This is a genomic window from Actinacidiphila sp. DG2A-62, assembly GCF_035825295.1.
GTDB lineage: Bacteria > Actinomycetota > Actinomycetes > Streptomycetales > Streptomycetaceae > Actinacidiphila.
Map to the genome: position 1 here is coordinate 5,593,137 of NZ_JAYMGI010000002.1, position 115,343 is coordinate 5,708,479.

A 115,343-nucleotide genomic window follows, 5' to 3' on the forward strand; every position below is an offset into this window, starting at 1 on the left:
AACACCTCCAGCGCGTCCGGCACCGCGGTGTCGAAGCCGACCGAGCTCTCCGCGGCCCGCGGGCTCAGCTCCAGCTGCGCGACCAGTGCGCGGGCGAGCGCCGCGGCGTCGGGGCGGCCGTCGGTCGCCGTCGGCACCGACCGCACCGCGCGCCGCACCGGCGCGATCTGCCCGCCGCACACCAGATACAGCGTCCGGCCGACCTCGCCGGGAGCGGCCGTGGCCGGCGTCGACGGCTGCGCGCAGGTCACCCGCGAGGGCGCGGGCCCGGCGTCCACCGGCACCGACGTGGAGCGGATGCCGCAGCCGGAGGCGGCCAGCGCCAGCACGGGCAGCAGCAGCGCGAACCCGGCGGCCGGCCTGCGCGGGCCCGGCCCCGTCCGCCGTCTCGTGCCCGGGGTCATGCGTCGCCCCCCGGGCGGTCCGCGGCGTCGGAGCCGCCCGCGTCGGAACCGCCCGCGCTAAAGCCGTCCGCGTCGGAGCCGTCCGCGTCGGAGCCGTCCGCGCGGGAGCCGCCCGCGTCACCGGGCACGTCGCCCGGCTCGTCGTCGCGCTCGTCGCCGGCCGGGCGCACCGGCAGGCGCAGGGTGAAGACCGCCCCGCCGCCGGGGGCGTTGGCGGCGGTGATGTCGCCGCCGTGGATGTGCGCGTTCTCCATCGCGATGGACAGGCCCAGACCGCTGCCCTCGGACCGGGCCCGGGACGCGTCGGCCTTGTAGAACCGGTCGAAGACGTGCGGCAGCACGTCCTCCGGGATGCCGGGGCCGTGGTCGGAGACCGCGACGACGATCTCCTCGCGCCCGCCGGACGCGCCGCGGCGCAGCGTCACCCGCACCGGGGAGCCGCCGTGCTTGAGCGCGTTGCCGATCAGGTTGGCCATGATCACATCGAGCCGGCGCGGGTCCAGCGTGGCCAGCACGCCGCGCGGCGCGTCCAGCTCGACCGAGTCCACCCAGGCGCGGGCGTCCATGCACGCCATGATCATGTCGGCGACGTCGACCTCGTCGACCCGTAGCTTCGCCGTCCCCGCGTCGAAGCGGGTGACCTCCATCAGCGTCTCCACCAGTTCGTTCAGCCGCCGGGTCTCGCTGACCACCAGCCGTACCGCCGGCGCGATCAGCGGGTCCAGCGCCTCCGCCTCGTCCTCCAGCACGTCGGTCACCGCGGTGATCGCGGTCAGCGGGGTGCGCAGCTCGTGCGACATGTCGGCGACGAAGCGCCGGCTGGCCGCCTCCCGCGCGCTCAGCTCCTCGACGCGCTTCTCCAGGGCCTCGGCCGCGTTGTTGAAGGTGCGGGACATCTCCGCCAGTTCGTCGGTGCCGGTGACCTTCAGCCGGGTGTCCAGGTGTCCCTCGCCGAGCCGCTGCGCCGCCTCGCCCAGCCGACGCACCGGCCGCAGCACCGTGGAGCCCGCCGCCTGCGCGAGCAGCGCCGCGCCGATCAGCGCCAGCAGCGTGGCGATGCCCAGCGACCAGGCCAGCGAGTTGAGGTCCTTGCGCTCGGCGTCCAGCGACTTGAGCATGTAGCCGGTCGGGCCGTCGCCGTTCACCCGCGCGCCCGCCACCAGGTACGGGTGGCCCTGCAGCGAGATCCGCTCCCAGTGCAGGTGGTAGCGGCCGTGGTCGTTCTCGTGCCGGGTGTCGACCGCGCGCTGCAACGACTGCGGCACGTCGTCCAGGGTGAACACGTCACGGTCGGAGGGCGCCGCGCACGGCGAGCTGTCCGGCGCGGTGTCGATCAGCACCACCTGGTACGAGTCGGGGCCGCCGATCCGGCTCGCCGCGTTCTGCAGCGACTTGCAGGTGGGCTCGACCGGCAGCGACGCGGCGTTGCGCTGCATCGAGTCGCGGAAGTCGTTGAGCGCGCTGTTCTGCGCCCGGGTCAGCACCGCGTCGCGGTTGAGCCAGTACGCGATCCCCGACACCGAGACCGCCGCGGTCAGCGCGACCAGCGCGAAGACCGCGACCAGCCGCAGCCGCAGGCTCGTCCAGCGCAGCCTGCCGAACCACCGGCCCGCCCTGGCCGGGCGGGAGGCGTCGTGCGCACCGCTCACGAAGCCCTCGCGGGGACGGGCGCGGCGGCGAGTACGGCGGGAGCATTCACTGCGGCGTGTCCAGCCGGTAGCCGACGCCCCGGACCGTGCGGATCAGCGTGGGCGAGGACGGCACGTCCTCGATCTTCGCCCGCAGCCGCTGCACACACGCGTCGACCAGCCGGGAGTCGCCCAGGTAGTCGTGCTCCCACACCAGCCGCAGCAGCTGCTGCCGGGACAGCGCCTGCCCCGGCCGCCGGCTCAGCTCCAGCAGCAGCCGCAGCTCGGTCGGGGTCAGCTGGAGGTCGCGGCCGTCCTTGGTGACGGTCATCGCGCTGCGGTCGATGACGATCGAGCCGAAGGCCGCGGAGTCGGTGCTGTCCCGCTCGCCGCGGCGCAGCACCGCGCGGATGCGGGCGTCCAGCACCCGCGGCTGCACCGGCTTGATCACGTAGTCGTCCGCACCGGACTCCAGACCCACCACGACGTCGATGTCGTCGCTGCGGGCGGTGAGCAGGATGATCGGCAGCTGGTCGGTGCGCCGGATGCGGCGGCACACCTCGAAGCCGTCGATCCCGGGCAGCATCACGTCCAGCACGATGAGGTCCGGGCGCTGCTCCTTGAGCAGCCGCAGCCCGTCCTCGCCGGTCGCCGCGGCCACCACGCGGTGGCCCTGGCGGGACAGGCCGAGCTCCAGACCCGTACGGATGGCGTCGTCGTCCTCGATCAGCAACAGGAAAGGCACGCCGGACATTGTGTCCTACGCCCGGTCGCCGGTTGAAGCGCGGGGAGCGCACAGGCCCCGCGGAACGCCCGATCCGTACGCCCGCGACGCGGTCAACTACCGTGCGTGCAGCGGGATTCAAGGCCCGGGAACCTCTGTGACGGGGCTGTGACACTCGGCGGACAGCGCGATGAAACTGGCCCGGCAGTCTTATGCCCATCGGATGAGCGCACCCGCAAGGAGTGCGACGCCGCAGACCACGCTGACGGTTCCATCGACGGGGGCGCGACATGAACGCACTGCACAGCACCACGACCGCCGCAGTCCGGTCCGCGCACGGCCGCCCCGTGACCGCCCTGGCCAAGCCCGGCGCCGGCGCCGCCGCGAGCGGCGCGGCGGCGGCCAAGGCCGCGGAGAAGTCCGGTGCCGCGGGCGCACGGGGGTACGCTCGCGGCACCGGGCGCACCGCCGCCCACCAGGGCGGCGCCGAGCGCCGCCGGCCTGGATCACCCCGGTCGAGGACGGCGCCGCGGCCCGGGTGCCCGCGCAGGTCCCGCCGGCCGGTGCCGAGCCGCGGCAGGAGCGCACCGCGGCGCAGCGCGCGGAGGCCGAGGCCGCGTTCACCGCGTACGTGCGGGAGCGCCGGGCCTCGCTCTACGCCACCGCGTACCACCTCACCGGCGACCGGTTCGCCGCGGAGGACCTGCTGCAGAGCGCGCTGTTCTCCACCTACCGCGCCTGGGACCGGATCAGCGACAAGGCCGCGGTCGGCGGCTACCTGCGGCGCACCATGACCAACCTGCACATCAGCGCCTGGCGGCGGCGCAAGCTCAACGAGTACCCGACCGAGGAGCTGCCGGAGACGGTCGGCGACACCGACGAGATGGGCGGCACCGAGCTGCGCGCCGTGCTGTGGCAGGCGCTCGCCCGGCTGCCCGAGCAGCAGCGCACGATGCTGGTGCTCCGCTACTACGAGGGCCGCACCGACCCGGAGATCGCGGAGATCCTGAACATCAGCGTCGGCACGGTGAAGAGCAGCATCTGGCGCTCGCTGCGCCGGATGCGCGAGGACGAGGCGCTGAGCTTCGGACGCGACGAGGAGGACGCGTTCGGCGAGCTGGTCGCCTGAGCCTGCTGGGTGCCTGAGCCTGCTGGGCGGCGGATTGCTGGGCTGCGGCCTGCTGGGCGGCGGACCGCCGGGCCGGCGCCGCTACGGCCGGGGGCGCCGTTCCTCCCCGCGGTGCTCGCCCGGGGGCCCGCCGAGCCCGCGGGCATCGCTCAGCTCCCGTGAGACGGCCCGCGCGGCGGCGCGGACGACCGCCACGTAGGGCGTGGCCGCGAAGCCGCTGCTGGGCACCACCACGGAGACGGCGGCGACGACCCCGTCCGCGTCGCGGACCGGCGCCGCCACGGTGGCCCACGGCGGTGACAGCTGCCGGCCCGTCGCGTAACCGCCCCTGCGGACCTCGGCCAGCACGCGGCGCAGCTCCTCGGCCGTACGCACCACGTCGCCGCCGCCTCCCGGCCCGAAGCGCCCGGCGACGCGCTCGCGCACCTCGGACGGCGCGTGGGCCAGCAGGACCAGGCCGACACCGGTCTGCGCCAGGGGCATGCGGCCGCCGACGCGAAAGGCCGCCGGACCCGCGTCGTGCGCGGACAGCCGCTCGACCAGCAGGGCCTCGTCGCCGTCCCGCACCGCCAGCAGCACATGCTGACCGGTCACGTGGAACAGGTCCTCCAAGTACGGCATCGCCACCGCCCGCAGCCCGTGTCCGCGCGGAGCGAGCGAGGCGATCTCCAGCAGTCGCAGGCCGATCACGTAGCGGCCGTCGTCCAGGCGCTCCAGCGCCCCCGCCTCGGTCAGCTTCCTCGCCAGGCGCAGGGCCGTACTGCGGGGCAGCCCGGTCCGGCGGGACAGATCCGCCAGCGGCAGGACGCGGTGGTCGGCGTCGAAGGCGGCCAGCAGCGCGAAGGCGCGATCGACCACCGCCTCGCCCGCCCCCGAGGCGGGTGTGCGCGTTCTTCTCGGGGAGCCCGCGCGGGGCGGATCGGATGCCGGCACCTGGTCTCCGTTCCACTCAGTGGCATCGGGCGTGCCGTCCAGCGGCCGAGAAACCTAGCGTAAACGGGCCTGCTCGCGGACGCGGGCTGCGCCCCGGGCCCCGGTCATCCCGTCGACCCGGGCGCTCGGCACCCTCCCCGAAGGGAACGACGTGATGAGCACCGACGCGCTGGTGGACGTCCACGCCCACTTCACCACCCCGCACTACATCGAGGCCGCCAAGGCCGCCGGCCATGTGCGGGCCGACGGCATGCCCGAGGACTACTGGCCGCGCTGGACCGCCGAGGAGCACCTCGCGTTCATGGACGACGCCGGCATCGCCAAGGCGGTCCTGTCGCTGTCCTCACCGGGCGTCCACTTCGGCGACGACCGTGCCGCCCGTTCGCTGGCCCGCGAGGTCAACGACTTCGGCGCCCGGGCGGTGCGCGACCACCCCGGCAGGTTCGGGCAGTTCGCCGCGCTCCCGCTGCCCGACGCGGAGGGCGCGCTGGCGGAGATCGCCTACTGCTTCGACGAACTGGGCGTCGACGGCGTCATGATGTTCTCCAACCACCAGGGCCTCCGGCTCGCCGACCGGCGCCTGGCCCCGGTGCTGGAGGAACTGGACCGCCGGGCGGCGGTCGTCCTGCTGCACCCGACCACCTGCCCCGGCCACGAGGAGCTGTCGTCGGGACGGCCCCAGCCCATGCTGGAGTTCCTGTTCGAGACCGCCCGCACGGTGGTCGACTACATCCTCAGCGGCGCGGCGGACAGGTTTCCCGGCATCCGCCTGATCGTGCCCCACCTGGGCGGCGTGCTGCCGCTGGTGGCCGAGCGCGTGCAGGCGTTCCTCACCCTCGGCGACGGTCCGGGCGACGGCCCGGGTGACGAGGCGGCGGTCGGCCGGGCCCTCGGCCGGTTCCACTACGACCTCGCGGGCATGCCGTCCGAGCAGCAGATCGCCGCGCTCGCCGCCGTCGCCCGCCCGGAGCGGCTCCTCTACGGCAGCGACTACGCCTGGACCCGCCGCGGGCTCGCCGTGAAACTGCTGGCCGACCTGGACGCGACCATGCCGGCCGTCGACCGGCACTGGCGTGCCCTGACCACCCGCAACGCCGAGCGGCTCTTCAGCTCTGCTGCGCGGGAGACCTCGCGGTGACCGCGCCGACCGGCCTACGGGCACGGTCGGGCCTGTACGCGCGCGGTCAGGCCTGTACGGGCTCGGGGGCGGCGGTGTCGGCGAGCGCGGCCGCGGCGGGCGTCGCGCCGGCCGCCGCGGCGATGCGGGCCTCGGCCTCCGTACGGCCGCAGGGGTGGCAGCCCAGCGCCACGTGGCGGGCGACGATGCCGCGCTCGGCGCGCATCAGGTGCCAGCCGCGGCGGATCAGGAACGGCACGGACTTCCTGCCCTCGTGCAGGTCGCGCACGAAGCGGCGGCGCGCGGTGGTCGAGGGGCGCCCGCGCAGGCAGAGCGCGTCGGCGAGCAGACCCAGGTCGCGGACCCGCCGGGCGACCTCCGCGGCGAAGATCCCCTCGGCGACGAACAGCGGCGCGCCGCCCAGGTCCAGCACGGTCCGGCCGGTCGCGGCGCTCGCGGCGATGTCGTAGACCGGAACCTGCGCGCGGCCGTCCGCGCACAGGGCGACGATGGCGGCGACCGCGGCGTCGGCGTTCCAGGAGGCGGGGACGTCCCAGTCGGTGCCCGCGCCGCCGGGCAGCTCGGGCAGCGTCGGGTCGTCGCCGTCCTTGTAGAAGTCGTCCAGCGCGAGGACCGGCAGGCCGCTGCGCGCGGCCAACGACGATTTTCCGGAGCCCGAAGGGCCCGTCACCAGGATCACCCGTGCCGACTGTCCACTCACGGGGGTCTATTCTCCCATGCGTTCACCTGGGGCGACACGTTCCGTTCGCCACGTCGTTCCCGGCGGCCGGCCGGATGTGCGGGCGGCGGCGGGCGTGACCAGGACGCGGGCGGCGGCGTTGAGGGGGTATGGCCTCTTTGCGTACCGCGTTCGCCCTGACCCTGACCGCCGCCGCGGCGGTGATCGTGCCCGCGGCCTCCGCGTCCGCGGCTTCCGCGCCCGCCGACGCGGGACCGCTGCCCGGCACGGCGGTGGGCGACGCGCTCCCCCTCGACGCGGTGCCGCTCGACGCGGTGCCGACGCAGTCCGTGACCGGTGCGCTCGCCGACGGGATCGGCCCGGTGAAGCACCTCACGCTCGACCCCCTCTCCAACACCGGGGTCGATCCGCTGGACAACGGGGTGGGCTCCCAGATCGCCGACTTCAAGCCGGTCTCGACCGGCCTGGTCACGGACCCGATCACCCACGGCGGCTCCCTCGCCACCCTCCCCGTCATCAGCACCGTCACCGCCCTCCTCCCGGGCTGACCCGGGGCCCCGCGTCCCGCCCGCGCCGGGCGCCGGCCGTCAGGGGAGCGGTTCTCCGCCCCTCCACGGCTCGGCGCCCGGCGCGCCGGGGTGACGTCAGACGCCCAGGGGGTGCCAGACCGTCTTCGTCTCCAGCCACGCCGTCAGGCGCGACGTCCCCGGATCGGCGGTCCAGTCCACCGGGGACGCCGGGGGCCGCAGCACCCGCTTGAGGTTCGAGGCCGCCTCGACCTCCAGCTCCGCGGCGAGAGCCGGGTCCGCGCCGGTGAGGTCGATCCCGTTGACGTCCTGGTGCGCGGCCAGCGGCGCCGCGATCTCGGCCGTCCGCCCGGACAGCACGTTGACCACGCCGCCGGGCACGTCGGACGTGGCCAGCACCTCGCCGAGGGACAGCGCGGGCAGCGGCGCCCGCTCCGAGGCGACCACCACCGCCGCGTTCCCCGTCGCGATCACCGGCGCCAGCACCGAGACCAGTCCGAGGAACGACGAGTCCTGCGGCGCGAGCACCGCGACGACCCCCGTCGGCTCGGGCGTGGACAGGTTGAAGTAGGGCCCGGCGACCGGATTCGCGCCCCCCACCACCTGCGCGATCTTGTCGGTCCAGCCCGCGTACCAGACCCAGCGGTCCACCGCCGCGTCCACCGCGGCCCCCGCGCGGGACTTCGACAGGCCCTCCGTCTCGACGACCTCGCGGACGAACTGCTCGCGCCGCCCCTCCAGCATCTCCGCGACGCGGTACAGCACCTGCCCGCGGTTGTACGCGGTCGCGCCGGACCAGCGGGGCACCGCCTTGCGCGCGGCGACCACCGCGTCCCGCGCGTCCTTGCGGGAGGCCAGCGGGGCGTTGGCCAGCCACGCGCCGTGCTTGGAGTCCGTCACCTCATACACCCGGCCGCTCTCGGAGCGGGGGAACGTCCCCCCGACGTACAGCTTGTAGGTCTTGAACACGCTCAGCCGAGCGTCGCGAACGTCAGACATCGAGGTACGCCTCCAGGCCGTGCCGGCCGCCCTCCCGGCCGTGGCCGGACTCCTTGTAACCGCCGAACGGCGACGTCGGGTCGAACTTGTTGAACGTGTTGGCCCACACCACGCCGGCCCGCAGCTTGCTCGCCACCGCCAGGATGCGCGAGCCCTTCTCGGTCCAGATGCCCGCGGACAGCCCGTACGGGGTGTTGTTGGCCTTCTCCACCGCCTCCGCGGGGGTGCGGAAGGTCAGCACCGACAGCACCGGGCCGAAGATCTCCTCGCGCGCGATGCGGTGCGCCTGCGTGACGCCGGTGAACAGCGTCGGCGCGAACCAGTAGCCGGATTCGGGCAGTTCGCACGCCGGCGACCAGCGCTCCGCCCCCTCCGCCTCGCCGGCCGCCGCCAACTCGGTGATACGCGCCAGCTGTTCGGCGGAGTTGACCGCGCCGATGTCGGTGTTCTTGTCCAGCGGGTCGCCGACCCGCAGCGTGGCCATCCGCCGCTTCAGCGCGTCCAGCACCTCGTCCTGCACCGACTCCTGCACCAGCAACCGCGAGCCCGCACAGCACACATGGCCCTGGTTGAAGAAGATGCCGTTGACGATGCCCTCGACGGCCTGGTCGATCGGCGCGTCGTCGAAGACGATGTTCGCGGCCTTGCCGCCCAGTTCGAGCGTGACCTTCTTACGGGTGCCGGCGACGGTGCGGGCGATCGCCTTGCCGACCTCGGTGCTGCCGGTGAACGCGACCTTGTCCACGCCCTCGTGGGCCACCAGCGCCGCGCCCGCGTCGCCGTAGCCGGGCAGGATGTTGACCACGCCGCGCGGCAGTCCGGCCTGGCGGCACACGTCGGCGAAGAACAGCGCGGACAGCGGGGTGGTCTCGGCGGGCTTGAGCACCACCGTGTTGCCCGCGGCGAGCGCCGGCGCGACCTTCCACGCGAGCATCAGCAGCGGGAAGTTCCACGGGATGACCTGCCCGGCCACGCCCAGCGGCTTGGGGTCGGGACCGCTCGTGCCTGGTTCCGGGCTCCGCCCGGGGACCGCGTACGCGAGCTTGTCCGCCCAGCCGGCGTAGTAGAAGAAGTGCGCGGCCACCAGCGGCAGATCGACGTCGCGGGTCTCGCGGATCGGCTTGCCGTTGTCCAGCGACTCCAGCACCGCGAACTCGCGTGAGCGCTCCTGGAGGATGCGCGCGATGCGGAACAGGTACTTGCCGCGCTCCGCGCCGGGCAGCGCCGACCAGGGGCCGAACGCCCTGCGGGCCGCGCCGACCGCGCGGTCCACGTCCTGCTCGCCGGCCCGCGCGACCTCGGCGAGCACCTCCTCGCTGGACGGCGACACCGTCTTGAACACCCGGCCGTCCGCGGCCTCGGTGAACTCGCCGTCGACGAACAGCCCGTAGGACGGCTTGAGGTCGACGATCGCGCGGGACTCGGGCGCGGGCGCGTACGCGAACATCTCGTGGGGGGTCTTCGGGGAGGCCATGGGTTCAGTCCACCGTCACGTAGTCGGGACCGGAGTACCGTCCGGTGCTGAGCTTCTGACGCTGCATCAGCAGGTCGTTGAGGAGGCTGGAGGCGCCGAAGCGGAACCACTCGGGGGACAGCCAGTCCGCGCCGACCGTCTCGTTGACCAGCACCAGGTACTTCACCGCGTCCTTGGCGGTGCGGATGCCGCCGCCGGCTTGACGCCGACCTGCACGCCGACCGCCTCCCGGAAGTCCCGTACGGCCTCCAGCATCAGCAGGGTGTTCGCCGGGGTCGCGTTGACCGCGACCTTGCCGGTGGAGGTCTTGATGAAGTCCGCGCCGGCCAGCATCGCCAGCCACGAGCAGCGGCGGATGTTGTCGTACGTGGACAGCTCGCCGTTCTCGAAGATCACCTTCAGGTGGGCGGAGCCGGCGCCCTCGACCGGGCCGTCCCCTGAACCGGCCTGCGCGGGCCGGGCGCACGCGGCCTTGACCGCGCGGATCTCCTCGAAGACCTCCATGTAGCGGCCGGACAGGAACGCGCCGCGGTCGATGACCATGTCGATCTCGTCGGCGCCGGCCGCGACCGCCGCGGCGGTGTCCGCGAGCTTCACGCTCAGCGCGGCGCGGCCGGAGGGGAAGGCGGTGGCGACCGACGCGACGCGGATCGCCGAGCCGGCCAGCGCCTCCTTGGCCACCGCGGCCATGTCCGGGTAGACGCAGATCGCCGCGACCTGCGGGGTGCCGCGGTCGGTGGGATCGGGCCGCAGCCCCTTGGCGCACAGCGCGCGCACCTTGCCGGGGGTGTCGGCGCCTTCCAGCGTCGTCAGGTCGATCATCGAGATCGCGAGGTCGATCGCGTACGCCTTGGCGGTCGTCTTGATCGAGCGGGTGCCGAGCGCGGCGGCGCGGGCTTCGAGGCCCACGGCGTCGACGCCGGGCAGCCCGTGCAGGAAGCGGCGCAGCGCGCTGTCGCTCGCGGTGACGTCCGCGAGCGACGCGAGGCGGGCCGCGGCGTCGGGGGCGTGGGCGGGAACAACGGAGGACATGGTCACCACATCACCATATCTACGCGCGTAGCGATCCGTCCAGACGGAGAGCGCGGCTGCGCCGGGCGGGCGGCGGGCGGCGGCGGAGGGCCTCGGGCGCGGACCGGATCGGTCGGACGCGGGAACCGGGACCGGGCGGAACCGGAGGGCGCGGACGCAACCAGAATGGTATGAGGGCGTGGCCGGGTGCGCGCCGCGCGTCGTGCAGAATCGGGAGGTATGACGAGCCCCCACCAGGACCGACCGAACGGACCGGCCACCGCCGGCGACCGGCGGCCGCCGCAGTACGCCGACCGTGTCTACCGCTCCTCGGCCGGCATCGCCGGCGGCGTGCTGCTGCTGATCCTCGCGGGCTGGCTCGGCGGGGACGCGATCGCGCGGGGCGACGGCCGCACGCCCTGGCTGTCGCTGGCCGCGCTGCTGCTGGCGGTGCCGCTGGTGGTCGCGTTCACCATCCGCCCGGCGGTCTTCGCCGGCAGTGAGCGCATCCGCATCCGCAACCCGTTCCGCACGGTCGCGATGCCGTGGGCGGCGGTCGACCGGTTGCGGGCCTCGTACTCCACGGAGCTGTTCGCGGGCGACCGCACGTTCCAGGTGTGGGCGATCCCGGTGTCGCTGCGGGCGCGCAAGCGCGCGGCCCGGCAGACGGCGCGCGCGCAGGGCCAGCGGGGGCGCGACCCGTTCCTCACGCCCGGCGTGCGGTTCCGGCCGGGCGCCCGGCCGGGGCAGCGCGCGGAGGTCTCGGCGGACGATCCCGTACGGTCCTGGGCGGACCAGGCGCTGGACCAGCTGCGCGAGCTGTCCGAGCAGCACACCCTCGCCGAGGGCGAGCCCCGCCCGGAGATCAGCGTGCGCTGGTGCTACGAGGTCATCGCGCCCGCGATCGCCGGTGCGGTCGTCCTCGCGGTGCTGCTGGCGATCTGAGAACGCTGGGCGCCGGGCCGTCAGGGGCGCGAAGACCGCTCCCCTGAACGCTGACGCCCGCCGCCGGGCGTCAGCCCGTGGTCCCGCCCGGTCGCGCTGACGCGCTTTCGGCTTCGGCGCGGCGCCCGGCGTCATGCGATCGGCGCGGCGCCCGGCGTCATGCGCCCGGCGTCGTGCGATCGGCGGCACGCGCGGTGGGCAAAGCTGCTCCCAAAAGCTGGCCAACGCGTGGCGAAGCGGGACCGCCCGCGTGACGCGTAGCGCGCCCGCGTGAACGAGGGGCAACTTCGGAGTGAAGGATGCCGCGGGCAACCTGTGAGGGAACCCTCTGGTAACTGCCGCCCGCCTACATTGCCGGTGCCGGGTGCCCGGTCGCGACCGGGCACTCCTCAGGGGCGGAGCACGCGCGAATTCAGGGGCGGACAGGGTGGGGATGCGGCATGGCCGGGGAGACGGCGGGGGGCGCTGCGGGCGGTACGCGGTGCCAGGTCGACATGGGGGAGGGCGGCCGGTTCTCCTGGCGGCTGATCGCCAGCAACGGACGCGTGATCGCGCTCGGTGCGAACGCTTACCTCGACGAGGCGACCTGCCGGGAGGCGTTCGAGGAGCTGTGCGCGAGACCGGGCGACCTGACCGGCGGCGTCCAGCACGCGGCCGAGGCCAACGGGTGGGTGTGGCGGCTGCGTGACGCCGCCGGCGCCGTGCGGGCCGTCTCCGCACGGTCCTACGAACGGCACTCGACCTGCCAGGCGGCGTACGAGCGGTTCCGGGTGCTGCTGCCCGCGCTCGGCCGGGCGCCGATGTCACCGTGAACCGCGTGCGGCGCGCCGTGGGCCGCGGGTAGCCCGCGGCCGGGCGCGCCTGGCCCGGCGCCGCGCTCGCGTCACACGTGTCCCGCAGGTACCGCGGACAGCCGTCAGGTGAACGGAAGTTGCCCCTACGGGTGCCCTCGTTCAGATACGCGTGCCGACCCGGCCATGGCCCGCCGTGACCGTTCCTCGCGTGACGATGCGAACACGGACGCGAACGGCGGGCGACGGCGCCGGGCCCGGCGAGGCCGCCACCGCGGACCGGCCGCGCCGGCTGCACGCCGACTCGGGGACGCCGGACCGGGTGTTCCGGTCGGTCGCCCGCGGCGGCGGCGGACTGGTGCTGCTGGTGATGCTGCTGGTCGGCGGCTTCCTGCTGTACCGGGCATGGCAGGCGCTGCGCCGCGCCGGATGGTCGTTCCTGACCACGTCGGCATGGGAGCCGGACGCCGGCCACTTCGGCATCGCGGCCGTGCTCACCGGCACCTGCCTGATCGCCGCGGTCGCGGTGGTCGTGGCGGTGCCGCTGGCCGTCGGCACGGCGCTGTACATCTCCGAGTACGCGCCGCCCCGGCTGCGCCGCACGCTCATCAGCACGGTGGACCTGATGGCCGCGGTTCCTTCGGTGGTGTACGGCCTGTGGGGGCTGTTCTTCCTGCAGGGCAATGTCATCGGTCTGGCCCGCTGGATGTCGACGTACGTCGGCTGGATCCCGCTGTTCAGCGTGGACGGGGCCGACCCGCACGATCCGCTGGCCACGGCCACCGTGTACACCGCGTCCACCTTCGTGGCCGGACTGGTGGTGGCGATGATGGTCACCCCGATCATCTGCTCGGTGATCCGGGAGGTCTTCTCGCAGGCCCCGGTCGGCGAGAAGGAGGGGGCGTACGCGCTCGGCGCCACCCGCTGGGGGGTGGTCCGCTCGGTCGTGCTGCCGTTCGGCAAGGGCGGCGTGATCGGCGGCACGATGCTGGGCCTGGGCCGGGCGCTGGGCGAGACCATCGGCGTGTACATGGTCATCTCGCCGATCTTCGTGGTGCAGCCGCACATCTTCCAGAGCGGCACCAGTTCGGTCTCCTCGCTGATCGCGCTGCGCTACGGCGAGGCCAGCAAGATCGGCATGTCCGCGCTGATGGCCGCGGGCCTGGCGCTGTTCTTGATGACGCTGGTGGTCAACTTCGCCGCCTCGTCGATCGTCGCCCGCAGCCGTTCCGGCGCCACCGCCGAGTGACCGAGTCCCAATCTTGGTGGGGCACGAAGGAGACCACGTCAGCATGACCACCGACACGAACGCCGGGCCCACCGTGCTGCCCGCCCGCGCGCCCGCCGCGCAGGAGCCGGAGCGGCGCAGGAGCACCGGCGCCCGGCGGCGCACCGACGTCTACGCGGTGTTCGGCGCCGCTGCCGCCTCGCTCTGCCTGACCTGGCTGTTCTTCGCCCGCCTGGCGCCGTTCAGCGGCCTGCTGGGCTTCGCGGTCTGCGCGTACGCGCTGTTCACCGGGCTCTACGCGCTGCTCGTCTCGTACGACGAGGACGGCCCCGCGGTGCGCGACCGGATCGCCTCGGTGGTGGTGCACTCGCTGGCGGCGGTGCTGATCACCGCCCTGGGGTTCGTCGTGGTGTACACCCTGTGGTCGGGCCGCAAGGCGCTGCCGCACGGCAACTTCTTCACCCAGGACATGCGGCACGCCGGCCCGCTGGACCCGCTGTCCGTCGGCGGCATCCGGCACGCGGTGATCGGCACGCTGATCGAGATCGCCATCGCCCTGGTGCTGACCGTCCCGGCCGGGCTGCTCTGCGCGGTGTTCCTCAACGAAGTGCCCGGACGCTACGCGCGTTTCGTGCGCACGGTCGTCGAGGCGATGACCGCGCTGCCGTCCATCGTGGCCGGCCTGTTCGTCTACGCCACGGCCATCCTGGCGCTCGGCGTGCAGAAGTCCGGCTTCGCCGCCGGGCTGGCCATCTCGGTGATGATGCTGCCGATCATCATCCGCGCCTCGGACGTCGTCATCCGCCTGGTGCCCGGCACCCTGCGCGAGGCGTCGTACGCGCTCGGGTCGCCGCGCTGGCGGACCGTGTGGCACGTGGTGCTGCCCACCGCTCGCTCCGGGCTGACCACCGCGGTGATCCTCGGCACCGCCCGCGGCGTCGGCGAGACCTCCCCGGTGCTGCTGACCGCGGGCTACGGCGCGGGCACCAACTACAGCCCGACGCACGACCCGATGGTGTCGCTGCCGCTGGCCACGTTCGAGTTCGTGAAGTCGCCGCAGCCGGCCATGATCTCCCGCGGCTTCGGGGCGGCGGCGGTGCTGCTGCTCCTGGTGCTCGTGCTGTTCCTGATCGCCCGCGTGATCGGCGGTCGCGGCGCCGGTGAGCTGTCCCGGCGCGGCACCCACCGCCGGGTGCTCGCCTCCCGCCGCGACCAGCGCAGGTTCGCCGAGCGCGCGGCCGTCCGCGGCGGCCCGCTCGGCGGCCCGAGCCCGGCCGCTTCCGCACCTCGTACGCCACAAGACCAACCCGCGCAGGGAGTTGACGGATCGTGAGAAGGATACGGGCGCTGGTGGCTGCCGTCGCCGTGCTGATGGGGTCCCTGGCGGTGCTCGTCCCGGGGCCCGCGCAGGCCGACTCGTACACCAGGATCAGCGGCGCCGGCTCGACGTGGAGCCAGAACGCCATCGACCAGTGGCGCCGCAACGTCACCCAGTACGGGATGACCGTCGACTACGCCGGCACCGGCTCCTCCGACGGCCGCCAGCAGTTCGCCGACGGCACGGTGGACTTCGGCGTGTCCGAGATCCCCTACGGAATGACCGAGTTCGGGGTGCGCGAACCCCCGCCGAAGCGCGGCTACGCCTACATGCCGATCGTGGCCGGCGGTACCTCGTTCATGTACAACCTGAAGATCGGCAGCCGGCGGGTGACCAACCTGCGGCTGAGCGGCAGCAGCCTGGCCAAGATCTTCACCGGGAAGATCACCCGCTGGAACGACCCGCAGATCGCCGGCGACAACCCCGGTCTCGCGCTGCCCAGCCGCAAGATCATCCCGGTGGTGCGCTCCGACGGCTCCGGCACCACCGCGCAGTTCACCCTGTGGATGTCCAAGCAGCAGGGGTCGCTGTGGAACGACTACTGCCGCCGGGCGGGCAAGCCCACCCCGTGCGGCCTGACGTCGTACTACCCGGTGATCCCCGGCTCCGGCTTCATCGCGCAGTCCGGGTCGCTCGGCGTGTCCGGCTACACCCGGCAGGACTACGCCGAGGGCGCCATCACCTACGTCGAGTACTCCTACGCGGTCACCACCGGCTTCCCGGTCGCCAAGGTGCTCAACTCCGCCGGCTACTACACCGAGCCCACCGCCTCCAGCGTCGCGGTCGGCCTCCTCAAGGCGCAGATCAACCAGAACAAGAGCTCCTCGCAGTACCTGACGCAGATCCTCGACGGGGTCTACACCAACCCCGACAGCCGCACCTACCCGCTGTCCAGCTACAGCTACATGATCATCCCGACGAAGCTGGAGTCGCCGCTCACCGCGAGCAAGGGCAGGACGCTCGGCGCCTTCGGCTACTACTTCCTGTGCGAGGGACAGGCCCAGGCCCAGCCGCTGGGCTTCTCGCCGCTGCCGATCAACCTGGTGCAGGCCGGCTTCGAGCAGATCCGGCGGATCCCGGGGGTGCAGACCCAGAACATCAACATCCGGGGCTGCCACAACCCGACGTTCTCCACCGACGGCGCCAACACCCTGGTGAAGAACGCGCCCTTCCCGCCGGCCTGCGACAAGCAGGGGCCCACGCAGTGCACCACCGGCACCGCGGGCGCCAAGAACGACCCCACTCCCGTCAAGCCCGCCGCGTCCGGCACCGCCGGGTCCTCCGGCACACGCGGCGCGAGCGGCCCGGGCGGCGGCGCGAACGGCTCCGGCGGCTCGGGCGGCTCGGGCGGCGGCACGGCCGCCGGCGGGGCGTCCGGCGGCGCCGGGTCCGGCGGCGGGACGTCGGGCGCCGCGTCCGCCACCGGCGGCGGCACCCCGGGCGGCGCCTCGGCCGCCGGCTCCACCGGGACCGCGGGGACCAGCGGCGGCACGGTCGACCCCGACACCGGACTGCCGGCCGGCGACGCGGGAGGGGCGACCGGCGACCAGGACGTCGTCGCCTCCAGCGTCGCGGTCGGCAACGACTCCTTCTGGGGCATGCGGACCTGGCTGATGGGGCTGTCGGGCCTGCTGTTGCTGGCCGTCGTCGTCGCCCCGCCCACCCTGGCCCGTCGCTTCGCCAGGACCGGGGGGCGTGATGAGCGTGCGTGAGACCACTGGGCGCGACCGGGCCCGGCTGCTGCGCGTCGGCGGTCTGCTGGCCGCCGTGCTCGCCGCCGTCGGCCTGGTCGTGCTGCCGGTCCCGGCCGGCGGCCAGGCGCGGGCGGACGCCGGCTCCTCGGACTCCTCGGTGACCAAGTCCGGCACCAAGGGCGCGTACGACGACTTCTCCCAGCTGAAGGTGACCGTCGAGCAGACCAAGAACCTGCGCGGGCAGGGCGTCAAGGTGTCCTGGTCCGGCGGGACGCCGACCCGGCCGGGCGAGGCCGGCGTCTACGGCTCGGACTTCCTGCAGATCATGCAGTGCTGGGGGAACTCGCCGGACGGCCCGGACCGGGACCAGTGCGTCTTCGGCGAGCCGCCGGCGTCCATCGGCTCCGAGGCGGTCCGGCGGTCGGTCGCCTACGCCGACGGCAGCGGCCTGGAGGACCCGCGCGAGACGCTGCCCGCCTCCCCGAACGGCCAGGTGCTGCCCTTCCGCCCGGTGACCGGCGAGAGCACGACCGACGTGCAGACCTATTTCACCCCGCTCACCAGCAACGAGCAGCCGGTCACCGCCACCGGCGCCGACGGCACCGGCGAGACCGTCTTCCAGTTGGAGTCCGCGGTCGAGGCCGACTTCATGGGCTGCGGCGACGTCGCGCGGGCCGGCGGGACGCCCGAGCCGTGCTGGCTGGTCGTCGTCCCGCGCGGCGAGCACGAGCCCAACGGCTCCGCGCCGGACGGCGGGCTGCGCACCTCGCCGCTGTCGGCGAGCAACTGGGCCCAGCGGATCGTCTTCCGGCTGGCCTTCGAGCCTATCGGGGTCTACTGCCCGATCGGCCAGAAGGAGCAGGCGACCATCGGCTCCGAGATGGCCAACGAGGCGATCAGCTCCTGGCAGCCGACGCTGTGCACCGAGGACAAGATCACCTTCGGGTACGTCCTGCAGAACGAGGACTACGCGCGCAACCAGGTCCTCACCGGCGGGCAGAACTCCCCGCTGGCCTTCGTCGAGGACCCGATCGTGCCGCCGGACGGCAGCCCGCCGGTGATCCACGCGCCGGTGGCGGTGTCGGGGCTGGTGATCGGCTTCAACATCCAGCAGGCGGGGTCCTCGCGGCAGGTGCCGCGGGTGCGGCTCGACGCCAGGCTGGTGGCGAAGATGCTCACCGAGTCCTACCAGTGCGACCTGCCCGGCCCGAACACCCAGGTCGTCCGCGGCCGGCTGCCGAAGGAGAACGCCCAGGACGTCCCGCGCGACCCCGAATTCATCAAGCTGAACCCGAATCTCGGCTATTTCGAGAACAACACCTGCCGCTACGATCTGCAGGTCCCGCAGGGGCAGTCCGACTACGCCGCGCAACTGTGGCGGTGGCTGCGTTCCGACCCGAAGGCCAAGGCATTTCTTGAGGGCAAGCCCGACGAATGGGGAATGACGATCAACCCCAATTTCCTCGCGCTGCATCCCGGCACCGACGCCCTCAATGAATTCCCCAAGCCCGACCCCACGTCGTGGACCCCGGCCGAGCAGGCCCAGGACCTCAAGATCACCCCGGTCACGATCAATCCCTACGGCCAGGACCTGCACGACGACGCGACCCGGGTCCGCAAGGCGAACAACACCGGTGCCACCACGGTGGACACCAACGTGCTGCCGCCCAAGCTCGCCCAGAGCCCGCAACTGCCCGGCCAGTACTTCACCTTCGGACTGACCGACGCGGCCACCGCGGCCCGCTACCGGCTCGGCACCGCCGAGCTGCAGGGCGCCGACGGCCAGTACGTCGCGCCGACCGCCGCGTCGCTGAGCAAGGCGGTGAGCGCGATGAAGGACGGGGCGGTCCCGGGGGTGCTCGACCAGGACCCCGGCCGCAAGGTCGCGGACGCCTACCCGCTCACCACGGTCACCTACGCCGCCGCCTCCACCGGGCTGCCCAGCACCACCCGCACCGACTTCGCCACCATGATCCGCTACGCGGCCGGCGTCGGCCAGCAGTCCGGCATCGGCAACGGCCTGCTGCCGCCGGGGTACGCCCCGCTGCCGAAGACCCTGCGCGACCAGGCGCTGGCCGCCGCGGCGCGGCTCGTCACCGGGGCGCCGCCCACCGGCGCCGCCACGGCGGGAGCCGACGGCGGGGCGGACGGCGCGGGCGGCGCCCTGACCACGGGCGGCGCCGGCGGCACCGGCTCGCTCGGCGGCGCGACCGGCGGCGGCGCCGGCGGCACGGCAGGCGGCACGGCGGGCGGCGGCTCCGGCGGTACGGCGGGCGGCGCGACGCCGTCGACCTCCGCCACCGCGGCGACCGCGGCCGGCCGCACCGGCGGCCCCGGCGCCTCGCCCCCGGCGCACACCGTCGCGGCGACCGGCGGCGTCACACCCCACCGCGTGCTCGGCGCCGTCCGCTGGGTGCTCCTGGCCGTCCTCGTCGCCGGCGTCGCCGGCGGCCTCGCGGGTCCGCTGCTGATGCGCGCGGGCGCGGCGGGACCCGGCGGCGGCACGCCGTGGCCGTCGCGCCGCACGCGGCGGAGACCGCGGTGACCGGCCGTCGCCCCCGTGCGCCGCGACGCGGACCTACGCGCCCCTTGGAAGGAAATTCGAGGGGATTGCGCAATGCCGATCGTTCACTTTCCCGGGCCGCTCTATTTGGTTGCTGCAACTTGTGCGCGTGGCAGGATGTCTCACGGCCGGTCGACGGACCGAGTCATTCCGGGGAGAAATCCCTGATGCTCCTCGGCGCGGTACATCTGGAAATTCCATCCGCATGAGCACGGAGGAAATAACAGTGAACGTGAAATTCGCCAAGCGGCTCTCGATCGCGGTCGGCGCCGCGGCCATGGGCACCGTCCTGATCACCGGAACCGCCCAGGCCGACCCGCCGTCGGGCCAGTTCCGCGAGCTGGTCGGCGTGGGCTCGGACACCACCCAGGACGTCCTCAACGGCCTCGGGAACGTGATCGTGGACCCGAACGGCTCGCCGAACCACCTGCTGATCGCCTCCTACGACGCGGTCAACCCGTCGACCGGCGTCCCGCACGAGTGCATCGTCGTCCGCTCGGGCCACACCTGCATCACCCGGCCGAACGGTTCCGGCGAGGGCATCGCCGCCCTCAACGCGGACATCGCCGCCAACGCGGGCAACCTGGACTTCGCCCGCTCCTCCAGCGGTGTGACCACGGCCGGCTCGAACCTGACCTGGATCCCGTTCGCCGAGGACGCGGTGACGGCCGCGGTGAAGACCGGCAGCACGCTGCCCGCCAACCTCACCTACTCCGCCACCGCGACCACCAACGCCCAGAAGAGCCTGTACGACCTGAACCGGGTCTACAACTGCCTCGACACCAACGGCAACCCGCTGGCGGCCGGCGTCTTCCCCACCATCAACGGCGTCACCGTGCACCCCCTGGTCCCGCAGCCCGGCTCCGGCACCCGCAAGTTCTGGGCGCAGAAGCTCGGCTTCGACGCCACCACCCTGCCGTCGTGCGTGAGCGACCACGCCAAGGACGGCACCCAGGTGGAGGAGCACGACGGCAGCGGCCTGCAGCGCACCATCGCCGCGGACGGCTCCGAGGACATCACGCCGTTCTCGATCGCGCAGTACATCGCGCAGTCCAACTCCGCCACCACCGGCGTCCGCAACCGCATCAACGGCGCCGTGCTGGAGTCGGTCAACAGCACCGCGCCGACCACCGGCTCCCCGGCGACGCTGAACCCGGCGTTCCCGATCAACCGCCCGGTCTACAACGTCGTCAAGACCAGCCGGCTGACAGAGGCCGACATCAAGCTGGCGTTCGTCAACACCGCCGCCAACCCGCTCACCGACCCCAACACCTCCAAGATCTGCCAGAACGGCGCGACGATCACCAAGTTCGGCTTCGCGCAGCTCCCCGCCGGCAGCTGCGGCACCACCACGCTGACCGGCAACTCCTGACCCGCCCCGGCGAGAGGCCGGCCGGTTCCGGTCCTTCTCGCTGACCCACCACGGCGGACCGCCGTCCGCCGGGCCGGGCGCCCCCCCGCGGGGCGCCCGGCCGCCGCACCACCCGCTGTCCCACCCACTGTTCGACCTGTCAGGGAGTAGAGACACGATGAACCGAAGACTTCACGGCGTGCTCGTCGGCTCGCTGGGGCTGCTCATGAGCGCGGGCGCGGTGCTCGCCGGCACCGGCGGCGCGAGCGCGGCCACCACCACGGCCGGCACCGTCACGCTCACCGCCAGGAGCGCCGGCCTCACCGACGGCTCGCCGTTCACCCAGGTGTCGGTGAACAAGGCGTGCCCGACCGGCTACCAGGACGACCTGAACGTCTTCCTCGTCACGTCCGACGGCGCCGAGTCCGGCATCGCCTTCCACCTGACCGACGGCGGCCCGTTCGCGTCCGCCCCGATCACCGCGTCCGTGCCGGCCGAGTCGACCGACACCACCTACGTCAACTCGATCGCCGACGCGTTCGCCAACGTCGACGCGCCCGTCGTGGACGGCACCTACCCGATCCACGTGGTCTGCGGGAGCGCCGACCCGGCGCACTTCCCCGAGCGCCCCACCTTCACCGGCTTCATCGACGTGACCGGTGACACGTGGAAGGTCGACAGCCGCCCGGCGCCGACCGCCACCAGGATCACGCTGTCCGCGAGCCCGGCCCGGCACGTCCAGGTGGGACAGACCTTCACCCTCAGCGCGGCCGTCAGCCCGGCCGTCCCGGGCACCGTGCAGTTCTCCGCGGACGGCGGCGCGAACCCGATCGGCGGCCCGGTCACCGTCGTGAACGGCGTCGCCTCGGTGACCGTGCCGACCACCACCCGCCCGACGGTCCGCAGTTACGCCGCGGTCTTCGTGCCGGCGAACCAGCTCGCCCACGCCCAGGCCTACGGCGTGTTCGACTACGCCTTCCTCGCGGCGCCGACGATCACCGTCACCGACGCCTCCGGCACGGTCCTGGGCGCCGCCCCGCGCCTCACCGGCGGCCAGCGGATCACGGTCTCCGCGACCGGCTTCCAGCCCACCACCGGCGAGAAGGTGACCGCGGCGATCACCCGCGCGCACGGGCCGCTGCCCGCCGGCCTGCCGTCGGCCACCGCGGACACGGCCGGCTCGGTGACCGGCTACTCGGTCACCCTCCCGTCCTGCCTCACCGCCGGCTCCCACCAGCTCGTCCTGACCGGCCAGGACAGCGGGGTCAAGCTGACGTTCGCCTTCACCACCACGTGACCGTGACGGTCGCGCGGCCGCACCGCCGGCCCGCGCCGACCGGCACGGACGCCCGTACGCCCTGCCACCCGCCAGGTGGCAGGGCCGCACGCGTCACACCGCGGCACCGGTACCACCGACCACATCCCCGAGGGGACGAGGAGACATGACACGACGAACGCACGCGACGCTGCTGAGCGTGCTGGCACTGATCCTGGGCAGCGGCGCCCTGATCCTCACCACCGCGGGGACCGCGAGCGCCGACCTTCCCGGCACGGTGACGCTGACGCCCGGCAGCGGCACGCTCACCGACACCCAGCCCCTGTCCCAGGTGTCGGTGTCGGCCCCGTGCCCCGAGCACTACCAGGACTCGCTGAACGTCCTGGTGGCCATCCCGGACTTCGGGGACTCCCTCATCGCGTTCGGGCTGACCGACGGGGCGCCCTTCGACGGGTCGACGATCACCGCGCAGGTGCCGCCGGCCGGTCCGGACGGCCCGCCGTACGTGAACACCATCGCGGACGCCTTCGGCAACTACGGCGCGACCCCGACCGACGGCGTCTACGCGATCAAGGTGGAGTGCGCGTCGGCCGACCCGGCCTACACCGACACGCCGACCTTCAGCACCCTGATCGAGATCACCGGCGACGCCTGGGCGGTCAAGAACGCCGCCCCGGCGACGAACACCTCGATCAGCGTGGCGGCCTGCCCGGCCGGCCACACCACCGTCAGCAAGAGCTTCACGCTGACGGCCACGGTGCAGCCGAGCAGCGCGGCGGGCAGCGTCCAGTTCCTGCGCAACGGCGACACCCCCATCGACACCCAGCCGTTGACGGGCGGCTCCGCCACGACGACCGTCCCGGGGATCAGCACCGCCTCGATCCAGAACTACAAGGCGGTCTTCACCCCCGACGACCCCGCCGCGTTCACCGCCAGCTCCTCGTCGACGACGACCTACGCCATCCTCGACGAGCCGCAGCTGACCGCGCTCGACGACACCGGCAACACCCTGGACGAGTCCCCGACGCTCACCGCCGGGCAGAAGGTCGAGCTGACGGCGGAGGGCTTTCTGCCGTCGGCCACGTCCGCCGCGGGCGAACCGGTCACCGTCACCCTCGACGGCGCCGCCGGCAGCCTGCCCAAGGGCGCCCCCGACGCCCAGGGCACTGTGAGCAACTACGAGTTCACCGTGCCCTCGTCGCTGACCGACGGCGCCCACGCGCTGAAGCTGCACGGCGACACCAGCGCCGTCGACCAGACGTTCGCGTTCAGCGTCGGCTCGGGCGGCGACGGTTCCACCGCCGGCGACAGCTCGGGCGCCACCGCCGGCGACAGCTCCGGGTCCACCGCGGGTTCCACCGCGGGCGACACCGGCGGTGCCGCGTCCGGTGCCACGGCCGGTTCCACGTCCGGTGCCGCGTCCGGCTCTGGCGCCGGAGACGGTTCGAGCGCCTCCGGCGGCTCCGGGTCCACCGGGGGCGGCGCCTCCGGCGGCACCGGCGACCTGTCCTCGGGCGGCGCCTCCGGCGGAAGCTCCAGCGGCGGCGGCTCGGGCACGCTCGCGGCGACCGGCGCCGGGGGCGTCGCCTCGCTCGGCTTCCTCGCCCTCCTCCTGCTGGCCGGCGGCGGCTACGCCGTCCACCGGGTGCGCAGGAACGGCAAGCTGCTGAGCTTCGGCCCGACCCCGCGCGACTGACCGCGCGACGGACCACGCGACGGACCGCGCGCACCCGTCGGCTCGCGGCGGGCGGGGCGTGCCGCACCCGGCAGCCCGCCCCGCCCAGCCGCATCGAGCCCGCATCGACCCCGCATCGAGCTCGCCCCGACCCCGCACCGAAGGAGCGCACCCGTGGCCGTCCTGTCACCGACCCACGAGACGGCCGAGCCGCCGCCGCGCAGTCCCCGCGGGCCCGAGCCGCCGGCGCCCGCGCGACCGGGCCCCGACCTGCGGTTCGTCGTCCCCGGCGCGGCGCTGACCGTGCTGGCCGCGCTGCTGCTCGGCTTCGTGGTGAACCTGACCGTGCTCGGCCACATCGAGCACGCCCGCGCCCAGCAGAGCGGCTACGGCCGGCTGCGCGCCGAACTCGCGCTCGGCACCGCGCCGGTGGGCCGCTACGACGACCACGGCAGGCAGGTGGCCGGCGGCGCCCCGGTGGCCGTCCTGCACATCAAGGCGATCGGCCTGCGCGAGGTGGTCTTCCAGGGCACCACCTCCGGGGTGCTCATGGCGGGGCCCGGCCACCGCAGGGACACCCCGATGCCCGGCCAGCCCGGCACCAGCATCATCATGGGCCGCCAGTGGGGCTACGGCAGCCCCTTCAACCACCTCGACGAGCTGCGCGCCGGCGACCCCATCACGGTCACCACCGGCCAGGGACAGCAGCGGTACCAGGTGACCGGCATCCGCCGGGCCGGCGACCCGGCGCCCGCGCCGCCCGGCGGCGGGCAGGGCAGGCTCGTCCTCATGACCGCCACCGGCGGCCTCTACACCCCGCGCGCGATGCTGCGGGTCGACGCCCAGCTGGTCAGCCCGGCCCAGCCGGCGCCCCGCCGGCGGCGGACTCACCCCGGCCGAACAGCCGCTGGCCGGCGACGAGTCGGCGTGGCTGCCGGTCATGCTCTGGCTCCAGGGCCTGCTGCTGGTCACGGTGGTGATCACCTGGTCGTTCCGCCGCTGGGGCCGCTGGCAGACCTGGATCTGCGGCCTGCCGGTGCTGACCGCGGTCGTCGTCGGGCTGTCCGGCTCCGCCGCCCGCCTGCTGCCCAACCTGCTCTGACCGCCCCCGTCACCGGGCCCGGCGCCGCCGCCCGGCCCGGTGACCGAGCGACGTCTCACCGCCCGACGACAAGGACTTTCGATGTCAGCAACCGACGAGACCGTACAGCTGCCGCCCGTGCCCGCCGGGGGACCGGAGGGACCGGCGGCACGCCCCGCCACCCTGGACGCCCGCGAGGTGTCCGCCTGGTTCGGCGACCGCAAGGTCCTCGACCGGGTCTCGCTGACCATGCCGGCGAAGGTCGTCACCGCGCTCATCGGCCCCTCGGGCTGCGGCAAGTCGACCTTCCTGCGCATCCTGAACCGGATGCACGAGCTGGTCGGCTCCGCGTCCCTGGCCGGCGAGGTGCTGCTGGACGGCGAGGACATCTACGACCGCGGCCGCCGCATCACCCACGCCCGCCGCGAGATCGGCATGGTCTTCCAGAAGCCCAACCCGTTCCCCGCGATGTCCATCTACGACAACGTGCTGGCCGGCCTGAAGATGAACGGCGTCAAGGCGAGCCGGGAGGAGCGCGACGACCTGGTGGAGGAGTGCCTGGCCAAGGCGGGGCTGTGGAAGGAGGTGCGGGACCGGCTGCGGCAGCCGGGCGGCGCGCTCTCCGGCGGTCAGCAGCAGCGGCTGTGCATCGCCCGGTCCCTGGCGGTGCGGCCGAAGGTGCTGCTGATGGACGAGCCCTGCTCGGCGCTGGACCCGACCTCGACGCGGCGGATCGAGCAGACGATCGGCGAGCTGAGCCAGGACGTGACGATCGTGATCGTCACCCACAACATGCAGCAGGCGGCCCGTGTCTCCGACCAGTGCGCGTTCTTCCTCGCCGAGCAGGGGACGCCGGGCGTGATCGTCGAACACGGGCCCACCGCGACGATGTTCGACCACCCGCAGGACCCCCGTACCTCGGACTACGTCAACGGCCGCTTCGGCTGAGCGGGGCGGCCCGGCGGCTCCGGGCGGCCCGGCGGCTTCGGGCTGCGGCACGCCCCGGGGCTCAGAGTCCGGCCGCCTCGGCGAGGTCGGCCTTCAGGGCGGACAGGACGCCGGTCGCCGTCTCGCGGGCCGCCGGGAGGCCGGCGGCGGGGGAGACGACGACCTCCAGGTAGCACTTGAGCTTGGGCTCGGTCCCGGAGGGGCGGACCACGACGCGGGCCGACTCGACGTCCTGGCCGGCCAGGCGGTAGCGCAGGCCGTCGGTGGGCGGCAGGCCGCCCACGCCCTCGCGCAGGTCCTCCGCGGAGGTGACGTCGAGGCCGGCCAGCCGGGCCGGGGGCCGCGCCCGCAGCCGGGCCATCGCCGCGCCGATCAGCTCCAGGTCCGCGACCCGCACCGAGAGCTGGTCGGTGGCGTGCAGGCCGTGGGCGAGCGCCAGGTCGTCCAGCAGGTCGGCGAGCCCGCGGCCCTCCGCCTTCAGCGCCGCGGTCAGCTCGGCGACCAGCAGCGCCGCCGTCACGCCGTCCTTGTCCCGGACGCCGTCCGGGTCCACGCAGTAGCCGAGCGCCTCCTCGTAGCCGTAGCGCAGGCCCGGCACCCGGGCGATCCACTTGAAGCCGGTCAGCGTGTCCTCGTGGCGGAGCCCGGCTGCCGCGGCGATGCGCGAGAGCAGCGAGGACGACACGATGCTCGCGGCGAACACGTCCCGGCCCGGCTCGGCCGCCCCGGTGCGCACCAGGTGTGCGGCGAGCAGCGCGCCCAGCTCGTCGCCGCGCAGCATCCGCCAGCCGGCCTCGGCGGCCGGGTCGGGCACGGCGGCGGCGCAGCGGTCGGCGTCCGGGTCGTTGGCGATCACCACGTCCGGCGCGGGGGAGCCGTCCGCGGCCGCGCGGGCCGCCGCCTCCCGCGCGGTGGCGAACGCCAGGTCCATCGCGCCGGGCTCCTCGGGGTTGGGGAACGCCACCGTCGGGAAGTCCGGGTCGGGCGCGGCCTGCCGCTCCACCCGCAGCGGCGCGGCGAACCCGGCCCGCGCGAAGGCCGCGTCCAGCGTCTCCATGCCCACGCCGTGCATCGGCGTGTAGACGACGGACAGCTCCCGGGGGCCGCCCGGGCGCACCACGGCCGCGGCCCGGTCGAGGTACGCCTCCAGGACGTCGTCGCCGAGCACCCGCCAGGCGCCGTCCGCCGCGCGCGGCACCTCGTCCAGCGGCCCGACGGCCGCGATCCGCGCGGCGATCTCGGCGTCGGCGGGCGGCACGATCTGCGAGCCGTCGCCGAGGTAGACCTTGTAGCCGTTGTCCTGCGGCGGGTTGTGGCTCGCGGTGACCATCACACCGGCCGCGGCCCCCAGGCGCCGGATCGCGTACGCGAGCACCGGCGTCGGCAGCGGACGCGGCAGCAGCGCCGCCGTCAGGCCCGCGCCCGTGACCACCGCGGCGGTGTCCCGCGCGAAGTCGTACGACATGTGCCGCGCGTCGTAGCCGATCACCACCAGGCCGCCGCCGCGGGACCCGAGGTACGCGGCCAGGCCGGCCGCGGCGCGGATCACCACCGCGCGGTTCATCCGCATCGGGCCGCCGCCGAGCGCGCCGCGCAGGCCGGCGGTGCCGAACTGGAGCGTGCCGGCGAAGCGTTCGGCCAGCTCGGCGTCCGCGCCGGCCGCGACGAGGGCCTCCAGCTCCGCGCGGGTCCGCGGGTCGGGGTCCTCCGCGATCCAGGCGGTCACCCGGCGCAGCAGCTCGTCGTCCATCGGTCAACCTCCGGTGGTGGTAGGGGGTGTCCGGCCGGTCCGCCCGCTGTCCGTCTCCCGCCCGGCGTCCGGCGTCCGGTTCCCGTCCGGCGTCCGGCGTCCGGTTCCCGTCCGGCGTCCGGCGTCCGTCTCCTGCCCGGCGTCCGGCTCGCGTCCCGGCGGCCGGCTCCCGGCTCCTGTCCGGTGTACGGCGGCGCGCGGCCGGCCGCGGGACCTCAGAGGCGGTCGAGCACCTGGCCGAGCAGCGCGCCCATCCGCGTCGCCGACTCGCGGCCGGCTTCGAGGACTTCCTCGTGGTTGAGCGGCGCGCCGGTCATGCCGGCGGCGAGGTTGGTGACCAGCGAGACGCCGAGCACCTCCGCGCCGGCCTCGCGCGCGGCGATCGCCTCCAGCGCGGTGGACATGCCGACCAGGTCGCCGCCTATCGCGCGGACCATCCCGATCTCGGCCGGCGTCTCGTAGTGCGGGCCGGGCAGCTGGACGTAGACGCCCTCCTCCAGGGAGGGGTCGACCTCCTTGCACAGCGCGCGCAGCCGCGGCGAGTACAGGTCGGTGAGGTCGACGAAGCGGGCGCCGGAGATCGGCGAGGTCGCGGTCATGTTGATGTGGTCGCTGATCAGCACCGGCTGGCCGGGGCGGAAGCCGGGGCGCAGGCCGCCGCAGCCGTTGGTGAGCACCACCGTCTTGCACCCCGCGGCCACCGCGGTGCGCACGCCGTGCACGACGGCGGCCACGCCGCGGTCCTCGTACAGGTGGGTGCGGCCGAGGTAGACCAGCGCGCGGACGCCTCCGACGGTGACCGACCGCACCCGGCCGGCGTGGCCGGCGACGCCGGGGGGCGGGAAGCCGGGCAGGTCGGTGACCGGGAACTCGTGGTCGGGGGCGCCCAGCCCGTCGGCGGCGGGCACCCAGCCCGAGCCCAGCACGAGGGCCACGTCGTGGGTCCCGGCGCCGGTCAGCTCGCGCAGGCGGGCGGCGGCGGCGTCGGCCGCGGCGTAGGGATCGGGGTTTGCGGAAGCGTTCACGCGATGAGGGTAGCTTGTCGGGGCCTACGCGCGTAGACGGGTCTACGCTGCGGCGTCGTGAAATCGGGTCTTCGTACGATTGACGTCACCCGTCAGGCCGCCCCCACCCGGGTGGCCGTCAGCCTCGCGCTGGGCGTTGCCCCCCCGTCACCCCGGCGCTGGGCGTTGCCCCCCAGGGAAGCGGGCCGCGTGTACGCCGGACGCCGGCCCCCCCGGGGCGCGGGCTGCGTCGACGCTGGACGTCAGCACTTCAGGGGGGCGGGGAACTGCGCGACAAGCCACCCACCGGGCCGGTGGTCCTGGGGGTACCTCCCAGGCGGAGCTCTGGGGGAGATCCGAACAGCCCCTTCGGGACGGTGACGACCTGCGGGCCGCTGGGGGTACCTCCCAGGCGAAGCTCTGGGGGAGGTTGCTCGCGCCGTTCCCCGCGCCCCTGAAAAACACGCCCAGCGCCGAGCCGGCCGGGGCCGGGCGCAGCCCGGGGAGCGGGGGAGCGGCGCGCCGCTGGGAACGGGGCCACGCCCGGCGTGAGGATCAGCAAGGGCGCTTGCGGAGCTCCATGACGTAATCGTGCGGCGCCCCCGCCGACTCCGCCGCGTCCGCGACCTCGCCCAGATACCGCGCCGAGGGCAACCCGCCCTCGTAGTCGTTGAGCACGTAGAGCCACGCCGCCAGATCGCCCTCCAGGCTGTGCACGCGGACCGTGGCGCGCCGGTACATCCCCAGCGGCACGCCCTCCCAGCGGTCCATCGACTCCTCGTCCACCGGCGCGATCTCGTAGAGCCCGACGAAGACCTGCCCGGCCGGGTCCTCCACCACCGTGGCGAGCGCGCCCTCCCAGCCCATCTGCTCGCCGCCGAAGGTCAGCCGCCAGCCCTGCAGCCACCCGGTGCCGCGCAGCGGTGAGTGCGGGGCGCGGCGGGTCATCAGCCGCGCGTCGAGATTGGTTCCGTAGGCGGCGTAGAGCGACATGGACACGAGCGTAAGGCAGCGGCCCCGCCCCGGTGCGGCGGCGCCGCGCCCCCTGGACGCGAGCGCTTGGCGCGTGCGGGACAATGGGGTACGTGACTCGGATCGTGATCATCGGTGGTGGACCCGGCGGCTACGAAGCGGCGCTCGTGGCCGCGCAGCTCGGCGCGGAGGTGACCGTCGTCGACCGCGACGGCCTGGGCGGCGCGTCGGTGCTGACCGACTGCGTGCCGTCCAAGACCCTCATCGCCACGGCGGAGGTGATGACCACCTTCGACTCCTCGTACGACGAGCTGGGCATCATCGTCGCCGACGCTCCAAGCGTGCCCACCATCGGCCAGGAGGGGCCCGCCGCGCCCGCCGTCGGCCAGGAGGGCTCCACCTCGCCCCTGGAGAAGTCCACCCGCGTGGTCGGCGTCGACCTGGGGAAGGTCAACCGCCGGGTCAAGCGCCTGGCGCTGGCGCAGTCCCACGACATCACCGCCTCGGTGACGCGCGCCGGTGTGCGGGTGCTGCGCGGCCGGGGGCGGCTCGAAGGCTGCCAGACCGCCGAGGGCACCCGCTGCGTCGTGGTCGAGTCACCGGACGGCACCGTCGAGCGGCTCACCGCGGACGCCGTGCTGGTCGCCACCGGCGGCCGGCCGCGGGAGCTGCCGGACGCGCGGCCCGACGGCGAGCGCATCCTGAACTGGACGCAGGTCTACGACCTCGACGAGCTGCCGCGCGAGCTGATCGTGGTCGGCTCGGGCGTCACCGGCGCGGAGTTCGCCGGCGCCTACCAGGCGCTCGGCTCGCACGTCACGCTCGTCTCCTCCCGTGACCGGGTGCTGCCGGGCGAGGACCCGGACGCGGCCGCCGTGCTGGAGGACGTCTTCCGCCGCCGCGGCATGAACGTGATGGCCCGCTCGCGCGCCGCGGGCGTCAAGAGAGTGGGCGACGGCGTCGAGGTCACCCTCTCCGACGGCCGGGTGATCACCGGCACGCACTGCCTGATGGCCGTCGGCGCGATCCCCAACACCGCGGACATGGGCCTGGAGGAGGCGGGCGTGAAGCTCACCGAGTCCGGCCACATCAGGACCGACAAGGTCTCCCGCACCAGCGCCCCCGGCGTCTACGCGGCCGGCGACGTGACCGGGGTGTTCGCGCTGGCGTCGGTCGCCGCGATGCAGGGCCGGATCGCGATGTACCACTTCCTCGGGGACGCGGTGGCCCCGCTGAACCTCAAGACGGTGTCCTCCAACGTCTTCACCGATCCGGAGATCGCCACCGTCGGCTACACCCAGGCGGACGTGGACGCCGGCCGGATGGCCGCCAACGTCGTCAAGCTGCCGTTGCTGCGCAACCCGCGGGCGAAGATGCAGGGGATCAGGGACGGGTTCGTGAAGCTGTTCTGCCGGCCCGGCACCGGGATCGTGGTGGGCGGCGTGGTGGTCGCGCCCAGGGCGAGCGAGCTGATCCACCCGATCTCGATCGCGGTCGACAACAGCCTGACCGTCGAGCAGATCGCCAACGCGTTCACCGTGTACCCGTCGCTGTCCGGCTCGGTCGCGGAGGTCGCCCGGCAGTTGCACAGCCGCAAGACCGCCGACGGGAGCTGAGCCGTACGGGAACCGACCGCTCCCCACACCGCCGCGGTACGAACGTGCGGTCGGTACATAGCACGTGACGGTCTGATCTGGGCGGGAATTGCGTGATCTGGTGCAAAACGCTGAACTCCCTGGGCGACTGGGGTTACTGTCGGTTCCGTGTTCGCTGCAGAACGTCGCCAATTGATCCTGGAAATGGTGCGGGCCAACGGAGCGGTCTCGCTCCGTGAGCTGGCACGTGTCGTCCAGACCTCCGAGGTGACCGTGCGCCGTGACGTGCGGGCGCTGGAGGCCGAAGGACTGCTGGACCGCCGGCACGGCGGCGCCGTGCTGCCGGGCGGTTTCACGAGGGAGTCCGGCTTCCCGCAGAAGTCGCACCTGGCGACGGCCGAGAAGACGGCGATCGCCGACCTCGCGGCCGGTCTCGTCGAGGAGGGCGACGCCGTCGTGGTGGGCGCGGGCACCACCACGCAGGAGCTGGCCAGACGGCTGGCCCGGGTGCCGGGCCTGACCGTGGTGACCAACTCGCTGCTGGTCGCGCAGGCCCTCGCGCACGCCAACCGCGTCGAGGTGGTGATGACGGGGGACGCTGCGCGGGTCCAACTACGGCCTGGTCGGCAGCGGCGCCGAACAGTCGCTGCAGGGGCTGCGGGTCTCCCGGGCGTTCCTGTCCGGCGCGGGGCTGACCGCCGAGCGCGGCCTGTCCACGTCCAACATGCTGGCCGCGAGCGTCGACCGGGCGCTGGTGCAGGCGGCGGCCGAGGTCGTGGTGCTGGCCGACCACACCAAGCTCGGCTCGGACACGATGTTCCAGACCGTGCCGACCGACGTGATCACCCATCTGGTCACCGACGACCCGCCGGTGGAGGACGAGCGGGCCGGCGCCGAGCTCCAGGCGCTGGCCGACCGCGGGGTGCAGGTCGCGGTCGCCGCGACCGGCGCCGATCTCACGGCCACCGGCCGTGCCCGGCGGGAGGCGGCGCCGCTGCCGTCGCCGCGCCGCCACGCGCCCGGTCAGCCGCCGCGCGCCGACCGCCCCGGGCTGCCGCTGGCGACCCGGCCCCGCTCACTCCGCGGCTGGCGGACATCCGCCGCCGCTGACCCCGGCCGCCTCGGCGGCCACGGACGCCCCCGGCGCCGCGGACGCCATGGAGGCCCCCGGCGCCGCGGACGCCACGGACGCCCCCGGCGCTGCGGGCGCCGCCGGTCGCGCCGGGGCGGGCGCGGACCGTGCCGGGGCCGGCGCGTCGCGGGTCAGCACACCGAGCAGCGCCAGTGACATCAGCCGGTCGAACAGCCCGCGTTCGTCCGGGTTCTTCTCCGCGGTGCTCACCAGCGCGTAGGTGAGCTTGAGCAGGTCGGAGATCGTCGCGTCCGCGCGGACCGCCCCGGCCTGCTGGGCGCGCAGCAGGAGTTGGCCGCCGGAGCCGCGCAGCCGGGTCTTGCACGCGACCATGCGCTCCTCCGCGCCCTCCATCACCGCGGCGGCCAGCCCGCGGTAGGCGGTCGAGTGCACCGCGACCGACCGCAGCCAGCGGACCAGCGCGTCCGCCGGGTCGTCGGCGGTCATCAGCTCCTCGGCCCGCGCGCTCAGCGTGTCGAGTTCGAGTTCGTAGACCGCGCTGAGCAGGGCGTAGCGGTCGGGGAAGTGCCGGTAGAGGGTGCCGATGCCGACGCCGGCGTGCCGGGCGATGTCCTCCAGGGCCACGTCCGTGCCGTGCACCAGGAACGCCTGCTTGGCCTCGTGGACCAGCCGGTCGTAGTTGCGCTGCGCGTCAGCCCGCATGCCCTGTTCCGCCCTCCGGGGAATGCCCTCGTCCCTGAAATGGATTGTACAACCGGAGGATGCCTCCGTATCCTTACCGGAGGGAGCCTCCGGTTGGCTTCCCGGCACCTTCCGTGCACCGTCCGTTGCACGTCCGTCCCGCTGCCTTCTCTCCGCTGGAGGCCCACCCCCATGTCCTCGCACCACGTGCGCGACACCGCTCCCGACACCGCGGGGCCGATCCGCTCCTCCGGCGCGGCCGACCCGGGCGAGCTGTCCCCGGCGCGCCGGCACCCGTTCATCGCCCTCGCCGCGATCGTCGGCACCCAGCTGATGCTGCTGCTCGACGCGACGGTGGTGAACGTCGCGCTGCCCGGCATCGGCGACCACCTCGGCTTCTCGCCCACCGGCATGTCCTGGGTGCTCAACGTCTACACCCTCGCCTTCGGCGGTCTGCTGCTGCTCGGCAGCCGGATCGGCGACCTGATCGGCCGGCGCACCGCGCTGGTGTGGGGCGTCGCCGCCTTCACCCTCGCCTCGGTCGCCGGCGGCCTGGCCAACGACGCCACCACGCTGCTGATCGCCCGCGGCGTGCAGGGCGCGGCCGGCGCGCTCGCCGCGCCCAGCACCCTCGCGCTGATCGCCACGTCCTTCTCCGAGGGCGCCGAGCGCAACCGCGCGCTCAGCGTCTTCTCCGCGGTCTCCGGCGCCGGCTCCGCGGTCGGCCTGACCGCCGGCGGCATGCTCACCGACTGGGGCTCCTGGCGCTGGGTGTTCTTCGTCAACATCCCGGTGGGCGTGGCGATCGTGCTGCTCGCCCCGCGCTTCATCAGCGAGACCGAGAAGCACCGCGGCGGGCGCTTCGACATCGCCGGCGCCCTCACCGGCACCCTCGGCATGGCCACCCTGGTCTACGCGTTCATCCGGGTCGGCGAGAGCAGCTGGGGCGACGGCCGCGCGATCACGTCCTTCGTCGTCGCCGTCGCGCTGCTCGCCGCGTTCCTGATCAACGAGACCCGGGTGGAACGCCCGCTGGTGGTCCTGCGGCTGTTCGCCGACCGCAACCGGGCGCTGGCCTACGCGGTCATGCTGCTGGTCCCGGCCGGGATGTTCGGCGTCTTCTACTTCAGCACCCAGTACCTGCAGACGTATCTGCACTACAGCCCGCTGAAGGCCGGCTTCGCGTTCCTGCCGCTGTCCGGGCCGCTGTTCGTCGGGGCCCGGCTCGCGCCGCGGCTGCTCGCCCGCTACGGCGCCAAGCCCGTCGCGGCCACCGGCGGGCTGCTCAACGTGGCGGGCATGGCCTGGATCACCCAGCTGTCCGCGTCCGACGGCTACGCCCGGGGCATCCTTCCCTCGCTGATCCTGATCGGCGTCGGCGTCGGCTTCACGATGATGCCGCTGAACACCTTCATCCTGTCCGGCGTGGCGCCCAAGGACGCGGGCTCGGCCTCGGGCCTGCTGCAGACCATGCAGCAGGTCGGCGGCAGCCTCGGCCTGTCGGTGCTGGTCACCGTCTTCGGCACGGTCTCCCGCCACCACCGGGACAACCCGTTCATCCACGGCGCGACGGCCGCGTTCACCATGGCCGCCGTCTTCACCGGACTGGCGCTGGCGCTGGTGCTGTGCCTGAAGTCCCCGGCCCGCCCCGCCCTGCGCGGATAGGCACGGCGGGGGCGGGCCCGGTTCACCGACCGGACCCGCCCCCGCCGCGTACGCCGCAGCCGGGTTCGCGCCCGGCGGCGCGTCAGTCCTTGATCTCGCAGATCACCGCGCCCGAGGAGACCGAGGAGCCGACCTCGGCCTTCAGGCCGATGACCGTGCCGGAGCGGTGCGCGTTCAGCGGCTGCTCCATCTTCATCGCCTCCAGGACCACGATCAGGTCGCCCTCGGCGACCTGCTGGTTCTCCTCGACGGCGACCTTCACGATGGTGCCCTGCATCGGCGAGGCCAGCGCGTCGCCGGAGACCGCCGTGCTGGCCTTGGCCGCCTGCCGGCGCTTGGGCTTGGCGCCCGCGGCCAGACCGGTGCGGGCCAGCGTCATGCCGAGCGAGGCCGGCAGCGACACCTCCAGGCGCTTGCCGCCCACCTCCACGACCACCGTCTCGCGGCCCGGGCCCTCCTCGTCGTCCACCGCGGGACCGGTGAACGGCGGGATGGTGTTCTCGAACTCCGTCTCGATCCACCGGGTGTGGACCGTGAACGGCCCCTCCTTCGGCGCGAACGCCGGGTCGACGACCACCGCGCGGTGGAACGGGATGGCCGTCGCCATGCCCTCGACCTCGAACTCCGCCAGCGCCCGCGCCGCGCGCTGCAGCGCCTGCTCCCGCGTCGCGCCGGTGATCACCAGCTTGGCCAGCAGCGAGTCCCAGGCCGGGCCGATCACACTGCCCGCCTCCACACCGGCGTCCAGCCGCACACCGGGACCGGACGGCGCGTCGAACCGCGTCACCGTGCCCGGCGCGGGCAGGAAGTTGCGGCCCGGGTCCTCGCCGTTGATGCGGAACTCGAACGAGTGGCCGCGCAGCGGCGGGTCGTCGTAGCCCAGCTCCTCGCCGTCGGCGATCCGGAACATCTCGCGCACCAGGTCGATGCCCGAGACCTCCTCGGTCACCGGGTGCTCCACCTGGAGACGGGTGTTGACCTCGAGGAAGGAGATCGTGCCGTCCTGGCCCACCAGGAACTCGCAGGTGCCCGCGCCGGCGTAGCCCGCCTCCTTGAGGATGGCCTTGGACGCGGTGTAGAGCTGCTCGTTCTGCTCGGGCGTCAGATACGGGGCCGGGGCCTCCTCGACCAGCTTCTGGTGGCGGCGCTGGAGCGAGCAGTCACGGGTGGACACCACCACCACGTTGCCGTGCTTGTCGGCCAGGCACTGCGTCTCCACGTGCCGCGGCCGGTCCAGGTAGCGCTCCACGAAGCACTCGCCGCGGCCGAAGGCGGCGACCGCCTCGCGCACCGCGGAGTCGTACAGCTCCGGGACCTCCTCCAGGGTGCGGGCCACCTTCAGGCCGCGCCCGCCGCCGCCGAAGGCCGCCTTGATGGCGATCGGCAGGCCGTGCTCCTTCGCGAAGGCCACGACCTCCTCCGCGCCGGAGACCGGGTCAGGGGTGCCGGCCACCAGCGGCGCGCCGGCCCGCTGGGCGATGTGACGGGCCGCCACCTTGTCGCCCAGATCGCGGATCGCCTGCGGCGGCGGACCGATCCAGTTCAGCCCCGCGTCGATCACGGCCTGCGCGAACTCCGCGTTCTCCGACAGGAACCCGTATCCGGGGTGGACGGCGTCGGCACCGGACTCGGCGGCCGCCCCGAGCACCTTGGCGAAGTCCAGATAGCTGGTGGCGGGCGTGTCACCGCCCAGCGCGTACGCCTCGTCGGCCGCGCGGACATGCGGCGCGTCCCGGTCGGGGTCGGCGTAGACGGCTACGCTGGCGATCCCGGCGTCCCGGCAGGCACGGGCGACGCGGACAGCGATTTCACCGCGGTTGGCGATGAGGACCTTGCGCACGGTGGCTCCCTCCTTGAAACAAGCCGAGTTTAGGTACTGGCCACACTTGATGCCGAGGCACCCCTGCACGTGAGCTTCCCCACACGGAGGGTGATCCAAGGATCGGGCCGACCCCTGAATGCCTGCTCAATCCACGGTACGGCGCTGCTCGGGCGGATGTCTCGGACTCCCCGGTGTGGCTGTCATCTCGCTTGCCGTCCGCCATGCGGCCCGAGGAATTTTTGTGGGAACCCCACGAACGAGTCATGGAAAGTTTGCCGCTCGGGCTCCCGAACGAGTGGTAGTGAGCGCGCACTTGCCGCCTCCGGTACCGGTGAGTAGCCTGCCAGGGCGGAGTACCCGGGGTAACGTCGCGGCCCGCGCCGGCCCGGCGCCGTCCGGGACGAAGGGGGACGTCGTGCGCGCAGGACGCAGGGGCATGGCCGTCGGCACCGCCGTCGTGCTGGTGCTCGAAGCCGTGGCGATCGCGGTCGTCAACTGGATACTCGGCCTGGCCGTGCAGCACCAGAAGATGTCCCTCGGCGGCCTGTCGCACGACGCGATGGCCACCGGATCGTGGGCGGCCGGCGGGCTCTTCGGGCTCTTCCTCCTGGTCTGCGCGGTGCTCGTCGCCCGGATCGCCGTCCACGACCGGATGACCGGGCGTGTCGCGCGGATCGTGCTCATCGTCTGCGCCGTGGTGCACGGCGTGATCGGCGCGCTGGCGGTCGGCCTGCTCGGCTGGGGCGGCTTCGTCGTCATGATGGCCGTCCTCGGCCTGCTGGTCGCCACCCTGCTGGCGTACGCCCCCGAGGACCGCGGCGACGCGCCCGCCGGACCCGCCGCGGGCGAGCCGACGACCGACGAGCCCGGGATGCTGCCCGAGCCGGTCGAGCACTCCGGCCGGGTGCCGCAGCCGAAGACCGGCGACGCCGACGCGTCGACGTCGTCCTCGTCGTCCTCGTCGTCCTCGTCGCAGTCCTCGCAGTCCTCGCCGGCCGCGCCGCCCGCGACGGCCTGACGGGACGTCAGGAGGGCTGCGGGCGCGGGCCGGTGCTCACGTCCACAGGTCGGTGATGCGGACGCCGAGGTCGGCGAGCAGTTGGCGCAACAGCGGCAGGGACAGGCCGATCACGTTGCCCGGGTCGCCCTCGATGCCGTCCACGAACGGCGCCGAGCGGCCGTCGAGGGTGAACGCGCCCGCCACGTGGAGCGGTTCGCCGCTGGCCACGTAGGCCGCCACCTCCGCGTCGTCCGGCGTGCCGAAGTGCACGGTGGTGGAGGCGGTCGCGGAGACCCGGCGGCCGGTCGCGGTGTCGATCAGGCAGTGCCCGGTCCGCAGGACGCCGCTGCGACCGCGCATCGCCTGCCAGCGGGCGACCGCCTCGGCGGCGTCGGCGGGCTTGCCGAGCGCCTGGCCGTCGAGTTCGAGCACCGAGTCGCAGCCGAGGACCAGGTCCCCTTCGTCCACCACGCCGTCGCCCGCGCCGGTGCCGGCCACCGCGGCGGCCTTCGCCTCGGCGAGCTTCCTGGCCAGTTCCGCCGGCGTGTCGGCGGTGACGGCGCGCTCGTCCACGCCGCTGACCACCACGCGCGGGTCGATGCCGGCCTGTTTCAGCAGGCCGAGGCGCGCGGGCGAGGCGGACGCGAGGACGAGGGGGCGGGGACGGGACGCTCGGGGGCTGGATGCTGCGGTCACCGGCCCATCGTAGGGCCGGGGCCCGCGGACCGGGCGGGCGCGTCGGATCGGGCCGGGAGTACCGGGCGGGCGCGTCGGGCCGGGTCGGGCCGGGTCGGGGAGTAGCGGGCGGGCGCGTCGGGTCGGGCCGGGTCGGGGAGTAGCGGGCGGGCGCAGGGCGGGGAGCGCCGGCCGGTCGGGCCCGGGTCAGGCGTGCCAGGCGCTGATCGTCAGGACCACCGCCGCGGCCAGCGCGATGACGACCATCGCGCGGCGCAGCATCGCCTGCGCGGCGCGCATCTCCTCCGGGGGCTCCGGGGGCTCCTCGTCCGACCACAGCATCACCCCAGGGTGCTGCCCGGCCGCCCGGCGCGCCTGAGTACGCGTACTCAGAATCGGCCCCGAACCTCATCCGTCACACGTGGCGCGGGCGTTCACCGGCGTCACGTGTGCCGGACGAGGGCGACGGGCGAGGGAAGCGGGCGAGGGCGCCGGACGGGGGAAGCGGACGAGGGCGGCGGGCGCCGCCCGTCGCGGCGTACCCGTGGGCCCCGGCGCCGCGTCCCGCGGCGTCAGCGCGGCCAGGCGGAGGTGCGCCAGGCGCCCGGGCCGGGCGTGGGGACGCTGCCGGGGACGTTGCGGGCCGGGGCGGCCCACGTGTCCAGCACCGACGGCCCCTCCGGCTCGGCCTGGGCCGCCGCGGCCCGCGCCTGGACCAGGGCGACGACGGCCGCCAGTTCCTCCGGGGTCGGCCGGCCGCGCTCCACCTTGATCACCACGTGACCACCTCTCTCGTCTGTCGCCCTGTCCACAGCTTTGCCGCGCCGCTTTGCCGCGCCGCGCGGCGTCATGGCGCCGCGGCTCACCGCACGCACCGCGCTACAACGGGATGTTGCCGTGCTTCTTCGGCGGCAGCGTCTCGCGCTTGTTCCGCAGCGTCCGCAGCGCCTTCACCAGTTGCGCACGGGTCTGCGAGGGCGCGATGACCGCGTCCACGTACCCGTGCTCGGCGGCGATGTAAGGATTCAGCAGGGTGTCCTCGTACTCCGCGATCAGCCGGGCCCGCAGCTCCTCGGCCTCCTCCGGCGTCGCGGCCTGCGCGAGCGCGCGGCGGTGCACGATGTTCACCGCGCCCTGCGCGCCCATCACCGCGATCTGCGCGGTCGGCCAGGCCAGGTTCAGGTCCGCGCCCAGGTGCTTGGAGCCCATCACGTCGTACGCGCCGCCGTACGCCTTCCGGGTGATGATCGTGATCAGGGGAACCGTGGCCTCGGCGTACGCGTAGATCAGTTTGGCACCGCGCCGGATGATCCCGTCCCACTCCTGGCTGGTGCCCGGCAGGAAGCCCGGCACGTCCACGAAGGTCACCACGGGGAGGTTGAAGCTGTCACAGGTACGCACGAAGCGCGCCGCCTTCTCCGAGGCGTTGATGTCCAGCGTCCCGGCGAACTGCAGCGGCTGATTGGCCACCACGCCCACCGGGCGGCCCTCGATCCGGCCGAAGCCGGTCAGGATGTTCGGCGCGAACAGCGCCTGCGTCTCCAGGAACTCGCCGTCGTCCAGGACGTGCTCGACCACCCGGTGCATGTCGTACGGCTGGTTCGCCGAGTCCGGGATCAGCGTGTCGAGTTCGAGGTTTTCGTCGGTGACCGCCAGGTCCGCCTCGGCCGGGAAGGCGGGCGGCTCCTGGAGGTTGTTGTCCGGCAGATAGGAGAGCAGTGCCTTGACGTACTCGAAGGCGTCCTTCTCGTCGCCCGCCAGGTGGTGGGCGTTGCCCGAGGTGGTGTTGTGGGTGCGCGCGCCGCCCAGCTCCTCCATCCCGACGTCCTCGCCGGTGACGGTCTTGATGACGTCGGGCCCGGTGATGAACATGTGCGAGGTCTGATCGACCATCACCACGAAGTCGGTGATCGCGGGGGAGTAGACCGCGCCGCCCGCGCACGGACCCATCACCAGGCTGATCTGCGGGATCACGCCCGAGGCGTGGGTGTTGCGGCGGAAGATCTCGCCGTACAGGCCGAGCGAGGCCACGCCCTCCTGGATGCGCGCGCCGCCGGAGTCGTTGATGCCGATCACCGGGCAGCCGGTCTTCAGCGCGAAGTCCATCACCTTGACGATCTTCTGGCCGAAGACCTCGCCGAGGGCTCCGCCGAAGACCGTGAAGTCCTGCGAGAAGACGGCGACCGGACGGCCGTCGACCGTGCCGTAGCCGGTCACCACACCGTCGCCGTACGGGCGGGTCTCGGCCATCCCGAAGTTCGTGGACCGGTGCCGGGCGAACTCGTCCAGCTCGGTGAACGACCCCTGGTCCAGCAGCAGTTCGATGCGCTCCCGGGCGGTCAGCTTGCCCTTGGCGTGCTGCTTGTCGACCGCGCGCGACGAACCCGCGTGCGTCGCCGCCTCGATGCGGTGGCGCAGATCCGCGAGTTTGCCCGCAGTCGTGTGGATGTCGTACTCCGGCTCGGCCATGGAGGCGGCTCTCCTGCTCTCGGCGGCTCTTGCGCGAGCGGTCCGCGGGACCCCTCGGCTCTTGCACGCGGTCCGCGGACCGCTGGTTGACTGGCGGGTAACGCTGGTTCCGTAGCGTAGTGGCGACGCTCGGATACCGGCACTGCGGCGTTCACCACACTGGCGGCTCCCGCCCGGGAGCGGAGGCGTCCCGCCGGGGGTGAGCCGCGTGCGCGCGGGTTGACGCCGGGTCGGCGTGGCGCGGGGCGCGGGGCGCGGGCGGGCAGTCCCCGGCGGCGTGGGAGATCCGCACCGCGCCGCCTAGGGTGGGGGCATGACGCCCAGCCGCTGGTCCGATCTCGACCGTCCGCCGCTGAACGCCGCGGCGCTGCGCAGAGCGGTGGTGACGCCCGGCGGCCTGTGGACCGCGCTCGACGTGGTGGACGCCACCGGCTCCACCAACGCCGACCTGGCCGCGCGGGCCGCGCGGGGCGCGCCGGAGGGTGCGGTGCTGGTCGCCGAGGAGCAGACCGCGGGCCGCGGCCGGCTCGACCGGCGCTGGACGGCGCCGGCCCGCTCGGGCCTGTTCTTCTCGGTGCTGCTGCGTCCCGGCGCCGCCGCGGCGGACGGCGCGGCGCCCGTGCCGGCCGAGCGCTGGGGGTGGCTGCCGCTGCTCGCCGGGGTCGCGGTCGCCACGGCGCTGTCCCGCGTCGGCGGCGTGGACACGGCCCTCAAATGGCCCAACGACCTGCTGGTGACCGTCGACGGCGGGGAGCGCAAGGCCGGCGGCATCCTCGCCGAGCGCTCGGGCGCGGACGCGGTGGTCGTCGGGATCGGCGTCAACGTGTCGCTGCGCGCGGACGAGCTGCCGGTGCCCACGGCGGCGTCGCTCGCGCTCGCGGGGGCGGCGGGCACGGACCGCGATCCGCTGCTGCGGGCGGTACTGCGGTCGTTCGCCGACTGGTACGGCGCGTGGCGGGCCGCGGACGGCGACCCGGCGGCCTCGCGGCTCCAGCAGACCTACGCGGCCGGGTGCGCGACGCTCGGCCGCGAGGTGCGGGCGGAGCTGCCGGGGGGCGCGGAGCTGGTCGGCACGGCCGTCGCGGTCGACGGGGACGGGCGCATCGTGGTCGCGCCGTCCGACGGCGCGGCCGAGAGGGCTCTCGCGTCGGGCGACATCATCCACCTCACCGCCACCGGCTGAGGTCGCCCAGGTCCCTCCGCGCCCCTCCGCGCCGTACGCCGGCTCACCCTCGCGCCGGCGCCGCGCACCCGGTTGCGACGCCCACGCGGTGGTCGGCCCGGCGCCGGGCGCCCCTGGGGACCCGGCGTCGAGCGCCATGGGGGCGGGGGGCTCGTATGGCGCAGCGTCCGGCGTCGTGTGGGGGGATGGGAACGTGAGCTGGGGCACACCTGCCGTATCGTTGAGGGGCTGCGTCGTCTCGATGATCGGAAGGGCTGTGCGCAGGGATTCTTCAGGAGCCGGGCGGTAGCCGTGAACGTGGACGACGCCCCGCCGGACGAGCCGTCCCCCACGGGTGCGGGCGCCGCCCCGGGCACCTCGGGCGCGGCCGGCGCGGACCCCGCGGGGCGCTCCGGCGACCCCGCCGCGGAGCCGGGCGAGCCGGACGGCCCGGGAAGGCCAGGCGGTGCGGGTAGCCCCGGCGGCGCGGGTAGCCCCGGCGGCGCGGAGGAGCCGGGCGAATCCGGCGGCGAGCACCCCCTCGCGCTGCGCCTGGAGCACCTGATCCTCGGCGCCCCGCGCCAGTACACCCCCTTCCAGGCCGCCCGCACCGCCGGCGTCTCGATGGACCTGGCCGCCCGCTTCTGGCGCGCCATGGGCTTCGCCGACATCGGCCAGGCCAAGGCCCTCACCGAGGCCGACGTGCTCGCGCTGCGCCGCCTGGCCGGCCTGGTCGAGGCCGGGCTGCTCAGCGAGTCGATGGCGATCCAGGTCGCCCGCTCCACCGGGCAGACCACCGCCCGGCTGGCCGACTGGCAGACCGACTCGTTCCTGGAGGGCCTGACCGAGCCGCCGGAACCCGGCATGACCCGCGCGGAGGTCGCGTACCCGCTGGTCGAGCTGCTGCTGCCGGAGCTGGAGGAGTTCCTGATCTACGTCTGGCGCCGCCAGGTCGCCGCCGCCACCAGCCGGGTCGTGCAGTCCGACGACGAGGAGGCGGTCGACCGCCGGCTCGCCGTCGGCTTCGCCGACCTGGTGGGGTTCACCCGGCTCACCCGGCGCCTGGAGGAGGAGGAACTCGGCGAGCTGGTCGAGGCGTTCGAGACCACCGCGGCGGACCAGGTCGCCGCGTACGGCGGGCGGCTGATCAAGACGCTCGGCGACGAGGTGCTGTTCGTCGCCGACGACCCCGGCACCGCGGCCGAGATCGGCATGCGGCTGATCGAGACGATGACCGGTGACGAGACGATGCCGGCGCTGCGGGTCGGGATGGCGTTCGGCACGGTCACCACGCGCATGGGCGATGTCTTCGGCACGACGGTGAACCTCGCGTCCCGGCTCACCTCGATAGCGCCGCGCGACGCCGTCCTCGTCGACGGAGACTTCGCCGAGGCGCTCGGCGCGGCGGGCGAGGCGCCGGTCTCCGAGGCCGAGGTCGACCCGTCCACCGCGGAGAAGTACCGCTTCGCGCTCCAGCCCATGTGGCGCCGCCCGGTCCGCGGCCTCGGCGTGGTCGAGCCGTGGCTCCTGTCCCGCAGGGACGCTGGGCGCTGAGCCACTCCACCCTCCCGGCCCCGCGAACCGTCCGGTCTGCCCCGGACCACCTGCCGGTGGGTGGCTGGGGGAGCCGTTCCCCGCGCCCCTGGTGAGTTGACGTCGGGCGTCCGGTCGGCCCGTGGGGCGTTTGTGCGGTGCTGGGCGTGTGCTTCGGGGGCGCGGGGAACTGCGCGCTCAGCGCACGCGGCGCGGCGGGTCGTCGCCGGCCGGGAGGGGCAGGTGCTGTCGTAGCCGGGCCACCCGGCCGGAGGCGCCGGGCGTGGGAGGATGGCGGCGGGACGAGTTCACGATCGTTAACGTCGGAGAGGGGTGGCCGGGATGGGCGAGGAGCGGTACGGGGAGCACGTCGTGGTCCGACGCCACGTCGAGCGCGTCGCGGAACTGGCGCTGGACCGGCCGAAGGCCATGAACGCGGTGTCGACCGCGATGGCCGAGTCGATCGCCGCGGCGTGCGCCGCGCTGGCGGGGGACCCGGACGTGAGCGCGGTCGTCGTGACCTCGACCGCCGAGCGCGCGTTCTGCGTCGGCGCGGACCTGAAGGAGCGCAACACCTTCAGCGACGACGACCTGCGCCGCCAGCGCCCCCGCACCCGCGCCGCGTACACCGGCGTGCTCGACCTGCCGATGCCGGCGATCGCCGCGGTGCACGGCTTCGCCCTCGGCGGCGGCTTCGAACTCGCCCTCGCCTGCGACCTGATCGTGGCCGACGAGACTGCCGTGCTGGGCCTGCCGGAGGTCTCCGTCGGAGTCATTCCGGGCGGCGGCGGCACCCAGCTGCTGCCCCGCCGGGTGGGCGCCGCCCGCGCCGCCGAGCTGATCTTCACCGCGCGCCGGCTGCCCGCCGCGGAGGCCACCGCGCTCGGCCTGGTCGACCGCCTCGTGCCGCCCGGCGGCGACCGCGAGGCCGCGCTCGACCTGGCCGCCGCGATCGCCGCCAACTCCCCGGTCGGCCTGCGCGCCGCCAAGCGGGCGCTGCGCCTGGGTCAGGGGCTCGACCTGCGGGCCGGCCTGGAGGTCGAGGACGCGGCGTGGCGCACCACGGCGTTCTCCGCGGACCGCGCGGAGGGCGTCGCCGCCTTCAACGAGAAGCGCCCGCCCCGCTGGCCCGGCGAGTGAGCGCGGCTCGCGCGGGCGGGCCCACGGGTAGGCGCCCGGTCCCGCGGCCCGACCCGGGTCGTTTCCGTACCTCCCGCCCCGTGCCGGGCGCCGTGCGTGCGCGCGTACTCCGGATGCTTACTCCGACCGCCTCGCGCGGGGCGGTCGCCCGGGTGGGGTTGCGGCTCCGTTCGGCCCAGCGGGGGTGCGGTTCGGGATCGAAACCTGCGATACGTCCCTAGCCTGGACGGATGGTTGACGATTCAGCCGATCTACGGCTGCGCGCGGTCATCGAGCTGGCCCAGGCGCTGGCCACCGCGCAGAACCCGCAGGACGCGGTGCGGGCCGGCGCCCGCCGCGCCCGGCTGGCGATGGGCGCGTCCTTCGCCGCGATCTCCGCGTGGGAGCGCGAGACCGGCCGGCTGCGGGTCCTGGTCAACGACGGCGACCTCGCGCCGGGCGAGGAGCCGGAACCCGACGACGAGTCGTACTCGGTGCACGACTTCCCGGAGATCGCCGAGTTCCTGCACGGCACCTGGGCGGCGGGCGGCGAGCCGCACGCGTGGGTGGAGACCGCGCAGGGCACCGGCTCCTCGCCCGGCGGCAGCAGTTGGGGGCGCGCGGCGGCGCTGCGGCGGCGCGGCCGGGGCAGCTGCGTGGTCGCGCCGGTGGTGCTGCACGGCGGCGCATGGGGCGAGCTGTACGTGGCGCGGCGGATCGGCGAGCCCGCCTTCGGCCGCCCCGACGCGGACTTCGCGACCGTGCTGGCCGCGCTGATCGCCTCCGGCGTGGCGCAGACCGAACGGCTCGCGCAGGTGCAGCGGCTGGCGTTCACCGATCCGCTGACCGGGCTCGGCAACCGGCGCGCGGTCGACGTCAGGCTCGACGAGGCGCTGGAGCGGCACCGCGTGGACGGCACGGCGGTCAGCCTGGTGGTCTGCGACCTCAACGGCCTGAAGAAGGTCAACGACCGACACGGGCACGCGGTGGGGGACCGGCTGCTGGAACGATTCGGCTCACTGCTGTCGCTGTGCGGGGCGATGCTGCCGGGGAGTCTCGCGGCGCGGCTGGGCGGCGACGAGTTCTGCATCGTCGCGGTGGGGGCGGAGGTGGACGCGGTGGTGCGGGCGGCGGACGAGTTGTGCCGGCGGGCGGCGGAGCTGGACGTGGGGGAGGGGGTGGCGTGCGGGGTCGCGTCGACGGCGGATCAGGTGGGGCCGGTGCGGACGGCTCGCCGGCTGTTCCGGCTCGCCGACGCGGCGCAGTACCGCGCGAAGGCGCTGCGCGCGGCGCATCCGGTGGTGGCGGGCCGGGAGGGGCCCGGCGATCCCGTCGTCGCGCTCGCCGACGCGCCGCCGCCGCGGCCGGCGGCTGAGCGCCGCACGATTCGAGGTCGTCCCGACCCCGGTCTCTGAGCCGCGCCCGGCCGCGTCGGCACCGGGCGCCGGCCCCTTCTGCCGACGCCGAGCGTCAAGCTCCCCCGTACCCCTGGCCTGCTGACGCCGAGCGTCGAGTCCCCCGCGCCCTTGGCTTGCTGACGCCGGGCGTCAAGTCCCCAGGGGCGCGGGGAACGGCGCGAGCAACCACCACCGGCCGGTGGTCCGGATACGACAGCAACAGCCCCTTCGGGCCGGTGACGACCTGCGGGCCGCAGATGGGTTGCTCGCGCCGTTCCCCGCGCCCCTGATGTCAACGCCCAGCGTCGAGTCGGCGCATAGGGGCAGCGCCCAGCGCGAGGCTGAAGGGTGAGGTGACACGGGGGGATTCAGTGCTTAGGGTGCCTGAATATGGATATGCAGACCGTCGTCGCCGTAGGCACGAACGATGTCACCGCGGAGGACGTCCTCGCGGTGTCCCGCGGTGACGCGCACGTGGAGCTGACCCAGGCCGCGCTCGACGCCGTCGCCCGCTCACGCGAGGTGATCGAGGCGCTCGCGGCCAAGCCCGAGCCGGTGTACGGCGTCTCCACCGGCTTCGGCGCCCTCGCCGTCCGCCACATCAGCCCCGAACTGCGCGCCCAGCTCCAACGCAGCCTGGTCCGCTCGCATGCCGCCGGCATGGGCCCGGCCGTGGAGCGTGAGGTGGTCCGCGCGCTGATGTTCCTGCGGCTGAAGACCCTCGCCTCGGGCCGCACCGGCGTGCGCCCGGTCGTCGCGCGGACGATGGCCGCGCTGCTCAACGCCGGCATCACGCCCGTCGTCCACGAGTACGGCTCGCTCGGCTGCTCCGGCGACCTCGCGCCGCTCGCGCACTGCGCCCAGGTGCTGATGGGCGAGGGCGAGGCGCAGGGCCCCGACGGCACGGTCCGCCCGGCCGCCGAGCTGCTCGCCGAGCACGGCATCGAGCCGGTCGAACTGCGCGAGAAGGAGGGCCTGGCGCTGATCAACGGCACCGACGGCATGCTCGGCATGCTGGTCATGGCCTGCGCCGACCTGGCCCGGCTGTTCACCGCCGCCGACATCACCGCCGCCCTCACGCTGGAGGCGCTGCTCGGCACCGACCGGGTGCTCGCCCCCGAACTGCACGCGATCCGCCCGCACCCCGGCCAGGCGGCCAGCGCCGACAACATGCTGCGGGTGCTCGCGGGGTCCGGACTGACCGGCCACCACCAGGACGACGCGCCGCGGGTCCAGGACGCGTACTCGATCCGCTGCGCGCCGCAGGTCGCGGGCGCCGGCCGGGACACCCTCGCGCACGCCCGCCTGGTGGCCGACCGCGAGCTGGCCGCGGCCGTCGACAACCCCGTGGTCACCGAGTCCGGCGGCGTGGAGTCCAACGGCAACTTCCACGGCGCGCCCGTCGGCTACGTCCTGGACTTCCTCGCCATCGCCGCCGCCGACCTCGCCTCGATCGCCGAGCGCCGCACCGACCGGCTGCTGGACACGAACCGCTCGCACGGCCTGCCGCCGTTCCTCGCCGACGACCCGGGCGTCGACTCCGGCCTGATGATCGCTCAGTACACCCAGGCCGCCCTGGTCAGCGAGCTGAAGCGGCTCGCGGTCCCGGCGTCGGTGGACTCGATCCCGTCCTCGGCGATGCAGGAGGACCACGTCTCGATGGGCTGGTCAGCCGCCCGCAAGCTGCGCACCGCGGTCGACAACCTGGGCCGGGTGCTGGCCGTCGAGATGTTCGCGGCCACCCGCGCGCTGGAGATCCGCACCACCGGTACGCGGCTGAGGCCGGCGCTGGCCACCGCGGCGATCCTGAAGGCGGTGCGCGAGGCGGGCGTGCCGGGCCCGGGGCGCGACCGGTTCCTCGCCCCGGACCTGGAGGCTGCGTACGCCTTCGTCCGCGACGGCTCGCTGGCCCGCGCGGCCGAGTCGGTCACCGGCCCGCTGGCCTGACCCCGTCCGCCGCCGTCAGAGCGCGGCGGCGGCCTCACGGCGGGCGCGGCGGCCCGCGGTGACGACCAGGCCGGCGCCCGCGACCAGGAAGGCCGCGCCGCCGACGATGTACGGCTTGGTGTCGATGGCGCCGGTGTCGGCGAGGCCGCCGAGCTGGGCGGAGGGGTCCGCCGTGGTGGCGCGGGCGCTCTGCGCGGTCTCGGCCTTGGCCGGGCCGTCGTCGGCGGGGGACGCGGACGCGGACGGCACGAAGTACAGCGCGGCCAGCACGGAGGCGGCTGCGGCTGCCACGTAAGGGCGGGGCGAGGTCAAGGGATCATCCCCAAGGGTTGCGACGACGTGACCGTGGGGCCCGATCGTAGTGACTGGGCGCGGCTCGTGGGAAGCTGCCGCCCCGCGGGCTTACTCTCCGTGGCATGAGCACTACGGAGATTCCGCGCGGTGACAGCGGCCCGCGGTACGTCAGGCTGCAGGCGGACCTCGTGCTGGAGGTGACGGCGGCGGGGGAGCTGCGCGACGCGGCGCTGGCGCTGATCGACGCCGACACCTTCATGCCGCGCGAGGAGCGCGAGCACGCCCGCCGGGCGGTCGGCGCGGACGAGTCCGAGGCGCTGGCCTACCTCGTGGACCCGGCCGCGCTGGTCACCGGACTGCCCGGCCTGGAGCTGGTGCAGGCGTCCTGGTCCTGCGCGCACACCGAGTACGACCCGCTGACGTGGGCCGACGACGCCGACGACGCCGACGACGCGGACCACGACGCCGACCACTGAGCGGCCGGGCCGGGCCCCGGCGCCCGGACGTACCCGACGTGGGAAAGGCCACAATTTCGCCCGAATCGTACACATCGGCACGTCAGGCTGTTTCCATGCAGGGAGCGGCATTCGCCGTGGTCTGTTCCCTGCCCTTGGAGAGAAGCGTGACGCCCACCGCCGGAAACGCCCCCGAGAAGCGCCCCGCCCGCCGGTTCACGCCCGGCCGCCGCCGCACCGCCGCGGCCGTCGCGGTCCTGGCCGCGGGGGCCGTCGCGCTGACCGCCTGCGGCGGCCACGGCGACGGCGGCTCCTCCAAGGCCGCAGCGGCCGTCACCTCCTCTCCCACGCCCTCCTCGACGTCGCCCTCGGCTTCCTCGTCGCCGGCCACCGACTCCGGCGGCGCGCACACCGACACCCAGGCGCGCGAGGACGCGAAGGCCGCCAAGCAGGCGTCGGCCGCGAAGATCACCATCACGCCCAAGGCCGGCAGCACCCGCGCGGCCACCCACGGCGCGGTGAAGGTCTCGGTCAGCGGCGGCACCCTGACCTCGGTGACCATGACCTCCAAGGCCACCGGGCACAAGGTCCGCGGCGCGCTGTCCGCCGACCGCACCACCTGGAAGCCCGCGGTCAACCTCGCCCGCGGCACCCAGTACACGATCGCCGCGCTCGCCAAGGACGCCGGCGGCCGCGTCGCCGCCGCGCACACCACCTTCGCCACCTCCTCGGCGACCAGCACGTTCGTCGGCTACTTCACCCCCGAGGACGGCTCCACCGTGGGCGTCGGCATGCCGGTGTCGATCAACTTCGACAAGGCGATATCCCACGCCGACCGCGCCAAGGTGCAGCGGTCGATCGACGTGCGGTCGAGCAGCGGCCAGCAGGTCGTCGGCCACTGGTTCAGCTCCACCCGGCTCGACCTGCGCCCGCAGACCTACTGGCCGGCCGGCTCGCACGTCTCGCTGACCCTGTCGCTCAGGGGCGTCGAGGGCGCGCCGGGCGTCTACGGCGTGCAGAGCAAGACCGTCGGCTTCGACGTCGGCCGCTCGCAGGTGTCCACCGTGGACACCAGGACGCACATGATGACCGTGGTCCGCGACGGCCAGGTGATCAGGACCGTCCCGATCTCCGCCGGCTCCGCCGAGCACGAGACGTACAACGGCCAGATGGTCATCTCCGAGAAGGACCAGACCACGCGCATGAACGGCGCGACGGTCGGCCTGACCGACAGCGACGGCAAGGGCGAGTACGACATCCCCGACGTCCCGCACGCGATGCGGCTGAGCAGCTCCGGCACGTTCATCCACGGCAACTACTGGGGCGACAAGTCCGTCTTCGGCACCGCCAACACCAGCCACGGCTGCATCGGCCTCAGCGACGTCAAGGGCGGCAAGGACGCCACCACGGACGCGGCCTGGTTCTACGACAACTCGCTGGTCGGCGACGTGGTCGTGGCGAAGAACCCGGCGGACCGCACCATTCAGCCGGACAACGGGCTCAACGGGTGGAACCTGACGTGGTCGCAGTGGCTGGCGGGCTCGGCGCTCTGACCCCAGGAACGCCCCCGTCGTCCCCCGGGGTCCGGGGGCGTCCCCCGCGCGGGCCCCGGCCCACGGCCCGGCCATCCACTCGGCCGGGTCGTCCAGGACGGTGCGCACCGCGCTGTAGGCGGCGCCGCGCAGCACCCCGTCGCTGCCCAGCCGCGAGGTGACCACATCCTCCGGACGCCACTGGCGGTCGGTGACGCGGTCGGCCAGCTCGCGGCGCACCCCCGGCAGCAGCCACGGCGCCAGGTCCGCCAGCGGCCCGCCGACCACCACGGCCTGCGGGTCCAGCAGGTTCACCGCGCCGCTCAGCGCGATGCCGAGCGCCGCGCCGGCCTCCTCCAGCGCCCGCAGCGCGTCGGGGGCGCCCGCGGCGGCGGCGGTGCGCAGCGCGGGCACCCGGCCGTCGCCGATCCCGGCCGCCCGCAGCAGCGCCTGTTCGCCGGCGAACGTCTCCAGGCAGCCGTGCGCGCCGCACGAGCACCGCGGCCCGTCCGGCCGCACCGGCACGTGGCCCAGCTCGCCGGCGAAGCCGCGGGCGCCGCGGAACAGCCGGCCCTCCACCACCACGGCGGCGCCGATGCCGATCTCGGCGGACACGTGCACGAAGTCGGCGAGGCGGTCGTGGCCGCCGAGCCACAGCTCGGCGAGCGCGCCCAGGTTGGCCTCGTTGTCCACGGTCACGGGGCCGGGGCCGAGCGCGTCGGCGACCTGGACGTTCTCCCAGCCCAGGTTGGGGGCGCGCAGCACCGTGCCGCGGTCGCGGCCGACCAGTCCCGGCACGGCGACCGTCACGGCCACCGGGTGCAGGTCCTCGGCGCGGGCCCGGTCGGCGACGCGCGCGGTCAGCTCGGCCAGCTCGGCGAGCACTCGCGCGGCCGGGCGGCCCCGGTTGGCCGCGGGCACCTGGGCGCGGTGGCGCATCCGGCCGCGCAGGTCGCTCACGCAGGCGGCGAGGTGGTCCACGCCGATCTCCGCGCCGATGCCCGCGGGGCCGGTGTCGGACAGGGCGAGCACGGTGCCGGGGCGGCCGACGGTGCCGGGGCGCCGGGCGCCGCGCTCCTCGACGAGTCCGGCGGCCAGGAGGTCGTCGACGAGGGTCGAGACGGTGGCGCGGGTCACGCCGATCTCCGCGGCGACCGCGGCGCGGGTCATGTCGTCGGCCGAGGCGAGCGTACGGAGCACCTCCGCGAGGTTCCGCCTCCTCAACCCGGCCTGCGGGCCGGCCCCTCTGCCCTTCCCCACGTCAGGCTCCCTCCATCGCTCAAGTATCCGTTCGCCGACTCGGCGCCGAGCGCCGGCCCCGGTCGGCTCGGCGCCGGGCGTTGCCCAGGGGCGCGGGGAACTGCTCCCCCAGACTCCGTCCGGGAGGTACCCCCAGCAACCACCCACCGGCCGGTGGTCCGGATCGGACCGATCTGCCCCTTCGGGGCGGTGACGACCTGCGGGCCGCAGAAGCCTGGGCGCGCAGTTCCCCGCGCCCCTGACGGCTCAGCGCCCGGCGTCGGGCCGGCGCAGCCGGGGTGCGGCTCAACGCCCGGCGCCGAGGCCGGCCAGGGGGAGGGCGTCGGCCAGCCGGGCCAGCGCGGCGTCGTCGCGGGGGAGCGGCGGGTGCACGGGGCCGCGGGAGGTGGCCCAGCGCTCCGCGATCGCCGCCGGCTCCTCCCCGGTCAGCAGCGTCGCCGCCTGCACCGCCGCGCCGAGCGCGACCAGCTCCTGCGCCTCGGGCACCTGGACCGCTCGCCCCGACAGCCGCCGCACCGTCTGCAGCCACGCCGTCCCCCGCGCGCCGCCGCCGATCAGCAGCAGCGGCTCCGACGAGCCGGCCCCGTACCGCCCGAAGCCCCCGTACCGCGCGAAGCCCCCGTACCGCCCGCCTCGCCGTCCACCGCCAGCACCTGGTCCAGCGCGGCCAGCAGCGCGTACACCGCGCCGTCGTACGCGCCCTGGAGCACCTGGCCCGCGGTCGTCTCGTGGCGCAGGCCGCTGAGCAGGCCGGAGGCGTAGGGGAGGTTGGGGGTGCGCTCGCCGTCGAGGAAGGGGAGGAAGGCGACCGAGCCGCCGGGGTCGACGTCCTCCCGGTCGCGCCCGAGCAGCGAGGCCACCTTGTCCACGGCCAGCGTGCAGTTGAGCGTGCAGGCCAGCGGCAGCCAGCCGCCGTCCGCGGAGGCGAACCCGGCGACGATGCCCGAGTCGTCGGTGGGCCGGCGCCGCGAGACGGAGTAGACCGTGCCGGACGTGCCGAGGCTGAGCACCGCGCGGCCGGGGGTCAGCCCGAGGCCGAGCGCCGCAGCCGCGTTGTCGCCGGTGCCCGCGCCGACCGCCGCGCCGGCCTTCACCGGCAGCCCCTCGCGCACCGTCCCGGCCCGCTCGCCCGCGCCCAGCACCCGCGGCAGCAGGGCGGGGTCCAGGCCGACCGAGCCGAGCAGCTCCTCGTCGTAGGACTCGCCGTCGGTGGCCCACCAGCCGGTGCCGGACGCGTCGCCGCGGTCGGTGACCGCCGCGCCCGACAGCCGCTCGGTGAGGAAGTCGTGCGGCAGCCGCACCGCCGCCGCGGCCTTCGCCGCGTCCGGCTCGTGCTCGCGCAGCCACGCCCACTTCGCGATCGTGAAGCTCGCGCCCGGCACCGAGCCGAACCGCTCGGCCCACCACGCAGCGCCGTACCGCTCGACCAGCGCGGCGGCCTGCGGCGCGGACCGCACGTCGTTCCACAGCAGCGCGGGCCGCAGCGGCGCGCCCTGGGCGTCCAGCACCACCAGTCCGTGCTGCTGGCCGCCCACCGCTATCGCCTCGGCCCGGCCCGCGTAGCCGCCGAGCTGGTCGAGCGCGGACAGCAGCGCCCGCCACCAGACCTCGGGGTCGGTCTCGCGGGCCGACCCCGCGCTGACGGTGTGCTGCGCCTGGCCGCGGGCCAGCACCGCGCCGGTCGCCGCGTCCACCGCCAGCACCTTCGTGGACTGCGTCGAGCTGTCCACGCCGAGCACCACCGGCCCGTGCGAACCCTGCTGCGCCATGTGATCCCGATCCCTTCACCGACGTCGTCGTGCTTCCGCGTTGCCCCGCGTATCCCGCCCATGGTGGGCCCGGCGCGCCCTTTTCGGGAGCACCCACTTCACATCATGGGCTTCGCATACTAATTTGTTCAACAGTCTGACGAATAGGAGCCGACCGCGATGACCTCACCCTCACCCCTCACCCCGGCACCCGAGCACAAGTTCACCTTCGGCCTGTGGACGGTCGGGTGGCAGGGCCGGGACCCCTTCGGCGACGCGACCCGCCCGGCGCTCGACCCGGTCGAGTCCGTCACCCGCCTCGCCGAGCTGGGCGCCTACGGCGTCACCTTCCACGACGACGACCTGATCCCGTTCGGCGCGACCGACGCCGAGCGCGAGGGCCACATCAAGCGCTTCCGGCAGGCGCTGGACGCCACCGGCATGACCGTGCCGATGGCCACCACCAACCTCTTCACCCACCCGGTCTTCAAGGACGGCGCCTTCACCGCCAACGACCGCGACGTGCGCCGCTTCGCGCTGCGCAAGACCATCCGCAACATCGACCTGGCGGTGGAGCTGGGCGCGAAGACCTACGTGGCCTGGGGCGGCCGCGAGGGCGCGGAGTCCGGCGCGGCCAAGGACGTGCGGGTGGCGCTGGACCGGATGAAGGAGGCGTTCGACCTGCTCGGCCAGTACGTCACCGAGCAGGGCTACGACCTGCGGTTCGCCGTCGAGCCCAAGCCGAACGAGCCGCGCGGCGACATCCTGCTGCCGACCGTCGGCCACGCGCTGGCGTTCATCAACTCCCTGGAGCGGCCCGACATCGTCGGCGTCAACCCCGAGGTCGGCCACGAGCAGATGGCCGGGCTGAACGTCCCGCACGGCATCGCGCAGGCGCTGTGGCACGGCAAGCTCTTCCACATCGACCTCAACGGCCAGTCCGGCATCAAGTACGACCAGGACCTGCGCTTCGGCGCCGGCGACCTGCGCGCCGCGTTCTGGCTGGTCGACCTGCTGGAGACGGCCGGCTACGACGGCCCGCGGCACTTCGACTTCAAGCCGCCGCGGACCGAGGACATCTCCGGCGTGTGGGCGTCGGCGGCCGGCTGCATGCGCAACTACCTGCTGCTCAAGGAGCGCGCCGCGGCCTTCCGCGCCGACCCCGAGGTCCAGGAGGCGCTGCGCGCCTCGCGCCTGGACGAGCTGGCCCGGCCCACCCTCGGCGACGGCGAGACGCTCGCGGACCTGCTCGCCGACCGCGCGGCCTTCGAGGACTTCGACCCGCAGGCGGCGGCCGAGCGCGGCATGGCCTTCGAGCGCCTCGACCAGCTCGCGATGGACCACCTCCTGCGCGCCCGCTGAGTCGCGGCCCCCGGAAACGGACCGGCTTCCGACCGGCTCCCGACCGGCTCCCGACCGGCTCCCGACCGGCTCCCGGCCGGCTCCCGGCCGGCTTCCGGCCGGCTCCCGGCCGCGACCCGGCCCCGGAAAAACGGACCGGCCCCCGGCGCCTGCTGGCGCCGGGGGCCGGTCTCGTGCCCGACGTGTCAGACGACGTCGACGAAGACCGCCGCCGCGTCGCTCTCGAAGTGCGTGGCGTCACCGAAGTACTGGATCAGCCAGCGGCCGTCCTGCACCGCCTTGGACGTGAACTTCGCGTGGCCGGTCGCGTCGGTGCGGCCGTAGGCGAGGTACGTCCACCTGGTGCTGCCCTTGGGCTGGAAGTACAGCTCCACATGCTGCCCGGCGAAGGGCTTCCACACGCCGCCGACGTCCTGCTTGAGGTTGCCGGTCAACGTCAGCGTGGAGCCCTTCTTCACCCGCGCGCTGTTGGCGTACATCTGGAAGATCCGCGTGTTGGTGCGGGTCAGGTGCACCACCGGCCCGTTGCTCGCGACCAACTGGTCGGAGACGGCGTGCCGCACCTGGTAGTAGCCGTCCAGGTAGCCGAACGTGGTGATCTTGAACGAGCCGTCGATCGAGGTCAGGTTGGTGCCGGCCAGGCCCTTCCAGCCGGTCTTCCCGTCCTTGGAGTACCACAGGCCGACGTTCTGGCCGTAGGTCGAGTCGCCGCGGTGGTAGGTGCGCAGCAGCTTGCCCGAGACGGTGACCCGGTCGTCCACCGACAGCGACGAGGAGACGCCGGTGAGCACCGACTCGTCCGGAACCGCCACCGTGCCGCTCGCCTCGCCGCGGCGGAACGGCTGGTCCACGTCCACGGCCCACGTGCCGTTGGACTCCGGATCGCCGGGCAGCGCCAGCGTGAAGTGCCCGGTGGCGTCGGTGACCGCGTGGACCTGGAACCCGCCGCCCTGCTGGAAGGAGGCGACGACCGGCACGCCGGCCAGCTCGGTCACGCTGCCGGTGGTGGTGTGCACGTCCCCGCTGAGGGTGAGGGACTGACCCGGCAGCACCCGCTTCAGGTTCGCGGTGGCGGTGACCGCCACCGTGGCGTCCTGGTACTGCGGCTGGGCCGAGGGGGTCGAGGCCTGGCCGTGGGCCTGGTCGGAGTCCTCGGTGTAGTTCGCGGTGAAGTGCTCCTCGTCGGACAGCGCGAACGTGGTGCTGAACCGCCCGTCCGCGCCGGTCACCGCGGTCTTCGTCGCCTGGCCGTAGCCCATGACGACGCTCACCGTGCGGTCGGCCAGCGGAACCAGGACGCCGCTGCCGGGCCGCCTGCCCATGAGCGCGCCGCCGACGGTCTCCGAGGTGTGGTCGGCGTCGACCACCGCGGGGTCCAGGGTCACCGCGCCGGTCGGCTGGGTCACCGGAGCGCCCGGCGTTCCGTCCGGCTTGGTGAAGACCGGGATCATGGTGAAATCGAGGGCGCCGGGCTCGGTCCTGGTGACCGTCTCGCCCTTGCTGTCGGTCGCGGTCAGCTCGACGTCGTAGCGGCCGAGCCGCGGCAGCTCGCCGCCGTCGTCGACCAGCTTCAGCGGGCTGCCGGGCCCCCAGCCGTAGCCGTTGTCGAGCAGGGACCGCACGGCGACGGGTGCTCCGGCGTCGAGGACGGTCGCGGTCACCGAGGTGACCGTGGTGTCCGCCTGGTCGGTCCACACCGCGACCCCGAAGGACCCGTGGTCCTGTCCGTCGGCGGTCACGTAGCCGATGCCGATCGGGTCCAGGGGCGCCGAGGCGCGGGCGGGGGCGGCGGTCAGCACAATGCCGCAGACCGCGGCGGCCACCACGGAGGCGGCCAGGGCGCGGCGGCCACGCGGTCTGCCGCGGAGGAGGTCAGCGCGCATCGACGTACACGTCCCTGGACTCGGAGTAGTAGTGCGAGGAGTTGGGCTCGATGTACGTGCCCCAGGTGCCGTCCCCGAACGCCTGGGTGTTCAGCGCGTAGTGCCCGTAGGCGTTGGTGTAGCCCTTGACCACCCAGTACCACTGGGTGTCGCCGCGCGGCTTGAACACCAGCACCACGTGCACGCCGGCGTACGGCTTCCAGCCGGCGGTGGTCAGCTGGTAGACGTTGCCCGAGGCGGTCAGCTTGGCGTTGAGCTTCGGCTTGGTGTTCGACATCGCGATGGAGATGCCGGTCCGGTAGCGGTAGACGTGCTTGGCCACCGTCGCGGCCGGCTGCATGACGTCGGTCTCCGGGTGCCGCACCCGGTAGTACGCGTTGTAGTACGCCGGCTTGCTGATCTTGTACGAGCAGGTGCCGTTGTACGAGCCGCCGGACGCGGTGAACCACTGCATGTTCGTCCAGCCGGTCTTGCCGTTGGCCGAGTACTCCAGCGACAGCGGCTCGTAGTCGCAGGCGCCCTTGAGCTGGCCGGACAGCGTCACCGTCCCGTACTGGTCGATCGAGCCGGCCGGGGTGGTGAAGCTGCCGGGCGTCGGCACCGCGACGTGCTCGTAGCCGGTCGAGGACGGCGTCACGTACGGCGAGGTGCTCAGCAGCGTGTACGTGTCGCTGGTCCGGGCGGGCTTGACCGTGTACGAGAAGGCGCCGGTGGCGGTGGTGACGCCGTGGCCGATGATCCCGGTCAGGTCGGAGTAAGCGCCGTTGTAGCCCGTGGCGGTGTTGACGGTCACGCCCGCCCAGGGCTTCCAGTAGCCGTCGACGTAGCGCTGGAGGCTGCCGGACTCGGTGTACGTCGAGCCCGCGTAGACCCGGGTGTGGTTCTCGGCGGCGCTGACCCGGTAGCGGGTCGGGACCACGGCGGGCACTTCGCCCGACCAGGAGGCGGGGCGGGCGATCGTGTCGGCGGTGCCGACGACCGCGGCCCGGAACTCCTGGATGCCCTGCGGCAGGGACAGCGGCGCCTGGAAGGAGCCGTCGTCGGCGACCGCGGCGGTAGTCCGGTAGCTGCGCGTGCCTCCGACACCGGTGTAGTCGATCTCGACGGAGGTGCCCGCGGGAGCCGGGCCGGTCGTGCCGGTCGCCGGGTCGAACTCCGCGGTCGTGCCGCTGAGCACGGCCGACTGGTGGTCGTAGTCGAGCATGGCGCGGTCGAAGGAGAGCCCGGTGACCCCGGCGCGCCGCCGGTAGTCCAGGTCGCTCGCACTCAGGTGGTCGGCGCCGGACCAGTGCTGGACCGTGCCGTTGTACAGGCGGAAGTCGACGTCCACCGGATAGTCGCCGTACGCGGTTCCGGCGGGCAGCGAGACGGCGTGCGACGTCTTCCAGTTCCAGGTGCCCCTGCCGCCGGCCAGGTCGTCGGTGGTGGTCAGTACGGGCGCGTCGGCGGCGGCCGAGGACCGCACGCTGATCTGCACCCACTCGACCAGGCTGGTGTTGAACGAGACGTCCAGCGTGCCGTCGTCGCCGGTGCTGACGCCGGTGACGGTCGAGTCGTCCGCGTACGCGGACGGGGCGCCGGCCAGTGCCGGCACCGCGAGTCCCGCGGCGAGCAGGAATGCGGCCGCCGCCCTCACGGAGGCAGGCCGAACTGCGCGCGAATGGCGCATGAATGAACCCCCCACAGGTCTTCACAGAGCGCTCACAGAAGAGCGCGAGAAGCGGCACTTTATACGAGCCCTCGGACAGCCGCCGGGGCGGGGGCGGCGCCTCCCGGCGGGCGCGGCCCGCACCCCGGGACAGCCCCGGACGACTGCGATCTGCTCTCGGGCGTGCCCTAGTGAGATGAGCCAGTTGCCTATAGGCTTTAGGTATGTCCATAATGAATATCGGCAGCGTGGAGAGCTCGCTCGGAGGGAGAAGGTCGTGGCGCGCGTAGGGCTGAGCGCGCGGCGGCTGGTGCTGGCCGGCGCGCAACTGGCCGATGAGGCCGGGTTCGAGCAGGTGACCGTCTCCGCGCTGGCCAGGCGGTTCGACGTGAAGGTGGCGAGCCTGTACTCGCATGTGAAGGGCACCGAGGACCTCCGGGCCGGGGTCGCGCAGCTCGCGCTGGAGGAGATGGCCGACCGGGGCGCCGCCGCGCTCGCCGGGCGGTCCGGCAAGGAAGCGCTGGCCGCCCTCGGCGACGTCTACCGCGACTACGCCCGCGAGCACCCCGGCCGCTACGCCGCCGCCCGGTTCCGCCTCGATCTCAGGGCCGCCGCCGCGAGCGCGGGCGTCCGGCACGCCGACATGGCCCGCGCGGTGCTGCGCGGCTACGACCTGGCGGAGCCTGCGGCCACCCACGCGGTGCGGCTGCTCGGCAGCGTCTTCCACGGCTACGTCGAACTCGAATCGAGCGGCGGCTTCGCTCACAGCGCCCCCGACTCCCAGGAGAGCTGGACACGCATCGTCGACGCGCTGGACGCGCTGCTGCGCAACTGGCCGGCCGACTGAACCACCCATCCCCCCGTACGGATCGGAGACGGAGCATGGACGGCACGAACACGCCGGGCACGCCGAGCACGGCGCAGGCGCCGGGCACGGCGGAGGCGCCGGGCACGGCGGAGGCGCCGGGCACGGCGGCAGCACAGGGATCGGCGGGCGCCGCGGGCGCCCCGGACGGCGCGCGCGGTCTGACCGCGGTGCCGCTGACCGCGGACCTGCTGCGCGGCGCCCTCGACGTCGAGCGCACCGAACAGGGGCTGCTGCCGCACCGGTTGCCCGCGTGGGCCCGGGCGCAGAACACCGACGGGTGGCTGGCCATGGTCGAGTCCCAGCCGTCGGGCGTACGGCTCGCGCTGGGCACCGCCGCGACCGTCCTCGAAGTGGAGGTGCTGCCCACCAAGCGCGTCCACGGCGGCGCGCCGCGGCCGGACGGCGTGTACGAACTTCTGGTCGACGGCCGGCCGACGGCGCGCGCCGTCGCACCGACCGGGAACGTCCTGACGGTCGACATGGCCGGGACCTTCGACGCCGTGACCGGGGAGCCGAGCACCCTGCGCTTCACCGGTCTGCCCGGCCGCGAGAAGACCGTGGAGCTGTGGCTGCCGCACAACGAGAGCGTCCAGCTCGTCGCGCTGCGGGCCGACGCGCCGGTGCGGCCCGCAGCGGAGTCCGGGCGCCCGGTGTGGCTGCACCACGGCAGCTCCATCAGCCACGGCTCGGACGCGGTGGAGCCGACCGGCACCTGGCCGGCGCTGGCCGCCTCGCGCGCCGGCGTGGAGCTGATCAACCTCGGGTTCGGCGCGAGCGCCGTGCTGGACCCGTTCGTGGCCCGCACCATGCGGGACACGCCCGCCGACCTGATCAGCGTCAAGATCGGCATCAACCTGGTGAACACCGACCTGATGCGGCTGCGCGCCTTCACCCCCGCCGTGCACGGCTTCCTCGACACCATCCGCGAGGGCCACCCGACCACGCCGCTGCTGGTCGTCTCGCCGATCCTGTGCCCGATGCACGAGGACACCCCCGGGCCGAGCATGCCCGACCCGGCCGCGCTCGCCGAGGGCCGGCTCAGCTTCGTCGCGGTCGGCGACCCGGCCGACCGCGCCATGGGCAAGCTCACCCTCACCGTCGTCCGCGACGAGCTGTCCCGCATCGTCGCCCAGCGCGCCGCCGACGACCCGCACCTGCACTACCTCGACGGCCGCGTGCTGTACGGCGCCGCGGACACCACGTCCTTCCCGCTGCCCGACGGCCTGCACCCCGACCCCGCCACCCACCGGCTGATCGGCGAGCGCTTCGCCGCGGCGGCCTTCGGCGCCGAGGGCGCGTTCGCGCCGGGCCGGGCCGCGCGGGCCGCCGGGGCCGCGGGGACGGTGGTGTCCGCAGCGTCCTAGCAACCTCGTTCCGCAACAGAGTGGTGCTGTCGCCGCAAGAAACACGCAACGTCGTGAAGTTCGACGCCAAAGACCGCGAAATCCTCTCGCAGAAACCTTGTCGGGCTCGTGCGGGGGGACCTAGTGTCGCCTCACCCCGGAGGGGCCCGGCGGGGCCGCCGGGGTGGCACACGTCGGGCACGTCGACAGAAACGGGTTTGCGATGGCAGGGAGCAGCACACGGACCGCCGGCGGGCGGCGGTCGCGGCGAAGAGCCGCGGCGGGGACGGCGGCCGTCACCGCGATGGCCGCGGTAGTCGGGGTGTTGGCCGGCGGGCTGGCGAACGCCCTTGCCGGGCACGGGAGTCCGGGCGGCGCGGGCGGCGGGCGCGGCGGGCCGGGCGCGCCGGCCGTGACGCGGGCCGCGCTGGACCCCGCGCTGGTCGCCGGCCGCGGCGCGACCGTCGGCTTCAGCGAGCAGGAGGCCGAGCACGCCGCCACGAACGGCACGGTGATCGGCCCCGGCCGGGACGCCTACACGCTGCCCGCGGAGGCGTCGGGCCGCTCGGCGGTCACCCTGAAGCCGGGCCAGTACGTGGAGTTCACGCTGCCGGCCGCGGCCAACGCGATCACCGTCCGCTACAGCATCCCGGACGCGCCGGCCGGCGGCGGGCTCACCTCGCCGCTGAACGTCACCGTCGACGGTGCGGGCCGCCGCACGATGACGCTGACGTCGCAGTACGCCTGGCTGTACAACCTCTATCCGTTCTCCAACGACCCCACCGCCGACGTCTCGCACCCCGACTGGTGGGTCACCGAGTGCGGCTGCGTCCCGCAGGACACCACGCCGGCACCGGTGTTCGCCAAGCCGTTCCGGCCCAACCACTTCTACGACGAGCAGCGGCTCCTGCTCGGCCGCACCTACCGGGCCGGCGACAAGGTCCGGCTCACCGTCCCGGCCGGCGCCGCGACCACCACCGTCGACCTGCTCGACTCGCAGCTCGTCGCGCCGCCCAAGGTCGACCTGGCCGCCGCCGACGTCCTCGCGTTCGGGGCCGATCCGACCGGCCGCCGCGACTCCGCCGACGCCCTCGACCGGGCCATCGCCTTCGCCCGCCGCGCCCACCTCAAGGTCTACGTCCCGCCGGGCACGTACCAGGTGAACCGGCACATCATCGTGGACCACGTCACGATCGAGGGCGCCGGCAGCTGGTACACCGTCTTCAAGGGCCACCAGGTGGACCTGTCCGCGCCGGACGCTGGGGGCACCTCCCAGCCCGGAGGGCCTGGGGGAGGGTCGGTCCACACCGGTGTCGGGTTCTACGGCAAGGACGCGGCGCAGGGCGGCAGTTCGGACGTGCACCTGTCCGGCTTCGCCATCGAGGGCGACGTGCGTGAGCGCGTCGACACCGACCAGGTGAACGGGATCGGCGGCGCGCTCAGCGACTCGACGATCGAGGGGCTGTACATCCAGCACACCAAGGTCGGCATGTGGTTCGACGGCCCGATGTCGCACCTGCGGATCAGCGACAACGTGATCGTCGACCAGATCGCCGACGGCATCAACTTCCACACCGGCGTGACCGATTCGCGGGTGTCGAACAACTTCCTGCGCAACACCGGCGACGACGCGCTGGCCATGTGGTCGGAGAAGACCGAGGACGCGCGCGACACCTTCGACCACAACACCGTGCAGACACCGGTGCTCGCCAACGGCATCGCCCTGTACGGCGGCACCGACAACACCGTCTCCGACAACCTGGTCGCCGACCCGATCCGCGAGGGCAGCGGCATCCAGGTCGGCTCCCGGTTCGGCGCCGAGGCCTTCACCGGCCACCTGTGGATCACCGGCAACACCACGGTGCGCGCCGGCACCTACGAGCTGAACTGGAACATCGGGCTCGGCGCCATCTGGTTCTACGCGCTGGAGAAGGACATCGCCGCCGACATCGAGGTGACCGGCGACGACTTCCTCGACAACACCTACAACGCGATCATGCTGGTCTCCGACTTCCCGGTGAAGGACCTGTACGCGATCACCGGCGTCCACTTCAAGGACATCCGCGTCGACGGCACCGGCACCTCCGTGCTCAGCGCCCGCTCGGCCGGCGGCGCCACCTTCGAGAACGTCGACGCCCGCAACGTCGGCGCGGTCGGCGTCAACAACTGCGGATCGTTCAACTTCCCCGCCACCGGTTCGGAGTTCACCGTCACCGACCTCGGCGGCAACGACGGCGGCGGCACCACCGGCCCCTGGCTCGCCCCCTGGGAACTCCCCAACACCATCACCTGCGACGACCGCCCCCCACTCGTCCCCCCACCGGGTCCCACGGCGTGGTGACCGCGGCAGCGTGACCCCGGCGCCCTCGACTCCCGCTCAGCCCGCGGGAGCCGGGGGCGCCGCCGGTGCGGGCAGGACCGGTGCGAGCAGGGCGCGCAGCGGGGCGGTGTCGGGAACGTCGGCGACCGCCGCGGTGAGCGTGGCCTCCAGCGCGGGGGCGGTGACGTCGGACGGCAGGGCGAACCGCAGCGGTGCGCCGGTCCACGACAGGGTCCAGCGGGCCCGGCCGCCGTGCGCGAGCGCGAGGTGGACCAGCGCGTCGAGCCCCTGGAGCAGCCCGGTCCTGGCGAACTCGCGGGCCGCGCGCCCCGTGGCCTGCTGGGCGGCCCGCGACACCGGCATCCCCGGCGCGATCCGCGTCCACAGCAGGCCCTCGTCGACAGCGTCGAGCGTCTCGACGAGCGTGGGCAGGTTGCCGCCCGCGCCCGGCCGCACGGCGAACAGCGCGCGCCGCAGCGGCTCCGCCGCCGAGGTCGCCGCCGACCACCCGGCGGACTGGGCCAGTTCGTCCCACGGCAGCCGCCGCATCGCCGCGGCCTTCTCGGTCAGCGTCACCGCCTCGACCTCAGCGAGCACCGCGGGCGTCGTCCGCACCGGAGTCGCGCCGGCCGATGACCCGATCCCCGCCGAGGGACCGGCCCCCGCCGAACCCCCCGCGCCCGCCTCGCCCGCCTCGCCCGCCGCCCCCGCGCCCTCCAGCAGCGTGAGCGCCGCCGGCGCGCCCGGGTCGTCCACGACGCCGTCATCGGGCAGCGCCTCGATCAGCCGAACCCGTTCGGCCATCGGCGGGTGCGAGTCGTACGGCGACGGCTCCACGTGCCCCGCGCCGCCGCCGGCCCGCGGATCGGCTCCGGCCCCCGCGCCCGCGCCGCCCGCACCCGCGCCCGTACCCGAAGCGCCCGGCCCGGCGCCGTCCCCGGCGTCCGGCCCGGTCGGCGTCAACCCCTCCCGCAGCGCCGCGAGTTCCTCGGCGCGCCCCGGCTCGGCCAGCAGCCGGCCGAAGCCGCCGTAGAACTCGCCGGCCGCCGGGAGCAGTTCGGCGTCCCAGCCGATCGTGGCGTACCGATCGACGTAGAACTCGAACGCCGCCTCCAGCAGCGGGACTTCGCGCAGCGCGTTCGCCGTGGTGGCGCGGCCCACGGTGAGCGCCGCGCGGCGGTCCGCGGCCAACTCCTGGCGGCGGGCCACGGACTGCGAGGCGCGCATGTACATCCGGCCGTAGCGGACGTAGAGGTTGCCGACGATCGCGAACGTCCGCCCGTTGTCCTTCGCGCCGAGCCGGAACTGCTCGATGGTGTGCAGGATCGACACGCGGCCGCGCATCGTCGGCCCGATCAGCCGGGTGTCGTGGTGGCTGTAGTGCCCGAACTCGTGGGCCAGCACGGCCCGCAGCCGCGGCACGGTCAGCCCGGCCAGCAGCGGCACGCCCAGCGAGAGGCTGCGCCGGCCGCGGACCAGGCCCAGCAGCCTGGTGCGTTCGGAGACCGACGCGTTCACGTCGCCGGTGAGCAGCACCCGGTCCGGGGCGCGGGTGCCGGCCAGCCGCGCGGCCTCCTCGATCTCCGCCCACAGCCGCGGCTGCGCGTCCCGCGTCACCTCGTACCCGTCGCTGCCGCCACCCGATCGGCGGCGGCCGAGTATGAACATCCCGTCAAGGATCGGCAGCGTCACCATCAGCGACACCGCCAGCACGTACAACTCGCCGAGCCGGAACTCGCCGTGCACCATCTCGTAGACCATCAGCACGTCGACGCCGACGATCAGCGCCAGCAGCAGCACGCCCATCAGGTAGAAGCCGGCCAGCAGCAGGAAAGCGCGCAGCGCGCGCACGGTGGCAGCCATCGGAAGCGGTCCCCCCACAGGACTCGCGAACCCCCGCGGGCCGCGGCGCGCGGGCACGGGTGTTCGGATCAGGAGGCGCATCCTACGGGCGGCGGGGGCCGCGGGCCAGTGACATCACGGCGGCGTCCGGCCCGGCGGGCCCGGTCCTGCGGTTACCCTCGGCGGCATGAGCGATCAGCACGAGCAGCACGGCCGGAACGGCGACAGCGGGCACCGGCACTTCGAGACCCTCGCGATCCACGCGGGCCAGCCGGCGGACGCCTCGACCGGGGCCGTGGTCACCCCGATCTACCAGGTGTCGACGTACAAGCAGGACGGGGTCGGCGGGCTGCGCGGCGGCTACGAGTACAGCCGGTCGGCGAACCCCACCCGCAGCGCGCTGGAGCAGAACCTGGCCGCGCTGGAGGGCGGCAGCCGGGGCCTGGCGTTCGCCTCGGGGCTGGCGGCCGAGGACTGCCTGCTGCGGACCGTGCTGGCGCCCGGCGACCACGTGGTGATCCCGGACGACGCCTACGGCGGCACCTTCCGGCTGTTCGCGAAGGTCGTCGAGCGCTGGGGCGTGACCTGGTCGGTGGCCGACACCTCGGACGTGCAGGCGGTGCGCGACGCGGTGCGGCCGCAGACCAAGCTGATCTGGGTGGAGACCCCCTCCAACCCGCTGCTCGGCGTGACCGACATCGCCGCGCTGGCCGGGGTGGCCCGCCAGTCCGGCGTGCGGCTGGTGGTGGACAACACCTTCGCCAGCCCCTACCTCCAGCAGCCGCTCGCGCTCGGCGCGGACGTGGTCGTGCACTCCACCACCAAGTACATGGGCGGCCACTCCGACGTGGTCGGCGGCGCGCTGGTCACCTCCGACGCGGCGCTCGGCGAGGAGCTGGCGTACCACCAGAACGCGATGGGCGCGGTCGCCGGGCCGTTCGACGCGTGGCTGGTGATGCGCGGGATCAAGACGCTCGCGGTGCGCATGGACCGGCACAGCGAGAACGCCGGCCGGGTCGCCGCGATGCTGGCCGCGCACCCGCGGGTCACCGAGGTCTACTACCCGGGCCTGGACACGCACCCCGGGCACGAGGTCGCGGCCAAGCAGATGAAGGCGTTCGGCGGCATGGTGTCCTTCCGCGTCGAGGGCGGCGAGGAGGCGGCCGTCGCGGTGTGCGACCGGGCCCGGCTGTTCACGCTCGGCGAGTCGCTCGGCGGCGTGGAGTCGCTGATCGAGCACCCCGGCCGGATGACCCACGCGTCGGTCGCCGGATCCGCGCTGGAGGTCCCCGCGGACCTGGTACGCCTGTCGGTCGGCATCGAGGCCGCGGACGACCTGCTGGCGGACCTGCGACAGGCGCTGGGGTAGTCCCGCTGGGGTGGTCCGTACGGGGGCCCGCCACGCGCGCCCGTACGGGCCGTACGACCATCGGGCCACCCTTGGTGGTCCAACGGGCCCGCCACGCGCGCCCGTACGGGCCCGCCACGCGCGGCCGGCGGCGGTCCGCAGTCCTGTCCGCAGTCCTGTCCGCGGTCCGCCGGCGTGGTACGGGCCACGCGCCGCCGCTCGGGTCAGTGCCGCCACCAGGTGTCGTCGACCGGCGTGCCGGGCGACGGGTCGTGCGGCCAGGCGAGTGCGGCCAGCACCAGCGCGGTGACCGCCGCGGCGACGAACAACGCCCACAGGACGGTGTGCTCGATGCGGCGCCGCCGTACGATGCGCCGCCCGCGCAGCGCCGCGCGGGCGGCCAGGTCGGCCGGCACGGCCGGGCGCGGGGTGTCCAGCAGCCGGCGGACCTCGTCGTCCCTGCGGTTGGGCAGCCCGCTCACGGCGCCGCCCCTCGCGCGGGGGCGCGCGGTCCCGCCTCCGCCGCGGCGTCCGCCCGATGCGCCCCGCCGGGCGCCGGGGAGGGCGTGACCGGCGCGGAGGGCGCGGAGGGCGCCGGGCTCGTGGCCGCGGGGCTCGCGGCCGGCCGGGCCCGAACCGCGGCACGGCGGACCGGCGGCAGAGCAGGAGCGGCTGCGGGAGCGGGTGCGGGAGCGCCGGCGGGTGCGGCTGCGGGAGCGGGTGGGGCGGGCGCGGGCCGGGAGCGCAGGGTGGCCGCCGCCCGCGCGCCGATCGCGTGCACCCGCTCGGCGGGCAGCCCGAGCTGCGCCGCCGTCTGCTCCTCGGCGATGCCCTCGAAGAACCGCATCGTGACGACGAGCCGCTCCTGGGCGGAGAGCCGATCCAGCGCGCCGCCGTGCGGCCTGCGCCACCACGGCCGGCAGGCGAACCGCCGTACCAGCTCGCTCCTGGCCTGCTCGTACGGGTCCTCGGCGCGCATCCGCAGCCAGTCGGCGTAGACCCGGGCGAGTACCGCGGTCAGCAGGCGCTCGGCCTCGGCCGGGTCTCCGGTGAGCAGGGTGGCGGCATGCAGCAGCCGCCCTCCCGCTCCCGCGGTGAACGCCGCGAACTCGGCGTCCCGTCGGAGCTCGGCCTCGGCCCGGCGTCTGCCCACCTTTCGATGGGACGGCACGGCGGCGCGCCGGGTCAAGCCCCCTGCGCGCCGGCGGCCGGACCGTCCGCGGGGTCCGCCGTGTCGTCGGCGGAGCCCTGGCCGGGGCCCCGGGCGGAGCTGCGGTCGAAGACCTCGGCCGAGCCCTCCGCGGCGGCGTCCGCGCGGACCGTGCCCGCGTGCCACTCGGCCAGCGCGGCGTTGAAGCGGACCAGCAGTTCGGTGAAGACCTCCCGCTCCTGCGTGGTCCACCCCTCGGTGACCTGGGCCATCAGCCGGCGCCGCGAGTCGCGCACCTCCTCCAGCCGGCCGCGGCCGCGCGGGGAGAGCGCGAGCACGACGGCCCGCCCGTCCTCGGGGTGGGAGGTGCGTTTGACCAGGCCCGAGTCGACCAGCGGCGCGACCTGGCGGGTCACCGTCGAGGAGTCGATCCGCATCGCCTCGGCGAGCGCCTTGACACCCATCGGGCCCTCCCGGTCGAGCCGGTTGAGCAGCAGATAGGCGGCGCGGTCCATCGAGTTGCGCGCCTTGCCGACGCCGCCGAGCCGCGTCTGTTCGGCGCGCCGCGCGAAGAGGGCGACCTGGTGCTGGAGGCTCTCAAGCAGATCTGCCGAGGTCTCCGGAGGGTTGGACATGACCTTGAAGCTCGCGTTCTGTCGGTCCTGCAGACGGGACGGGAAGGCAGGAAGTTGGGGAGAAGAGTAGTAGGCCGTGATGGTGACCGAGCGGTTCCCGCGCAATCCGCGGGCCGTCGGCTGCGAGACTGGGGCCATGGACACCTCGTCGTCCCCCTCCGTCACCCTCGATGACGTGCGCGGAGCGCACAAGATGCTCTCCGGGGTGGCCCGGGTGACCGGCATGGAGGGCTCCCGGCACCTGTCGTCGCTGGTCGGAGCACCGGTGCACCTGAAGTGCGAGAACCTCCAGCGGACCGGTTCGTTCAAGATCCGCGGGGCGTACGTGCGCATCGCCGGGCTGCGGCCCGAGGAGCGCGCCGCCGGCGTGGTCGCGGCGAGCGCCGGCAACCACGCGCAGGGCGTGGCGCTGGCCGCGTCGCTGCTCGGGGTGCGCTCCACGGTCTTCATGCCGGTCGGCGCGCCGCTGCCGAAGGTCGCCGCGACCCGCGAGTACGGCGCCGAGGTGCGGCTGCACGGCGCGGTGGTGGACGAGACGCTGCGCGCGGCGACCGCCTACGCCGAGGAGACCGGCGCGGTCTTCATCCACCCCTTCGACCACCCCGACGTGATCGCCGGGCAGGGCACGGTCGGGCTGGAGATCCTGGAGCAGTGCCCCGAGGTGCGCACCGTCGTGGTGGGCGTGGGCGGCGGCGGGCTGATCGCCGGGCTCGCCGTCGCGGTCAAGGAGCTGCGGCCGGACGTGCGGATCGTCGGCGTGCAGGCGGCGGGCGCGGCGGCGTACCCGCCCTCGCTGGCGGCCGGGCGGCCGATGGCGCTGGGCACGGTGGCCACGATGGCCGACGGGATCATGGTGGGCCGTCCGGGCGACGTGCCGTTCGCGCTGGTGGAAAACCTGGTGGACGACATCGTCACGGTGTCGGAGGATCAACTGTCCAGGGCGCTGCTGCTGTGCATGGAACGGCTGAAGCTGGTCGTGGAGCCGGCCGGGGCGAGCGCGGTGGCGGCGCTGATGGCCGACCCGGGCGCCTTCCGGGGCGGCGGGCCGGTGGTCGCGGTGCTGTCCGGCGGCAACGTCGACCCGCTGCTGCTCCAGCGCATCCTGCGGCACGGCATGTCGGCGGCCGGGCGGTACCTGTCGCTGCGGCTGCGGCTGACCGACCGGCCGGGGGCGCTGGCCTCGCTCCTGGGGGCGTTGTCAGTGGCCGACGCTAACGTGCTCGACATCAGCCACGTGCGGACCGACCCCCGGCTCGGACTGGCGGAGGCGGAGGTCGAACTGCACCTGGAGACGAAGGGGCCCGAGCACTGCGACGCGGTGCGGGCCGCGCTGGAGGACGCGGGCTACGCGGTGATCGCCTGAGAGCGCGCGCCGCGGACGACCCGCCGCCGACGGCTTGACGCGATATATCGCGTCTGTCATGCTCGCGGTCTATCGCGAGTGTGGGACGCGCGATTCGCCACGCAGCCACGCAACGGAACGGGAGCGAGATCATGCCGGGCGCCATCTACGCCGAGGGTCTGGTGAAGACCTTCGGCGATGTCAGGGCACTGGGGGGAGTGGACCTCGACGTGCCGGAGGGCACCGTCCTCGGTCTGCTCGGGCCCAACGGCGCGGGGAAGACCACCGCGGTGCGCGTCCTGACCACGCTGCTGCAACCCGACAGCGGCACCGCCGTCGTCGCGGGCATCGACGTGCTCAGGCACCCCAACGAGGTGCGTCGCCACATCGGCCTGTCCGGCCAGTTCGCGGCCGTCGACGAGTACCTCACCGGCCGCGAGAACCTCCGCATGGTCGGCCGGCTCTACCAGCTCAGCGCCAAGCAGGCCCGGGTCCGCGCCGACGAGCTGCTGGAGCGCTTCAACCTCGCCGACGCCGCCGACCGCACCGCCAAGACGTACTCCGGCGGCATGCGCAGGCGGCTCGACCTGGCCGCCGCGCTGGTGGTCAGCCCGCCGGTGATGTTCATGGACGAGCCCACCACCGGCCTGGACCCGCGCAACCGGCAGGCGCTGTGGGAGGTCATCCAGGAGCTGGTGGCCGGCGGCACCACGCTGCTGCTGACCACGCAGTATCTGGAGGAGGCCGACCACCTGGCGCACGACATCTGCGTCATCGACCACGGCCTGGTCATCGCCCGCGGCACCTCCGACCAGCTCAAGGCGCAGACCGGCGGCGAGCGCGTCGAGGTCGTGGTGCACGACACCGACCGGATCGACAAGGCCGGCCGGGTGCTGGCCCGGCACGGCCAGGGCGACGCCAAGGTCGACCGGCACACCCGCAAGATCACCGTCCCGGTCACCGGCGGCGCCAAGCTGCTCGCCGAGGTGATCAGGGAACTGGACGCGCAGGGCATCGAGATCGACGACATCGGCCTGCGCCGCCCCACCCTGGACGACGTCTTCATCTCGCTGACCGGCCACGCCGCCGAGACCCCGGAGACCACCGAGGGCGGCGACGGCGGCGGCGACCGCGAGGACACGAGCACGGCCGCCGACGCGGCCGGTGAGGAGGCCGTGAAGTGAGCGCCGCGACCGACACCGCGTCGGCCACCCTGGCGCCGACCGCCCGCGGCGGACTGGTGCAGTCCGCGCACGACTCGCTGGTGGTCGCCAAGCGCAACCTGCTGCGCATGATGCGCATCCCGGAGATCGTGATCTTCGGCCTGATCCAGCCGATCATGTTCGTGGTGCTCTTCAGCTACGTCTTCGGCGGCTCGGTCAACGTCGGCGGGTCGTTCGGCGCCGCCGAATACCGCGAGTTCCTGATGGGCGGCATCTTCGCCCAGACCGTCACCTTCGCCACCGCGGGCGCCGGCGCCGGCATCGCGGACGACATGCACAAGGGCCTGATCGACCGCTTCCGCTCGCTGCCGATGTCGCGCGGCGCGGTGCTCACCGGCCGCACCCTGGCCGACCTGGTGCAGACCGCGCTGACCGTGGTGGTGCTCGCCGTGGTCGGCCTGCTGGTCGGCTGGCGGGTGCACAACGGCATCCCGAAGATGTTCGGCGCGTTCGCCCTGCTGCTCCTGCTCGGTTACGCCTTCTCCTGGATCGGCGCGCTGATCGGACTGTCGGTGCGCACCCCGGAGGCGGCCACCTCGGGCGGCCTGATCTGGTTGTTCCCGGTGACCTTCGTGTCCAATGCGTTCGTCAGCCCGGAGAACATGACGCCGTGGCTGCGGCACGTCGCGGAGTGGAACCCGTTCAGCGCGACCGTGCAGGCCGCGCGCTCGCTGTTCGGCAACCCCGGCGTGGTGCACTCCGACGCCTGGCCGATGCAGCACCCGGTGTGGGCGTCGCTGGTCTGGTCGGTCGTGATCATCGCGGTCTTCCGCACCTGGGCGGTCCACAAGTACCGCTCGGCCACGGCCTGACCCGTACGGATCGTCGCGGCGTCCGGGTCACGGACCGCCCGCCACCCGGACGCGACGGCGCCGGACCGCCCACGGGGGGCGGTCCGGCGCCGTCGTGCGGTTCTTCCGGATGCGTCCGCCGCGCGGACGCGGGCGGGCTCAGCCCTGGTACGGCTTGACGTCGAGGATGGTCACCGACGCCTGCTTGCCGTTCGGCAGCTCGTACGTCGCCTCCTCGCCCTTGCGCTTGCCGTCCACGCCGCGGCCCAGCGGGGACTGCGGGGAGTACGTCTCGAGGTCGCTGGACACGCCCTCGCGCGAGCCCAGCAGGAAGGTCATCGAGTCGTCCGGGTCGCCGTCGAACGCGATGGTGACGACCATGCCCGGGGCCACCACGCCGGTGTCCGCCGGCGCCTCGCCGACCTTGGCGGTCTCCAGGATCTGGTTGAGCTGGCGGATGCGCAGCTCCAGCTTGCCCTGGTCCTCGCGCGCCGCGTGGTACCCGGCGTTCTCCTTGAGATCGCCTTCCTGGCGGGCTTCCTCGATCTTGGCGACGATCTCGGCGCGCGCGGGACCAGACAGGTGCTCCAGCTCGGCCTTGAGCTGGTCGTACGCCGCCTGGGTGAGCCAGGTGACGTTGTCGCTGGTCTGGGTCACTGGTGCTCCTCGTCGGTACTGTGATGCCGTATCCGGTCGCGCGGGCTCTCCGCGGACGGTCGCGGCGCCGCGCGTGCACACGTGGCGGGCCGCTCGCCCCGACCGGCCGGTGCCGACCGCCGAGCCGGTGAACAAGTGCATTGCCACCGGCTGCCGGGACGAAACCACGAGCCTAACAATTACCGGCCGTGGACGGGAGCGCGAAACGTCCCGGTGCGCCCCCTCGCACCCGCACGGGGTCAGCCGCGCGGCGCGGTGCCGCAGCTGACCAGCTCACCGGTGCTGCCGCGGGCGGTGGTGCGCACCGTCACGATGGTGTCCACCTGCTTGGCGTGCTGCGTGAGCCGTACGTCCTTGCGGCCGACCTCGTTGTGGTCGGCGTCCTCCGAGCGCAGCGTGCAGACCGCCACCGTGCCGGCGTCCTTGTGGACCTCCAGGTGGATCTCCACCGCGTGGTCGGACACCGCCTGGAAGGCCACCACCTGGGCGCTGACCTTGCTGTCGGCGATGGTGTGCCAGCCGTACCAGCCGATCCCGGCCAGGGCCAGCGCGCCGGCCACCACGGCGGCGACGCGCAGCTTGCGGTCGGCGCGGGCGTCGGCCTCGGCGTCGCGGAAGCGCCGGTCGCCGGGGCCGTAGCGGCCCGCGGGCGGGGCTTGCGGGGTCCGCGGGTCCGGCGGGCCTGGCTGCACGGCCGTCATGATCGTTCCTCCGGGTCAGGGGCGCACGGGACCACGCGGAATTATTCGTCCCCTCACTCGGTCACTATAGGATGCGCCCTCCGGGCCGACGGAGGGGGCCCGAACCGGGAGACTTGAGGATTCAGCCTTGACTGAGCAGCTGCGACTGATGGCCGTGCACGCGCACCCCGACGACGAGTCGAGCAAGGGCGCCGCCACCATGGCGAAGTACGTGTCCGAGGGGGTGGACGTACTGGTGGCCACCTGCACCGGCGGCGAGCGCGGGTCGGTGCTCAACCCCAGGCTCCAGGGCGACCCCTACATCGAGGAGCACATCCACGAGGTCCGGGCCCGCGAGATGGAGGAGGCCCGCCAGATCCTCGGCGTGCGGCAGGCGTGGCTCGGCTTCGTCGACTCCGGCCTGCCCGAGGGCGACCCGCTGCCGCCGCTGCCCGAGGGCTGCTTCGGCCTGCAGGACGTGGACACCGCGGCCGGCGCGCTGGTCCGCCTGGTCCGCCACTTCCGTCCGCACGTGATGACCACGTACGACGAGAACGGCGGCTACCCGCACCCGGACCACATCATGACCCACAAGATCTCCATGGTGGCCTTCGAGGCCGCCGGCGACCCCGAGCGCTATCCCAAGGCCGGCGAGCCCTGGACCCCGCTGAAGCTCTACTACAACCAGGGCTTCAACAAGCAGCGCACCCTCGCCCTGCACGAGGCGCTGCTCGCCCGCGGCCTGGAGTCGCCGTACGAGGAGTGGCTCAAGCGCTGGGACGAGTTCGCCCGGCCGGAGCGGAACATCACCACCCGGGTGCCGTGCGCGGACTTCTTCGAGATCCGCGACAAGGCGCTGCTCGCCCACGCCACCCAGATCGACCCCGACGGCGGCTGGTTCCGGGTGCCGCTGGACGTCCAGCGCGAGGTCTGGCCGACCGAGGACTACGAACTGGTGACGTCCCGGGTGGACGTCTCGCTCCCGGAGGACGACCTCTTTGCGGGCGTCCGCGGAGCCTAGGGGACAATGGCGGGCGTGACTTCCACCCACGCCCTTCCGCAAGCCGTCGTCCCGCTCGCCCAGGAGCTGGACGACAACAAGGTGACGCCGGGGCTCCTCGGATTCGTGATCTTCGCCGTCATCGCCCTCGCGCTGTGGGCGCTCATGAAAAACATGGGCAAGCAGATGAAGAAGATCGACTTCGAGGAGGACCCGGCCGACCGGCCGCCGGCTGCTGGCGGCGCGTCCGCCTCCGCGCCGGCGCAGCGTACGTCGGGGCCGGCGCAGCGCGCGTCCGGGCCGGCCCAGCGCGCGTCCGGGTCCGCGAAGGCGGCGGGCGGCGGGCCCGCGAAGCCGGCCGGCGCTGGCCGGACCGCCGACGCCCCGGACCCGGCGAAGCCGGCCGCGGCGGACGGCGCCGGCAAGACCACGAGGTCCGCGGGTGCGGCGAAGCCGGCGGGTGCGGCCACGTCCGCGAGCGGGGCCAAGTCGAAGGCCGCCAAGCCTCCCAAGCCCGCCAAGCCCGCCGCCGGCCCGGTCAAGGCGCCCCGGCCCGCGCCGGGCAAGTAGCAAGCCCGCGCGCGCCGGCCGTGCCGAGCCGGTGGGGCGGCCCGTCACGGCGCGGCCGGACACGGCGGTGACCAACGGCCGGTCACAGCGTGTTCGTGAAGGTGCCCGGCACGGTGTCGCCGTCCGGGTCGGTGATGGACGTGCCCGCGAGGTCCGCAGCCCCCAGCGTCAGGGTGTCCCCGAAGCCGTCGTCGCCGGTCAGCGCGATGGGCGTCCACTGGCGGCCGGTGTCCGAGGCCGGTACGTCGTTTGCGTACGCGCACCAGCTGTACTAGCTGACGACCGCCGTCACCGGAGTAGCCCGGCAGACCTACACCTACGACGCGGACGGCGACTACACCGGCAACGGCTCCTCGGCGAGCAGCATCACCCCCTCGGCGCCCGCGTCTACGACGCGGCGACCGGCCGCTTCACCTACTCCTCCAGCACGTCGACCGACCTGGAGTGGGACGGCCAGTCATGGGGGACGGCGAAGAGTGCGCTGCTGACCTCCACGGTCTACGCACTGGCTTCGGTCTTCCCCGAAGCCGCCGCTGCGGACGAGGTAACCTCCGTGGCCGGGGCGCTGACCCAGGACCTTTTCCGCCTGGTGGCCTGAGGCACAGTGGAGACAAGGACATGAGCATCGAGTTCACGATGTGGCAGATCAGCCCGGCGGCGTACGCGAACGCCAGGGAAAGGGGGGTGTTGGGGCCCGAGCGGGTGGCCGTGGAAGAGGGGGTGGCCAAGGACTGGGACGTGCTGGTCCGCATCCTGGCGGACGGCCGGGTCGCGCTGCCGGTGACGGGCGCGGCGCGGGCGATCGCCGGGGGTGAGGTCCTCCCGTACGACGAGATGGACTACGGGGGCACGCGGGTGCTGTCGCCCGCGCTGGTGCGAGAAGTGGCGGGTGAGCTGGCCGAGATCGGCGACGCCGACGTCGAAAGCCGTTACCGCACCGTGGACTTCACGGACTGCTACGGCACGAACGAGGGCGGCGCGCACGCCAGCCCGGTGGAGCACTACCTGACCTCCTTCCACGAGCTGCGCGACTTCTACACGTCCGCCGCGAAGGCGGGCGACGCGATGGCGGTGTGGCTGGGCTGAGGCCGGCGGCGCGCCCCCAGACAGCCGCCAGGTCCCACGCTGACGGTAAAGGACACAGGTCAGCGCACTGTCCGCCACTGTCTCAGCGCACTGTCCGCCGTTCTCTGCGGCGCCGGGCGCCCGGAACTGGCGGCGCCAGGACGGCGAGCGGGTCCGCCGCGTGCCCGGGCGGCGGCTCAGTAGGCCCTCGTCCGGCGGGCGATCAGCACCTCGATCCCGTCCAGGACCCGGGTCAGGCCGAAGTCCACGTCGTCCTCGTCGACGGCGTCGTCGTACTCGTCGCGCGTCATCATGGCCGCCAGAAGGGGGTATCCGTGCTCCTGCAGGAGCGGTCGGAGGAACCGCGCCACGGCGGCCGACCGGACCGGTGCCGCGGTGCTCTCGCGCACATCGCGGCGGGCGGCCGCGATGCGCCGCGCGTAGCCGTCGAGCAGCAGCGCGCACCCCAGCGACTCGGCTGAGCCGAGCCCGGCGCCGGTGAGTGCCTCCAGCAGCACCTCCGTCCAGCGCAGCAGGTTCGGCGTCACGGGCGCCCCGCGGATGGGCAGGTCGGGCAGCCACGGGTGGACGTCGCACCGCTCGATCATCGCCCTGGTCCAGGCGGCGGCCGCGGCCCGCCACCCGTCCGTGCCGGCCAGGTCCGGGGCCGGACCCCACGCGGCTTCGGCGAGGAGCACCAGAAGCTCGTCCCGCGAGCTGACGTACCGGTAGACCGCGTTCGCGGTGAGCCCCACCCGCCTGGCGACGTTCGGCATGGACAGCGCCGCGAAGCCCTCCGCGTCGGCCAGCGCGACGGCCGCCTCGACGATTCCCTCGACGCTCTGCGACGGCTTCCGGCCCAGCCGTCCCGACTTGGCGGACAGGCCCCAGGCCAGCGCGAGGCCGGGCGGCAGCTGCTCGTCGTCGCTCGTCGTCATCGGCGTCGTCTCCGCGTCCCGCCCGCCAGGGGGCGTCGACTTCGTGGGCACCTCGCACTTTATATTAGTGTGGGCCGCACACGAATTGTTCGAGGAGGTGAACACCGATGAATCCGCTCGGTCGCGAGCCCTCCGCGCCGTATCGCAAGCCCTCCGCACCCCGTCGCAGGCCACCGGCCGCGGCGCGGCGCCCGCGCGCCCTGCTCGCCGCCCTGCTGTGCGGCGCCATGCTCAGCGGCGCGGCCGGCTGCACGCGGGCGGCCCACCACGCCGAAGCCGGCCGGGACGCCGCCGCCCCGGTGGTCAGGACGGACACCGGCCTGGTCGAGGGCCGCCTCGGCTCGGACACCCGGCTGTTCCAGGGCATCCCCTATGCCGCCCCGCCGGTCGGGAAGCTGCGCTGGGCGTCGCCCCGGCCGGCCGCGTCCTGGTCGGGTGTGCGGAAGGCGACCGCGCCCGGCCACCGGTGCGCACAGGCGGCCGGGCTCATCGACCAGGAGAGCGCCAGCGAGGACTGCCTCTATCTGAACGTCACCACGCCCGCGCACGTCGGCGCCCGCGGTCTGCCGGTGATGGTGTGGATCCACGGCAACGGCTTCATCAACGGCGCCGGAAGCCTCTACGACGCACAGCGCCTGGCCGCCCTGGGCAGGGTGGTCGTGGTCAGCTTCAAACTACCGGCTCGGCGTCCTCGGATTCCTCGGCCACCCCGCGCTCGACCACGGGCCTGCCGCCCACCTGTCGGGCAACTTCGGACTGGAGGACCAGCAGGCCGCCCTGCGGTGGGTGAAGCGCAACGCGGCGGCCTTCGGCGGCGACCCCGCGAACGTCACGCTGTTCGGCGAGTCGGCCGGCGGCACCAGCGTCTGCGCGCATCTCGTGGCGCCGGGCTCGGCCGGCCTGTTCCACAAGGCCATCCTGCAGAGCGCCCAGTGCACCGGGCGCGCATGGTCGCCGGGGCCGCCGACCTGGTTCCCGCTGCCGCGCGCCGAACGCGAGCGGCACGGGCTCGACGTGGCGGCCGAGGTCGGCTGCTCCGACGCGAGGACGGCAGCGGCCTGCCTGCGCGCCGTACCCGTGAAAGACCTCCTCAAGTGGTCCGACTACGGGCTCGGGTCAGGGCCGGCGGTCGGCGGCGGCGTCCTGCCCGTCAGCCCCGAACAGGCCTTCGCCACCGGCCGCTTCCACCGGGGTCCCGGTCATCCAGGGAACCACCCGCGACGAACACCGCCTGTTCACCGCCGCCATCGAGGCCGCCACCGGCCGGACCACGACCGACGCCTCCTACCGGCAGCAGGTCCGGACCCTCTTCTCCCCGGCCGACGCCGCCCGCGTCCTGGCCCGCTACCCCGCCGACCGCTTCCGCTCCCCAGGCGAGGCGCTGTCCGCCGTCGTCACCGACTGGGCCTGGGGATGCACGGTCCTCGATCGGGACCGGGCCCTGGACCGGTACGTGCCGACCTACGCATACGAGTTCGACGACGACGCGGCCCCCTGGTTCAGCACCCTGAAGAAGCCCGACTTCCCCACCGGGGCGTTCCACGGCAGCGAGCTGCAGTACCTCTTCGCCGACGGGCAGCTCCCCGGCCCGGCCACGCCCGCCCAACACCGGCTCGCGGACACGATGATCCGCTACTGGGCCCGGTTCGCCGCCACCGGCGACCCGAACGGCCCCGGCGCCGCCCCCTGGCCGCGGTTCGGCGCCGGCCGCCACGTCACCTCGCTGCGACCGGACAGGACCGAACCGGCCGATCTCGACCGCGAGCACCGGTGCGGCTTCTGGCGGACCGTCGGCGGTTGACCCGTCGCGGCGCCGGCGCCCGCCGGGCCCGAACCCGCTGATCGCCCGCCCGGCGGCGACGGCGCTGCGGGACACCGGACACGCCGACGGCATCCCGTCGATGACCAGCGCTTACCGGACAGCCTTGGGGGCGGCCGCGCCTCGTCGTGGGATGATGCCGGGCATGAACCGACTGGCCGGGTCCCGGTCGCCGTATTTGTTGCAGCATGCCGGGAATCCGGTGGACTGGTGGCCCTGGGAGGAGGGCGCCTTCGAGCGGGCGCGTGAGCGCGGGGTGCCGGTGCTGCTGAGCGTCGGCTACAGCAGCTGCCACTGGTGCCACGTGATGGCCCACGAGTCGTTCGAGGACGAGGCCACCGCGGCGTACCTCAACGAGCACTTCGTCTCGGTGAAGGTCGACCGCGAGGAGCGGCCGGACGTCGACGCGGTGTACATGGAGGCGGTGCAGGCCGCGACCGGGCAGGGCGGCTGGCCGATGACCGTCTTCCTCACCCCGGACGGCGAGCCGTTCTACTTCGGCACCTACTTCCCGCCCGCCGCGCGCGGCGGCATGCCCGGCTTCCGCGACGTGCTGGAGGGCGTCGTCGCGGCCTGGCGGGACCGCCGCGAGGAGGTCGCCGAGGTCGCCTCGAAGATCGTCCGCGATCTGACCGAGCGGGCCGGCGCCTACACCGTCTCGCACGTGCCCGGCGAGGCCGAGATGTCCGCCGCGCTGCTCGGGCTGACCCGCGAGTACGACGCGCGGCGCGGCGGCTTCGGCGGCGCGCCGAAGTTCCCGCCGAGCATGGCGCTGGAGTTCCTGCTGCGCCACCACGCCCGCACCGGCGCCGAGGGCGCGCTGCAGATGGCCCGCGACACCTGCGAGGCGATGGCCCGCGGCGGCATCTACGACCAGCTCGCCGGCGGTTTCGCCCGGTACAGCACGGACCGCTCCTGGACCGTGCCGCACTTCGAGAAGATGCTCTACGACAACGCGCTGCTGCTGCGCGTCTACGCCCACCTGTGGCGGGCCACCGGCTCCGACCTCGCGCGCCGCGTCGCGCTGGAGACCGCCGACTTCATGATCGGCGAACTCGGCACGCCCGAGGGCGCGTTCGCCTCCGCGCTGGACGCCGACAGCGACGACGGCAGCGGCCGGGCCGCCGAAGGCGCGTACTACGTCTGGACCCCCGAGCAACTGCGCGCCGAACTCGGCGACGACGACGGGGAGTTCGCGGCCGGCTACTTCGGTGTCACCGAGGAGGGCACCTTCGAGGAGGGCGCCTCGGTCCTCCAACTCCCGCAGGGCAACGGCATGGTGGACGCCGACCGGGTGGCCTCGGTGCGCGAGCGGCTGCTCGCCGCCCGCGCCCGCCGGCCCCGCCCCGGCCGCGACGACAAGGTGGTCGCCGCCTGGAACGGCCTGGCCATCGCCGCGCTCGCCGAGACCGGCGCGTACTTCGACCGGCCCGACCTGGTGCAGGCCGCGGTCGACGCGGCCGACCTGCTGGTCCGGGTCCACCTCGACGACCGCGGCCGGCTGATGCGCACCTCGCGCGACGGCGAGACCGGCGGCCACGACGGTGTGCTGGAGGACTACGCGGACGTCGCCGAGGGCTTCCTCGCGCTCGCCTCGGTCACCGGCGAGGGCGTCTGGCTCGACTTCGCCGGGCTGCTGCTGGACTCCGTGCTGCGGCACTTCACCGGCGACGACGGCACGCTGTACGACACCGCGGACGACGCCGAGCGGCTGATCCGGCGGCCCCAGGACCCGACCGACAACGCGACGCCCTCCGGCTGGACCGCGGCGGCCGGCGCGCTGCTCTCCTACGCCGCGCACACCGGCTCCGGCACCCACCGGGACGCCGCCGAACGGGCGCTCGGCGTGGTCGGCGCGCTCGCGCCGCGGGCGCCGCGGTTCATCGGGTGGGGGCTCGCGGTCGCCGAGGCGGCGCTCGACGGGCCGCGCGAGGTCGCCGTCGTCGGCGGGATCGGCGATCCGCTCACCGCGGAGCTGCACCGGGTCGCGCTGCTCGGGGCGGCGCCGGGCGCGGTGGTCGCGCTCGGCGAGGCGGGCACCGCGGAGTTCCCCCTGCTGCGCGATCGTCCCGCGCGCGGGGGGCGGGCCACGGCCTACGTGTGCCGGCACTTCGTCTGCGACGCCCCCACGTCCGACCCGCGCGTCCTCGCCGCCCAGCTCACCCGTCCCAGCTGACGCGGGGCGTCGCGCCCCTGACGGCGGGTGACCGGTGCCGGCCGACCGGCGACCGGCGCCGGGCCGACCGGCGTCCGGCGCCGTGCCGGCCGGTGGGAGAGGATGGAGCGCATGGACCTGGTGCTGCGCGGCGCGCGCGTGATCGACGGCACGGGCGGGCGCTCGTACACCGCGGACGTCGGCGTGGCGATCGGCCCGGACGGCGCCGGCCGCATCGCCGAGATCCGCCGGGAGCCCGGGGGAGCGGGCGGCGGCACGGGCACGGGTTCGGGCACACGCCCAGGCGCGGCCGGCACGGGCGGCGGCACCCGCGGCGGCGCGGGGACGCGGCGGCTCGGCGGGCGCCGGGTGGTCGACGCCGACGGTCTCGCCCTCGCGCCCGGCTTCATCGACATGCACGCGCACAGCGACCTCGCGCTGCTGCGCGACCCCGGCCACGAGGCCAAGGCCGCGCAGGGCGTCACGCTGGAGGTGCTCGGTCAGGACGGCCTGTCCTACGCGCCCGTCGACGACACCGTGCTGGCCGCGCTGCGCACCCAGCTCGCCGGCTGGAACGGCGACGGCGGCGTGGACTTCGACTGGCGCACCGTCGGCGGCTACCTCGACCGGCTGGACCGCGGCGTCGCCGTCAACGCCGCCTACCTCGTGCCCCAGGGCACCGTCCGCGCCCTCGCGATGGGCTTCGACGACCGGCCGCCGACGCCCGCCGAACTGGAGCGGATGCGCCGACTCGTCGCCCAGGGACTGGCGGAGGGCGCGGTCGGCCTGTCCTCCGGACTCACCTACACGCCCGGGATGTACGCCACCGACGCCGAACTCGCCGCGCTGCTGCGGGTGGTGGCCGACCACGGCGGCTACTACTGCCCGCACCACCGCAGTTACGGCAAGGGCGCCCTCGACGCCTACACGCAGATGCTGGCGCTCGCCGAACGCACCGGCTGCGCCCTGCACCTGGCGCACGCCACGATGAACTTCGACGTCAACAAGGGCCGCGCGGCAGACCTGTTGGCGCTGCTGGACGCGGCGATCGCGCGCGGCGCGGACGTCACCCTCGACAGCTACCCGTACACCGCGGGATGCACCACCCTCGCGGCGCTGCTGCCCAGTTGGGCCGCGTCCGGCGGACCCGAGGCGACCCTGCGGCGGCTGCGCGACGACGCCACCGCGGAGCGCATCCGGCACGCGCTGGAGGTCGAGGGCTCCGACGGCAGCCACGGCGTGCCGATGGACTGGAGCACCATCGAGGTCTCCGGTGTGGGCGACCCGGCCGACCCCGCGCTCGCCGGGTACGTCGGCCGCCGGCTGGACGGCTGGGCGTCCGCCCGCGCGCTGCTGCTCGCCGACCGGCTGGGCACCACGATCCTCCAGCACGTCGGCGACGAGGCCAACGTCGCCGCGATCATGCGGCACCCCGCGCACACCGCGGGCTCGGACGGCATCCTGCACGGCGCCAAGCCGCACCCGCGGGCGTACGGCACCTTCCCCGAGTACCTCGGCCGCTACAGCCGGGAGTCGGGGGTGCTCGGCCTGGAGGAGTGCGTCGCGCACCTGACCGGGCGGCCCGCGGCCCGGTTGCGGCTGCCCGACCGCGGCCTGGTCCGCGAGGGCTACCGGGCCGACCTGGTGCTCTTCGACCCGGCCGAGGTCGCCTCCCGCGCCACCTACGACCGGCCGCGCGCCCTGCCGGCCGGCATCCCGTACGTGCTGGTCGACGGCCGCTTCGTCATGGACGGGGGCCGCCGGACGGCGGAGCTGCCGGGCCGCTCGGTCCGCCGTACTCCGTGGCCGGCCCCGGCGGGCTGACCGCCCGGCCGCCGGAGGGCTCCTCCCCGCCCGGGTACGGGGACGGCGCGCCCGAGGGGGACGGCGCGCCCGGGTACGGGGACGGCGCGCCCGAGGGGGGCGGGGGTGCGCCCGAGGGGGTCCGCGCGGTCACGGCCAGGTCGTACGCCGCCTCCGCCAGGGCGTCGACGTCGCCGACGAGGACGCCGCCCACGCGGTCGGCCAGTCGCTGCGCCGAGGGCGTGACCCGCGGGCTGTAGAGCACCAGGCTCGGCGGCGCGGCGCCGAACGCGGCGCCGCGCTCCAGGCGTTCGACGGTGTAGCGGTCCATCGCCGCCAGCAGGCACACCGCCACGGCCCGGCCGTCCGCCTCCACCCTCAGCGGGAACGGCTCCACGCCGCGCACCGTGAGCCCGAGCCGCCGCAACTGCTCGGACAGCCGCGCGACGACCGGCGGTTCGAAGCCGATCAGGTCCACCGGAAGCGCCGAGCCCTCCGCGACCGGCACGACCTGGCGGCGCTGCTGCGCCTGCTGCTTCTGCGCAGGCTGGTACCAGGCCGGCGCCGGCCCCGCCTGCTCCGCCTCCTCCACCTCGGCCGCGCCCTCCTCCAACGCCGGCGCGACCGGCGACGCCGGCCCCGCCTCGCGCGCCCGGCCCGCGCCGCCCTCCGGCACCGGCTCGCCCGGATAGGGCGACGGGTCGAACGACGACCGGTACGGCGTCCCGTACGGCGGCGTGGGCGTCCGCGGGTCCGGCGCCGGGTACGCGGGCGGCAGCCGCGGGGACTGCGGGGAGTGCCCGAACGACTGCGGCGCCCCGGCCTGAGCCGCCGGGGCGTTCCCGTACGGGCTGTCCGGCGCGCGGCCCGTCCACGGCGGCGGCAGCGGTTGCTCCGGCCCAGACGTTCCCGACGCCCCGGCCGGCGCCCGCCCCCGCGGACGCGGGGGTCCGGTCCGGCCCGCTCGTGTCGCTGCCCGTGTACCAGGCGGGCGGCGCGTCATCGATCTCGAACGTGCCGGTGACGTCGACGTCGACGTCGACACCGTCGCCGTCCCCTCGCCCCGCCTCGTCCGCGTCGCGGTCGGCGTCCCCCGCGTCCGCCTCCGCGGGCTCCGCCGCTTCTGCGGGCTCCGCGGGCTCCGCGTCCTCCCTCTCCTCCGCGGCGGGTTCCAGCGGCCCGGGGGAGGGGCCGGCCCCTGTGGGTACGGCTGCGGGTACGGCACCCCCTGCTGCTCGTACGGCGACCCGGCCCCGTACGGCGACCCGGCGACGGATGGCGACCCGGCGACGGATGGCGACCCGGCCCCGTACGGCGACCCGGCCCCGTACGGCGCCGCCCCCTGGCCGTACGGCACCCCCTGGCCGTACGGCGGCTGCGGGTCGACGCCCGGGTAGAGGTAGGCCGGGACGCTGCGGCCGGTGGGGATCGGGGCGTGGTCGATGCCCTCGCGCAGGCGGCGCAGCACGAGCCGGGACTCGGGCAGCGCCGCCAGCTCGTCGACCAGCGACACGAACGCCGGGTCGGCGGCCAGCCCGGGGAAGTCCGTGGGCAGCTGCTGCTCCAGCATGAGCAGGGTCTGCGTCCGCTGGTCCGGCGCGGACAGCGGGAAGGCCGGCGCCCCCAGCCCGTACCCGCCGAGGAAGCGGGACACGTCGGTGGCGGCCTGCGGGCTCCACGGCCCGGTGTGCAGCAGGTGGCGGCGCACCGCGCGGTAGGTGCGGAACTCCTCGACCACGTCGGCGGCCGCGCCGAACGCCCCGTCGCCGCCGGCCCCGCCGGGACCCGCGGGCGTGGTCATCATCCGGTAGAAGTCGGGGTAGAGGTACTGCAGCAGCAGCGTGCGGATGACCGCCTCGGGCTGCACCCCGGACCAGATCGGGTTCAGCGACGCCTCCAGCAGCAGCCCGTTGACCAGGCGCTTGACCCGGCGCGGGTTGCGGGCCGCGCGGTAGGCGAGCAGTTCCACCAGGCGGTCGTCGAGCATCGCGGCGATGCCGGCCCGCTCGGCGCACGCGCGCACGTACGCGTGGATGTCCCGGCCGCTGGGCACCGGGATGCGGTAGCTGGTCTGGAAGATCTTCTCGGCGAACGCGGCGCCGGTGGGGGAGAGGTCGCGCAGCAGCCCGCCGGGGCCGACCGCCGCGCGGTCGATGCCGATCACGAACGCGAGCCCCGGCACGTCCAGGTAGACCTTCACCGCCTCGCACACCGCGAGGAAGGTGTCCTCGCCGCACCGGTCCAGGTCGTCGATGAAGACCACCAGCAGCCGGCTGCGGTCGCCGCGCACCGACTGCGTCCACTCGCCGACCAGGGCGCGCAGCGCGTCGCGCATGGCGTTGCGGGAGCCGACGTCCGCGGACAGCCGGCGCCACACCTCGTCCACCATCCCCGACACCCCGAGCGGCCCCGCGACCAGCACGGTCACCGCCCGCAGCAGGGCGGTCGCCGCGCCGCCGTCGCGCAGCCGCCGCACCCAGCGCCGCAGCACGTTGCGGTCGACCTGGGAGAGCACGGACTTGATCAGCCCCTCCAGGGCGTCCGGCCCGGTGGAGGACCAGGCGTTGTACCAGACGGTGCTGATCTCGGGGAACTCCCGCAGCCGGGCGTCGACCAGCCGCATCAGGCTGCTCTTGCCCATGCCCCATCCGGCGTCGACGGCGAGGGTGAAGGGCGTGGCGGCCCGGGAGTCGGTGAGCAGCCGGGTCAGCGCGCCGGCCGCCCGGTAGGCGCTGAGCAGGTCCTGCTCGCGGTCGGCCAGCGGCTCGTCGTTGAGCAGCGACAGGCTCCGTCGCGGCGGCGCGCCCGGCGCCGAGGGCGGCCCGGACGGCCCGCCGTACGGGTCCGGCGCGGGCGGACGGGGGGCGGAGAAGACCACGGCAGCAGTCTCCCGCACCCCGGGCCCGCGCAGTCCCGCGTGGCGGAAAACACCGCGCGAGGCGTGAAACCTGCCCGTAAGGTGACCGGCATGCAGGTCATCCAGTCAACGAAACTCGCGAACGTCTGCTACGAGATCCGCGGTCCGGTGCTTGAGGAGGCCATGCGGCTGGAGGCGGCCGGCCACAGCGTGCTGAAGCTGAACACCGGGAACCCGGCGATATTCGGCTTCGAGTGCCCGCCGGAGATCCTCGAGGACATGCTGCGCTCGCTGAAGGACGCGCACGGCTACGGCGACGCCAAGGGCCTGCTCTCCGCCCGCCGCGCGGTGGTGCAGCACTACCAGACCAAGGGCGTGCCGCTCGGCGTCGAGGACGTCTACCTGGGCAACGGCGTCTCGGAGCTGATCCAGATGTCGATGCAGGCGCTGCTCGACGACGGCGACGAGGTGCTGGTCCCGGCGCCCGACTACCCGCTGTGGACCGCCTCGGTCTCGCTGGCCGGCGGCACCGCGGTGCACTACCGCTGCGACGAGCAGTCGGACTGGATGCCCGACCTGGACGACATCGAGCGCAAGGTCACCGACCGCACCAAGGCGCTGGTGATCATCAACCCGAACAACCCGACCGGCGCGGTCTACGACGACGAGATGCTGCGGGGCCTGGCCGACATCGCCCGCCGGCACCGGCTGATCGTGTGCTCGGACGAGATCTACGACAAGATCCTCTACGACGACGCGACGCACACCCCGACCGCGGCGATCGCCCCCGACCTGCTGACGCTGACCTTCAACGGCCTGTCGAAGGCCTACCGGGTGGCCGGTTACCGCAGCGGCTGGATGGCGGTGGCCGGGCCCAAGGCGCACGCGGCCAGCTACATCGAGGGCCTGACCATCCTGGCGAACATGCGGCTGTGCGCGAACATGCCGGCGCAGCACGCCATCGCCACCGCGCTGGGCGGCTACCAGTCGATCAACTCCCTGGTGCTGCCGGGCGGCCGGCTGCTCGCGCAGCGCGACGCCACGTACCGCGCGCTGCTGGACATCCCCGGGGTGACGTGCGTGAAGCCGCGCGGCGCGTTGTACGCCTTCCCCCGGCTGGACCCGCAGGTCTACAAGATCAAGGACGACCGGCAGATGGTCCTGGACCTGCTGCGGGCCGAGAAGATCATGATCGTGCACGGCACCGGCTTCAACTGGACCGAGCCGGACCACTTCCGCATCGTCACGCTGCCGCGCGCGGAGGACCTCGCGGACGCGGTCGGCCGCATCGGACGCTTCCTGGACGGCTACAGCCAGCACTGAACGCCCGCGCGGCGCGGGAGGCCGCGCCGCGCGAGCGGAGTCCTCAGCCCAGGCGTTCGACCAGGGCGCGGTACTCCGACCACAGCTCGGGCGGGGTGTGGTCGCCGAAGGTCTCCAGGTGGGCCGGGATCAGCGCGGCCTCCTCGCGCCAGACCTCGGGGTCGACGCCGAGCAGCAGCTGGAGGTCGGCGCGGGACAGCCCGAGGCCGTCGGTGTCCAGCGCGCCGGGCGCGGGCACGATGCCGATCGGCGTCTTGACGCCCTCCGCCTCGCCGTTCAGGCGCTCCACGATCCACTTCAGCACCCGGCTGTTCTCGCCGAAGCCGGGCCACACGAAGCGGCCGTCGGCGTCCTTGCGGAACCAGTTGACGTAGTAGATCTTCGGCAGCTTCGCCGGGTCGTGCCGCTTGCCCAGGCCGATCCAGTGGCCGAAGTAGTCGCCCATGTTGTAGCCGCAGAACGGCAGCATGGCGAACGGGTCGCGGCGCAGCTCGCCGACCCTGCCCTCGGCGGCGGCGGTCTTCTCGCTGGCCACGTTGGCGCCGAGGAAGACGCCGTGCTGCCAGTCGAAGGACTCGGTGACCAGCGGCACCGCGGAGGCGCGCCGGCCGCCGAACAGGATCGCCGAGATCGGCACACCGCGCGGGTCCTCCCACTCCGGCGCGATGGTCGGGCACTGCGCGGCCGGCACGGTGAAGCGCGCGTTGGGGTGCGCGGCGGGGGTGCCGGACTCCGGCGTCCAGTCGTCGCCCTTCCAGTCGGTCAGGTGCGCGGGCGGCTGCTCGGTCATGCCCTCCCACCACACGTCCCGGTCGTCGGTGAGCGCGACGTTGGTGAAGATCGCGTTGCCCCACAGGGTCTTCATGGCGTTGGCGTTGGTGTGCTCGCCGGTGCCGGGGGCGACGCCGAAGAAGCCGGCCTCGGGGTTGATCGCGTAGAGCCGGCCGTCCTCGCCGAACCGCATCCAGGCGATGTCGTCGCCGATGGTCTCCACGGTCCAGCCGGGCACCGTCGGCTCCAGCATGGCGAGGTTGGTCTTGCCGCAGGCCGAGGGGAAGGCGGCGGCGACGTACTTGCTCGGGCCGTCCGGCGGGGTCAGCTTGAGCACCAGCATGTGCTCGGCCAGCCAGCCCTCGTCGCGGGCCATCACCGAGGCGATGCGCAGCGCGTAGCACTTCTTGCCCAGCAGCGCGTTGCCGCCGTAGCCGGAGCCGTAGGACCAGATCTCCCGGGTCTCGGGGAAGTGCGAGATGTACTTGGTGGCGTTGCACGGCCACGGCACGTCCGCCTGCCCGGGCTCCAGCGGCGCGCCGACCGAGTGCACGGCCTTGACGAAGGAGCCGTCCGTGCCCAGCTCGTCCAGCACCGCGCGGCCCATCCGGGTCATGGTGCGCATCGACACCGCGACGTAGGCGGAGTCGGTGATCTCCACGCCGAGCGCCGACAGCGGAGAGCCCAGCGGGCCCATGCAGAACGGCACCACGTACATCGTCCTGCCCCGCATCGAGCTGCGGAACAGGCCGCCGGAGGGGGCGTCGAGGCGGCCGGCGGGGTCGCCGGTGAAGATCTCCCGCATCTGCGTCGGCGCCATCCAGTGGTTGGTCGGCCCGGCGTCCTCCTCCCGCTCGGAGCAGATGAAGGTCCGGTCCTCGACCCGCGCCACGTCGGTGGGGTCGGAGGCCGCGTAGTAGGAGTCGGGCCGCAGCGCCGGGTCGAGGCGGGTGAAGGTCCCGTTCTCGACCAGCAGCTCCGCCAGCCGGTGGTACTCCTGCTCCGAGCCGTCGCACCAGACGATCTCGTCGGGCTGGGTGAGGGCGGCGATGCCGCCGACCCAGTCGATCAGTTCCCGGTGTTCGGTGGGTGCCGTCTTGAGGGTGTCGCCGCGCGCCACGATCGCTCCGTCCCGCCGGGTCCGCACAGACCGGCGTGCACATTGAGGGTTGGTTCGGCCCCGTGGGGGCTGCGGCCCGGACGCGTTCGTGGAGTGCTCATCCGGTGCCGACCGCACTCATATGAGTGTGGGGGCCTTCAAATGATTCTGTCCAGGGCGCCCCGGGTGACCATCACCACTCGGGCGGCCCCGTTCCTACTTACAGGTAACTTACGGTGGCGTAGGTAAGATTGACGCCATGAGCGACGTGGAAGAGACTTCCGGGGTGTCTCCTGCAGAGAAGCTCGCCGATGTTCCCAAACTGGTAAAACCCAAGCTCAGAGGGTGGTTGCACGCCGGAATGTTCCCGGCCGTGCTGATCTCCGGCGTGACGCTGACGGCGTTCGCGCAGAGCCCCCGGGGCCGGATCGCCTGCGCGATCTTCACTCTCACGGCCTGCGCGCTGTTCGGCGTCAGCGCGCTCTACCACCGGGGCAACTGGGGTCCGCGCGGCTCAGGAATTTTGCGACGACTTGACCATGCGAACATCTTCCTGATCATCGCCGGCACCTACACGCCGCTGACCATCCTGCTGCTGCCCGGCGCCACCTCGGAGCTGCTGCTGTGGCTGGTGTGGGCCGGAGCACTGGCCGGCATCGCCTTCCGGGTCTTCTGGGTCGGCGCGCCGCGCTGGCTCTACACCCCCTGCTACATCGCCCTGGGCTGGGTCGCGATCTTCTTCCTGCCGGACTTCCTGCGCACCGGCGGCGTCGCCGTGATGGTCTGCGTGATCGTCGGCGGCGTCCTGTACAGCGCGGGCGCCGCCATCTACGGCTTCAAGAAGCCGAACCCGTCACCGCGCTGGTTCGGCTTCCACGAGGTCTTCCACTCCTTCACGCTGGCCGCGTTCATCGTCCATTACGTGGGCATCTCGCTGGTCGCCTACAGCCACGCGTAGGCGACCGGTCCGGCTGGACGCGGGTTCTTCTGGCGTACGGACATCCGTACGTCAGAAGAACGTCCGCACGTACGCGCCGACCGCGCCGTCCTCGCCGACCACCGGGATCAGCGGCCACTTCTCGAACGTCGTGCACGGGTGGGACAGCGCCAGCGCCACCCAGTCGCCGACCTCCAGCGGCTCGTCCGGCGGCAGCGACAGCCAGGCGTGCTGGTCCGACAGCTTGACCACCGCCACCTCCTCGGCCGGGGCGCGCACCGAGCCGTCCCGCGCCGAGCGCACCGCCACCGGGCGCGGCAGTCCCAGGTCGTAGGGCGTGTCCCGCTTGCCCGCGTTGAGGAACGCCTGCCCGGGCTCCGGCCGCGACACCACCTGCGCCCACAGCCGGAAGGCCGGCTCCAGCGCGCCCTCGGACGGCACCCGGTTGAACGGCGTCACCCGCTGGTAGTGGTCGTCGTCGTGCGAGATGTACGCCCCCGAGCGCAGCAGCTTCAGCACCGGACGGGACAGCCGCGGCAGCTCCGCGAAGACCTCGGCGACCGCGTCGAACCACGCCGAGCCGCCCGCGCTGACCACCACCGCCTCCGCCTCGGCGAACCGCCCGGCCGCGTCCAGCTCCTCGGCCAGCGCCACCAGCCGCCGCAGGTAGGCCAGCACCGGCTCCGGGTCGGCCGGGTCCGCGCCCGGCACCTCCGCCTCGTAACCGGCTACGCCCACCAGCCGCAGCGTGCCGGCACGGCCCACCGCCTCGGCGACCTCCGCGCACGCCGCCGCGTCCCGCGCCCCGGTGCGCGCGCCCGGGCCCGCGCCCAGCTCGACCACCACGTCAAGACGCCGCCGGGCGCCCGCGTCGCGCAGCGCCGCGTCCATCAGCTCCACGCCGCGCACCGAGTCGACGTAGACGATCAGCTCGAAGGCCGGGTCGGCGTCCAGCAGCTCGCCGAACCGGCGCAGCGCCGCGGCGTCGACCACCTCGTTGGCCATGAACACCCGCGGGACGCCGAACGCGTGCGCGACCCGCACCTGGTGGGGCACCGCGACGGTGATGCCCCACGCGCCCCGGGCGAGCTGGTCGGCGAACAGCCGCGGCGCCATCGAGGTCTTGCCGTGCGGCGCGAAGGCCAGGCCGTGCGCGGCGGTGTAGCGCTCCAGCACGTCGAGGTTGTGGTTGAGGGCGGCGGCGGACAGCGTCAGCAGCGGCGTGGTGAAGCCGCCGGCGAACAGGTCGCGGCGCTGCGCCGTCAGCTCGTCGACGGTCAGCCCGTCGGCGTCCGGCGGCAGCCCCTTGAAGCGGTGGTCCACCACCTCCCGGCCCAGTTCGGCCACCCGCGCGTCGATCCCCATCACGCCTCCCGCCTGCACCGTTGCGCACTGTGCAACGGTCATTGCGTATGCTGATGCGAGCTGTCTAACATCCGGCGGGGCGCGTGGTCAACGGCGGTCGGCCGGCGGGGGCCTGACGGTCCGGCGGCGGTCGGCTCCGTGGGTCCGGCGCTACGACGAGCTGCGGCGGGCGTCCGGCGCGGTCGAGGCCGTGGGTCCGGCGCGCGCGGGGCCGGGCGCTGGGAGGGCTGGACGGAAGCGGAGCGGAAGGGGCGGGGCGTGCGGCTGGTGGACGTGGTGGCGCTCGGCGAGTCCATGGTCGCGTTCGCGCCCTCGGCGCCCGGTCCGCTGGCCGCGGTGCCCTCCTTCCACCGCGGCATCGGCGGCGCGGAGTCCAACGTCGCCTGCATGCTCGCCCGCGCCGGCCACACCGCCCGGTGGATCAGCCGGGTCGGCGCGGACGGCTTCGGCGACCACCTGCTGGCCGAGATCGCCGCGGCGGGCGTCGACGTCACCGCCGTGCAGCGCGACCCGCGCCGGCCCACCGGCGTGTACTTCCGCACCGCGGGCGACCGCACGGCCGGCGACCGCGCCGCAGGCGATCGCACCGCAGGCGACCGCGCGGCCGCCGACCGCGCCTCCGGCGACCGCAGCGCCGGCGCCCGCGCGGCGGCGCTCCCGGCCGGCGTGTCCCACGGCCTCGAAGCACCTCATGGGCCCGCCGCCCGCGGCGGCGCCGTCGCGCCCGACCCGCGGCCGGAGGTCGCGTACTACCGCAAGGGCTCCGCCGCCTCGGCGCTCTCGCCGGCGCTGGTGCGCCGGGACGTCGCGTGGTCGGGGCGGGTGCTGCACCTGACCGGCATCACCGCCGCGCTCTCCGCGGGCTGCCGGGCGCTGATGACCCGGTTGACCCACCGCGAGCCCGGCCGCCCGCTGGTCTCCTTCGACGTCAACCACCGCCCGGCGCTGTGGCGGGACGCCGACCCCCGGGTGCTGGCGGACCTCGCGCGCGGCTGCGACCTGGTGTTCGTCGGCGAGGACGAGGCACAGGCCGCGTGGGGGCTGCCGGACGCCGACGCGGTGCGCGCGGCGCTGCCCGAGCCCGCGGTGCTGGTGGTCAAGCGCGGCGCGGCCGGCGCGGTCGCCTTCACGCCCGAGGGCCGCGTCGAGCAGGCCGCGCCCCGGGTCGAGGTGGCGGCCCACGTCGGCGCCGGCGACGCCTTCGCGGCCGGCTTCCTGTCCGCGACGCTGCGCGGTCTGCCGCCGGCGCTGCGGCTGCGGCACGGCTGCCTGTTCGCCGCCGCCGCGCTGACCGTCCACGCCGACCACGCCGCTCCGCCGCCGCGCCCCCGGCTGGACGCGCTGGCCGCGCTGGACGACGCGGACTGGTCCGCGCTGCGGCTCGCCCCGGGCTGGGCGGAGTCATGAGCCAGACGCTGGACCGGGCGCTGCGCATCCTGCCGCTGCTGGCCGAGGGGCCGGCCGGGCTGGAACAGGTCGCCACCCGCCTGGGGGTGCACAAGTCCACCGCGCTGCGGCTGCTGCGCACCCTCCACGAGCACGGCCTGGTCTACCGCCAGCAGGACCAGCGCTACCGGCTGGGCGCGCGGCTGTTCGGCCTCGCCCAGCAGGCCGTCGAGTCGCTCGACGTCCGCGGGATCGCCCACCCGCACCTGCTGGCGCTGAACGAACGCACCGGCCACACCGTCCATCTGGCGGTGTACGAGCAGGGCGACGTGGTCTACATCGACAAGGTGGAGAGCCGCTACCCCGTCCGCATGTACTCCCGGATCGGCCGCCCGGTGGCCATCACCGTCGCCGCCGTGGCCAAGGTGCTGCTCGCCGACCTGCCGGAGCCGGAGCGCCGCGCGGTCGCCGAGCGCCTGGAGTACCCGCGCTACACCTCCCGGTCGACCCCGGACGCCGCGGCGTTTCTCGCCGAGCTGGCCCGGGTACGCGAGCAGGGCTGGGCCGCCGACCTCGGCGGCCACGAGGAGTCCATCAACTGCGTGGGCGCGCCCCTGCGCGGCCCCGACGGCCGGGTCTGCGCGGCGCTGTCCGTCTCGGCGCCCGCCGTCGTGGTGTCCGCCGCGGAGCTGCTCCGGCTGCGCCCGCTGGTGCTGCGCGCGGCGGAGGCGGCCGGAGCCGAACTGTCCGGCCGCACGCCCATTCCCGTACCCGTACCAGGGCCGGCGTCCGATACCCGTCCAGGCCCCGATCCAGACGCCGTCACCGAACCCGACACCGCTCCCAGCCCCGACACCGATCCCGATCCCGATCCCGTCACCGAATCCGAGGAACCGCCCGCATGAGCGACCTGCCCGAGTACAACCCGAGCCAGCTCCCCCTGCTGCCGAAGACCGCGGTCACGCCGGACACGCACACCGTGCCGCCGGCGACGTTCTCGCACGGCGTCCGCAAGGGCAACATCCTCCAGGTGGCCGGGCAGGTCGGCTTCCTGCCGGCCGAGGACGGCAAGCCGCCGACGCCCGCCGGGCCGACGCTGCGCGAGCAGACGCTGCAGGCGCTGGCGAACGTCGCGGCGGTGCTGGAGGCCGGCGGCGGCAGCTGGGAGGACGCGGTGATGATCCGCGTCTACCTCACCGACACCGGCCACTTCGCCGAGTTCAACGCGATCTGGAACGACTACTTCGCCGACCTGCGCGAGGCGCCCGCGGCCAGGACCACGGTGTACGTCGGCCTGCCGGCCGGTCTGCTGGTGGAGATCGACGCGCTGGCCGTCCTGGGCTGAGGCGCGGAGCGGGCGACCAGGCCCGGCACACGCGATCGGCCCCGGCACACGCGGCCTGACCAGGTCCGCGCGCCCGGCACACGCGGCCTGACCAGGTCGGCGCGCCCGGACACGTGGTCCGGGCCCGGGCAGGGGAGAGCGTCCCCCTGCCCGGGCCCGGTGGTCGGTGCTCCGCGGACCGCGGATCAGCCGGAGGTCACGACATCGCGTGGACGTGCGGGCCGACGGCGTTGGACCAGGTGTTGCCCGCCGACGCGTCCCAGTTGGTCGACCAGGTCATCGCGCCGCCGATGCCCGGCCAGGTGGTGCTGGGGTGCCAGCTGCCGCAGCCGGTGCCCTTGGCCAGGCAGTCCAGCGCGTTGTTCACGACGCTCGGGCTGACGTAGCCGGAGGAGGCGGCGCTGGTGGACGCCGGGGTGCCGACGCCGACCTGCGAGGGCGACAGGCCCGCCTGGATCGCGGTGCAGGCCAGCGTGGTGATGAAGTCCACCGAGCCCTGGCTGTACACGCCGCCGTCGCAGCCGTTCATCGAACCGCTGTTGTAGTACTGCGTGTTGACGATCGTCAGGATGTCCTTGATCTTCAGCGCGGTGGCCAGGTAGTCGCTGCCCGCGCTCAGCATGTCGATCGTCTGCGGCGCCATCGTGATGATCAGCCCGAGCCGGCCTTGGCGCTCAGCGCGCGCAGCGCCTGCGGCATGTAGGTGGAGTCGATGCCGTTCTCCAGGTCGATGTCGACCCCGTCGAACCCGTAGGTCTGCATCAGCGAGTACACGCTGTTGGCGAAGTTGGTGGCCGCGGTCGAGTCGCGCACCGAGATCGTGCCGTTCTGGCCGCCGACCGAGATGACCACCTTCTTGCCGGCCGCCTTCTTGGCCGCGATGTCCGCCTTGAACTGCGCCACGCTGTAGTTCAGCGACGGGTCGAGGGTGAAGGACACCGCGCCGGGCGTCGTCGTCGCGTCGGCGAAGGCCACCGCGATGATGTCGTACTGGTTCTGCACCTGCGCGATGGTCTGCACGGTGGCGCCGTTGTTGAAGTTCTGCCAGTAGCCGGTGACGATGTGCTTCGGCAGCCCGGTGGCCGGCGGGTTCGTCGGGGGCGTGGTCGGCGGCGTCGTGGGCGGGGTCGTGGGCGGTGTGGTCGGCGGCGTCGTGGGCGGCGTGGTGCCGCTGCCGCCGGGGCCGCTCAGCGTCACGTCGTCGGCGTAGTACGCGGGCTGGGCGTACCAGCCGTGCGTGTAGAGGGTCACCGAGGTGGTGTTCGCGCCGGTGGTGAAGGTGACGCTGAGCTGGCTGTAGGAGGAGGCGTTGGGCGTCCAGGTGGACGGGTCGGTGCCGCCGGTGCCGGTCGCGCCGAGGTAGACGTAGGAACCCTGCACGTAAGCGCTCAGCGTGTACTGCGAGTTGGGCTGCACGCTGACGGTCTGGGTGCACTGGGCGTTGTCGCTGCTGCTCGGCGTCGCCTTCAGCGCGCTGCTGCCGGAGTGCACCGGGCTGGAGACGGTGGTGCCGGAGCCGGCCGAGCAGGTCCAGTTCGACAGCCCGGTCTCGAAGCCGGAGTTGGCCACCAGGTTGGTGGTCGCGGCGCCCGCGGAACCGGAGTTCACCAGGGCGACACCGCCTCCGATCACGGCCGCCGCGCTCAGCCCGGCGACGGTCCGGCGCATCACCGTCCTTCTGCGCCTGGTCTGGCGCGATTGATTCGCGCGCGATGCACGTTCCACGACTGCCTCCTGGGGGCAAGGAGTTGGGGGGTGGCGGGATGCGGATATGACATGAACACGAGAGGGGTCCGTAAGGAAGAAAGCTGGTCCAGACCAATCGGGTTGTCAAGACCTCTGGTGGACATCTGCCGGACACCCGCGCGCACCTGTCGTTCACGGATCGCGATCCGCGACTTTGCGCACCCAGATCGCTACACATCGATAAGCTGGCGCCCGCGAATCGCCAGGTCGCGCCGGGAAGGGACCCGGACCCGGCGGGAGCCGGGCGGGGAGGGGAAGGGGAGGTCCACCGATGCCCAGTGTCATCACGGTCACCGCGGACGACCTCGCGCTGCCCCTGGAGGACCAGGTGGTGCGGACCGCCGCCGCCCTGGACGCGCACGGCCACCTGGTGGCGCTCGCCGCCGACGACCCGGCCGAGCCGGCCCGCCGCCGCATGCACACCGTGCGCTCCGCGCTGGAGGCCGACCGGATCGCGATCGTCCCGCTGTCCCTGCCGCCGCTGGCCCGCACCCTGCTCGGCGAGCAGCTGCGCCAGCTGTCCGGCACCGACCTGGGCCCCGGCGTGCTGGCCGGCGCCGCCCGGCTGCTCGCCCACTACCTGCACTCCGGCGCGCTGCTCGGCTCGGTGGCCAAGCTCGACCGGGTGCCGGTGGGTCTGCGCACGCACGTGAAGTCCCTCGTGCCCGGACGGCACTTCGCGGTCCTGGCGCACCCCGAGCCGTACCTCGGCCCGGCCGAGGCCGACCAGGTGCCGCCGGGCCCCGGCTACCAGACGCAGCTCGCGGTGGCCGGCACCGCGCTCGACCCGGCCTGGATCACCGGCCCGCTGGCCGCCGCCTGGCGCACCGCGCACCTGCGCGAGGTGCCGCTGCCCGCCGACTCCGCGCGGTGGTGGGGGACGTCGCGGCTGGTCGAGTTCACCGCCTACATCGCCGACGTGGGCATGCTCTACCAACTCGTCACCTCGGTACGGCGCGACACCTGCACCTGGTGCGGGCTCGAAGTCATCGGCGACCAGTGCCTGTTCTGCGCCACCCGGCTGACCACGCGCAGCGCGCCCGCCAAGCACGCCGCCGCGCCGTCGCAGCGGGCGGTGGAGACCCCGCGCCGTCCCCAACTCGAACCCCACAAGCGATAGGTCCGCCCGCACATGAACTCACGTCAGCGCCGTGGTGTCGTCCTCCTGGTGGTCTCCGTGCTCTGCGCGGCGGCGGCCCTGGCCGGGGTGATCGCCGTCGTCTCCGACGCGCGCTCGCAGGTCGGACCGAAGGTCACCGCGTACGAACTCAGCGCGGACGTCCCCGCGTACACCGCGCTGACCGCCGGCAAGGTGCACCGGATATCGGTCCCCGAGCGCTGGCTGCCCGACACCGCGATCCGCGACACCGGCCAGTTCCAGGGCAAGATCGCCGCGGTGCCGCTGAAGAAGGGCTCGCTGCTGCAGTCCGACATGGTCGCCGCGCGGCCCGAACTCAAGCCGGGTCAGATGGAGATCGCCATCATGATCGACGCCGAGACCGGCGTGGCCGGCAAGATCACCCCCGGCGCCCGGGTCAACATCTTCGCCACCTTCGCCGGCAAGCGCGACAGCGACCCGGACGTCTCGAAGATCATCGTCTCCGGCGCCCAGGTCATCGACGTCGGCGAGATCAAGGCGTTCGACAAGAACCAGGACGCCCAGCGGCTGTCCGACCAGGGCGTCCCGATCACCTTCGCGCTCGACGCCGCCGACGCCCAACGCGTCGCCTACGCCGAGTCGTTCGCCCGGCACGTCAGGCTCGCGCTGGTCGCCCCCGGCGACACCGCGCCGCCGCCGAGCGGCGACCGCACGTACACCCTGGCGGGCGACACGGCCTCCGGGAGCGCGCGATGAGCCGCGGGACCGGAGCCGGCGCCGCTCGCCAGGACCGCACCGCAAGGGGGTGGAGAGCGTGACCGTACGCATCCTCGCCGGCACCGCCGACCCCGACACCGCGCGGGCGCTGACCGGACTGCTCGGCCAACTCCCCGGCGTGGAACCGGGAACCGCGCTGCCGGACTCCGCCGCGCTGCTCGACGCGCTGGCCGGCGCCGCCGAGACCGGCCTGGACGAACTGCCCGAAGTCGTCGTCGTGCACGACGGGATAGGCCCGATGCCGGCCCTGGACCTGGTCCGGGAGATCTCGCTGCGCTACCCCTCCACCGGCGTGGTGCTGCTCACCGCCGACGGCAGCCCGATGATGCTCGCCGCCGCGATGAACTCCGGCGCCCGCGGCGTCATCGGACTCCCGCTGTCCTACGACGAGTTGGGCGTCCGGGTGGAGGCCGCGGCGACCTGGGCGGCCGGCGTGCGGCGACACCTGGGCCCCGGCCGCGGCGGCGCCTCGGCGCTGCCCGCGACGGCCGGCGGCACGCTGATCGCGGTGGCCGGCGCCAAGGGCGGCGTCGGCGCCACCGTCACCGCCGTGCACCTCGCGCTCGCCGCGCACGCCTCGGGCCGCTCCACCGCACTGGTCGACCTGGACCTGCAGAGCGGCGACGTCGCCTCCTACCTGGACGTGCAGTTCCGCCGCTCGGTCGCCGACCTCGCCGACATCGCGGAGGTCTCCTCCCGGGTGCTCGGCGACGCGATGTACGTCCACGAGGCCGGCCCCGCGCTGCTGCTGGCCCCCGCGGACGGCGAACGCGGCGAGGAGGTCACCGACCGCACCGCCCGCCTGGTGCTGACCGCGCTCCGGCAGCGCTACGACGTGGTGGTGGTCGACTGCGGCACCCAGGTCACCAGCGCCAACGCGGTGGCCGTCGAGACCGCCGACACCGCGGTGCTGGTCACCACGCCCGACGTCATCGCGGTCCGCGCGGCCAAGCGGATGGTGCGGATGTGGGACCGGCTGCAGATCCGCAAGCCGCAGGACACCACGCTCGCGGTCAACCGGCACAGCCGGGCCGGCGAGATCCAGCCCTCGCTGATCGCCCGCATCACCGGCACGCGGATGGCCGCGGCGGCCGTGCCGGCCGCCTACCGCGAACTGCAGGCCGTCATCGACGCCGGCCAGCTCCAGGACCTCGACGCGCGCTCCACGGTACGGGCCGGCATCCACGCGCTGGCCGTCGAACTCGGCATCGTCCAGGGCGAGTCCGCGCCGGCGCCGCGCGGCAGGAAGCAGCGCCGCGCGGACCGCGACCGGGGCCAGGTCACCCTGGAGGCGCTCGGCATGACGCCGATCATCCTGATCACGCTCATCCTGGTCTGGCAGGCGGTGCTGGCCGGCTACACCTTCACCCTCGCGGGCAACGCCGCGGACAAGGCGGCCCGCGCCGCGGCGGTTGGCGCCGACGCGGGGGCCGCGGCCCGCAGCGACGTCCCCGGCGCCTGGGACATGACCGGCCCCACGGTCACCCGCACCGCCGACCACTCCGTCGACGTCACCCTCGGTCTCAGGGTCCCCGTCCTCTTCCCCGGAGGCATCGACTTCCCCTTCACCGCCCACGCCCACACCCGCACCCCCGACGAATCGACCCGCCCATGAGGCCCCCTCAGTCGGCAACGCCCCGCAAGGGGCACTCAGGGGCGCGGGGCCGTGCCGAATACGCGGCTGCCGCGGCGTGCGCGCGACCGGCCACGGCGGCGCAGCAGTCGGCGACGCCCGCGAGGGGGCAGGACCGCAGCCGCCGCCGTCACCTCGACCGGAGGTCGCAGCGCGGCGTCGCGTCGTTGGAGTACCTCGGCATGCTCCCCTTCCTCCTCCTGATCGCCCTCGCGGCGATCCAACTGGGCCTCGCCGCCTACTGCGCGGAACAGGCCCGCACCGCGGCCCGCACCGCCGCCCGTACCGCCTCCGAGCCGGACCCGCACGCCGACCCCGCCCAGGCCGGGCGGGACGCCGTCAGCGGATGGGTCGACCCCGCCATCACCCTCGGCAGCGGCGACGCCACCGCCTCCGTCAAGGCCACCGCCCGGGTCGACGTGCCCTCCGTCCTCCCGGGAATCTCGATCTTCGGACCGATCGAGCGCTCCGCCACGATGCCGAAGGAGGACACGACGCCGTGAGTCTCCGCGCCCGCCTCGCCACCGAGGAAGCGACCCCGCAGACCCAGGAAGGCCACCTGGTGGCCGTCTACCGGGCCAAGCTGCTCCAGGAGATCGACCTCGCGGAGATGTCCGCGCTGTCGCCCGCCGAGCGCCGCGCCCGCCTCGAACGCGTCCTCGGCCACATCATCAGCCGCGAGGGCCCGGTGCTGTCCACCGCCGAACGCGGCGCGCTGATCCGCCGGGTGGTCGACGAGGCGCTCGGCCTCGGCATCCTCGAACCCCTCCTCGAAGACCCGTCGATCACCGAGATCATGGTCAACGGCCCCGACCGGATCTACGTCGAACGCGGCGGCCGGGTCGAGCCGGTCGCCGCCCGCTTCTCCTCCGCGGAGCAGCTGCTGCAGACCATCGAGCGCATCGTCTCCACCGTCAACCGCCGCGTGGACGAGTCCAATCCGATGGTCGACGCCCGGCTGCCGTCCGGCGAGCGGGTCAACGTGATCATCCCGCCGCTGTCGCTGACCGGCCCCACGCTGACCATCCGCCGCTTCCCCCGCGCCTACACCCTCCAGGAGCTGATCGGACTCGGCACGCTGGACGAGCACATGCTGATGCTGCTCGCCTCGTTCGTCCGGGCCCGCTGCAACATCATCGTCAGCGGCGGCACCGGCTCGGGCAAGACCACCCTGCTCAACGCGCTGTCCGGGCTGATCCCCGACGGCGAGCGGATCATCACCGTCGAGGACGCCGCCGAACTCCAGCTCCAGCAGGAGCACGTGATCCGGCTGGAGTCCCGCCCGCCGAACGTCGAGGGCGAGGGCCGGATCACCATCCGCGACCTGGTCCGCAACTCGCTGCGGATGCGCCCCGACCGGATCATCGTCGGCGAGGTCCGCGGCGGCGAGACCCTCGACATGCTCCAGGCGATGTCCACCGGACACGACGGCTCGCTGGCCACCGTGCACGCCAACTCCGCGGAGGACGCGGTGCTCCGGCTGCAGACGCTCGCCTCGATGAGCGAGGTCAAGATCCCCTTCGAGGCGCTGCGCGACCAGATCAACTCCGCGGTGGACGTGATCGTCCAGCTGCACCGCCACATCGACGGCACCCGCAGGATCCAGGAGATCGCCGTGCTCTCCTCGCGCGGCCGCGACGTCTTCCGGCTCACCTCCGCGACCACCTTCCGCGCCGAGCCGCTCGGCGTCGACCGGATCGTCCGCGGCTGGTACGAGCACCGGCCGGTGCCCCGCGACATCGGCGAACGCCTCTACCTGGCCGGCGAGCACGTGCCCGCCGCGTTCGGCGTCGGCGCGAGCGAGCTGGAACTCGACAGCAGGGAGGCGAAGTGAGCGCGCCGCACGCCGCCTCGGCGCCACCGGCACACCAACTCGGCGGCATACTCGGCTGGCCGACGCCGGGCCGCGGCCGGGTCCCGCTGGCCGCACCCGCGTTCGCCTCCGGACCGTACCCGCTGCTGGTGCTGCTGCTCAGTGCCGTCGCGCTGGTGCTCGGGGTGTGGGGCCTGCACGCCTGGAGCGGCGGCAAGGCCGACCGGGCGGCGCTGGTCGAGCGGCTGGCCGGCGGCGAAGGCGGCGACGGGCGCGGCAGCCAGGCGCCGTTCGCCGCCCTGGACCGCCGGGTGCGCCGCTACGCCTGGGGTCGCCGGCTGGCCGGACGGCTCGCCGCGACCGGCACCACCCTCACCCCCGGCCAGTTCACCGCCGCCGTGGCCGGACTGGTGGCCGCCGCCTGGCTGGTCGCCGCGCTGGTGCTCGCGCCGTTTTTCGGACCCATCGCCGCACTGATCGCCGCGTGGACCGGCTACTCGTACCTGGAGTGGCGGCGCAAGGTCCGCAACGAGCGCTTCATCGCCCAACTCCCCGACCTGGCCCGGGTGCTGGCCAACGCCACCCAGGCCGGCCTGGCGCTGCGCACCGCCGTCGCGCTGGCCGCCGACGAGCTGGACGCCCCGGCGGGCGAGGAGTTGAAGCAGGTCGCCGACGCGATGGCGCTCGGCCACTCCGTCGAGGACGCCCTCGGCGAACTCCAGCAGCGCCTGCCCAGCCGGGAGTTGATCGTCCTGGTCTCCACCCTGGTGCTCTCCAGCCGGGCCGGCGGCTCGGTCGTGGAGTCGCTGCGCAACCTCACCGTCACCCTGGAGGAGCGCAAGGAGACCCGCCGCGAGGTGCGCACCCAGATGTCGCAGATCACCGTCACCGCCTACGCCGTGCCGGTGATGGGCCTCGGCTCGCTGCTGCTCATCGACCGCATCATGCCGGGCGCGGTGAGCGCGATGACCGGCTCCACCGTCGGCCGCATCTGCGTGCTGATCTCGCTGGGCCTGTACGTGGTGGGGTTCGCGCTCATCCGCCGCATGTCCCGGATCGACGTATGAGGGCCGCCGTGACGCTTGGGAGCCGGGGGACGTTCGGGAGCCGGGGGAGGGGGCCGCGGTGACGCTGCTCGGGATCGGCCTGGCGCTGGGCCTCGCGCTGTGCGTGGTCGGCGTGGTCTACGCGGTCGCCATGATGCGGGCGGAGGTCAAACTCCCCGAGGACCTGCAACTCGCGCTGGAGGTCGGCAGCACCCGGACCACCCGCACCGGCAACGCGATCGACCGCCTCGGCATGCGCTGGTCGCCCGCGGTGATGCGGCTGATGGGCCCGGCCCGGGTGGCGAGGACGCGGTCCAGGATCGAGCACGCCGGCCACCCGTACGGCCTGACCGTCGAGCGCTACGCCGCGCGCCGCGCGGTCTACGGCTTCCTCGGCGGGATCGCCGCGCTGCTGCTGATCAGCCGCGCCCAGTGGCTGCTCGCACTGCTGCTGCTGGCCTACGCCTGGTGGTGGGCGGACCTGGGCATCTGGCTGGCGGTCCGGCGCCGCCGCGACGACATCGAGCGGACCCTGCCGGACTTCCTCGACGTGCTCGCGGTCGTGGTCAGCGCCGGCCTCGGCTTCCGGCAGGCGCTGGAACGCGTCAACTCCGTGTACCAGGGCCCCTGGTCGGACGAGATCCGGATCGCGCTGCGCCAGCTCGACGTCGGCGTCAGCCGCCGCGACGCCTTCGACCAGCTGCGCCGACGCAACCGCAGCGAACAGGTGGGGCAGTTCGTCACCGCGCTCCAGCAGGGCGAGGAACTGGGCGCGCCGATCGCCCGCACGCTGCTGCAGATCGCCGCGGACATGCGCCGTACCGAGGCGCAGAACGCCCGCCGCCGGGCCGCCCGGATGGTCCCGCGGGCCACCCTCGTGGTCACGGTGGTGCTGGTCCCGGCGACCATGATCCTGCTCATCGCCGGCACGGTGATCGGCAGCCAGATCCACTTCCACGACCTCTTCGGCGGCAGCTGATGCCCCCGCCGATCCCGCCGGCACCCCGGCCGCGCCCCCCGGACCGACCGCCGCACCGCGGCAGGCGTGAACGCGGTCACGGAGGGGGAGTTGATTCCGTGACGGGGGTGCCACAGATCGTGATCAACCGTCATGCTGACACAAGGGCAACCAGGGATGGGGCTGACAGTGATGAAAAGGTGGGGACTTCGGCTCCTCGCGGCCGTGGCGCCACGCCACCGGGACGCGGGGCAGACGTCGCTGGAATATCTCGGCATCGCCGTGGTGATCGTGGTGATCATCGGTGTGCTGGCGGGCACGACCAGTATCGGCAGCGCGATCCTCACCGCGATCCTGGACAAGATCACCGCGATCGCCGGTTCCGGCTGATCCCGCCGCCCGGCCGGCGCGACCGCGGCCAGACCATCGGGATCTACATCGTCGCGATGGCGGCGCTGTTCTTCCTGGCGTTCGCCTACTTCGCGGTCGGCCAGGCAGCCGACGCGCGCAGCGGCGCGCAGACCGCGGCGGACGCGGCCGCGCTGGCCGCGGCCCGCGCCGAGCGCGACGCCGCGCACGACGCGTTCCTGGCCGCGCTGCTGTCCGGCGACGACACCGCGCTGCACGACCTGCTGCTGGACCCCGCGGGGCTCGGCGACCCGTGCGCGGCCGCCGCCGACTACGCCGAGCAGAACCACGCGACGGTGGTCCCCGGGAGCTGCCAACCGGTGCAGGACCCGCCCGGGTTCACCGTCGAGGTGGTGCGGACACCGTCGGTGGGCAAGAGCGTGGTGAAGGGCACGGAGGACATCCACGCCCGCGCCACGGCCACCGCGGTGATCGAACCGCGGTGCGGCGTGGGGCAGGTGAGCGGGCACACCATCGACTTCTCCTGCGACGGCGGCCCGTTGGCGGTGGACCCCACCGCGCCGGGCTTCACGCTGGACCTGTCCGCTTTCTACTCCGTCCACCTGAGCCGGTGAGACCGTGGAGCCGTGGAGCCGTGGGGCCGTGGGGCCAGTGACGACCGTAGGAGCGGGGAGCGCCGCGGCACCGGCGAGGGCCGCGGCGGCGGGCACGCATCGGGGAGATCGGGGAGACATGGGGACGGCACGGATGGCGCGGACGGCAGGGACGACACCGGCAGCGCGGCCGGCACCGGCGCCGCAGGCGGCGCGCATGCCGGCGGCGGCGCTGACGCCACGTGGAAGGAGGGCGGCGGCGGGCCTGGCGCTCACGGCGGCGGTCGCCCTGGCCGTCACCGGCTGCGGGGGCGGCGGGGGAGGAGGCTCGAAGGACGACCCGAAGCCGCCCTCCGCCACGGCCGGCCGGCAGGCGGGCGGCGGCACGGCGGACACCGCGTCCCCGTCGGTCACGCCCACCCAGGTGCTCGCCCAGCTCAAGGGGGAGGACGACGTCATGGTCACCATCAACTCGGCGGTACGCGACCAGGACGGCTTCGTCACCGTCCAGGGCTCGATCGCCAACAACGGCACCTCGCCGTTCAACGCGGTGAACTGGATGGGTCAGGAGACCGCCCTGGCCCGCTCCGGACCCTCGGTGGCCGGCGCGGTGCTCGTCGACGAAGCCGGCAAGAAGCGGTACTACGTGCTGCGCGACACCGACGGCCGGTGTCTGTGCACGATGGGGCTCGTCGGCATCAAGCCGAAGGAGACGCGGCCCTTCTTCGCCCAGTTCCCCGCGCCGCCCGCGGACACCACCCAGGTGGACTTCGAACTGCCCACCATGCCGCCCGCGAAGATCACGCTGTCCGATGGGGAGGGGTGACCCGGTGAGCCGTCGAAGCAGGACGAGCCGTCGAGGCGAGACGCCGCCCACGCCCACGCCCGTTCCCGCGCCCACTCCCAAGCCCGCGCCCCCGCAGGCGCGGCGGGGCCGGGCGGCGGCGCGCGGGGCCGTGGCCGTGGGGGCCGTGGTGCTGGTGATCGCGGCGGGCGCCGTGCCGGCTGTCGCGGACGACAACCCGCCGCCGTCCGCGGGCGAGCCCGCGCCCACCGCGCCGGTGCCGATCGACACCGCCTCGCCGGGGCTGAGGCTCTCCGCGGGCGCCACCCTCGCCCCGCCCAAGGTGCTGGACATCGTCTCGGTCACCGACCAGAGCACGGTCTCCGCGGGCAAGCCGGAGCAGCGGCAGGAGACGTCGAACAGCACGGTCACCTACGCCCTTCAGTCCGAGGTGCTCTTCCCCAAGGACAGCGCGACGCTCTCGCCCACCGCGACCTCCCGCATCCAGGCGATCGCCAAGGACATCAACACGCGTCACGTCACGTCACCCATCCGTGTCTTCGGGTTCACCGACGACCTGGGCAGCAGCGAGCACGGCGACGTCCTGTCCAAGGCCAGGGCCCAGGCGGTGTACAAAGTCCTGGCAATGCAGCTGACCGCGCTGGGTGATCCCTCGCACACGTTCCAGGTACGCGGCTACGGCGAGGACTATCCGATTGCCGACAATTCCTCCGAATCCGGGCGGGAGCAGAACCGCCGGGTCGAGATCACCTTCACGCCACCTGGTGCATAAGTGCCTGAGTCCGCCCCCGGACGCGGTACGGTGTAACTCCCCCCTCGGGCCGGTTCGCTCTCCCCCCTGCGAACCGGCCCGTTTCTTATGCCCGGACGGCCGCCGCGGCGTCGTAGATTGCCCGCATGGCGCAGAAGCGGGCGGAGTACGACAAAGCGGGGCGTGGACCAGGGGCACGCGGCGGGGTGCGGATCGGCCCGCGGGCCGGCGTGCGTGGCGCGGCGGTGCTTGTGCTGACCGCCGCCGCGGCGGGCTGCTCGGTCGGGCAGGGCGCGCCCGACGGCTGGCGCTACCAGCGGCACGGCCCGGTCGCCGTGGCCCTCCCCAAGACCTGGCGCGCGACCGCGGACGGCGCGCTGCTGCGCGGCCCCGGTGGCCGCGCCGACGCGGGGCTGAGCCTGACGGCGACGACCGCGACCCCTTCTGCCGCGGGCCTCGCGGGTTCTGCCGGTCCCGCCGGTCCCGCCGGTTCTGCCGCGGCAGCCCCCCGGGCAGCCGGGTCAGCCCCCGGAGTCGCCTCCGGTGCCGCCGGCTCGCCGCCCGTACCCGCCGGGGCGCGGCGACAGACGCTCACCCTCGACGGCCGCCCGGCCCGCGTCGCCTACTTCGCCCGGCCCGCCCCCGACGGCCGCCCGGCCGACCACGTCGAGGTCCGCGTCGAGGCGCCCGGCGGCACGCCGCTGACCCTGCGCGCCTGGACCGCCCGCGCCGCGACCCACGATCGCACCCTGCTCGCGGAGATCGTGAACAGCATCGAGTTCCCACGCGGCGGAACCCCCTAGGAAGGGTCGCCCCCGGCGGCGGGCGACACGTCGAGCCGGGCGCCGGGGACCACGCCCCACGCCGCCAGCGTGCCGGCCTCCGCCTCCAGGACGTGCCGCGCCCGCAGCCGGGGGCGGCCGATCCGGCCGGGCGGCATCGTACGGACGGCCAGCACCCGCAGCCGCCGGTCGAGGTAGGCGACGTCGATCGCGAACCGCATCCGCACGGTGTGCACGCTCGACGCCGGGGTGAGCAGCAGCGCGCCCGCGAGGCCCTCCGCGCCCAGCAGCCCCCGGGTCCGCGCCCGGTACGACGCGGCGATGCGCAGCGGCACCGAGGCCGCGGGCGCGCGCAGCGTCGCCTCTCCGTCCTGCCACCGTCGCCGCAACGCCCCTCCTGTACGGTCGCCCGGTGCATGTCTATCTGATCGCCGGGGCCGCCGTCTGGGGAATCCTCAGCGGGCTCCTGCTGCCGCGCGCGGCCTACCGCCTCGCGGTCGACCCCGAGCAGCCCTGGGCCGCGGCGTGCCCCGCCGGCCACCCCGTCCGCGGCTGGCTCGGCCCGGCCCGCTGCGCCGTCTGCGCGGAGGCCGACGCGGAGGCCGACGCGGAGGCCGACGCGGAGGCCGACGCGGAGGTCGCGGCGGAGGCCGTGGTCGCCGGGGACGCGGTCAGGGCGGATGCGGCCGGCGCGGAGACGGTCGCACCGGAGACGGCTCCCGCGGGTGCGGCCGGGGGTTCCTCCGGCGGTTCCACCGGGGGCCGCGCGGTCGGAGCCGGGGGGCGGTACGGGCTCGGGCCGTGGGCCGCCGCCGCGTGCGCGCTGGCGTGCGCGGCGCTCGCGGACGCGGTCGGCACGCGGCCCGAGCTGGCGGTGTGGCTGCTGCTCGTGCCGGTCGGCCTGGTGCTGGCCCGCGTGGACCTGATGGTCTTCCGGCTGCCGGACGTGCTGACGCTGCCGGCCGCGGCGGGCACGGCGCTGCTGCTGGGCGGGGCGGCGCTGTTGCCGCGGCACGACGGGTCGTGGACCCGGGCGCTGATCGCCGCGGGGGCGCTGGGGGCGGTCTACTTCCTGCTGTTCTTCGCCAACCCGGCGGGGATGGGCTTCGGGGACGTCAAGCTCGCGCCGACGCTCGGGCTGGCGCTCGGCTGGTACGGCTGGCCGGCGGTCTTCCTCGGCACGTTCGCGGGATTCCTCCTCGGCGCGCTGGCCGGGCTCGGCCTCCTCCTCGCGCGCCGCGCGACCCGCCGCACCCCCATCCCCTTCGGCCCCTTCATGCTCCTGGGCTGCCTCGGCGCCCTCCTCGTCGCCCCCTGACGCGGGGGCGCTGCCCGGTGGAGGAGCAGCTCCCCGCACTGTCGGGCAGCTCCCCGCCCCGTCGGGCAGCGCCCGGCGCCGAGCCGGCGCACCCCCGGCAGGCGGGGGCGCGACGCCCGGCGCCGACGGCGACGTCGCGGGGCCGCCGGGCCGGAAGCCCTACGCCTCGGAGCTCACCGACCAGAGGTTGACGCCCTCCGGCTCGACGGCGTGGCGGTCGATCTCTGCCAGCTCCTCCGCGGTGAGCGGCGCCGCGCCCACCGCCGCGACGTTGGCCTCCAGCTGCGCCACCGAGGACGCGCCGATCAGCGCGGACGTGACGCGCTGGTCCCGCAGCACCCAGGACAGCGCGAGCTGCGCGAGGGACTGCCCGCGCCCGGCCGCGACCTCGTTGAGCGCGCGCAGCCGGCCCACCGTCTCGTCGTTGATCAGCGCCGGGTCCAGCGACTTGCCCTGCGCCGCGCGCGACCCCTCGGGCACCCCGTTCAGATAGCGGTCGGTGAGCAGCCCCTGCGCGAGCGGCACGAAGCCGATGCAGCCCATGCCCTCCTCCTCCAGCACGTCGAGGAGCCCCTCGTCCTCGATCCACCGGTTGATCATCGAGTACGACGGCTGGTGGATCAGCGCGGGGACGCCCATCTCGCGCAGCAGCCGGGCCGCCTCCCGGGTCCGCTCGGGCCCGTAGGAGGAGATGCCGACGTACAGCGCCTTGCCCTGCCGGACCGCGGACGCCAGGGCGCCCATCGTCTCCTCCAGCGGGGTGTCCGGGTCGAACCGGTGCGAGTAGAAGATGTCGACGTAGTCCAGGCCCATCCGGGCCAGCGACTGGTCGAGCGAGGCCAGCAGGTACTTGCGCGAGCCCCACTCGCCGTACGGGCCGGGCCACATGTCGTAGCCGGCTTTGGTCGAGATCACCAGCTCGTCGCGGTAGGGGCGGAAGTCCTGCGCGAAGAGCGTGCCGAAGTTCGCCTCTGCCGCGCCGTACGGCGGGCCGTAGTTGTTGGCGAGGTCGAAGTGCGTGACGCCCAGGTCGAAGGCCCGGCGCAGGATCGCCCGCTGGGAGTCGAGCGTGCGGTCGTCGCCGAAGTTGTGCCACAGGCCGAGGGAGACGGCCGGCAGCTTCAGCCCGCTGCGTCCGGTCCTGCGGTACTCCATCGAGTCGTAGCGCCGGTCAGCGGCGCGGTAGAGGTCTCTGATGTTCACGACCCCTGCTTATCACGAGCGGTTCAAGCGCGTACTACCTGCCGGTCGCCGCACGAGGCAGCCTCCTCGCGGGCGAGCAGCCTCTCGCGGTACGCGCGGGCGGTCTCGGTGATCGCGTCGAGCGCGTCCCTGGTGCGGACCAGCTCGTCGATGTGCGCGGAGAGCCGGTCGCGCTCCTCGGCCAGCCGGGCCAGCGCCGCGTCGGAGTTCTCCTCGCTGGGCGACTCCGCGCACGGCAGCACCTCCAGGATGGTGCGGCTGGACAGCCCCGCCGCGTACAGGCGCTGGATGAAGGCGACCCGGTCGGCCGCGGCCTCGGGGTAGTGCCGCTGGCCGCTGGGACTGCGGACGCTCACGAGCAGGCCCTGCTCCTCGTAGTACCGCAGCGATCTGACGCTGACCCCGGTCCTGGCCGCCAGCTCTCCGATGCGCATGCCGCCTCCTCGCCTCCCCGGCCGCCGCGGGCCGCCGCGGCCCCGCTGTGACCTGCGGAACACCGCTTGCCCCTCACATGGATGTCAGGTTTTAGCGTAACCGACGTGCCCACGAGAACGGGCCCACGTCACCCCCGAGGAGCAGCTCTCCGATGACCGCCCCGACCCCCGCCCCGACCACCGCCCCGACCACCGCCCCGTCCCCGCAGACGCCCGCGACGCCCGACGCGGCCGCGTCCGCCGCCCCCACCCTCTTCACCCCCTACCGCCTCGGCCCCCTCACCCTGCCCAACCGCCTGGTGATGGCCCCCATGACCCGCGTCAGGGCCGCCGCCGGCGGACTGGCCACGCCGTCCATGGCCGCCTACTACGCCCAGCGCGCCACCGCCGGCCTGATCGTCAGCGAGGGCGTCCAGCCGAGCCTGATCGGCCAGTCCAACCCGGGCACGCCCGGCCTGCACACCGACGAGCAGACCGCCTCCTGGCGCCAGGTCACCGACGCCGTGCACGCCAACGGCGGCCGGATCTTCGCCCAGCTCATGCACGGCGGCCGGGTCTCCCACCCGGACACCACGGGGCTGCGGCCGGTCGGGCCGTCCGCGGTGGCCGCGGTCGGCGACGTCTTCACGCCGAGCGGCCCGCAGCCCGCGCCGGTGCCGCGCGCCCTGGAGACCGCCGAGGTCCCCGAGCACGCCGCCTCCTACGCCGACGCCGCCCGCCGCGCGATCGAGGCCGGCTTCGACGGGGTCGAGCTGCACGGCGCCAACGGCTACCTGATCTCGCAGTTCCTGTCCTCCAACGCCAACCTGCGCACCGACCGCTACGGCGGCCCGGTCGCCCACCGCATCCGGTTCGCCGTCGAGGCGGCCGCCGCCACCGTCGAGGCGGTCGGCGCGGAGCGCACCGCCATCCGGCTCTCCCCGGGCGCGGAGTTCTGGGGCGTACGGGAGACCGAGGTGCCCGAGCTGTACGCCGCGCTGCTGGCCGAACTGGCCCGGCTGGAGCTGGCCTACGTCCACCTGGAGGCCACCGCCGGCGACGAGGTGCTGCTCGGGCTGCGCCGCGCCTGGCCGGGCACGCTGGTGCTCAACCCGGTGCTGCCGATGGGCCCGCGGCAGACGGGCCGCGAGGACGCCGACCGCTGGCTGGCGCGCGGCGCGGACCTGATCAGCTTCGGCCGCGGCTTCCTCGCCAACCCCGACCTGGTCGAGCGGCTGCGCGCCGGGCTGCCGCTCGCGCCCGCCGACGAGGCCACCTGGTACCAGGGCGGCGACGCGGGCTACCTCACCTATCCGGCGTATCAGTACACCGCCTGACACCGTCCGACACCGCCGGACACCTGGTGACACCGCCCCCGCGCGGGGCTCGGGCCCCGCGTGTCGCGGCAACGTCATAGCCGTGTACCAAGCCCCTCCGCGGCTCCTCCCCGGTTCGTCCGCAAGGGCGTTCGCGCAGTAATGTTGCCGCCGGGCGACGAGCGCAGGAGGGGCTGGTACGCGATGAATCTGCGCGACCTGGTGTACGGGCTGTACTCCCGCAGGGTGGAACGCAGACTCGACGTGTCGCAGGCCCCCAAGCACATCGGCGTGATCCTGGACGGGAACCGGCGCTGGGCCAAGGCGTCCGGCGGCACCACCGTGCAGGGCCACCAGGCCGGCGCGGACAAGATCTCCGAGATGCTCGGCTGGTGCGAGGAGACCGGCGTCGAGGTGGTCACCCTGTGGCTGCTGTCCACCGACAACCTGGACCGCCCCGCCGAGGAGCTCGTGCCGCTGCTCGGCATCATCGAGGACGCGGTGACGCAGCTGGCCGCGGGCGGCCGCTGGCGGGTGCACCACGTCGGCACCATGGACCTGCTCCCGGCGCAGACCCAGTCGGTGCTCAAGGAGGCCGAGCAGGCCACCGACGGGGTCACCGGCATCCTGGTCAACGTGGCGGTCGGCTACGGCGGCCGGCAGGAGATCGCCGACGCGGTCCGCTCGCTGCTGCACGAGCACGCCGGACGCGGCACCTCCATCGAGGACCTCGCCGAGATCCTCGACGTCGAGCACATCGCCGAGCACCTCTACACCCGCGGCCAGCCCGACCCCGACCTGGTCATCCGCACCTCGGGCGAGCAGCGGCTGTCCGGGTTCATGCTGTGGCAGAGCGCCCACTCGGAGTACTACTTCTGCGAGGTCTTCTGGCCGGCCTTCCGCAAGGTCGACTTCCTGCGGGCGCTGCGCGACTACGCCGCCCGGCACCGCCGCTACGGCTCCTGACACCGGGCCCCGCGGGGGCCGGGACCACCGCCGCACGCGGCCCCACCAGGGCCGTCCGGGCGCCGTACCCGGCGGTGAGCGCGCGGTGACCGGCCGGTGACCGGTCGATGACTGTCATATGCATTCGCATGGGCGTGGGCCGATCCGGGCATATCAAGGGCAGACCGGCATCCGGACCTTGGCTGCCGGACCGCAAGACTCACCTCTCCCGAGGGGGTTCGTCCACACGTGGTGACCAGCAAGAATCGCCGTGATCACGACCGGCGCACGTACGTACTCGACACCAGCGTGCTGCTCGCCGACCCCAGCGCCTTCACCCGCTTCGACGAGCACGAGGTCGTGCTGCCGGTCGTCGTGGTGACCGAGCTGGAGGCCAAGCGCCACCACCCGGAACTCGGCTACTTCGCCCGGCAGGCGCTGCGGTCGCTCGACGAGTTCCGGATCAGGTACGGCAGGCTGGACGCGCCGATCCCGATCGGCGACATCGGCGGCACGCTCCGGGTCGAGCTGAACCACTCGGACCCCGGGGTGCTGCCCGCGGGCTTCCGGCTCGGCGACAACGACTCGCGCATCCTCGCCGTCGCCCGCAACCTCCAGGCCGAGGGGTACGACGTCACGGTCGTCTCCAAGGACCTGCCGCTGCGGGTCAAGGCGTCCTCGGTCGGCCTGCTGGCCGAGGAGTACCGCGCCGAGCTGGCGATCACCTCGGGCTGGACCGGGATGGAGGAGCTGCAGGTCCCGGCCGAGGACGTGGACGCGCTCTTCGCGCAGGAGACCGTCGCACTGCCCGGGGCGGCCGAGCTGCCGGTGCACACCGGCCTGGTGCTCCAGTCCGAGCGCGGCAAGGCGCTGGGCCGGGTCACCGAGGACGGGCGGGTCCGGCTGGTGCGCGGCGACCGCGAGGCGTTCGGCATCCACGGCCGCAGCGCCGAGCAGCGGGTCGCGCTCGACCTGCTGCTCGACCCGGAGGTCGGCATCGTCTCGCTCGGCGGCCGGGCCGGCACCGGCAAGTCCGCGCTGGCCCTGTGCGCGGGCCTGGAGGCGGTCCTGGAGCGCCGCCAGCACCGCAAGGTGATGGTCTTCCGGCCGCTGTACGCGGTCGGCGGCCAGGAGCTGGGCTACCTGCCGGGCACCGAGGCCGAGAAGATGAGCCCGTGGGCGCAGGCGGTCTTCGACACGCTGTCCGCGGTGACCACCAAGGAGGTCATCGAGGAGGTGGTGGCGCGCGGCATGCTGGAGGTGCTGCCGCTCACCCACATCAGGGGCCGCTCGCTGCACGACGCCTTCGTGATCGTCGACGAGGCCCAGTCCCTGGAGCGGAACGTCCTGCTGACCGTCCTGTCCCGGGTCGGCGCCGGCTCGCGCGTGGTGCTCACCCACGACGTGGCGCAGCGCGACAACCTGCGGGTGGGGCGGTACGACGGCGTGGTCGCGGTGGTCGAGAAGCTCAAGGGCCACCCGCTGTTCGCCCATGTGACGCTGACGCGTTCCGAGCGCTCGCCGATCGCCGCGCTGGTGACCGAGATGCTGGAGGACGGCGTCGGGTGAGCTGTCCCCAGATCGTATGATTTACGGCTGCTGCGCCCCCGAACGGGGCGCAGCAGCTTAGCGTTTGGGGCCGCCGCTGTCCGGGATTCCGCTCCGCGTACCGCGTGTGAGCTTTGCCACTCAACCGGAAATTGCCGGAGCGCGTCCCCGTACGGCAGGGTGTGAGGCTGTCAGGCCCCGCTCATGGCACTCCCGCGCCCCCGGGCAACGGATCGCAACGCACACAAGTCAACATCGCCGCCATGAGCCGCCCGCAGCAACACGCGGAATCCACACCGGAGTTCGCACCGGGCCCGAGCCCCCGTGACCGACCGGCCCGTCCGGCGGACCGGCCAGGGGGACCGCGTCAGGGGCAGATTGCGTCCGTGCGGTCACCGAGCGGGCGACTCCGGAAGGAAACCGTGTGAGCCCGATCTCGGTACGGGGACTGGCAGTGGCCTCCGCCACCGCCGTCACCACCGTGGGCGCCGTCGTCGGCGTCGCGTCAGGCGCGCAGAAGGCCGGGCCGAGCGAGCCGGTCGAAGCCGCGGGCACGACGACCCTCCTCGCGGACATCCCCGAGGGGCAGCAGGTCCAGCAGGCATCGCTGACCGAGCAGGTGCTCGCTCAGTCCGACGCCGCGGACGCGACGGCGCGCCAGAGCGCCGAGCAGGCCGCCCGAGTCCAGGCCGCCAAGGACGCCGCCGCCAAGAAGAAGGCGGCGGACGACGCGGCGGCCGAGGCCGCGAAGAGGAAGCAGCAGGAGGAGCAGGCGGGTTCCGGTGACGCGGGCGCCAGCTTCCCCACCCAGTCGTCGTACACCGTCGCCGAGGTCAAGGCGATGGCCCAGCAGATCGTGGGCAGCGGGCAGTTCGCCTGCTTCTCCAACATCGTGACGCGCGAGAGCGGCTGGAACTACCTGGCCGTCAACCCCTCGTCGGGCGCGTACGGTCTGGTGCAGGCCAACCCCGGCAGCAAGATGGCGTCGGTGGCCTCCGACTGGCGGACCAACCCGGCCACCCAGATCAAGTGGGGCCTGAACTACATGAACAGCCGGTACGGCAGCCCCTGCGGCGCCTGGGACTACTGGCAGGCCCACAGCTCGTACTGAGCGCTCCGCTCGCCGCCGGCGGCACCCCCGCACCGGGCGGCCCGGCGGACACGCGGCTCACCCTGCTCCCCGAGGAGCACGCACGACACGGCCGGCGGTACGACGTACCGCCGGCCGCTCGCACTCCGCCGACCGGGGCAACCCCTCCTCCCGGTAACGTCGTCCTCCACAGCAGTGCCACAGCAGGCGCTGCCACGGACGGCTGAGGGGTCAGGGGAGAGCACCATGCCGGACAAGCGCCACTGGAGCGCCGCATTGGCGCGCGGGTTGGCGGACCTCGCCGGACGCATCGAGCAGCGGCAGGCCGCCGTCAGCGCCGCGCGGGCCCGCGCCGCTCTCCCCGATCTCCCCGACGACGTCTACGCCGACCGGCCGCCGGCCCCGCGCGGCGGGACCCCTGCCGACCCCGGCGGTCCCGGCGCCGACGGCGACCCCGCGCCGGGGGCCGGCCCCGGCCGCGGCGCCCACCCCGACCACCCGTCCGCCGCCGCGGACTCCGCCGCCGGGTCCGCCGGGTCCGCCGGGGCGCCGGCGCCCGCCGCGGGCCGGGCCGTCGTGCCCGCCCAGCGGGCCGCGCCGCGCGACCCGGTCGCCGCGGTGCCGTGGAGCATGCGGGTCTCCGCCGAGGTCGGCTGGCGGCTGCTGGTGCTGGCCGGCACGGTCTGGGTGCTGATGCGGGTGATCGGCGCGGTCCAGCTGGTGGTCCTCGCCTTCGTCGCCGGACTGCTCATCACCGCGCTGCTCCAGCCGTTCGTGGCCCGGCTCAAGCGCGCCGGGGTGCCGCGCGGCCTGGCCACCGCGATGGTGTGCGTCGGCGGCTTCATCGTGATGGGCCTGGTCGGCTGGTTCGTGGTGTGGCAGGTGATGGACAACGTCGACACCCTGTCCAGCCGCCTCCAGGACGGCATCTCCGAGGGCAAGAAGTGGCTGCTCAACAGCCCCTTCCACGTCACCGACGACCAGATCAACCAGATCGCCAACAACCTCAGCAACGCGCTCAGCCACAACACCAAGCAGCTCACCGACGCCGGCCTGCAGGGCGTCACCTTCATCGTCGACCTGCTGACCGGCATGCTGCTGGCGATGTTCAGCACGATCTTCCTGCTCTACGACGGCCCCAACATCTGGAACTGGGTGCTGCGGCTGTTCCCCGAGCCGGCCCGGGACGCGCTGTCCGGGGCCGGCCCGCGGGCCTGGTCGACCCTCACCCACTACGTGCGCGGCACGGTCATCGTCGCGCTGATCGACGCGATCTGCATCGGCGTCGGCATCTTCTTCCTCGGGGTGCCGATGGCGGTGCCGCTGGCCGTGGTGATCTTCCTGTCGTCGTTCGTGCCGCTGGTCGGCGCGGTGGCGTCGGGCGCGATCGCGGTGGTCGTCGCGCTGGTCACCGAGGGGCCGTTCAGCGCGCTGCTGGTGCTGGGCGTGGTGCTCGCGGTGCAGCAGATCGAGGGGCACATCCTGCAGCCGTTCATCCTGGGCCGGGCGGTGCGGGTGCACCCGCTCGCGGTCGTGCTGTCGGTCGCGGCGGGCTCGCTGATCGCCGGCATCGGCGGCGCGGTGGTCGCGGTGCCGCTGGCCGCCGTCGCGAACACGGTCGTCGCCTACCTGCGCGCGTACCAGAAGGTGGGCCGGGCCGGCGCGGACGCGATGCTGGCCGGCGGCGGCGCGGCGGCGCTCACGGCGGGCGCCGGCGAGGAGCCCGGAGACTCCGGTTCCGGTACGGCTTCCGGGGCCGGCTCTGACGCGGGTTCCGGCTCCGGTGGTGCGGCGGGCCGACCGGCCGAGGCGAAGAAGACCGCCGGGAGTTCGGACCGCGCGGAGCACGCGGACCACGCGGCGGACGCGGCGACGGACGGTCAGGACACCGCGCCCGGCGCCGAAACCAAGACCGCGTCCGAAACCAAGACCGCGACCGACGCCGCGGCGGACGCCGGCACCGCGACCGGCACCGCGACGGGCGCCGGCACCGCGACCGGCGCCGGCCCTGACGCCGAGCCCGGCGCCGGTCCCGAGTCCGGCGCCTCCGCGGACACCCCTGACGGCGCCCCCGGCCCGAAAGCCGCTCCCGGCCCGAAAGCCGGCCCCGGCACCCCGACCGAGCCCGCCGACGCCGAGGTCTGACGCGCCGTCGGGCACGAGCCCCCCGCGCCCGTATCCGACGGCGCGTCACACCCGTGCGTTGCTCCGTGCGCAGCCCGTCCGCCCGCGTCAGCCGCCACAGCGGCGGCAGGCTGAGCGGCGTCACCCCGACGACCGCCGCGCCGCAGCGCGCCGCGCTCCCCGTCGGACATCGCGGTCAGGTCGCGGCCGCGGCTCCGCCCGCCCCCGCGGTCACGCCGTCACCGCCGCGGCCAGCTGGTCCAGGCGGGCCGCGGTCAGCTCCAGCCACCGCAGGTCGGCTTCCAGGTGGAACAGCGCGTGGTCGCAGATCAGCTGGTCCGCGAGGTCGCCGCCGCTCTTGCGCCGGGTCAGCTCGCGCATCAGCCGCAGGTGCTCGGCCCGCTGGGTGTCCAGCAGGTCCGCGGCCGAGCGCCCGGTGAGCAGCGCCAGCACGACCTTGGTGTAGAGCGTGGTCCGGAGGTACGGCTCCGGCTTCTCCGGCTGCGCCAGCCAGCTCTCGACGTCCGTGACGCCGGCGTCGGTGATCGCGTACCGCTTGCGCTCGGGCCCGCCGCCCGGCTCTGTCCCGTCGACCTCGACCAGACCGCTCTTCAGCAGCCGGGCCATCGTCGAGTAGACCTGGCCGTAGGCGAGCGGCCGGTCGTGTCCGAAGCGTTCGTCGAAAGCGCGCTTGAGGTCGTAACCGTGGCGCGGCCCGGACTCCAAAAGTCCGAGGAGGG

94 protein-coding genes and 9 pseudogenes (2 of these 103 cut by a window edge) are annotated in these 115,343 nt (G+C 74.3%); 66 read left to right on the forward strand and 37 right to left on the reverse strand.

What is annotated here, in order from left to right:
* The 3 genes in view from VSR01_RS25175 to VSR01_RS25185 are tightly spaced (at most 46 nt apart) and all read right to left on the reverse strand, a layout consistent with a single transcriptional unit that may run on beyond the window.
* Positions 1-404, reverse strand: partial view of a hypothetical protein gene (locus tag VSR01_RS25175; RefSeq protein ID WP_326451396.1) — the 5' portion only. Its footprint begins 241 nt before the window's first position; 404 of the gene's 645 nt are visible here — the first part of the coding sequence; its start codon is at positions 402-404; its stop codon lies off the left edge, out of view.
* Complete coding sequence (locus tag VSR01_RS25180; RefSeq protein ID WP_326451397.1) at positions 401-2,053, reverse strand: HAMP domain-containing sensor histidine kinase; 1,653 nt, start codon at positions 2,051-2,053, stop codon at positions 401-403. Before VSR01_RS25180 ends, VSR01_RS25175 begins: the two co-directional genes overlap by 4 nt.
* A gap of 46 nt (positions 2,054-2,099) precedes the next feature.
* Positions 2,100-2,777, reverse strand: coding sequence for a response regulator transcription factor (locus tag VSR01_RS25185; protein ID WP_225850024.1), 678 nt, complete (start codon positions 2,775-2,777; stop codon positions 2,100-2,102).
* A 517-nt stretch (positions 2,778-3,294) separates the two neighbouring features.
* On the opposite strand from VSR01_RS25185, the gene VSR01_RS25190 reads away from it, so the two are divergent.
* Positions 3,295-3,885 carry a SigE family RNA polymerase sigma factor gene (locus VSR01_RS25190; protein ID WP_326451398.1) on the forward strand — a complete coding sequence of 197 codons (591 nt, stop codon included), beginning with the start codon at positions 3,295-3,297 and terminating at the stop codon, positions 3,883-3,885.
* Between the two features lie 81 nt (positions 3,886-3,966).
* Here VSR01_RS25190 and VSR01_RS25195 read toward each other — a convergent pair whose 3' ends face one another.
* Positions 3,967-4,743, reverse strand: coding sequence for an IclR family transcriptional regulator (locus tag VSR01_RS25195; RefSeq protein WP_326451399.1), 777 nt, complete (start codon positions 4,741-4,743; stop codon positions 3,967-3,969).
* Between the two features lie 229 nt (positions 4,744-4,972).
* Between VSR01_RS25195 and VSR01_RS25200 the strand changes: the two genes are divergently transcribed.
* Positions 4,973-5,956, forward strand: a complete 984-nt coding sequence (locus VSR01_RS25200) for an amidohydrolase family protein (protein WP_326451400.1) — start codon at positions 4,973-4,975, stop codon at positions 5,954-5,956.
* A 46-nt stretch (positions 5,957-6,002) separates the two neighbouring features.
* Here VSR01_RS25200 and VSR01_RS25205 read toward each other — a convergent pair whose 3' ends face one another.
* Positions 6,003-6,656, reverse strand: coding sequence for an ATP-binding protein (locus VSR01_RS25205; protein ID WP_326451401.1), 654 nt, complete (start codon positions 6,654-6,656; stop codon positions 6,003-6,005).
* 128 nt (positions 6,657-6,784) lie between these two features.
* Between VSR01_RS25205 and VSR01_RS25210 the strand changes: the two genes are divergently transcribed.
* Positions 6,785-7,183, forward strand: coding sequence for a hypothetical protein (locus VSR01_RS25210; RefSeq protein WP_326451402.1), 399 nt, complete (start codon positions 6,785-6,787; stop codon positions 7,181-7,183).
* A gap of 96 nt (positions 7,184-7,279) precedes the next feature.
* Here the strand turns inward: VSR01_RS25210 and VSR01_RS25215 are convergent, their stop codons facing one another.
* From VSR01_RS25215 to deoC, 3 genes and pseudogenes are all read right to left on the reverse strand, one after another.
* Positions 7,280-8,161, reverse strand: a complete 882-nt coding sequence (locus VSR01_RS25215) for an aldehyde dehydrogenase family protein (RefSeq protein ID WP_326451403.1) — start codon at positions 8,159-8,161, stop codon at positions 7,280-7,282.
* Positions 8,154-9,635 carry an aldehyde dehydrogenase family protein gene (locus VSR01_RS25220; RefSeq protein WP_326451404.1) on the reverse strand — a complete coding sequence of 494 codons (1,482 nt, stop codon included), beginning with the start codon at positions 9,633-9,635 and terminating at the stop codon, positions 8,154-8,156. Before VSR01_RS25220 ends, VSR01_RS25215 begins: the two co-directional genes overlap by 8 nt.
* Before the next feature lie 4 nt (positions 9,636-9,639).
* Positions 9,640-10,667 (reverse strand): annotated as a pseudogene (gene deoC / locus VSR01_RS25225) (deoxyribose-phosphate aldolase).
* 219 nt (positions 10,668-10,886) lie between these two features.
* On the opposite strand from deoC, the gene VSR01_RS25230 reads away from it, so the two are divergent.
* The 12 genes and pseudogenes from VSR01_RS25230 to pstB all read left to right on the forward strand — a co-directional run bounded on the left by VSR01_RS25230 (position 10,887) and on the right by pstB (position 25,576).
* Positions 10,887-11,591, forward strand: a complete 705-nt coding sequence (locus VSR01_RS25230) for a PH domain-containing protein (protein WP_326451405.1) — start codon at positions 10,887-10,889, stop codon at positions 11,589-11,591.
* A 440-nt stretch (positions 11,592-12,031) separates the two neighbouring features.
* Positions 12,032-12,403, forward strand: a complete 372-nt coding sequence (locus VSR01_RS25235; RefSeq protein WP_326451406.1) for a hypothetical protein — start codon at positions 12,032-12,034, stop codon at positions 12,401-12,403.
* 196 nt (positions 12,404-12,599) lie between these two features.
* Entirely contained in the window at positions 12,600-13,631 is a 1,032-nt protein-coding gene (pstC, locus tag VSR01_RS25240; RefSeq protein WP_326453806.1) for a phosphate ABC transporter permease subunit PstC, read from the forward strand.
* 43 nt (positions 13,632-13,674) lie between these two features.
* Positions 13,675-14,943: a phosphate ABC transporter permease PstA gene (gene pstA, locus VSR01_RS25245; RefSeq protein WP_326451407.1), complete on the forward strand. Its 1,269-nt coding sequence runs from the start codon at positions 13,675-13,677 to the stop codon at positions 14,941-14,943.
* Positions 14,944-14,960: 17 nt separating this feature from the next.
* The gene (locus tag VSR01_RS25250) at positions 14,961-16,700 is read left to right on the forward strand and encodes a phosphate ABC transporter substrate-binding protein PstS (protein WP_326451408.1); all 1,740 of its coding nucleotides are present in this window, start codon (positions 14,961-14,963) and stop codon (positions 16,698-16,700) included.
* Complete coding sequence (locus VSR01_RS25255) at positions 16,687-19,227, forward strand: hypothetical protein (RefSeq protein ID WP_326451409.1); 2,541 nt, start codon at positions 16,687-16,689, stop codon at positions 19,225-19,227. Before VSR01_RS25250 ends, VSR01_RS25255 begins: the two co-directional genes overlap by 14 nt.
* Before the next feature lie 223 nt (positions 19,228-19,450).
* Positions 19,451-20,617, forward strand: a complete 1,167-nt coding sequence (locus tag VSR01_RS25260; RefSeq protein WP_326451410.1) for a hypothetical protein — start codon at positions 19,451-19,453, stop codon at positions 20,615-20,617.
* A gap of 157 nt (positions 20,618-20,774) precedes the next feature.
* The gene (locus tag VSR01_RS25265) at positions 20,775-21,893 is read left to right on the forward strand and encodes a hypothetical protein (RefSeq protein WP_326451411.1); all 1,119 of its coding nucleotides are present in this window, start codon (positions 20,775-20,777) and stop codon (positions 21,891-21,893) included.
* A gap of 145 nt (positions 21,894-22,038) precedes the next feature.
* The gene (locus tag VSR01_RS25270; protein WP_326451412.1) at positions 22,039-23,568 is read left to right on the forward strand and encodes a hypothetical protein; all 1,530 of its coding nucleotides are present in this window, start codon (positions 22,039-22,041) and stop codon (positions 23,566-23,568) included.
* Positions 23,569-24,090: 522 nt separating this feature from the next.
* Positions 24,091-24,219: pseudogene (locus VSR01_RS37930) on the forward strand (sortase); the annotation flags it as partial.
* A gap of 268 nt (positions 24,220-24,487) precedes the next feature.
* Positions 24,488-24,649, forward strand: a complete 162-nt coding sequence (locus VSR01_RS25280) for a hypothetical protein (protein WP_326451414.1) — start codon at positions 24,488-24,490, stop codon at positions 24,647-24,649.
* 81 nt (positions 24,650-24,730) lie between these two features.
* Positions 24,731-25,576 carry a phosphate ABC transporter ATP-binding protein PstB gene (gene pstB / locus VSR01_RS25285; RefSeq protein ID WP_326451415.1) on the forward strand — a complete coding sequence of 282 codons (846 nt, stop codon included), beginning with the start codon at positions 24,731-24,733 and terminating at the stop codon, positions 25,574-25,576.
* A gap of 61 nt (positions 25,577-25,637) precedes the next feature.
* On the opposite strand, the gene VSR01_RS25290 is transcribed toward pstB, so the two are convergent.
* The 3 genes from VSR01_RS25290 to VSR01_RS25300 form a co-directional block, all read right to left on the reverse strand.
* Positions 25,638-27,326: a phospho-sugar mutase gene (locus tag VSR01_RS25290; protein ID WP_326451416.1), complete on the reverse strand. Its 1,689-nt coding sequence runs from the start codon at positions 27,324-27,326 to the stop codon at positions 25,638-25,640.
* Between the two features lie 215 nt (positions 27,327-27,541).
* On the reverse strand, positions 27,542-28,351 hold the full coding sequence (locus tag VSR01_RS25295; RefSeq protein ID WP_326451417.1) for a purine-nucleoside phosphorylase: 810 nt from the start codon (positions 28,349-28,351) through the stop codon (positions 27,542-27,544).
* Positions 28,352-28,885: 534 nt separating this feature from the next.
* Positions 28,886-29,323, reverse strand: a complete 438-nt coding sequence (locus VSR01_RS25300; RefSeq protein ID WP_326451418.1) for a gamma-glutamylcyclotransferase — start codon at positions 29,321-29,323, stop codon at positions 28,886-28,888.
* An 83-nt stretch (positions 29,324-29,406) separates the two neighbouring features.
* Between VSR01_RS25300 and VSR01_RS25305 the strand changes: the two genes are divergently transcribed.
* Both VSR01_RS25305 and VSR01_RS25310 read left to right on the forward strand, forming a co-directional pair.
* Positions 29,407-30,918 carry an NAD(P)H-quinone dehydrogenase gene (locus VSR01_RS25305; protein WP_326451419.1) on the forward strand — a complete coding sequence of 504 codons (1,512 nt, stop codon included), beginning with the start codon at positions 29,407-29,409 and terminating at the stop codon, positions 30,916-30,918.
* A gap of 183 nt (positions 30,919-31,101) precedes the next feature.
* A pseudogene (locus VSR01_RS25310) lies at positions 31,102-32,007 on the forward strand (DeoR/GlpR family DNA-binding transcription regulator).
* Here the strand turns inward: VSR01_RS25310 and VSR01_RS25315 are convergent.
* Entirely contained in the window at positions 31,973-32,692 is a 720-nt protein-coding gene (locus tag VSR01_RS25315; protein ID WP_326451420.1) for a TetR/AcrR family transcriptional regulator, read from the reverse strand. The pseudogene VSR01_RS25310 and the gene VSR01_RS25315 overlap by 35 nt on opposite strands.
* 171 nt (positions 32,693-32,863) lie before the next feature.
* Here VSR01_RS25315 and VSR01_RS25320 point away from each other — a divergent pair, with 171 nt between their 5' ends.
* A complete protein-coding gene (locus tag VSR01_RS25320) occupies positions 32,864-34,336 on the forward strand; it encodes an MFS transporter (RefSeq protein WP_326451421.1) in 1,473 nt (490 codons plus the stop codon).
* Between the two features lie 82 nt (positions 34,337-34,418).
* Here VSR01_RS25320 and VSR01_RS25325 read toward each other — a convergent pair whose 3' ends face one another.
* The gene (locus VSR01_RS25325) at positions 34,419-36,176 is read right to left on the reverse strand and encodes an acetyl/propionyl/methylcrotonyl-CoA carboxylase subunit alpha (protein WP_326451422.1); all 1,758 of its coding nucleotides are present in this window, start codon (positions 36,174-36,176) and stop codon (positions 34,419-34,421) included.
* A 418-nt stretch (positions 36,177-36,594) separates the two neighbouring features.
* Between VSR01_RS25325 and VSR01_RS25330 the strand changes: the two genes are divergently transcribed.
* A complete protein-coding gene (locus VSR01_RS25330; RefSeq protein WP_326451423.1) occupies positions 36,595-37,176 on the forward strand; it encodes a hypothetical protein in 582 nt (193 codons plus the stop codon).
* 36 nt (positions 37,177-37,212) lie between these two features.
* Here VSR01_RS25330 and VSR01_RS25335 read toward each other — a convergent pair whose 3' ends face one another.
* The 4 genes from VSR01_RS25335 to VSR01_RS25350 all read right to left on the reverse strand — a co-directional run bounded on the left by VSR01_RS25335 (position 37,213) and on the right by VSR01_RS25350 (position 40,302).
* Complete coding sequence (locus tag VSR01_RS25335; RefSeq protein ID WP_326451424.1) at positions 37,213-37,854, reverse strand: nucleoside triphosphate pyrophosphatase; 642 nt, start codon at positions 37,852-37,854, stop codon at positions 37,213-37,215.
* A gap of 186 nt (positions 37,855-38,040) precedes the next feature.
* On the reverse strand, positions 38,041-38,175 hold the full coding sequence (gene mmpB, locus VSR01_RS25340; RefSeq protein WP_326451425.1) for a morphogenic membrane protein MmpB: 135 nt from the start codon (positions 38,173-38,175) through the stop codon (positions 38,041-38,043).
* Between the two features lie 230 nt (positions 38,176-38,405).
* Positions 38,406-38,612 carry an acyl-CoA carboxylase epsilon subunit gene (locus VSR01_RS25345; RefSeq protein ID WP_326451426.1) on the reverse strand — a complete coding sequence of 69 codons (207 nt, stop codon included), beginning with the start codon at positions 38,610-38,612 and terminating at the stop codon, positions 38,406-38,408.
* Between the two features lie 100 nt (positions 38,613-38,712).
* Positions 38,713-40,302: an acyl-CoA carboxylase subunit beta gene (locus VSR01_RS25350; protein WP_326451427.1), complete on the reverse strand. Its 1,590-nt coding sequence runs from the start codon at positions 40,300-40,302 to the stop codon at positions 38,713-38,715.
* Between the two features lie 313 nt (positions 40,303-40,615).
* On the opposite strand from VSR01_RS25350, the gene VSR01_RS25355 reads away from it, so the two are divergent.
* The 5 genes from VSR01_RS25355 to hutH all read left to right on the forward strand — a co-directional run bounded on the left by VSR01_RS25355 (position 40,616) and on the right by hutH (position 47,460).
* A complete protein-coding gene (locus VSR01_RS25355; protein WP_326451428.1) occupies positions 40,616-41,485 on the forward strand; it encodes a biotin--[acetyl-CoA-carboxylase] ligase in 870 nt (289 codons plus the stop codon).
* A 291-nt stretch (positions 41,486-41,776) separates the two neighbouring features.
* Positions 41,777-43,018 carry an adenylate/guanylate cyclase domain-containing protein gene (locus VSR01_RS25360; protein ID WP_326451429.1) on the forward strand — a complete coding sequence of 414 codons (1,242 nt, stop codon included), beginning with the start codon at positions 41,777-41,779 and terminating at the stop codon, positions 43,016-43,018.
* 321 nt (positions 43,019-43,339) lie between these two features.
* A complete protein-coding gene (locus VSR01_RS25365) occupies positions 43,340-44,137 on the forward strand; it encodes an enoyl-CoA hydratase/isomerase family protein (RefSeq protein ID WP_326451430.1) in 798 nt (265 codons plus the stop codon).
* Between the two features lie 230 nt (positions 44,138-44,367).
* A complete protein-coding gene (locus VSR01_RS25370; protein WP_326451431.1) occupies positions 44,368-45,531 on the forward strand; it encodes a GGDEF domain-containing protein in 1,164 nt (387 codons plus the stop codon).
* A gap of 372 nt (positions 45,532-45,903) precedes the next feature.
* Positions 45,904-47,460, forward strand: coding sequence for a histidine ammonia-lyase (gene hutH, locus VSR01_RS25375; RefSeq protein WP_326451432.1), 1,557 nt, complete (start codon positions 45,904-45,906; stop codon positions 47,458-47,460).
* Between the two features lie 15 nt (positions 47,461-47,475).
* On the opposite strand, the gene VSR01_RS25380 is transcribed toward hutH, so the two are convergent.
* Positions 47,476-47,751, reverse strand: coding sequence for a hypothetical protein (locus VSR01_RS25380; protein ID WP_326451433.1), 276 nt, complete (start codon positions 47,749-47,751; stop codon positions 47,476-47,478).
* Between the two features lie 125 nt (positions 47,752-47,876).
* On the opposite strand from VSR01_RS25380, the gene VSR01_RS25385 reads away from it, so the two are divergent.
* Together VSR01_RS25385 and VSR01_RS25390 are read left to right on the forward strand one after the other, a co-directional pair.
* The gene (locus VSR01_RS25385; RefSeq protein ID WP_326451434.1) at positions 47,877-48,230 is read left to right on the forward strand and encodes a hypothetical protein; all 354 of its coding nucleotides are present in this window, start codon (positions 47,877-47,879) and stop codon (positions 48,228-48,230) included.
* Positions 48,231-48,376: 146 nt separating this feature from the next.
* Positions 48,377-49,762 carry a L,D-transpeptidase gene (locus VSR01_RS25390; protein WP_326451435.1) on the forward strand — a complete coding sequence of 462 codons (1,386 nt, stop codon included), beginning with the start codon at positions 48,377-48,379 and terminating at the stop codon, positions 49,760-49,762.
* Between the two features lie 81 nt (positions 49,763-49,843).
* Here the strand turns inward: VSR01_RS25390 and VSR01_RS25395 are convergent.
* Together VSR01_RS25395 and xylB are read right to left on the reverse strand one after the other, a co-directional pair.
* A pseudogene (locus VSR01_RS25395) lies at positions 49,844-51,028 on the reverse strand (ROK family protein); the annotation flags it as partial.
* A 258-nt stretch (positions 51,029-51,286) separates the two neighbouring features.
* Positions 51,287-52,770, reverse strand: a pseudogene (xylB, locus tag VSR01_RS25400) (xylulokinase).
* 159 nt (positions 52,771-52,929) lie between these two features.
* Between xylB and xylA the strand changes: the two are divergent.
* Entirely contained in the window at positions 52,930-54,111 is a 1,182-nt protein-coding gene (gene xylA, locus VSR01_RS25405) for a xylose isomerase (protein ID WP_326451436.1), read from the forward strand.
* Between the two features lie 185 nt (positions 54,112-54,296).
* Here the strand turns inward: xylA and VSR01_RS25410 are convergent, their stop codons facing one another.
* Together VSR01_RS25410 and VSR01_RS25415 are read right to left on the reverse strand one after the other, a co-directional pair.
* A complete protein-coding gene (locus VSR01_RS25410) occupies positions 54,297-55,994 on the reverse strand; it encodes a hypothetical protein (RefSeq protein WP_326451437.1) in 1,698 nt (565 codons plus the stop codon).
* Positions 55,984-57,630, reverse strand: coding sequence for a hypothetical protein (locus VSR01_RS25415; RefSeq protein WP_326451438.1), 1,647 nt, complete (start codon positions 57,628-57,630; stop codon positions 55,984-55,986). Before VSR01_RS25415 ends, VSR01_RS25410 begins: the two co-directional genes overlap by 11 nt.
* Before the next feature lie 289 nt (positions 57,631-57,919).
* Between VSR01_RS25415 and VSR01_RS25420 the strand changes: the two genes are divergently transcribed.
* The 3 genes from VSR01_RS25420 to VSR01_RS25430 all read left to right on the forward strand — a co-directional run bounded on the left by VSR01_RS25420 (position 57,920) and on the right by VSR01_RS25430 (position 62,194).
* Positions 57,920-58,489 (forward strand): TetR/AcrR family transcriptional regulator, encoded by a 570-nt coding sequence (locus VSR01_RS25420; RefSeq protein ID WP_326451439.1) that lies wholly within the window; start codon positions 57,920-57,922, stop codon positions 58,487-58,489.
* Between the two features lie 35 nt (positions 58,490-58,524).
* The gene (locus VSR01_RS25425) at positions 58,525-59,874 is read left to right on the forward strand and encodes a GDSL-type esterase/lipase family protein (protein ID WP_326451440.1); all 1,350 of its coding nucleotides are present in this window, start codon (positions 58,525-58,527) and stop codon (positions 59,872-59,874) included.
* Between the two features lie 283 nt (positions 59,875-60,157).
* Positions 60,158-62,194, forward strand: coding sequence for a glycosyl hydrolase family 28-related protein (locus tag VSR01_RS25430; protein ID WP_326451441.1), 2,037 nt, complete (start codon positions 60,158-60,160; stop codon positions 62,192-62,194).
* A 36-nt stretch (positions 62,195-62,230) separates the two neighbouring features.
* Here the strand turns inward: VSR01_RS25430 and VSR01_RS25435 are convergent, their stop codons facing one another.
* Positions 62,231-64,036: a M48 family metallopeptidase gene (locus VSR01_RS25435; RefSeq protein WP_326451442.1), complete on the reverse strand. Its 1,806-nt coding sequence runs from the start codon at positions 64,034-64,036 to the stop codon at positions 62,231-62,233.
* A gap of 166 nt (positions 64,037-64,202) precedes the next feature.
* Between VSR01_RS25435 and VSR01_RS25440 the strand changes: the two genes are divergently transcribed.
* On the forward strand, positions 64,203-65,384 hold the full coding sequence (locus VSR01_RS25440; RefSeq protein ID WP_326451443.1) for a cystathionine gamma-synthase: 1,182 nt from the start codon (positions 64,203-64,205) through the stop codon (positions 65,382-65,384).
* 203 nt (positions 65,385-65,587) lie between these two features.
* On the opposite strand, the gene VSR01_RS25445 is transcribed toward VSR01_RS25440, so the two are convergent.
* From VSR01_RS25445 to VSR01_RS25455, 3 genes are read right to left on the reverse strand one after another with little or no spacing between them, the layout of a single operon-like run.
* Positions 65,588-65,845: a hypothetical protein gene (locus VSR01_RS25445; RefSeq protein WP_326451444.1), complete on the reverse strand. Its 258-nt coding sequence runs from the start codon at positions 65,843-65,845 to the stop codon at positions 65,588-65,590.
* A complete protein-coding gene (locus VSR01_RS37935; RefSeq protein WP_442785537.1) occupies positions 65,842-66,516 on the reverse strand; it encodes a sigma factor-like helix-turn-helix DNA-binding protein in 675 nt (224 codons plus the stop codon). The genes VSR01_RS25445 and VSR01_RS37935 overlap by 4 nt, the downstream gene beginning before the upstream one ends.
* 32 nt (positions 66,517-66,548) lie before the next feature.
* Positions 66,549-67,148: a MarR family winged helix-turn-helix transcriptional regulator gene (locus tag VSR01_RS25455; RefSeq protein WP_326451445.1), complete on the reverse strand. Its 600-nt coding sequence runs from the start codon at positions 67,146-67,148 to the stop codon at positions 66,549-66,551.
* A 136-nt stretch (positions 67,149-67,284) separates the two neighbouring features.
* Between VSR01_RS25455 and ilvA the strand changes: the two genes are divergently transcribed.
* The 3 genes from ilvA (at position 67,285) to VSR01_RS25470 (ending at position 70,525) form a co-directional block, all read left to right on the forward strand.
* Positions 67,285-68,511 (forward strand): threonine ammonia-lyase, encoded by a 1,227-nt coding sequence (ilvA, locus tag VSR01_RS25460; RefSeq protein WP_326451446.1) that lies wholly within the window; start codon positions 67,285-67,287, stop codon positions 68,509-68,511.
* A 131-nt stretch (positions 68,512-68,642) separates the two neighbouring features.
* Positions 68,643-69,674: an ATP-binding cassette domain-containing protein gene (locus VSR01_RS25465; protein ID WP_326451447.1), complete on the forward strand. Its 1,032-nt coding sequence runs from the start codon at positions 68,643-68,645 to the stop codon at positions 69,672-69,674.
* The gene (locus VSR01_RS25470) at positions 69,671-70,525 is read left to right on the forward strand and encodes an ABC transporter permease (RefSeq protein WP_326451448.1); all 855 of its coding nucleotides are present in this window, start codon (positions 69,671-69,673) and stop codon (positions 70,523-70,525) included. Before VSR01_RS25465 ends, VSR01_RS25470 begins: the two co-directional genes overlap by 4 nt.
* A 138-nt stretch (positions 70,526-70,663) precedes the next feature.
* Here VSR01_RS25470 and greA read toward each other — a convergent pair whose 3' ends face one another.
* Positions 70,664-71,161, reverse strand: a complete 498-nt coding sequence (greA, locus tag VSR01_RS25475; protein WP_326451449.1) for a transcription elongation factor GreA — start codon at positions 71,159-71,161, stop codon at positions 70,664-70,666.
* A gap of 239 nt (positions 71,162-71,400) precedes the next feature.
* Positions 71,401-71,862 (reverse strand): DUF4307 domain-containing protein, encoded by a 462-nt coding sequence (locus VSR01_RS25480; protein WP_326451450.1) that lies wholly within the window; start codon positions 71,860-71,862, stop codon positions 71,401-71,403.
* 127 nt (positions 71,863-71,989) lie between these two features.
* On the opposite strand from VSR01_RS25480, the gene mca reads away from it, so the two are divergent.
* The 4 genes from mca to VSR01_RS25500 all read left to right on the forward strand — a co-directional run bounded on the left by mca (position 71,990) and on the right by VSR01_RS25500 (position 74,497).
* The gene (mca, locus tag VSR01_RS25485; protein WP_326451451.1) at positions 71,990-72,862 is read left to right on the forward strand and encodes a mycothiol conjugate amidase Mca; all 873 of its coding nucleotides are present in this window, start codon (positions 71,990-71,992) and stop codon (positions 72,860-72,862) included.
* Between the two features lie 15 nt (positions 72,863-72,877).
* Positions 72,878-73,411: a hypothetical protein gene (locus VSR01_RS25490; RefSeq protein ID WP_326451452.1), complete on the forward strand. Its 534-nt coding sequence runs from the start codon at positions 72,878-72,880 to the stop codon at positions 73,409-73,411.
* Between the two features lie 89 nt (positions 73,412-73,500).
* Positions 73,501-73,686: a hypothetical protein gene (locus VSR01_RS25495; protein WP_326451453.1), complete on the forward strand. Its 186-nt coding sequence runs from the start codon at positions 73,501-73,503 to the stop codon at positions 73,684-73,686.
* 343 nt (positions 73,687-74,029) lie between these two features.
* A complete protein-coding gene (locus tag VSR01_RS25500; RefSeq protein ID WP_326451454.1) occupies positions 74,030-74,497 on the forward strand; it encodes a DUF1877 family protein in 468 nt (155 codons plus the stop codon).
* A gap of 176 nt (positions 74,498-74,673) precedes the next feature.
* Here the strand turns inward: VSR01_RS25500 and VSR01_RS25505 are convergent, their stop codons facing one another.
* Positions 74,674-75,465, reverse strand: coding sequence for a TetR/AcrR family transcriptional regulator (locus VSR01_RS25505; protein WP_326451455.1), 792 nt, complete (start codon positions 75,463-75,465; stop codon positions 74,674-74,676).
* 176 nt (positions 75,466-75,641) lie between these two features.
* Between VSR01_RS25505 and VSR01_RS25510 the strand changes: the two are divergent.
* From VSR01_RS25510 to VSR01_RS25530, 5 genes and pseudogenes are all read left to right on the forward strand, one after another.
* Positions 75,642-76,025, forward strand: a pseudogene (locus VSR01_RS25510) (carboxylesterase family protein); the annotation flags it as partial.
* A 121-nt stretch (positions 76,026-76,146) separates the two neighbouring features.
* Positions 76,147-76,530, forward strand: a pseudogene (locus VSR01_RS25515) (carboxylesterase family protein); the annotation flags it as partial.
* 130 nt (positions 76,531-76,660) lie between these two features.
* Complete coding sequence (locus tag VSR01_RS25520) at positions 76,661-77,215, forward strand: carboxylesterase family protein (RefSeq protein WP_326453807.1); 555 nt, start codon at positions 76,661-76,663, stop codon at positions 77,213-77,215.
* Positions 77,216-77,378: 163 nt separating this feature from the next.
* Positions 77,379-79,409 carry a thioredoxin domain-containing protein gene (locus tag VSR01_RS25525; protein ID WP_442785538.1) on the forward strand — a complete coding sequence of 677 codons (2,031 nt, stop codon included), beginning with the start codon at positions 77,379-77,381 and terminating at the stop codon, positions 79,407-79,409.
* Between the two features lie 111 nt (positions 79,410-79,520).
* Positions 79,521-81,212 carry an N-acyl-D-amino-acid deacylase family protein gene (locus tag VSR01_RS25530; RefSeq protein ID WP_326451456.1) on the forward strand — a complete coding sequence of 564 codons (1,692 nt, stop codon included), beginning with the start codon at positions 79,521-79,523 and terminating at the stop codon, positions 81,210-81,212.
* On the opposite strand, the gene VSR01_RS25535 is transcribed toward VSR01_RS25530, so the two are convergent.
* Positions 81,133-84,069 (reverse strand): P-loop NTPase fold protein, encoded by a 2,937-nt coding sequence (locus tag VSR01_RS25535; protein WP_326451457.1) that lies wholly within the window; start codon positions 84,067-84,069, stop codon positions 81,133-81,135. The two genes, VSR01_RS25530 and VSR01_RS25535, sit on opposite strands and share 80 nt — an antisense overlap.
* A gap of 90 nt (positions 84,070-84,159) precedes the next feature.
* On the opposite strand from VSR01_RS25535, the gene VSR01_RS25540 reads away from it, so the two are divergent.
* Positions 84,160-85,371: a pyridoxal phosphate-dependent aminotransferase gene (locus VSR01_RS25540; protein WP_326451458.1), complete on the forward strand. Its 1,212-nt coding sequence runs from the start codon at positions 84,160-84,162 to the stop codon at positions 85,369-85,371.
* Positions 85,372-85,414: 43 nt separating this feature from the next.
* Here VSR01_RS25540 and VSR01_RS25545 read toward each other — a convergent pair whose 3' ends face one another.
* Complete coding sequence (locus VSR01_RS25545) at positions 85,415-87,262, reverse strand: phosphoenolpyruvate carboxykinase (GTP) (RefSeq protein ID WP_326451459.1); 1,848 nt, start codon at positions 87,260-87,262, stop codon at positions 85,415-85,417.
* A gap of 238 nt (positions 87,263-87,500) precedes the next feature.
* Here VSR01_RS25545 and trhA point away from each other — a divergent pair, with 238 nt between their 5' ends.
* On the forward strand, positions 87,501-88,199 hold the full coding sequence (gene trhA, locus VSR01_RS25550; protein ID WP_326451460.1) for a PAQR family membrane homeostasis protein TrhA: 699 nt from the start codon (positions 87,501-87,503) through the stop codon (positions 88,197-88,199).
* Positions 88,200-88,250: 51 nt separating this feature from the next.
* Here the strand turns inward: trhA and VSR01_RS25555 are convergent, their stop codons facing one another.
* Entirely contained in the window at positions 88,251-89,543 is a 1,293-nt protein-coding gene (locus VSR01_RS25555) for an amino acid deaminase (RefSeq protein WP_326451461.1), read from the reverse strand.
* Between the two features lie 294 nt (positions 89,544-89,837).
* On the opposite strand from VSR01_RS25555, the gene VSR01_RS25560 reads away from it, so the two are divergent.
* The 3 genes from VSR01_RS25560 to VSR01_RS25570 are packed head-to-tail and all read left to right on the forward strand — an operon-like array spanning position 89,838 to position 92,274.
* Positions 89,838-90,950, forward strand: coding sequence for a sugar kinase (locus VSR01_RS25560; protein ID WP_326453809.1), 1,113 nt, complete (start codon positions 89,838-89,840; stop codon positions 90,948-90,950).
* Positions 90,947-91,834, forward strand: a complete 888-nt coding sequence (locus tag VSR01_RS25565) for an IclR family transcriptional regulator (protein ID WP_326451462.1) — start codon at positions 90,947-90,949, stop codon at positions 91,832-91,834. Before VSR01_RS25560 ends, VSR01_RS25565 begins: the two co-directional genes overlap by 4 nt.
* A gap of 35 nt (positions 91,835-91,869) precedes the next feature.
* A complete protein-coding gene (locus VSR01_RS25570) occupies positions 91,870-92,274 on the forward strand; it encodes a RidA family protein (protein ID WP_326453810.1) in 405 nt (134 codons plus the stop codon).
* Positions 92,275-92,470: 196 nt separating this feature from the next.
* Here the strand turns inward: VSR01_RS25570 and VSR01_RS25575 are convergent.
* Positions 92,471-93,942, reverse strand: a pseudogene (locus tag VSR01_RS25575) (glycosyl hydrolase family 18 protein).
* A gap of 349 nt (positions 93,943-94,291) precedes the next feature.
* Here VSR01_RS25575 and VSR01_RS25580 point away from each other — a divergent pair.
* The 12 genes from VSR01_RS25580 (at position 94,292) to VSR01_RS25635 (ending at position 104,667) form a co-directional block, all read left to right on the forward strand.
* Positions 94,292-95,140 carry a hypothetical protein gene (locus VSR01_RS25580; RefSeq protein WP_326451463.1) on the forward strand — a complete coding sequence of 283 codons (849 nt, stop codon included), beginning with the start codon at positions 94,292-94,294 and terminating at the stop codon, positions 95,138-95,140.
* Between the two features lie 12 nt (positions 95,141-95,152).
* The gene (gene cpaB, locus VSR01_RS25585) at positions 95,153-95,875 is read left to right on the forward strand and encodes a Flp pilus assembly protein CpaB (RefSeq protein WP_326451464.1); all 723 of its coding nucleotides are present in this window, start codon (positions 95,153-95,155) and stop codon (positions 95,873-95,875) included.
* Between the two features lie 58 nt (positions 95,876-95,933).
* A complete protein-coding gene (locus tag VSR01_RS25590) occupies positions 95,934-97,511 on the forward strand; it encodes an AAA family ATPase (RefSeq protein ID WP_326451465.1) in 1,578 nt (525 codons plus the stop codon).
* Positions 97,512-97,711: 200 nt separating this feature from the next.
* Positions 97,712-98,032, forward strand: coding sequence for a TadE/TadG family type IV pilus assembly protein (locus VSR01_RS25595; protein ID WP_431056119.1), 321 nt, complete (start codon positions 97,712-97,714; stop codon positions 98,030-98,032).
* Positions 98,029-99,363, forward strand: a complete 1,335-nt coding sequence (locus VSR01_RS25600) for a CpaF family protein (protein WP_326451467.1) — start codon at positions 98,029-98,031, stop codon at positions 99,361-99,363. Before VSR01_RS25595 ends, VSR01_RS25600 begins: the two co-directional genes overlap by 4 nt.
* A gap of 86 nt (positions 99,364-99,449) precedes the next feature.
* Entirely contained in the window at positions 99,450-100,409 is a 960-nt protein-coding gene (locus VSR01_RS25605; protein WP_442785705.1) for a type II secretion system F family protein, read from the forward strand.
* A 64-nt stretch (positions 100,410-100,473) separates the two neighbouring features.
* The gene (locus VSR01_RS25610) at positions 100,474-101,367 is read left to right on the forward strand and encodes a DUF5936 domain-containing protein (RefSeq protein ID WP_326453812.1); all 894 of its coding nucleotides are present in this window, start codon (positions 100,474-100,476) and stop codon (positions 101,365-101,367) included.
* Between the two features lie 204 nt (positions 101,368-101,571).
* The gene (locus VSR01_RS25615) at positions 101,572-101,736 is read left to right on the forward strand and encodes a hypothetical protein (RefSeq protein WP_326453813.1); all 165 of its coding nucleotides are present in this window, start codon (positions 101,572-101,574) and stop codon (positions 101,734-101,736) included.
* A gap of 35 nt (positions 101,737-101,771) precedes the next feature.
* Entirely contained in the window at positions 101,772-102,329 is a 558-nt protein-coding gene (locus VSR01_RS25620) for a pilus assembly protein TadG-related protein (protein ID WP_326453814.1), read from the forward strand.
* Positions 102,330-102,525: 196 nt separating this feature from the next.
* The gene (locus tag VSR01_RS25625; protein ID WP_326451468.1) at positions 102,526-103,134 is read left to right on the forward strand and encodes a hypothetical protein; all 609 of its coding nucleotides are present in this window, start codon (positions 102,526-102,528) and stop codon (positions 103,132-103,134) included.
* A gap of 130 nt (positions 103,135-103,264) precedes the next feature.
* Entirely contained in the window at positions 103,265-103,885 is a 621-nt protein-coding gene (locus VSR01_RS25630) for an OmpA family protein (RefSeq protein WP_326451469.1), read from the forward strand.
* Positions 103,886-104,010: 125 nt separating this feature from the next.
* A complete protein-coding gene (locus VSR01_RS25635; RefSeq protein ID WP_326451470.1) occupies positions 104,011-104,667 on the forward strand; it encodes a hypothetical protein in 657 nt (218 codons plus the stop codon).
* Here VSR01_RS25635 and VSR01_RS25640 read toward each other — a convergent pair.
* Entirely contained in the window at positions 104,664-105,035 is a 372-nt protein-coding gene (locus tag VSR01_RS25640; protein WP_326451471.1) for a DUF192 domain-containing protein, read from the reverse strand. The genes VSR01_RS25635 and VSR01_RS25640 overlap by 4 nt on opposite strands.
* A 23-nt stretch (positions 105,036-105,058) precedes the next feature.
* Here VSR01_RS25640 and VSR01_RS25645 point away from each other — a divergent pair, with 23 nt between their 5' ends.
* On the forward strand, positions 105,059-105,964 hold the full coding sequence (locus VSR01_RS25645) for a prepilin peptidase (protein WP_326451472.1): 906 nt from the start codon (positions 105,059-105,061) through the stop codon (positions 105,962-105,964).
* 159 nt (positions 105,965-106,123) lie between these two features.
* Here VSR01_RS25645 and mgrA read toward each other — a convergent pair whose 3' ends face one another.
* Positions 106,124-107,167: an L-glyceraldehyde 3-phosphate reductase gene (mgrA, locus tag VSR01_RS25650; RefSeq protein WP_326451473.1), complete on the reverse strand. Its 1,044-nt coding sequence runs from the start codon at positions 107,165-107,167 to the stop codon at positions 106,124-106,126.
* Positions 107,168-107,190: 23 nt separating this feature from the next.
* The gene (locus VSR01_RS25655; protein ID WP_326451474.1) at positions 107,191-107,601 is read right to left on the reverse strand and encodes a MerR family transcriptional regulator; all 411 of its coding nucleotides are present in this window, start codon (positions 107,599-107,601) and stop codon (positions 107,191-107,193) included.
* Positions 107,602-107,753: 152 nt separating this feature from the next.
* Here VSR01_RS25655 and VSR01_RS25660 point away from each other — a divergent pair, with 152 nt between their 5' ends.
* From VSR01_RS25660 to VSR01_RS25680, 5 genes and pseudogenes are all read left to right on the forward strand, one after another.
* On the forward strand, positions 107,754-108,917 hold the full coding sequence (locus VSR01_RS25660) for an alkene reductase (protein ID WP_326451475.1): 1,164 nt from the start codon (positions 107,754-107,756) through the stop codon (positions 108,915-108,917).
* A 183-nt stretch (positions 108,918-109,100) separates the two neighbouring features.
* Positions 109,101-109,862: an isoprenyl transferase gene (locus VSR01_RS25665; protein WP_326451476.1), complete on the forward strand. Its 762-nt coding sequence runs from the start codon at positions 109,101-109,103 to the stop codon at positions 109,860-109,862.
* Positions 109,863-110,090: 228 nt separating this feature from the next.
* Positions 110,091-111,410: a PhoH family protein gene (locus VSR01_RS25670; RefSeq protein WP_326451477.1), complete on the forward strand. Its 1,320-nt coding sequence runs from the start codon at positions 110,091-110,093 to the stop codon at positions 111,408-111,410.
* Between the two features lie 403 nt (positions 111,411-111,813).
* Positions 111,814-112,500 (forward strand): transglycosylase SLT domain-containing protein, encoded by a 687-nt coding sequence (locus VSR01_RS25675; RefSeq protein WP_326451478.1) that lies wholly within the window; start codon positions 111,814-111,816, stop codon positions 112,498-112,500.
* 225 nt (positions 112,501-112,725) lie between these two features.
* Positions 112,726-114,120 (forward strand): annotated as a pseudogene (locus VSR01_RS25680) (AI-2E family transporter); the annotation flags it as partial.
* Between the two features lie 714 nt (positions 114,121-114,834).
* Here the strand turns inward: VSR01_RS25680 and VSR01_RS25685 are convergent.
* Positions 114,835-115,343, reverse strand: the 3' portion of a protein-coding gene (locus tag VSR01_RS25685; protein WP_326451479.1) for a PadR family transcriptional regulator. 16 nt of this gene lie beyond the right edge of the window; 509 of the gene's 525 nt are visible here — the last part of the coding sequence; the start codon falls outside the window, past its right edge — the gene reads right to left on this strand; its stop codon occupies positions 114,835-114,837.

Bases quoted from the DNA above. Each gene is read 5' to 3' on its own strand.
- VSR01_RS25330 (WP_326451423.1), top strand. From the start codon at position 36,595: ATGGCCGTCGGCACCGCCGTCGTGCTGGTGCTCGAAGCCGTGGCGATC.
- VSR01_RS25260 (WP_326451410.1), top strand. From the start codon at position 19,451: ATGAGCACGGAGGAAATAACAGTGAACGTGAAATTCGCCAAGCGGCTC.
- VSR01_RS25200 (WP_326451400.1), top strand. From the start codon at position 4,973: ATGAGCACCGACGCGCTGGTGGACGTCCACGCCCACTTCACCACCCCG.
- xylA (WP_326451436.1), top strand. From the start codon at position 52,930: ATGACCTCACCCTCACCCCTCACCCCGGCACCCGAGCACAAGTTCACC.
- VSR01_RS25215 (WP_326451403.1), bottom strand. From the start codon at position 8,161: ATGTCTGACGTTCGCGACGCTCGGCTGAGCGTGTTCAAGACCTACAAG.
- VSR01_RS25530 (WP_326451456.1), top strand. From the start codon at position 79,521: ATGGACCTGGTGCTGCGCGGCGCGCGCGTGATCGACGGCACGGGCGGG.
- VSR01_RS25440 (WP_326451443.1), top strand. From the start codon at position 64,203: ATGAGCGATCAGCACGAGCAGCACGGCCGGAACGGCGACAGCGGGCAC.
- VSR01_RS25595 (WP_431056119.1), top strand. From the start codon at position 97,712: ATGCTCCCCTTCCTCCTCCTGATCGCCCTCGCGGCGATCCAACTGGGC.
- VSR01_RS25565 (WP_326451462.1), top strand. From the start codon at position 90,947: ATGAGCCAGACGCTGGACCGGGCGCTGCGCATCCTGCCGCTGCTGGCC.
- VSR01_RS25540 (WP_326451458.1), top strand. From the start codon at position 84,160: ATGCAGGTCATCCAGTCAACGAAACTCGCGAACGTCTGCTACGAGATC.
- VSR01_RS25220 (WP_326451404.1), bottom strand. From the start codon at position 9,635: ATGGCCTCCCCGAAGACCCCCCACGAGATGTTCGCGTACGCGCCCGCG.
- VSR01_RS25500 (WP_326451454.1), top strand. From the start codon at position 74,030: ATGAGCATCGAGTTCACGATGTGGCAGATCAGCCCGGCGGCGTACGCG.
- VSR01_RS25300 (WP_326451418.1), bottom strand. From the start codon at position 29,323: ATGTCGCTCTACGCCGCCTACGGAACCAATCTCGACGCGCGGCTGATG.
- VSR01_RS25210 (WP_326451402.1), top strand. From the start codon at position 6,785: ATGGCCTCTTTGCGTACCGCGTTCGCCCTGACCCTGACCGCCGCCGCG.
- VSR01_RS25410 (WP_326451437.1), bottom strand. From the start codon at position 55,994: ATGCGCGCTGACCTCCTCCGCGGCAGACCGCGTGGCCGCCGCGCCCTG.
- VSR01_RS25480 (WP_326451450.1), bottom strand. From the start codon at position 71,862: ATGACGGCCGTGCAGCCAGGCCCGCCGGACCCGCGGACCCCGCAAGCC.
- VSR01_RS25280 (WP_326451414.1), top strand. From the start codon at position 24,488: ATGCTCTGGCTCCAGGGCCTGCTGCTGGTCACGGTGGTGATCACCTGG.
- VSR01_RS25660 (WP_326451475.1), top strand. From the start codon at position 107,754: ATGACCGCCCCGACCCCCGCCCCGACCACCGCCCCGACCACCGCCCCG.
- pstB (WP_326451415.1), top strand. From the start codon at position 24,731: ATGTCAGCAACCGACGAGACCGTACAGCTGCCGCCCGTGCCCGCCGGG.
- VSR01_RS25230 (WP_326451405.1), top strand. From the start codon at position 10,887: ATGACGAGCCCCCACCAGGACCGACCGAACGGACCGGCCACCGCCGGC.
- ilvA (WP_326451446.1), top strand. From the start codon at position 67,285: ATGGACACCTCGTCGTCCCCCTCCGTCACCCTCGATGACGTGCGCGGA.
- VSR01_RS25305 (WP_326451419.1), top strand. From the start codon at position 29,407: ATGGGGTACGTGACTCGGATCGTGATCATCGGTGGTGGACCCGGCGGC.
- VSR01_RS25270 (WP_326451412.1), top strand. From the start codon at position 22,039: ATGACACGACGAACGCACGCGACGCTGCTGAGCGTGCTGGCACTGATC.
- VSR01_RS25255 (WP_326451409.1), top strand. From the start codon at position 16,687: ATGAGCGTGCGTGAGACCACTGGGCGCGACCGGGCCCGGCTGCTGCGC.
- VSR01_RS25635 (WP_326451470.1), top strand. From the start codon at position 104,011: ATGGCGCAGAAGCGGGCGGAGTACGACAAAGCGGGGCGTGGACCAGGG.
- VSR01_RS25425 (WP_326451440.1), top strand. From the start codon at position 58,525: ATGGACGGCACGAACACGCCGGGCACGCCGAGCACGGCGCAGGCGCCG.
- VSR01_RS25385 (WP_326451434.1), top strand. From the start codon at position 47,877: ATGAGCACTACGGAGATTCCGCGCGGTGACAGCGGCCCGCGGTACGTC.
- VSR01_RS25625 (WP_326451468.1), top strand. From the start codon at position 102,526: ATGCCGGCGGCGGCGCTGACGCCACGTGGAAGGAGGGCGGCGGCGGGC.
- VSR01_RS25290 (WP_326451416.1), bottom strand. From the start codon at position 27,326: ATGGACGACGAGCTGCTGCGCCGGGTGACCGCCTGGATCGCGGAGGAC.
- VSR01_RS25560 (WP_326453809.1), top strand. From the start codon at position 89,838: ATGGTCGCGTTCGCGCCCTCGGCGCCCGGTCCGCTGGCCGCGGTGCCC.
- VSR01_RS25370 (WP_326451431.1), top strand. From the start codon at position 44,368: ATGGTTGACGATTCAGCCGATCTACGGCTGCGCGCGGTCATCGAGCTG.
- VSR01_RS25525 (WP_442785538.1), top strand. From the start codon at position 77,379: ATGAACCGACTGGCCGGGTCCCGGTCGCCGTATTTGTTGCAGCATGCC.
- hutH (WP_326451432.1), top strand. From the start codon at position 45,904: ATGGATATGCAGACCGTCGTCGCCGTAGGCACGAACGATGTCACCGCG.
- mmpB (WP_326451425.1), bottom strand. From the start codon at position 38,175: ATGCTGTGGTCGGACGAGGAGCCCCCGGAGCCCCCGGAGGAGATGCGC.
- VSR01_RS25365 (WP_326451430.1), top strand. From the start codon at position 43,340: ATGGGCGAGGAGCGGTACGGGGAGCACGTCGTGGTCCGACGCCACGTC.
- VSR01_RS25235 (WP_326451406.1), top strand. From the start codon at position 12,032: ATGGCCGGGGAGACGGCGGGGGGCGCTGCGGGCGGTACGCGGTGCCAG.
- VSR01_RS25320 (WP_326451421.1), top strand. From the start codon at position 32,864: ATGTCCTCGCACCACGTGCGCGACACCGCTCCCGACACCGCGGGGCCG.
- VSR01_RS25455 (WP_326451445.1), bottom strand. From the start codon at position 67,148: ATGTCCAACCCTCCGGAGACCTCGGCAGATCTGCTTGAGAGCCTCCAG.
- VSR01_RS25580 (WP_326451463.1), top strand. From the start codon at position 94,292: ATGCCCAGTGTCATCACGGTCACCGCGGACGACCTCGCGCTGCCCCTG.
- VSR01_RS25355 (WP_326451428.1), top strand. From the start codon at position 40,616: ATGACGCCCAGCCGCTGGTCCGATCTCGACCGTCCGCCGCTGAACGCC.
- VSR01_RS25655 (WP_326451474.1), bottom strand. From the start codon at position 107,601: ATGCGCATCGGAGAGCTGGCGGCCAGGACCGGGGTCAGCGTCAGATCG.
- VSR01_RS25430 (WP_326451441.1), top strand. From the start codon at position 60,158: ATGGCCGCGGTAGTCGGGGTGTTGGCCGGCGGGCTGGCGAACGCCCTT.
- VSR01_RS25465 (WP_326451447.1), top strand. From the start codon at position 68,643: ATGCCGGGCGCCATCTACGCCGAGGGTCTGGTGAAGACCTTCGGCGAT.
- trhA (WP_326451460.1), top strand. From the start codon at position 87,501: ATGAGCGACGTGGAAGAGACTTCCGGGGTGTCTCCTGCAGAGAAGCTC.
- VSR01_RS25555 (WP_326451461.1), bottom strand. From the start codon at position 89,543: ATGGGGATCGACGCGCGGGTGGCCGAACTGGGCCGGGAGGTGGTGGAC.
- pstA (WP_326451407.1), top strand. From the start codon at position 13,675: ATGACCACCGACACGAACGCCGGGCCCACCGTGCTGCCCGCCCGCGCG.
- VSR01_RS25315 (WP_326451420.1), bottom strand. From the start codon at position 32,692: ATGCGGGCTGACGCGCAGCGCAACTACGACCGGCTGGTCCACGAGGCC.
- VSR01_RS25435 (WP_326451442.1), bottom strand. From the start codon at position 64,036: ATGGCTGCCACCGTGCGCGCGCTGCGCGCTTTCCTGCTGCTGGCCGGC.
- VSR01_RS25665 (WP_326451476.1), top strand. From the start codon at position 109,101: ATGAATCTGCGCGACCTGGTGTACGGGCTGTACTCCCGCAGGGTGGAA.
- VSR01_RS25350 (WP_326451427.1), bottom strand. From the start codon at position 40,302: ATGGCCGAGCCGGAGTACGACATCCACACGACTGCGGGCAAACTCGCG.
- pstC (WP_326453806.1), top strand. From the start codon at position 12,600: ATGCGAACACGGACGCGAACGGCGGGCGACGGCGCCGGGCCCGGCGAG.
- VSR01_RS25265 (WP_326451411.1), top strand. From the start codon at position 20,775: ATGAACCGAAGACTTCACGGCGTGCTCGTCGGCTCGCTGGGGCTGCTC.
- cpaB (WP_326451464.1), top strand. From the start codon at position 95,153: ATGAACTCACGTCAGCGCCGTGGTGTCGTCCTCCTGGTGGTCTCCGTG.